The organism is Pseudoalteromonas luteoviolacea, assembly GCF_021654285.1.
GTDB classification, from domain to species: domain Bacteria; phylum Pseudomonadota; class Gammaproteobacteria; order Enterobacterales; family Alteromonadaceae; genus Pseudoalteromonas; species Pseudoalteromonas luteoviolacea_J.
This window is the reverse complement of sequence record NZ_JAKFZS010000008.1, coordinates 1-115,343: the sequence shown is the minus strand read 5'-3', so window position 1 is coordinate 115,343 and position 115,343 is coordinate 1. Positions and strand designations below refer to the sequence as shown.

86 protein-coding genes (1 of these 86 running past the window's edge) are annotated in these 115,343 nt (G+C 40.8%); 31 read left to right on the top strand and 55 right to left on the bottom strand.

Going from position 1 to position 115,343, the window contains the following annotated elements:
• Window positions 1–404: the 5' end (the start) of a hypothetical protein gene (locus L1077_RS09235; RefSeq protein ID WP_237136569.1), read on the bottom strand. It extends 487 nt beyond the left edge of the window; 404 of the gene's 891 nt are visible here — the first part of the coding sequence; its start codon is at window positions 402–404; its stop codon lies off the left edge, out of view.
• Between the two features lie 221 nt (window positions 405–625).
• On the opposite strand from L1077_RS09235, the gene L1077_RS09230 reads away from it, so the two are divergent.
• The 3 genes from L1077_RS09230 to L1077_RS09220 all read left to right on the top strand — a co-directional run bounded on the left by L1077_RS09230 (window position 626) and on the right by L1077_RS09220 (window position 5,774).
• A complete protein-coding gene (locus tag L1077_RS09230) occupies window positions 626–1,477 on the top strand; it encodes a S1/P1 nuclease (RefSeq protein WP_237136568.1) in 852 nt (283 codons plus the stop codon).
• Window positions 1,478–1,521: 44 nt separating this feature from the next.
• Window positions 1,522–4,737 (top strand): TonB-dependent receptor, encoded by a 3,216-nt coding sequence (locus tag L1077_RS09225; RefSeq protein WP_237136567.1) that lies wholly within the window; start codon window positions 1,522–1,524, stop codon window positions 4,735–4,737.
• 212 nt (window positions 4,738–4,949) lie between these two features.
• Window positions 4,950–5,774, top strand: coding sequence for a hypothetical protein (locus tag L1077_RS09220; RefSeq protein ID WP_237136566.1), 825 nt, complete (start codon window positions 4,950–4,952; stop codon window positions 5,772–5,774).
• Window positions 5,775–5,824: 50 nt separating this feature from the next.
• Here L1077_RS09220 and L1077_RS09215 read toward each other — a convergent pair whose 3' ends face one another.
• Entirely contained in the window at window positions 5,825–6,271 is a 447-nt protein-coding gene (locus L1077_RS09215; RefSeq protein WP_237136565.1) for a MarR family winged helix-turn-helix transcriptional regulator, read from the bottom strand.
• 118 nt (window positions 6,272–6,389) lie between these two features.
• On the opposite strand from L1077_RS09215, the gene hmgA reads away from it, so the two are divergent.
• Together hmgA and maiA are read left to right on the top strand one after the other, a co-directional pair.
• Window positions 6,390–7,685: a homogentisate 1,2-dioxygenase gene (gene hmgA / locus L1077_RS09210; RefSeq protein ID WP_237136564.1), complete on the top strand. Its 1,296-nt coding sequence runs from the start codon at window positions 6,390–6,392 to the stop codon at window positions 7,683–7,685.
• A gap of 75 nt (window positions 7,686–7,760) precedes the next feature.
• Window positions 7,761–8,387, top strand: a complete 627-nt coding sequence (gene maiA, locus L1077_RS09205) for a maleylacetoacetate isomerase (protein ID WP_237136563.1) — start codon at window positions 7,761–7,763, stop codon at window positions 8,385–8,387.
• A gap of 20 nt (window positions 8,388–8,407) precedes the next feature.
• Here maiA and L1077_RS09200 read toward each other — a convergent pair whose 3' ends face one another.
• Window positions 8,408–8,638, bottom strand: a complete 231-nt coding sequence (locus tag L1077_RS09200; protein ID WP_237136562.1) for a TIGR02647 family protein — start codon at window positions 8,636–8,638, stop codon at window positions 8,408–8,410.
• Window positions 8,639–8,818: 180 nt separating this feature from the next.
• Between L1077_RS09200 and L1077_RS27690 the strand changes: the two genes are divergently transcribed.
• Together L1077_RS27690 and L1077_RS09195 are read left to right on the top strand one after the other, a co-directional pair.
• Window positions 8,819–9,115, top strand: coding sequence for a DUF1496 domain-containing protein (locus L1077_RS27690; protein WP_369334826.1), 297 nt, complete (start codon window positions 8,819–8,821; stop codon window positions 9,113–9,115).
• Between the two features lie 25 nt (window positions 9,116–9,140).
• Entirely contained in the window at window positions 9,141–9,392 is a 252-nt protein-coding gene (locus tag L1077_RS09195; protein WP_063363650.1) for a VF530 family DNA-binding protein, read from the top strand.
• A 39-nt stretch (window positions 9,393–9,431) separates the two neighbouring features.
• Here L1077_RS09195 and L1077_RS09190 read toward each other — a convergent pair whose 3' ends face one another.
• The 3 genes from L1077_RS09190 to L1077_RS09180 form a co-directional block, all read right to left on the bottom strand.
• Window positions 9,432–10,142, bottom strand: coding sequence for a transporter substrate-binding domain-containing protein (locus L1077_RS09190; protein WP_237136561.1), 711 nt, complete (start codon window positions 10,140–10,142; stop codon window positions 9,432–9,434).
• A gap of 150 nt (window positions 10,143–10,292) precedes the next feature.
• Window positions 10,293–11,405: an arginase family protein gene (locus L1077_RS09185; protein WP_237136560.1), complete on the bottom strand. Its 1,113-nt coding sequence runs from the start codon at window positions 11,403–11,405 to the stop codon at window positions 10,293–10,295.
• A 284-nt stretch (window positions 11,406–11,689) separates the two neighbouring features.
• On the bottom strand, window positions 11,690–12,469 hold the full coding sequence (locus tag L1077_RS09180; protein WP_237136559.1) for a DUF2189 domain-containing protein: 780 nt from the start codon (window positions 12,467–12,469) through the stop codon (window positions 11,690–11,692).
• 258 nt (window positions 12,470–12,727) lie between these two features.
• Here L1077_RS09180 and udp point away from each other — a divergent pair, with 258 nt between their 5' ends.
• Window positions 12,728–13,492 (top strand): uridine phosphorylase, encoded by a 765-nt coding sequence (gene udp / locus L1077_RS09175; protein ID WP_237136558.1) that lies wholly within the window; start codon window positions 12,728–12,730, stop codon window positions 13,490–13,492.
• Window positions 13,493–13,510: 18 nt separating this feature from the next.
• On the opposite strand, the gene cdd is transcribed toward udp, so the two are convergent.
• The 3 genes from cdd to ppc all read right to left on the bottom strand — a co-directional run bounded on the left by cdd (window position 13,511) and on the right by ppc (window position 17,601).
• Complete coding sequence (gene cdd / locus L1077_RS09170; protein ID WP_237136557.1) at window positions 13,511–14,365, bottom strand: cytidine deaminase; 855 nt, start codon at window positions 14,363–14,365, stop codon at window positions 13,511–13,513.
• 43 nt (window positions 14,366–14,408) lie between these two features.
• Window positions 14,409–14,777 carry a hypothetical protein gene (locus L1077_RS09165; protein ID WP_063363645.1) on the bottom strand — a complete coding sequence of 123 codons (369 nt, stop codon included), beginning with the start codon at window positions 14,775–14,777 and terminating at the stop codon, window positions 14,409–14,411.
• 190 nt (window positions 14,778–14,967) lie between these two features.
• Window positions 14,968–17,601 (bottom strand): phosphoenolpyruvate carboxylase, encoded by a 2,634-nt coding sequence (gene ppc / locus L1077_RS09160; RefSeq protein ID WP_237136556.1) that lies wholly within the window; start codon window positions 17,599–17,601, stop codon window positions 14,968–14,970.
• Window positions 17,602–17,802: 201 nt separating this feature from the next.
• On the opposite strand from ppc, the gene L1077_RS09155 reads away from it, so the two are divergent.
• Window positions 17,803–18,522, top strand: a complete 720-nt coding sequence (locus tag L1077_RS09155; protein WP_237136555.1) for an SDR family NAD(P)-dependent oxidoreductase — start codon at window positions 17,803–17,805, stop codon at window positions 18,520–18,522.
• Between the two features lie 4 nt (window positions 18,523–18,526).
• Window positions 18,527–19,159: a flavin reductase family protein gene (locus tag L1077_RS09150; protein WP_237136554.1), complete on the top strand. Its 633-nt coding sequence runs from the start codon at window positions 18,527–18,529 to the stop codon at window positions 19,157–19,159.
• 65 nt (window positions 19,160–19,224) lie between these two features.
• Here L1077_RS09150 and L1077_RS09145 read toward each other — a convergent pair whose 3' ends face one another.
• A complete protein-coding gene (locus L1077_RS09145) occupies window positions 19,225–20,034 on the bottom strand; it encodes a DUF6279 family lipoprotein (protein WP_237136553.1) in 810 nt (269 codons plus the stop codon).
• Window positions 20,035–20,349: 315 nt separating this feature from the next.
• On the opposite strand from L1077_RS09145, the gene L1077_RS09140 reads away from it, so the two are divergent.
• The gene (locus tag L1077_RS09140; RefSeq protein WP_237136552.1) at window positions 20,350–21,075 is read left to right on the top strand and encodes a tetratricopeptide repeat protein; all 726 of its coding nucleotides are present in this window, start codon (window positions 20,350–20,352) and stop codon (window positions 21,073–21,075) included.
• 10 nt (window positions 21,076–21,085) lie between these two features.
• Here L1077_RS09140 and L1077_RS09135 read toward each other — a convergent pair whose 3' ends face one another.
• The 11 genes from L1077_RS09135 to L1077_RS09085 form a co-directional block, all read right to left on the bottom strand.
• A complete protein-coding gene (locus L1077_RS09135; protein WP_237136550.1) occupies window positions 21,086–22,477 on the bottom strand; it encodes an aldehyde dehydrogenase family protein in 1,392 nt (463 codons plus the stop codon).
• Between the two features lie 260 nt (window positions 22,478–22,737).
• Complete coding sequence (locus L1077_RS09130; protein WP_237136549.1) at window positions 22,738–24,192, bottom strand: SLC13 family permease; 1,455 nt, start codon at window positions 24,190–24,192, stop codon at window positions 22,738–22,740.
• Between the two features lie 170 nt (window positions 24,193–24,362).
• Window positions 24,363–25,880 carry a M20/M25/M40 family metallo-hydrolase gene (locus L1077_RS09125; RefSeq protein WP_237136548.1) on the bottom strand — a complete coding sequence of 506 codons (1,518 nt, stop codon included), beginning with the start codon at window positions 25,878–25,880 and terminating at the stop codon, window positions 24,363–24,365.
• A gap of 61 nt (window positions 25,881–25,941) precedes the next feature.
• Entirely contained in the window at window positions 25,942–28,113 is a 2,172-nt protein-coding gene (locus L1077_RS09120) for a M4 family metallopeptidase (protein WP_237136547.1), read from the bottom strand.
• Between the two features lie 382 nt (window positions 28,114–28,495).
• Entirely contained in the window at window positions 28,496–30,487 is a 1,992-nt protein-coding gene (locus L1077_RS09115; RefSeq protein WP_237136546.1) for a TonB-dependent receptor plug domain-containing protein, read from the bottom strand.
• A 134-nt stretch (window positions 30,488–30,621) separates the two neighbouring features.
• Complete coding sequence (locus tag L1077_RS09110; protein WP_237136545.1) at window positions 30,622–30,882, bottom strand: CBU_0592 family membrane protein; 261 nt, start codon at window positions 30,880–30,882, stop codon at window positions 30,622–30,624.
• Window positions 30,883–31,037: 155 nt separating this feature from the next.
• Window positions 31,038–31,289, bottom strand: a complete 252-nt coding sequence (locus tag L1077_RS09105) for a hypothetical protein (RefSeq protein ID WP_237136544.1) — start codon at window positions 31,287–31,289, stop codon at window positions 31,038–31,040.
• Window positions 31,290–31,694, bottom strand: a complete 405-nt coding sequence (locus tag L1077_RS09100; protein WP_237136543.1) for a DUF1761 domain-containing protein — start codon at window positions 31,692–31,694, stop codon at window positions 31,290–31,292. It abuts the gene before it with no gap.
• A 76-nt stretch (window positions 31,695–31,770) separates the two neighbouring features.
• Window positions 31,771–32,292 carry a response regulator transcription factor gene (locus L1077_RS09095; protein WP_237136542.1) on the bottom strand — a complete coding sequence of 174 codons (522 nt, stop codon included), beginning with the start codon at window positions 32,290–32,292 and terminating at the stop codon, window positions 31,771–31,773.
• Entirely contained in the window at window positions 32,289–33,524 is a 1,236-nt protein-coding gene (locus L1077_RS09090; protein WP_237136541.1) for an ATP-binding protein, read from the bottom strand. Before L1077_RS09090 ends, L1077_RS09095 begins: the two co-directional genes overlap by 4 nt.
• Before the next feature lie 82 nt (window positions 33,525–33,606).
• Window positions 33,607–34,005 (bottom strand): nuclear transport factor 2 family protein, encoded by a 399-nt coding sequence (locus L1077_RS09085; RefSeq protein WP_237136540.1) that lies wholly within the window; start codon window positions 34,003–34,005, stop codon window positions 33,607–33,609.
• A 138-nt stretch (window positions 34,006–34,143) separates the two neighbouring features.
• Between L1077_RS09085 and L1077_RS09080 the strand changes: the two genes are divergently transcribed.
• Together L1077_RS09080 and L1077_RS09075 are read left to right on the top strand one after the other, a co-directional pair.
• Entirely contained in the window at window positions 34,144–35,217 is a 1,074-nt protein-coding gene (locus tag L1077_RS09080; RefSeq protein WP_237136539.1) for a ketoacyl-ACP synthase III, read from the top strand.
• A 277-nt stretch (window positions 35,218–35,494) separates the two neighbouring features.
• Window positions 35,495–36,970, top strand: coding sequence for an aminoacyl-histidine dipeptidase (locus L1077_RS09075; RefSeq protein ID WP_237136681.1), 1,476 nt, complete (start codon window positions 35,495–35,497; stop codon window positions 36,968–36,970).
• A 48-nt stretch (window positions 36,971–37,018) separates the two neighbouring features.
• On the opposite strand, the gene L1077_RS09070 is transcribed toward L1077_RS09075, so the two are convergent.
• Window positions 37,019–38,383 carry a leucyl aminopeptidase family protein gene (locus tag L1077_RS09070; RefSeq protein WP_237136538.1) on the bottom strand — a complete coding sequence of 455 codons (1,365 nt, stop codon included), beginning with the start codon at window positions 38,381–38,383 and terminating at the stop codon, window positions 37,019–37,021.
• Between the two features lie 138 nt (window positions 38,384–38,521).
• Window positions 38,522–38,896 carry a hypothetical protein gene (locus L1077_RS09065; protein ID WP_063363627.1) on the bottom strand — a complete coding sequence of 125 codons (375 nt, stop codon included), beginning with the start codon at window positions 38,894–38,896 and terminating at the stop codon, window positions 38,522–38,524.
• A 420-nt stretch (window positions 38,897–39,316) separates the two neighbouring features.
• Here L1077_RS09065 and L1077_RS09060 point away from each other — a divergent pair, with 420 nt between their 5' ends.
• Window positions 39,317–41,938 (top strand): TonB-dependent receptor plug domain-containing protein, encoded by a 2,622-nt coding sequence (locus L1077_RS09060; protein ID WP_237136537.1) that lies wholly within the window; start codon window positions 39,317–39,319, stop codon window positions 41,936–41,938.
• A gap of 88 nt (window positions 41,939–42,026) precedes the next feature.
• Window positions 42,027–43,466 (top strand): tetratricopeptide repeat-containing sulfotransferase family protein, encoded by a 1,440-nt coding sequence (locus L1077_RS09055; protein WP_237136536.1) that lies wholly within the window; start codon window positions 42,027–42,029, stop codon window positions 43,464–43,466.
• 20 nt (window positions 43,467–43,486) lie between these two features.
• Here L1077_RS09055 and L1077_RS09050 read toward each other — a convergent pair whose 3' ends face one another.
• A complete protein-coding gene (locus L1077_RS09050) occupies window positions 43,487–44,395 on the bottom strand; it encodes an alpha/beta fold hydrolase (protein ID WP_237136680.1) in 909 nt (302 codons plus the stop codon).
• 121 nt (window positions 44,396–44,516) lie between these two features.
• Between L1077_RS09050 and rlmF the strand changes: the two genes are divergently transcribed.
• The gene (rlmF, locus tag L1077_RS09045; protein ID WP_237136679.1) at window positions 44,517–45,383 is read left to right on the top strand and encodes a 23S rRNA (adenine(1618)-N(6))-methyltransferase RlmF; all 867 of its coding nucleotides are present in this window, start codon (window positions 44,517–44,519) and stop codon (window positions 45,381–45,383) included.
• Between the two features lie 27 nt (window positions 45,384–45,410).
• On the opposite strand, the gene L1077_RS09040 is transcribed toward rlmF, so the two are convergent.
• The 6 genes from L1077_RS09040 to L1077_RS09015 all read right to left on the bottom strand — a co-directional run bounded on the left by L1077_RS09040 (window position 45,411) and on the right by L1077_RS09015 (window position 52,077).
• On the bottom strand, window positions 45,411–47,837 hold the full coding sequence (locus L1077_RS09040) for a PAS domain-containing hybrid sensor histidine kinase/response regulator (RefSeq protein ID WP_237136535.1): 2,427 nt from the start codon (window positions 47,835–47,837) through the stop codon (window positions 45,411–45,413).
• Between the two features lie 121 nt (window positions 47,838–47,958).
• A complete protein-coding gene (locus tag L1077_RS09035; RefSeq protein ID WP_237136533.1) occupies window positions 47,959–49,287 on the bottom strand; it encodes an ATP-binding protein in 1,329 nt (442 codons plus the stop codon).
• A 52-nt stretch (window positions 49,288–49,339) separates the two neighbouring features.
• A complete protein-coding gene (locus L1077_RS09030) occupies window positions 49,340–49,921 on the bottom strand; it encodes a thymidine kinase (protein ID WP_063363620.1) in 582 nt (193 codons plus the stop codon).
• A 63-nt stretch (window positions 49,922–49,984) separates the two neighbouring features.
• Window positions 49,985–50,812, bottom strand: a complete 828-nt coding sequence (locus L1077_RS09025) for a substrate-binding periplasmic protein (protein WP_237136532.1) — start codon at window positions 50,810–50,812, stop codon at window positions 49,985–49,987.
• Between the two features lie 131 nt (window positions 50,813–50,943).
• Complete coding sequence (locus L1077_RS09020) at window positions 50,944–51,552, bottom strand: superoxide dismutase (RefSeq protein WP_063363618.1); 609 nt, start codon at window positions 51,550–51,552, stop codon at window positions 50,944–50,946.
• A gap of 18 nt (window positions 51,553–51,570) precedes the next feature.
• Window positions 51,571–52,077, bottom strand: a complete 507-nt coding sequence (locus tag L1077_RS09015; protein WP_237136531.1) for a hypothetical protein — start codon at window positions 52,075–52,077, stop codon at window positions 51,571–51,573.
• A gap of 297 nt (window positions 52,078–52,374) precedes the next feature.
• On the opposite strand from L1077_RS09015, the gene bfr (L1077_RS09010) reads away from it, so the two are divergent.
• Together bfr (L1077_RS09010) and bfr (L1077_RS09005) are read left to right on the top strand one after the other, a co-directional pair.
• The gene (bfr, locus tag L1077_RS09010; protein WP_039610271.1) at window positions 52,375–52,845 is read left to right on the top strand and encodes a bacterioferritin; all 471 of its coding nucleotides are present in this window, start codon (window positions 52,375–52,377) and stop codon (window positions 52,843–52,845) included.
• Between the two features lie 12 nt (window positions 52,846–52,857).
• Window positions 52,858–53,322, top strand: a complete 465-nt coding sequence (bfr, locus tag L1077_RS09005) for a bacterioferritin (protein ID WP_063363616.1) — start codon at window positions 52,858–52,860, stop codon at window positions 53,320–53,322.
• Window positions 53,323–53,378: 56 nt separating this feature from the next.
• On the opposite strand, the gene L1077_RS09000 is transcribed toward bfr (L1077_RS09005), so the two are convergent.
• The 7 genes from L1077_RS09000 to L1077_RS08970 all read right to left on the bottom strand — a co-directional run bounded on the left by L1077_RS09000 (window position 53,379) and on the right by L1077_RS08970 (window position 76,988).
• Window positions 53,379–53,573 carry a (2Fe-2S)-binding protein gene (locus tag L1077_RS09000; protein ID WP_023397915.1) on the bottom strand — a complete coding sequence of 65 codons (195 nt, stop codon included), beginning with the start codon at window positions 53,571–53,573 and terminating at the stop codon, window positions 53,379–53,381.
• Window positions 53,574–53,927: 354 nt separating this feature from the next.
• Window positions 53,928–68,957 (bottom strand): tandem-95 repeat protein, encoded by a 15,030-nt coding sequence (locus L1077_RS08995; protein ID WP_237136530.1) that lies wholly within the window; start codon window positions 68,955–68,957, stop codon window positions 53,928–53,930.
• A gap of 806 nt (window positions 68,958–69,763) precedes the next feature.
• Entirely contained in the window at window positions 69,764–72,535 is a 2,772-nt protein-coding gene (locus L1077_RS08990; RefSeq protein WP_237136529.1) for a response regulator, read from the bottom strand.
• A gap of 58 nt (window positions 72,536–72,593) precedes the next feature.
• Window positions 72,594–73,484 carry a cation diffusion facilitator family transporter gene (locus L1077_RS08985; RefSeq protein WP_237136528.1) on the bottom strand — a complete coding sequence of 297 codons (891 nt, stop codon included), beginning with the start codon at window positions 73,482–73,484 and terminating at the stop codon, window positions 72,594–72,596.
• Window positions 73,485–73,631: 147 nt separating this feature from the next.
• Entirely contained in the window at window positions 73,632–74,801 is a 1,170-nt protein-coding gene (locus L1077_RS08980; protein WP_237136527.1) for an NERD domain-containing protein, read from the bottom strand.
• Between the two features lie 51 nt (window positions 74,802–74,852).
• A complete protein-coding gene (locus L1077_RS08975; protein ID WP_237136526.1) occupies window positions 74,853–75,842 on the bottom strand; it encodes a WD40 repeat domain-containing protein in 990 nt (329 codons plus the stop codon).
• Window positions 75,843–75,989: 147 nt separating this feature from the next.
• Complete coding sequence (locus tag L1077_RS08970; protein WP_237136525.1) at window positions 75,990–76,988, bottom strand: WD40 repeat domain-containing protein; 999 nt, start codon at window positions 76,986–76,988, stop codon at window positions 75,990–75,992.
• 229 nt (window positions 76,989–77,217) lie between these two features.
• Here L1077_RS08970 and L1077_RS08965 point away from each other — a divergent pair, with 229 nt between their 5' ends.
• A complete protein-coding gene (locus L1077_RS08965; protein WP_237136524.1) occupies window positions 77,218–77,493 on the top strand; it encodes a hypothetical protein in 276 nt (91 codons plus the stop codon).
• A gap of 293 nt (window positions 77,494–77,786) precedes the next feature.
• A complete protein-coding gene (locus L1077_RS08960) occupies window positions 77,787–79,151 on the top strand; it encodes a hypothetical protein (RefSeq protein ID WP_237136523.1) in 1,365 nt (454 codons plus the stop codon).
• A 248-nt stretch (window positions 79,152–79,399) separates the two neighbouring features.
• Here L1077_RS08960 and L1077_RS08955 read toward each other — a convergent pair whose 3' ends face one another.
• The 3 genes from L1077_RS08955 to L1077_RS08945 all read right to left on the bottom strand — a co-directional run bounded on the left by L1077_RS08955 (window position 79,400) and on the right by L1077_RS08945 (window position 83,302).
• Window positions 79,400–80,890 (bottom strand): trehalase family glycosidase, encoded by a 1,491-nt coding sequence (locus L1077_RS08955; RefSeq protein WP_237136522.1) that lies wholly within the window; start codon window positions 80,888–80,890, stop codon window positions 79,400–79,402.
• Window positions 80,891–80,904: 14 nt separating this feature from the next.
• Complete coding sequence (locus L1077_RS08950) at window positions 80,905–82,146, bottom strand: MFS transporter (RefSeq protein WP_237136521.1); 1,242 nt, start codon at window positions 82,144–82,146, stop codon at window positions 80,905–80,907.
• A 148-nt stretch (window positions 82,147–82,294) separates the two neighbouring features.
• Complete coding sequence (locus L1077_RS08945; RefSeq protein ID WP_237136520.1) at window positions 82,295–83,302, bottom strand: LacI family DNA-binding transcriptional regulator; 1,008 nt, start codon at window positions 83,300–83,302, stop codon at window positions 82,295–82,297.
• A gap of 478 nt (window positions 83,303–83,780) precedes the next feature.
• Between L1077_RS08945 and L1077_RS08940 the strand changes: the two genes are divergently transcribed.
• Both L1077_RS08940 and L1077_RS08935 read left to right on the top strand, forming a co-directional pair.
• On the top strand, window positions 83,781–86,000 hold the full coding sequence (locus L1077_RS08940) for a TonB-dependent receptor (protein ID WP_237136678.1): 2,220 nt from the start codon (window positions 83,781–83,783) through the stop codon (window positions 85,998–86,000).
• 257 nt (window positions 86,001–86,257) lie between these two features.
• Window positions 86,258–86,449, top strand: a complete 192-nt coding sequence (locus L1077_RS08935; RefSeq protein ID WP_063363605.1) for a hypothetical protein — start codon at window positions 86,258–86,260, stop codon at window positions 86,447–86,449.
• Between the two features lie 42 nt (window positions 86,450–86,491).
• Here the strand turns inward: L1077_RS08935 and L1077_RS08930 are convergent, their stop codons facing one another.
• From L1077_RS08930 to L1077_RS08895, 8 genes are all read right to left on the bottom strand, one after another.
• Complete coding sequence (locus L1077_RS08930; RefSeq protein ID WP_237136519.1) at window positions 86,492–88,186, bottom strand: hemolysin D; 1,695 nt, start codon at window positions 88,184–88,186, stop codon at window positions 86,492–86,494.
• A gap of 141 nt (window positions 88,187–88,327) precedes the next feature.
• Window positions 88,328–89,023, bottom strand: a complete 696-nt coding sequence (locus tag L1077_RS08925; RefSeq protein WP_237136518.1) for an aspartate/glutamate racemase family protein — start codon at window positions 89,021–89,023, stop codon at window positions 88,328–88,330.
• Window positions 89,024–89,221: 198 nt separating this feature from the next.
• A complete protein-coding gene (locus L1077_RS08920) occupies window positions 89,222–89,815 on the bottom strand; it encodes a hypothetical protein (RefSeq protein WP_237136517.1) in 594 nt (197 codons plus the stop codon).
• Between the two features lie 192 nt (window positions 89,816–90,007).
• A complete protein-coding gene (locus L1077_RS08915; protein ID WP_237136516.1) occupies window positions 90,008–90,616 on the bottom strand; it encodes a hypothetical protein in 609 nt (202 codons plus the stop codon).
• Window positions 90,617–90,917: 301 nt separating this feature from the next.
• A complete protein-coding gene (gene ltaE, locus L1077_RS08910; protein WP_237136515.1) occupies window positions 90,918–91,937 on the bottom strand; it encodes a low-specificity L-threonine aldolase in 1,020 nt (339 codons plus the stop codon).
• Window positions 91,938–92,062: 125 nt separating this feature from the next.
• Window positions 92,063–92,557: a cupin domain-containing protein gene (locus L1077_RS08905; protein WP_237136514.1), complete on the bottom strand. Its 495-nt coding sequence runs from the start codon at window positions 92,555–92,557 to the stop codon at window positions 92,063–92,065.
• Between the two features lie 89 nt (window positions 92,558–92,646).
• Window positions 92,647–93,156, bottom strand: coding sequence for a DUF2938 domain-containing protein (locus L1077_RS08900; RefSeq protein WP_237136513.1), 510 nt, complete (start codon window positions 93,154–93,156; stop codon window positions 92,647–92,649).
• A 160-nt stretch (window positions 93,157–93,316) separates the two neighbouring features.
• A complete protein-coding gene (locus tag L1077_RS08895) occupies window positions 93,317–95,557 on the bottom strand; it encodes a response regulator (RefSeq protein WP_237136512.1) in 2,241 nt (746 codons plus the stop codon).
• 311 nt (window positions 95,558–95,868) lie between these two features.
• Here L1077_RS08895 and L1077_RS08890 point away from each other — a divergent pair, with 311 nt between their 5' ends.
• The 3 genes from L1077_RS08890 to L1077_RS08880 all read left to right on the top strand — a co-directional run bounded on the left by L1077_RS08890 (window position 95,869) and on the right by L1077_RS08880 (window position 98,431).
• The gene (locus tag L1077_RS08890) at window positions 95,869–96,303 is read left to right on the top strand and encodes a hypothetical protein (protein WP_237136511.1); all 435 of its coding nucleotides are present in this window, start codon (window positions 95,869–95,871) and stop codon (window positions 96,301–96,303) included.
• 115 nt (window positions 96,304–96,418) lie between these two features.
• Window positions 96,419–96,850 (top strand): BLUF domain-containing protein, encoded by a 432-nt coding sequence (locus L1077_RS08885; protein WP_237136510.1) that lies wholly within the window; start codon window positions 96,419–96,421, stop codon window positions 96,848–96,850.
• 162 nt (window positions 96,851–97,012) lie between these two features.
• Entirely contained in the window at window positions 97,013–98,431 is a 1,419-nt protein-coding gene (locus L1077_RS08880; RefSeq protein WP_237136509.1) for an EAL domain-containing protein, read from the top strand.
• 60 nt (window positions 98,432–98,491) lie between these two features.
• Here the strand turns inward: L1077_RS08880 and L1077_RS08875 are convergent, their stop codons facing one another.
• On the bottom strand, window positions 98,492–99,349 hold the full coding sequence (locus L1077_RS08875) for a hypothetical protein (RefSeq protein WP_237136508.1): 858 nt from the start codon (window positions 99,347–99,349) through the stop codon (window positions 98,492–98,494).
• A 649-nt stretch (window positions 99,350–99,998) separates the two neighbouring features.
• Window positions 99,999–102,800: a tetratricopeptide repeat protein gene (locus tag L1077_RS08870; protein WP_237136507.1), complete on the bottom strand. Its 2,802-nt coding sequence runs from the start codon at window positions 102,798–102,800 to the stop codon at window positions 99,999–100,001.
• Between the two features lie 180 nt (window positions 102,801–102,980).
• On the opposite strand from L1077_RS08870, the gene dgt reads away from it, so the two are divergent.
• The gene (gene dgt, locus L1077_RS08865) at window positions 102,981–104,426 is read left to right on the top strand and encodes a dGTPase (protein ID WP_239032937.1); all 1,446 of its coding nucleotides are present in this window, start codon (window positions 102,981–102,983) and stop codon (window positions 104,424–104,426) included.
• A 95-nt stretch (window positions 104,427–104,521) separates the two neighbouring features.
• On the opposite strand, the gene L1077_RS08860 is transcribed toward dgt, so the two are convergent.
• Window positions 104,522–105,415, bottom strand: a complete 894-nt coding sequence (locus tag L1077_RS08860) for a LysR substrate-binding domain-containing protein (RefSeq protein WP_237136506.1) — start codon at window positions 105,413–105,415, stop codon at window positions 104,522–104,524.
• A gap of 112 nt (window positions 105,416–105,527) precedes the next feature.
• On the opposite strand from L1077_RS08860, the gene L1077_RS08855 reads away from it, so the two are divergent.
• On the top strand, window positions 105,528–105,833 hold the full coding sequence (locus L1077_RS08855; protein ID WP_237136505.1) for a hypothetical protein: 306 nt from the start codon (window positions 105,528–105,530) through the stop codon (window positions 105,831–105,833).
• A 95-nt stretch (window positions 105,834–105,928) separates the two neighbouring features.
• On the opposite strand, the gene lodB is transcribed toward L1077_RS08855, so the two are convergent.
• The 3 genes from lodB to L1077_RS08840 all read right to left on the bottom strand — a co-directional run bounded on the left by lodB (window position 105,929) and on the right by L1077_RS08840 (window position 110,528).
• Window positions 105,929–107,059, bottom strand: coding sequence for a lysine-epsilon-oxidase maturase LodB (gene lodB / locus L1077_RS08850; RefSeq protein ID WP_237136504.1), 1,131 nt, complete (start codon window positions 107,057–107,059; stop codon window positions 105,929–105,931).
• Between the two features lie 5 nt (window positions 107,060–107,064).
• Window positions 107,065–109,149 carry a CTQ-dependent lysine 6-oxidase LodA gene (gene lodA / locus L1077_RS08845; RefSeq protein WP_237136503.1) on the bottom strand — a complete coding sequence of 695 codons (2,085 nt, stop codon included), beginning with the start codon at window positions 109,147–109,149 and terminating at the stop codon, window positions 107,065–107,067.
• A gap of 260 nt (window positions 109,150–109,409) precedes the next feature.
• Window positions 109,410–110,528: a hypothetical protein gene (locus tag L1077_RS08840; protein WP_237136502.1), complete on the bottom strand. Its 1,119-nt coding sequence runs from the start codon at window positions 110,526–110,528 to the stop codon at window positions 109,410–109,412.
• 320 nt (window positions 110,529–110,848) lie between these two features.
• Between L1077_RS08840 and L1077_RS08835 the strand changes: the two genes are divergently transcribed.
• Window positions 110,849–110,998: a hypothetical protein gene (locus L1077_RS08835; protein WP_237136501.1), complete on the top strand. Its 150-nt coding sequence runs from the start codon at window positions 110,849–110,851 to the stop codon at window positions 110,996–110,998.
• 128 nt (window positions 110,999–111,126) lie between these two features.
• Complete coding sequence (locus L1077_RS08830) at window positions 111,127–111,273, top strand: hypothetical protein (protein ID WP_237136500.1); 147 nt, start codon at window positions 111,127–111,129, stop codon at window positions 111,271–111,273.
• 276 nt (window positions 111,274–111,549) lie between these two features.
• Here L1077_RS08830 and L1077_RS08825 read toward each other — a convergent pair whose 3' ends face one another.
• On the bottom strand, window positions 111,550–111,918 hold the full coding sequence (locus tag L1077_RS08825) for a hypothetical protein (RefSeq protein WP_237136499.1): 369 nt from the start codon (window positions 111,916–111,918) through the stop codon (window positions 111,550–111,552).
• 371 nt (window positions 111,919–112,289) lie between these two features.
• Between L1077_RS08825 and L1077_RS08820 the strand changes: the two genes are divergently transcribed.
• Window positions 112,290–114,200: a S9 family peptidase gene (locus L1077_RS08820; RefSeq protein ID WP_237136498.1), complete on the top strand. Its 1,911-nt coding sequence runs from the start codon at window positions 112,290–112,292 to the stop codon at window positions 114,198–114,200.
• A gap of 477 nt (window positions 114,201–114,677) precedes the next feature.
• A complete protein-coding gene (locus L1077_RS08815; RefSeq protein ID WP_237136497.1) occupies window positions 114,678–114,959 on the top strand; it encodes a GIY-YIG nuclease family protein in 282 nt (93 codons plus the stop codon).
• Window positions 114,960–115,343: the final 384 nt, after the last annotated feature.

Genomic DNA, 115,343 nt, shown 5'->3' with positions numbered 1-115,343 from the left:
ATCACGGCACGGTAACTGTATGTTGATTCAGCCATCAGTGCCTTCATCACGTTATCTTTTGACAGAGTCAAATCAGCAAGCCCTTTGGCAATAAAGTCAATTTGCTCAGCTAAATTACCACTCCAATATACATTGACTAACCCATACTGTTTAGCAAGGACAGGATCAGCACACAGTTTTAGAGCAAGTTCATCAGCTAACTTTTTAACTGGTACATGCACATTAAACGATTGAGTGTTCGATACTGAGCGTGTTTTACATTGCACGTGCTTCTCTAACAGGTTAGGTAATACGACTGAACTCGCACTATTTAACTGCTTTGCAAGAAAAAAGCAGGCCAAAACGGATAGAAACAAAACTGTAACAATGGTTGTATTATTGCTTAATTTGAAATTGTAATTCACATCAATTAGATTCTTTTATTTCCTACATGCTTATTAGATCAACTTTAATTACTTATTGCAACAGGTAAATTTACCAATGAAAAGTAAGCCTCTGATTTATATACTTTATTAATAAGAAATTATGAATTCTCTTGACTCCTTTTTTTTTCCTAAAAAAACCGGACAATTGACCGCATTGGAATTCACAGTAATTTTTTGATTTACATTTAGTCGAGTGAGTGATGTTTAGAAGTTCAATTCAAGTTTTAGTACTGGGAACATGCCTAGTAAGCAGCTCTGCCATTGCTTGGGGCCAAAACGGGCACAGGGTAATAGGTGAGCTCGCTCAAATTAACCTCACTCCGACTGCAAACTCTCATGTGCAAATGCTACTAGGTGATGATTCACTAGCAGAAGTATCAACATGGCCAGACGAAATGCGTTCAAGCCCTGACGCTTTTTGGCGTAAACAGTCTGGGAAGTGGCATTACATAAACATTGATGATGCTTCGAAAATGCACCGTCACAACAATCCATCTATTGAACATAAACACGAAGTAAAGCACATACTTGATGGTATCAACTACTCAATTAATGTACTCAAAAACGCCTCTTCTAATACAGAAGACAAGCAATTTGCTTTAAAGTTCCTTGTCCACTTAGTTGGGGATGCACATCAGCCATTTCATGCCGGTAGAGCTGCTGATCTTGGTGGCAATAAAATCGAAGTAGAATTTTTTGGAAAGTCTACTAACCTTCATAAAGTTTTCGACACGGAGTTAGTGGAGCACCAAAAGTTATCATACACAGAATTTACTCGCTCAGTAACAACCTCGAATAAACAACTTATTGCTGATTATCTAAACAGCGCCCCTTCTGATTGGTTATTAGAATCAAACGAAATTGCAGAGAAAATATATAAAAGCAATGAAACTGAAATAAGTTGGGGTTATATATATAAGCATACGCCTACTATTAAACTGCGCCTACAACAAGGTGGTTATAGATTGGCAGGAATACTAAACCAAATTTTTGACACTAACTCAAAGCCTTTAATTAATGCGCTTGCTATAAATAAAAGTTTTGAAAAATGATATTTAAACTAACTGATAAACCTAATAACACGGGAAACAACATAATGAAAAACGTTCGCTTAACTAAAGTAGCTGGTGCTTTAGTCTTAGCCCTAGGCGTGTCTGCTTCAGCTTTTGCTTCTGAAACATCTTCATCGATGCGAGGTAAAATCACTACTCCTGAAGGCAGTGCTGCCACAAACGTTAAAGTAACAGTCATTCACGAACCAACTGGTACCGTAAGCCAGTTTGTGACAAACGATTCTGGTGCGTTCATCGCCAAGGGTCTTCGTGTAGGCGGTCCATACAAGGTTATCCTTGATTCTGACACATACAGTGATTCTGAGCTAAATAATATTTACTTAGACTTAGGTCAAACACGTCGTGTTACTTCTCAGTTAGAACCAAAGAAAATTGAGACAATTTCAGTTTCAGGTTACAAAATCGTTCAACAAGCAGGTGGTTCATCAAGCGTATTTGGTGAAGAAACACTTAAGAATATGCCTAGCTTTAACAACGACCTTAAAGACGTAGCCCGTTTAAACCCACTTGCTTCAGTAAATGGCGCAGGTGAATTGACAATTGCTGGTAACAACCCAAAAACAAACAGCTTTACTGTTGATGGTATTGGTCAAAATGACGACTTCGGCCTGAGCTCTGGTGGTTACCCAACTCAACAGCCGCCTGTAGCACTAGATGCCATTGAGCAGGTGTCTGTAGATGCAGCACCATTTTCTGCTAAAAAAGGTAACTTCGGTGGTGGCCAAATTAATGCTGTTACTAAGTCAGGATCAAACGAATATACATTTACCGGTTTCTACGAGTTTTCTAACCCAAGTCTTGCAGGCAAGTTAGACTCAATAAATGAAATCTCTGGTGAACAAGACAAAGACGGTCATCGCACATATGAAACGGTATCTGATGACTCTATCCTAAACGAAAACCGTTATGGATTTAGTACTGGTGGTGCAATTTTAAAAGATGAGCTTTTCTACTTTGTAAACTATAACTCGTGGACTCAAACTAAAGAGCTTTCTTATGGCTGGGAAGGTGCTGGCACCACTCACGAACACGACATTGCGCAAGCAGATTTCGACCGTTTTAACAACATCTTGCAAAACACTTATGGCTTAACAGATGAGCTTGGTGGAGATCCGGAAAGCACTAATGACACATTATTGGTAAAGTTGAGCTGGAACATCAATGATGCTCACCGTGCTGATTTCACTTACCAGTGGCAAGATGACAATCAGGACCGTGAATACTCTGAAGGCGGAGATGAGGTTTTATTAGCATCGCGTCGCTTCACAGAAGAAAAATCATTCAATAACTTCTCAACGAAGATTTATTCAGATTGGACTGATAGTTTCTCAACTGAGATTGGTTTTGCTTACAAAGATGTTGCAAGTGAAAGTATCAACAACTCAGATTTAGGAACTGTTGAAGTTCATGTTGATGGTAGCCGTACTCCAAGCTTTAACTTTGGTCGCGATGAATTCCGTCACACCAATATCTCTGAAACAGAAACATCAACATTCACGTTTGACGGTACATACTTCTACGGTGACCACGAAATCAACTTCGGTACACATGTAGAAAGCATCCGCCTTTATAATTTATTTGCTGCAAACACAAAAGGCTCATGGACATTTGACTCTTTGGATGACTTTGCTGCTGGTAACTTAGATGAGTTCTCTTATCGTAATGCATATACAAATGAAGCGAACGACCTAGCATATGATGCAACACGTACGCAATTAGCTGTATACATCGAGGACAAATTCTATCCTACTGATGATTTAGAGCTAAATGTTGGCCTACGTTATGAGCGTTTATCTTCAAGCGACAAACCAACTCTTAACGCAGCGTTTGCAAAAACTTATGGCTTCTCAAACCAAGAGAACCTAGATGGTGTCGATATCATCCTGCCACGCATTGGCTTCAAGTACTATGCGACAGATGCACTAACAATAAATGGTGGTGTAGGTCGCTTCCAAGGCGGTATTCCAAATGTTTGGTATAACAACCCATACCAAAATGATGGCCTAACCTATGTCACAGCAAGTAACGCTGTTGTTGATCAGTATGTTGAAGATAACAATAACCGTGCTCAAACTGACCCGCTAAAAGTTAACAATGCAGGTTTCGCATCTGTACCTGGAGTTGTAAAAGGCTCATTGGCACCGGGCGCTGGTAGCACAAACTACACGGACCCTGATTTTGAATTACCTTCAAGTATCAGAGCTCAAGTTGGTTTTGATTATGAATTTGATTCAGAGCTTCTTGGCGATGGATTTAAGTGGTCAGCAGAATTATCTTATCACATAAAAGAGAACGAAGCCGTTTGGAAAAATACTGCGCTAGAGGCTGTTGGTACTTCTAAAGATGGGCGCGTTAAGTACGAATCAATCTACAATGACGCAGCGGCTGAAAACTTTGATATTAAGATGACAAACGCATCTGAAGATGTACGCTCTATCATTTTCACGACATCACTAGCCAAAGAATTTGATAACGGTTTATATGTGTCTGCTAGTTATACACATCAAGACATTGAAGATGTAGCTCCAGGTTCTTCATCTCGTGCGCAAAGTAACTATAAGCACGCTGTTACACAGAGCCGTAACGTCGACCACGTCGCTGCTGGTTACTATGAGATTGAACACAGCTTAAAACTAAATGTTAGTTACACAACTCAATTTGTTGATGGATACGACTCTAAGTTTAACCTATTCTTCGAGCGACGCTCAGGACGTCCATATAGTTATGTTATGGGCTTCTATAGAGATGGTGCCTACGGCGATACTCGTGATTTCTACTCTAATAGTGCATACCTAGCATACATCCCATCAGGTGCTGATGATCAGAATGTTTCTTATAAAGATCCTGAGAACTTTGGCTGGGCACAATTAGAGCAACTATTAAATCGAGCGGGTATCAGCGAGCGAGGTCAAATCCTTGATCGCAACACATACAGACAGCCGTGGGTTACAACTATGGATGTTAGCTTCAAGCAAGAGATACCAGGTTTCTACAGTGACCACAAAGCTGAATTTTATGTCATGATCGAAAACTTTGCGAACATGTTAAATAGTGACTGGGGCCAAGAAGAGCGCTTGAAATTCCCTAACCAAAGCATTTATGACTTTGGTGGACTGACTGAAGACGACAAAATCATTATCGAAAACAAATTCGGTGGTGCAGACGTTCGTAACTTTAACGAGATAGACGATAACAAGTCAGCTTGGCGAGCTAAACTTGGTGTCCGTTACACATTCTAATATCTAACTTAAACAAGTAATTAGATATCAAAGGCCAGAATTATTCTGGCCTTTTTATTTACTTCCATTTATGACGTAATTACATCCCTTTCAAAGCCATCTAATTTTTAACTCAATTCATAAGATAGAAACACTCGACTGAATATAATATTCGAGCAATGAAAATTGCATAATTGGAAAACAGCGACATATTTTGAAAAGGATAAATTCAAATGAAATTAAAAACATTACTACTAAGTGTAACCATATTTGGCAGTATCGCTGCCACACCAACCTATGCGACTCAGCAAGAAGCTGACGCAGCCAGCGCAGGCGAACAAATTTTAGACCTAGCCAAAGATCAATTGCTATCAGGCGTCGGTTCTTTACTTTTCAACCGCTTTTTTGGCTCAAGTGGGCCTAATTATGTCATGCTCAGTGAAGCTAGTTTACAAGCAATTCAAGAGCGCGTTAGAGCTGAGATAATCAAAGATGCTGAGTTTGAATTCATCTCAGAATTTAGGTCTTTAGAGTCATCAATGGAACATTATTCTGACACTGCTAGATATGGTGCACCAGATCTAGCTTTGCTAAGTAGCTTACTGGTTAAGTCAGAAGACGTTATTAATCATAGAGCGCTAAATGTTCGTTACAACAACGACTTCTACTATATGGCAGATACCTATGCACTTGCAGCATCAGTGGTAGTTGCAATTTATACTGAGCGCTATTTGCAGGGCTATGTTTCTAAAAGTGTCGTCTCTACCAAAGCACAAAACCTAGCGAATATATTAGATACGATGCTGCGAAAGAAAAAAAGTGTCGATTTGCCTTTGCGTGAACGCTGTGAAGAGCCAGATCCCCACGATCAAGTCGTAGAGTACAAATGCTCACTAAGAGACCCTCATGGTAATACAATCACTTCATATGTTATTGAGCCTCAGTATCCAGGCGATGAAGCCTATTGGGAAAACCTAAAAAGAGTCAAAGAGGCTCAGTATAGAAAAACTAAGTTTGATGGTATTCAAGCGGTTATAAACAAGCTGCGTAGCCTATAAGGCGATAAGCTTTGGCGCATACAAGTATATCGTGATGCGCCATTTCTAGCCTACTCTTTATCAACGCTTTGTGATAATTTTGAGATAAGCTTTTTCAGAGTATCTTTTTCGCCTTCAGAGAAATTTTCTAACAAAGCTTGCTCCCACTCTAACGCTTTCGGCGTCAGCTGTTTATACAAATCGAATCCCATATCAGTGCATTCTATAACTGTTGCACGCTTATCGTTCGGGTGCTGATTAAGACGAAGGAATTGCTTCTGCTCTAATTGCTTTATTGCACGTGACACAGTCGATTTATCCATATTAGCTAACTCACAAATCTGCTTCGCCGTTGCAAATTGAATATTTATCACATGCGAGAGCACACGCCACTGAGCCTGAGTTAACCCGGCTTCTTGGCTATAAACGTGTGCAAAATCGTCACTTACCTTGGTAGACAAGGCGACAAGTTGATAAGGCAAAAATTGGCTAATATCTAAAATCTTTGATTCACTCACAGTGCAAAGCACCTCTCATTTTTGTAATTATTAATTTACAGTACATCTTTATCAGGATGTTTGCAATTACTCTCACATGAGAGTATCTTACAGAAAACATCAATGGAGTCTACGCAAAATGAGTACAGAATTCGACTATTTGACAGGATTTGGTAACGAATTTGAAACTGAAGCCCTACCAGGCGCGTTACCAGTTGGACAGTTTTCACCGCAAAAAGTGAAATACGACCTATACGCAGAGCAATATAATACAACTGCATTTACAGCACCTCGCGCTGAAAACCGCAGAAATTGGTTTTATCGTATTCGCCCATCTGTTTTACAAGGTGAGTACCAACCAATGGGCAATGGCTTAGTGAGAACAGGTCCTATTACAGAAGTACCAACGCCACCGTCAATGCTACGTTGGAACCCAGTTGAAGTGCCTACTGAGAAAACAGACTTTATTGATGGTCTAATTACAATGGCTGCCAATGGCAGTGCAAATGGCCAAGTAGGTATTGGCATTCATGTATACGTTGCCAATGCCTCAATGGAAGGTCGATACTTTTATAATGCTGATGGTGAGTTATTATTTGTACCTCAACAAGGTGAGCTCGTATTACATACAGAGTGCGGTAAGCTAGCAATTAAACCGGGGGAAATTGCAGTTATCCCACGCGGTCTTAAGTTCCGCGTTGAGCTAATTAGTGAACATGTACGTGGTTATATTTGCGAAAACTATGGTCACCCTTATGTTTTACCTGAACGTGGACCAGTTGGCGCAAATGGTTACACCAATGAGCGTGATTTCCAATACCCTGTCGCAGCATTTGAAGACTTAGAAGGTGACTTTGAACTTGTCGCTAAATTCAATGGCAACCTATTCCGTTGTGATATCGGACATTCTCCACTGGATGTGGTTGCATGGACAGGTAACAGCGCACCATATAAATATGACCTCTCGCGTTTCAACGTGATGAATACAGTGAGCTTTGACCATCCAGATCCTTCAATTTTCACAGTCTTGACGTCTCCTTCAAGCGAAGAAGGCGTTGCTAATGTTGATTTTGTTATCTTCCCACCACGTTGGATGGTTGCAGAGAACACGTTCCGCCCACCATATTATCACCGTAACATCATGAGTGAATTTATGGGCCTTATCGAAGGTGTATATGACGCAAAAGAGCATGGTTTTGTGCCTGGTGGCATGAGCTTGCATAACTGCATGTCTCCACATGGTCCTGAAGCTGATGTATTTGAAAAAGCCTCAAACGCAGAACTTGAACCGCAGCGCTACGAGAATACCTTGGCGTTTATGTTTGAATCTCGTTATGTGATTTCTCCAACTAAATATGCGCTGGAAGGCAAAGAACGCCAACCAAACTATTCAGATTGTTGGAAAGGCATCAAAAAGTACTTCAAAGGTGCATAATAGATAAATCTGCTTAAAAAACTATATGTATATTGGCCACTGCAATGTGGCCTTTGTCGTGAATAAGGATTTAAAATGAAACTATATACTTACTTTCGTTCGTCGGCGGCCTATCGCGTTCGCATTGCGCTCAACCTGAAAGGTATTGAGCATCAGCTTGAAGCTGTTAACCTCTTAAAATCTGAACAACAACAAGTACCTTATACAGATAAAAACCCACAAGGCCTGTTGCCAGCAATGGAAACTGAGCAAGGTACTTTAGCGCAATCTTTAGCAATATTAGAGTGGCTAGAAGAAACACACCCTAACACACCTCTTTTGCCATCAGATCCATGGCAAAAAGCACAGGTACGTAATTTCAGTTATGCCATTGCATGTGATATTCACCCTATTGATAATTTGCGTGTTCTTAAATATTTAAGTGGTGAATTAAACGTAACTGATGAGCAAAAAACGACTTGGTATAAACACTGGATCATTGAGGGCTTCAAAAAGCTAGAACCTACATTAGGTGAAGGACCTTTCTGCTTTGGCGAGCAACCGACGTTGGCAGACCTTTGCCTGGTACCACAGGTATTTAATGCACTGCGTTTTAAAGTCGATATGACGCAGTTTCCAAAAATTGCAGCCATTTACGCACACTGCAACACGTTGGAAGCATTTATTAAAGCAGCACCCGAAAATCAACCGGATGCAGCTTAATTAAATCAAGTATTGGGGCGTTATTTTAATGCCCCATGGACTTGGTCAATATGAGACAGTAGGTCGTGACCCAAGTCAGTCAAATAACCCCCATCAGGTCTATCTATTACGCCTTTCGCAAATAGCCGCTCCGCTGCTGCCAAAATGCTTTGATCCGCACTGCTATGTATTTTGAGGCCTTGGTGCAAACTACTCCTTGGAAATTTTGCCAATAGTTCTAGCTCCGCCATTAACTGAGTGTCAAATGCCATACTTCCCCCTATTACAATCAAGCTACCATTCGGGCATGACTTGTGCTTACATTTTAATATAATCGTTCAGACGGTTTTGCCGCTGACAATCCTTTTGAACAGCCGTTTTCAGTACTAGGTTGTTACAGTAACATTAGTGCCGATAAACGTACTTCGACCTAATAAACATTAGCCCAGACTATGAGTAATGCCATGTATAAGATCAATTTTTTATCATTTTTAATACTTTTTTTATCTTGTTTGCCATTAAATGCAAAAGAAAATTCGCCAAGAGTATTTATTGACTCGCCGCAGCGCGTTTGCTGGTTCAATTCATCTCAATACAGCGAAGGGTCATTAATCAAACAGTTTAATGAACTGTATGTGTGCAGTCACAAATATACAAACCAACCAGATAGCCAGCTAGTATGGTTAAAACTCGATGAAAATGGGCAGCCTAAAAGGCTGGATCTCAGAGGTAAGATAAGAGTACACTAGCGCGTCACGAATTTTAGGTTTAAACATGAGTACACAGCAACCAAATAACCCACTCCATGGTGTAAAACTACAAGACATAGTTGAAAAGCTTGAAGCTGAGCTAGGCTGGGAGGAAATGGCGCAGCATGTTGACATCAACTGCTTTAAAAAAGACCCCTCAGTTAAGTCTAGTTTAAAGTTTTTGCGCAAAACGCCTTGGGCTAGAGACAAAGTTGAACAGCTATATTTAGACACTTTTCACGGCTTTGCATGGCCAACCAGTCCTCAAAAAAAGTAACTACTGACAGTGAGAGGTGAACGCCTCTTGCTGATAAAATCAATTCAATTTAAGCTTTTCATAACTACTGGTAATTCTCCTCATCACATGAGGTGAAAGACCTTTATTACAGGCAAAATATAGTTCAGTATCCAAATTGCGCAGGGTTAACACCGGCTCTAATAACGCGCTATTGGGCTCATTCTGCCTCTTAAATTCAAACTGGTTGTCGCTTAAAATAACCAAGTCGACAAACTTTCGCCTCGTTGCAAGTAACTCAAATACTCGGTCAAATGAGTTTATTAATACTAAATTGTACCCTTCAATAAACCCATTCTTAATTAAAAACTGGTGACTGTAGTTATCTTTGATCACTGCAACTTTATACTGCTTTGTGTCTTCTATTGTTTCTAGAGAAATTTGCGACGACTTGAGCGCATAAAAGGAAGTTGTAAACTTACTAATGGGGAAAATCCAATTAAACTTTTCACTGCGGACTTCATTTTTAGCCATCGAGAAGATACACGTATTCTCATCTCGTGCTGCTGTATTGTATGCCGTCGTCCAACTCTGCACAGAAATTCTATAGTTTATTTTTGACTCATCTAATACCGCTTTAACTTTGTCTACCGCACTGCCAACTAATTCGCCTTCACCATTAAGATATTGAAACTTAGGAAAGTTTTCAGTCACTATATTGAGCGTATAATTAGCTTGAGCGAATGTCGCAAACAAAAAGAAATAGCATCCAAGCACCCACAAATACAACACTTCTCTCCAATCAGACTAGGTATATTTATACAAACTATAGGTAAGAATCGATACTCTGTGAAATGTGTAGGAAAAGATATTTGAATTGGGTATTCACAGGGGAGTTAAAGGTGATGAAAGGAGCAAATACCCCTCTCATCATATCTGAGCTTATGCTTTGTTCATTGCATCAATCAAAAATGCTGAGATCTTAGCCCCTTCTCGTAAAGTCGTTTCTGAGCTAGATTGCCCAGCTAAAGAACTATCTGTAAACGGTGCAATTTCCATCATATCAGCACCTGTAATTGGGAACTCTTTAGCAAGTGCTTTCAAAATCGTAAGCGCTTCTTCAGGTGTTAAACCGCCTGTTTCAGGTGTACCTGTCGCCGCAGCAAACTCTTCATCAAGGGCATCGATGTCAAAGCTAACGTACAGCTCATCAACATTATCAGCTTTAAGCTGCTCAATAACACCAGCAACAATTGCGTCTGCACCTTTTTCGCGAATTTCATGTGCCCAATGCTGCTTAACGCCAAAAGTACCTTCCCAGTGCTCTTTCGCTTTTCCGCTTGAACGAATGCCAAACTGGATAAGATGATGTGGAGCCGGTAAAAATTCAAGAATGTGAGTACACCAAGAGCCAAAGCACAGATCGATGCCTAATCTTTCTACTAACAAGTCAGTGTGCGCATCAAAATGAATGATAGCCGTACGCTTGCCCTGCTCTCTTTTTGCTTTTAAGTAGGCTTTTGTAAGTGGGTAACTGATAGAGTGGTCACCGCCAATACCAAATACACCTTTATCTGGATAATGCTTATAAAAACCGTCACAGACGTCTTCAGTGATTGAAAGCGGTGCCACAAAGTACTCACTGTTTTCGTCTTGATAAAGCGCTTTTTGACAGTTTGAGATCGTACCTTCATTTAAATACTTGTCATGAAGTAAGTGAGGAATAACACGAACATCACCTAAATCAAATGCTGATGTTTGCGGCTGTTGCTCTATTAAAGTACTTCTTAAAAACAGTGGACCCCAGTTTGCACCACGTAAAATACCACCACCACAGTCAGAGCTAATACCTAAAATCGCGGCTTTATGCTCACTCGCATCAATTGCTTGTAGCGAGTCTTTCCAAAGCGCTTCAACACCTTCTGTTTGACCATATAACTTTTGTCTAAGTGCGTCCTTACGCTCCTTAGCTGTATTTACAGTGAAAACACCGTCACCTGGTGGACACAAACAATTTTCTAGTTTTTCAAGGTATTGTGATTTGCTGTTGCTCATAGCGTGCTCCTCAATAATTTGCATAATCATGCTAAATTAACTCTACTTCAAAAACGTATTCCGCTATTGAATTTAACCCATTTCCAATCGTATTCCCCATTAGGTTTATCAAAACGAAATTGAAAAAACGCTTTAAATTCAAGGGGGTTATTATTATAAATAATGAGCTAAGAGAAAATTACAATTAGAATAACGCTGATATAACATGGTGGAAATATAAGTCAACCGCTAAGAGGAAATTGCGTTTTACTCTAAGCGGTTGAATATTCACAGATGATGTCTAGTTATTCGTATCCTCTGGGTTTTTTCGTTTTTATAATGGCTATATAGCCATGCCAACTTGCGTAAGATAACAACGGCATGATGATGATAAAGCCTGCTGCGCCAGTTAAGAACCCGATAACAACAAGCGTGGCGATCGATAAGCCCCACACAATCATCGCGGGGACATTGGTCCCCACAGCATGAATGGAGGACACTACCGCAGTCATTATGTCAACACGGCGTTCCATCATAATTTGAGGTGTAAACGCCGAAATGGCAAACACTGCCATCATAAGAATGCCACCAACGATGGAGCCCAATGCTAAAAAGGCAGACAGCTGCTCGAAATTAGGGTTTGGTACATTTGGGTAAAGCGCATGTATTAGTGCCGCCAAGCGCATCCAGACTATCATGATCACCATTAATAAGATTGCAAAACCCCACTCACCAGCTGGGTTTCTAAACATAGACTTTAAGCTGTGCATCAGTGTTGGCTTGTGGCCTTTTTCTAGCTCCCAAGCAACATCATACAACCCAGCGGCAAATGCCGGACCAATCAATGCGAATGCGACTGAAGCAGGTAAAATCACTAAATGCGTACCTGACTGAAAAACAAGCCACATGATAAATGCAGGAATAATACTAAAAACCAAACCGTATACTAAGCTAAGAATTGGCGCCCTAACAATATCCTTACAACCTAATGATAACCAGTGAAGCGGGGCTAGTGCAGCTATTTGATTACTCTCTAAACACCGAGCAAACTCTGGATTTTTATCTACTGAGTGAGATGTTGGCATAAAATTGTCCTCTCTACATTGCTATATTAAGGTTTAGATTAGCGAAGCCCAACATGCAAGCATGGCAATAGTTCACTTATATTTTTATTGATCAAATCGATATTATGAGTTAACTAGTAACAAGTTTACCTGTATTGCAACCAAGCTCGTTTTTAAAGTAACCAGTTGACCAACTTGCACCGACACAGCGGACATGTGTCCTGTACTTAAATCTCGCTAACTTTAACCATTACGTTTTAGAACACAGAAAGGTTTTTTATGGAAAAGGTATTTCACTTAGGGTTGACCAAAGCAGATCTTCAAGGGGCAACACTTGCTATCGTACCTGGCGACCCTGAACGCTCAAAGCGTATTGCACAGCAATTAGATAATGCTATTTGCCTTGCACAAACACGTGAATTTCACATTTACCTTGCGACAATCAAAGAACACCCTGTGGTTGTCTGCTCAACGGGAATAGGCGGACCATCGACTTCAATTGCTGTTGAAGAGCTTGCTCAGCTTGGTATCAAAACTTTCCTACGCATCGGAACAACAGGTGCAATTCAACCGCAAATTGATGAAGGTGACATTCTTGTCAGTACTGCCTCTGTAAGATTGGATGGTGCGAGTCAACACTTTGCGCCGTTGGCTTACCCTGCGGTATCTGATTTCCATAGCACGCAAGCAATGGTACAAGCTTGTGAGTTTGAAGGCGTGCCATACCACACGGGCATTACAGCATCTAGCGACACTTTCTACCCTGGACAAGAGCGCTATGACACCTTCTCTGGTTATGTTTCTAAAGCATTCCAAGGCTCATGTGAAGAGTGGCAAAAGCTTAACGTTATGAATTATGAGATGGAATCGGCAACGCTATTTACTATGTGTGCGGCGCTTGGGCTTAAAGCAGCTTGTGTTGCTGGCGTATTAGTTAACCGTACGAGACAAGAAATTCCTGATGTTGACCACCAGTTAGTTGAAAAACGCGCTGTGTCAGTGGTTATCAAAGCTGCAGAGATACTGCTTACACAAGCAAAGTAGGCTGGCGCCTACTTTTTACTAAAATACGTGGTGTATCAGCGGTAAGTTACCCTTTAAGCTCGTTAATACAGCTTGCGCCACGGATTTTTGATTTTCATTTCCCGCTTTTTCTACTAGTGTAATACGTTCTACATCCGCTTCATTTAAAGCTTCGCCTGCTAAAGCTAATTGGCTTAAAACGCTATTCATTGGCGATAGGCTTGGGCTATACGCTGCATTTTCTGCATATCGACCATAAAATGCTCGGCCATCTTTTAACACAAGCTCAGCAGCAGACAGATTTTGTGTATAGGGCACATATGCATAACGAAGGTGTTGCTTGAGTGCTTCAGAAATAGGTAAATCAATATCAATATCTGATACATCGCTTGCCATCAAAGAAGATGCGTTGCCCAAATCACCTGGTCCAAAGTCACAGGGAAGCAGTTCACTTAAAGTATATTTTCCAGTTGGTAGTAGTATGCTTAAGTTACCAGCTGAGCTTAACTCATTCATAAATTGACGGCAAAACCCACATGGCGCCGCATTAATCGCTATTGACGTGATCTCATTTGCACCGTTAACCCATGCATTATTAATCGCCGCTTGCTCTGCGTGCACTACTAAGGACAATGCTTGATGTTTAAATTCAAGGTTTGCACCTAAATAGAGGTTCCCAGTGATTTTGTCGAAGGCGACTGCACCAACAAAAAATAAGGAAATAGGCGCTTGAGAAAATTTTGCTGCAACAACAAGCAAAGCTTGCTGTAATTGCTCACGATCGCAATTGAGCTTTTTGGTCAGTTCCGATACCACATCTGATGCAATAACACCGTTTGATTGCTTTGCAATATCGTAAATATATTCTTCTGTTTTGCTGTCTATTATTACCATAATTTAATTATTATAGAATATGGCATGTCAGTTTACGCAGGTTTTATGCGTTACTCAACCATTCCTTTGCAGATTTAAAACATTCAAAGTTTTCTGCATGGATACCGAACCTTTTAACTTTTTGTAAAAATAAATCGTGCATATAACCTTCAAAACCGACTACCCGAGCAATTTGCATATTTGTTAAATAGTGAGCCACTTTTGGCATCACATTAACGATGTCAATTGCCGCAAACTTATGTTCCAGCTCAGATACATCCACAAGTACTTTTTTACTACCATGCTGCTCCGAGTAGACTTTTGCTGCTTTATAGGCATTCACTACATCTTCTGCTCCGGCTTTACCACGCACCGTCATCAGAATTAGAGAGGTTGTTTGATCAAAGGTAATACTGGTTGATAGTGCTGACATAGAGAACTCTGCAAAGGAACTAATTAAAAAATTTATAAACTAGGCTGAGGATTTTAATTTAATGGGCGCTGCTGTCAATAAAATAAGATTTAAAAATGAGTGAAAAACAAAAAACCAACCCTTTGGGATTGGTTTTTTATTTCTATAGGTTATATAAATGTGTTACTACGCTGCAATTAGCACATAAGTATTAACCTGTATTGCGTAAACCAGCCGCGATCCCCATCATGGTGATCATCAGTGCACTATCTAAGCTTTGATTATCTGTATTACGGGTTCGCTTGAGTAGTTCAACCTGTAATAAATTGAGTGGATCAGTATAGGGGTTTCGTAATGAAATTGATTCCTTTATCCATGGCTGTGCCGATAGCAAGCTTCCTTTTGGTGCAAGGCGTAAAACCTCATCTGTTGTCTCTTTTAACTCAGCTCTAAGCTGCTCACCTATTGGTTGAAGTGCTTCCGGTACGAGCCTTTCATCATAATATTCGGTAAGCCAAAGATCTGCTTTGCAAAAAACCATTTCAAGCATTTCTAACCGGGTTCTAAAAAATGGCCACAACTCGCTCATTTCTTCAATTAGCGCTTCCCCACCCAAATCAAGCACAGCCTTAATCCCCTCATTGGCTCCCAACCAAGCGGGTAACATTAAGCGATTTTGACTCCATGCAAAAATCCATGGGATTGCCCTCAAACTTTCTATTCCGCCTTTAGGGTTTCGTTTAGCGGGACGTGAGCCTAAGGGTAATTTTGCAAGCTCAATTTCTGGTGTTGCACTTCTAAAATACGAGACAAAATCGTGGGTGTTTCTCACGTATTTTCTATACCTCTCACATGATGCTTCACTCAGCACATCCATAGCTTCACGCCATTGTGACTTGGGCTTTGGTGGCGGAAACAAGTTATTGTCTATAATAGCACTGGCGTACAAAGACAAGCTTTGAATAGCAACGGGCGTGAGGCCAAATTTAAAGCGGATCATTTCTCCTTGCTCTGTAACACGTAAACCATGTTTAAGTGAGCCTGGGGGCTGGGAGCGCAACGCTTGACGCGCAGGCGCGCCACCACGACCGATTGTTCCGCCACGGCCATGGAATAACTTCATTTTAATACCATGCTTTTCTCCAAGCTCAATAAGAGACTCCATAGCACGGTATTGTGCCCAACCAGCAGCCATCATACCTGCATCTTTGGCCGAGTCAGAGTAACCAATCATCACATACTGTTGATGAGATAAATGCCCCTTGTACCAACTTGAGCTAAATAACTCTGTCATAACTTTATCTGCACGATTCAAGTCATCGAGCGTTTCAAATAACGGAGCTACTGGTAAGTTAAACCTGACACCACTCTCTTTTAATAGCAATTGAACAGCCAATACATCTGATGCATATTGCGCCATAGAAATGATATAAATCCCCAAGGCTGCTCGGTCTTGCTGAGCGATCACATCAAATGTATCGAGTACCTCTTTAACAGAATCATTCGGGCGCCAATGCTTTGGAATAATGGGCCGCCTAGAGCTCAATTCAGACAATAAGAACGCTTGCTTGTCTTCTTCTGACCACTGCGCATAATCACCAACTCCCAAGTACCTCGTTAACTCTGAAAGCACCTCGGTATGACGGGCTGAGTCCTGACGAATATCGAGTTGACATAAGTTAACGCCAAAGCAATTTAATCGTCTAAGCACATCAAGTAGTAAGCCGTTGGCAACAACTTCCATCCCCATATCATTTAAAGAATTAAAACAGATCAATAGAGGGTCTTGTAACTGCTCTGTGTGTTTAACCCTATCTCTGCAAGATGTCGGGACACCTTTGATCTTGCTCTCTAGAAAATCTATTGTTTCTCGAACGTCTGCTTTAACATTTTTAAGTAAGTCTCGATATGGTTCACTGGTATTGCCAGTATGGGATAACAGGGTATCATTTGCGCCACTCATTGAGAGCTCAGCACTGAGCTTATCCAGATCTCGGTAATACAGGTCCAGTGCCATCCAACGACCATGATCAAGCACACTTTGAGTCACCTTTGCGGTCACATTTGGGTTGCCGTCCCTGTCTCCCCCCATCCAAGAAGCAAGCTTTACAGGCGAAAAACTCTGTGGTAACACGACACCTAAGTGCACTTTCGCCATTTTTCTCAATTCGCTCACAAACCTTGGTATTGCATGCCACAAGCTATTTTCAACTACCGCAAACCCCCATTTGGCTTCCTCTAAAGGGGTAGGTCGTTTATCTCTAATTTCATTAGTATGCCAAGCTTGGCAGATCAGCTGCGCTATTCGAGAAAGCACAGTGTCGCGCTCAACGCCTGAGCACTCGATATTCTCTAGCTCTTTTAAACAATCACTTAACTCAACATGTTTGCTGATGATGGTTCTACGAGTGACTTCTGTCGGGTGCGCTGTTAATACCAGCTCTATTTGCAAAGATGAAAGCGCTTGAAGTGCATGTTCTTGAGTACAATCACCTTTTGCAATTTTTTCTGCCAGTTCTTTAATCGTGCCTTCAATGGCTTCAAATGCACCATCCGGTGATGCAGCCTTAGACGTGGTGTGATACTGCTCTGCAACATTTGCCAAATTAAGAAAATGATTAAAAGCTCTGCAAACAGGTAGTAATTCTTCATTGCTGAGCGCTTTGAGCGTATCGATTAGCAAGTCTCTAGCTTGGTGGTCACCACTTCTGGAGGCTTTGGCAAGATGTCTTATTTGTTCAACTTTTTCGAGTAACTCTGAACCTTGAGCGTGTTCGATGGTTGCTCCTAAACACTCACCCAACAGACTGACATTACGGCGAAGATTTGTATATTGCTGATCCATATACTTTCCTTTGAATACATTTTATTCAAACCAATATACTGTTAAAACGGCTTAATTGAAAAGACCATTTGATTACACTTTTTTCAATCATATCCAAGGTAACCAAGAATAAGTTTCCTTAGCACCTGCAAGTCAGTGATCTAAATTCAGACACTATTCGTAACAATTAAGATACATATTTATCCGTGCAGAACCCATTTTATGTCTCAAAAAACTGTTGTCATCATCGGAGCAAGTGGTGCAATTGGCAAGGCGCTAGCCAATTTGAATTTGCGTTTAAATAACCAAGTCGTTGCTGTGAGCCGAGAAACACTCAACATCTCACACCCATTGTTGAAAAAATACCAAACTGACTATTCGCAAAAAAGTATCAGCGATATCGCTAGCCTAATTTCAAGAGTCTATCCGATGTTGTCATCCATCACTGTATGCAACGGAGTATTGCATACACAAACAAACATGCCTGAAAAGCGCATTGAAGCGTTTGACATAGATTATTTCAGCACTTTATTGCACGTGAACACGATGACGCCTTTTATGTGGCTTCAAGCATTTATGCCACACCTCCAATCGACCCAAACGCCTTGCGTCTTCTCAGCGCTAAGCGCACGAATAGGGAGTATTTCTGACAACCAATTAGGTGGTTGGTACAGCTACAGAGCATCAAAGGCAGCACTGAATATGTTATTCAAAACAGCCAGTATTGAATTGCAAAGACGAAAATGTAACGTAAAGCTCATGCTGTTTCACCCTGGCACAACAGATTCCGAATTATCTAAACCTTTTCAAAATAATGTACCTGAAGGAAAGTTATTTAAACCAGATTTTGTTGCCCAGCAACTGCATTCATTTCAACATAACCGAGAATTCAACGGAGCTATCGACTTTATCGATTGGCAAGGCCACAATATACAATGGTAAGTTCATGATTTTAAACAACCAAGACATACTCAATTTATCTGAAAGATACCGCGCGCACTTCATCAATAGTTTGTCTGGGTACAAAAGCGCTAATCTAATTGGAACCAAAGACTTAAACGGCAGAGAAAACCTGTCAATTGTAAGCTCTGTCTTTCACTTAGGCGCAAATCCTCCACTAATGGGCGTTATATTTAGACCTCACAGTGTAAGACGTGACACATTAGAAAATATCTTAGAAACAGAAACCTATACGATTAATCACGTAAACTCTCTGATTTGGAAAGAAGCACACCAAACTTCTGCCCGCTATGATGAGAGGCAGTCTGAATTTGACGAAACAGGCTTAACTCCCTATTACCATGCAGACTTTGAGGCGCCATTTGTAACGCAAAGTCAAGTAAAAATAGGCTTAAAACTTAGGCAACATCAAACTATCGAGTTAAACAAAACAGTCCTTGTCATTGGTGAAATTGTGCATGTTGAAGTGGATGATAACGCTGTGAAAGAAGACGGTTTTGTTAACTTAGAGCAATTAGACACAGTTGCAGTCTCGGGCTTGGACTGCTACCACACCGCGAATAAAATTGACAGGTTAGAATATGCGAAGCCTGACATGCCGACGACTTGCAAAACATAATTTATTCTGGTGATTAGATAAACTGCAGCCACTTTAAAGGCTGGCTGCAGTTTCTACTACTAACATTAAAGCTCAGTCGATTGAATTACCCTGAGGATATCGCCTATCTCTATTAATTGTTCTTCAAATTCTTGTTTCTGTTTAGCTGTAAGTGTATCTCGTAAAGTGATTAAAAAATCGATTTGAGACAACACACGCTTTTCTCTTTGCTTTAGGTGATACTCTTTCCTGCTGTTTGGATTATTCACGATGAGTGCACCAAGGCGCTTCACGTCATCGTCTGAAGGTTTGTTTTTCAACAGAATAGTTTCGATTTCTGAGAGTCTTTTTTGATTCTTGAGATTTCTGATCTGTCGGTAATACGACATCGACTCGCTGTGCTTCTTAATTATTTTTAGCTGCTTACCACTCAGGCGACCAAGTGACTTTTCAAACCGTTCCTTTGTTCTCTCTTCTCTTTCTTTTGTGCTTAGCTGTTCAGCCATTTTTTCCTTGATACTTTCAATAAACTGAACTCGCTGCACCGAATCCAAAGACAATAAAAATTCCACAATTACTGGCTCTAAATCTTGTAAAAGCCCGAACCAATGCCTACGTACTTCTTTGCTTAGCGAATAAATTTCTGATCGTCCTGCGTTTTGCCAATCCGTTTGCAATTGCGAGTGCCACTGCAAGTAGGTTGGAAAGTAACGTGTTTGGTGCCAACTTTGCACTTTTTGAACTTCATCAAGCACCCACGCCCTTTGAGCTTTATTTAAATCAACATACTCCTCAAGTCTATTTAGTACCAGCTTATCTGAATTTTTATATACGGTTTGATAAAAACACCCTGTCAGCGTCAGCAAAGCCAAAATAACAATCGATATTCTAAACATCACACCCTCAAATACAATTAATTATCATTTGCAGTTGACAAGCAAACTAAAGTAACTGATAATCATTCTCAATGAAGCGCAAGATTTGATAATACGCACAAAGCTTGTTTCATTAAGTGGATTACTATTCTACCCAGTATATTCACAAACTCATTTACTTGCTACATTGCTCATATCGGTGACGGTAGATATGAAAATTAAAAAGCCCGAAAGGGCTTTTTTTATTCCCCTTCATAAACTTATAGTCTAAACTGCAATAATATATACAGTGTTTAAAACTCAATACACTTCCCCTGCTCTACAAGGAGAAATTAGATGCGAAAAATAACTCAAACACTTTTATTCTCAGGGTTTCTGCTCAGTTCAACACCAACACTTGCAGGGTTAGAAGAGGGTATCGCTGCTGCAAATGCTGGAAAGTTTGAAATTGCTATTCAAGAATTTCAGTATTTAGTCGATATGGGCTTTGCACCAGGTATGTATGAACTTGCTAAACTGTATGATGGTGGACATGGCGTACCGAGAAACCCAAGAAAAGCCGCAGAGCTTTTACAACGAGCAGTTAAACTTGGCAGTGCAGATGCTATGTTTGCACTGGCTGTCATGCATCAAGAGGGCCGAGGCGTAAAACTAGACAAGCAAAAAGCCGTCGATTTGTTTACTCAAGCCGCCAAGAAAAGCCTACCAGCTGCACAATTCAACTTAGGTGTCATGCATGCAAACGGCGATGGCGTGGTCCAAGACTACATTAAAGCACGCTTTTGGTATGAACGAGCGGCAGCAAATAACTATACACTAGCTATGTACAACCTCGCTCTACTTTATTATCAAGGTTTAGGTGTGCAAAAAAATGTAGAGCGTTCATACATATGGAATTTACTTGCAGAATTCAACGGTTACAAACAAGCCGCAGAAAGCAGGGAATTAGATGAACAAAGCTTGTCTCGCTCTCAGTTAGAACGAGGGCAACGAATAGCTAATGAGATATACCATAAAATCCAAGCCAATACCTACATTGCTGGCAGTGGTTTTGCTGAGTAACTCGCTGAGACTACCTTAAATATAGTCGTGTCAGTAAACCTTTAATGACATGGCTATATTTACTAAATAATTTGCTTCGCCATATATTATCACTTGACTGAAATACAGACTTACAGTGACTAAATGTAATAAACCCCTCTTTACCGTGATAGCTCCCCATTCCTGAACTGCCAATACCACCAAATGGTAAATCAGACACTGCAACTTGAAAAAGCATATCATTAATAGATAAAGAGCCACTTTGCAGATTCTGCCGAATATCGACCTGAGCAGCATTAGTGCTCGTGTAAAGATAACAGGCAAGAGGCGCTTCTAAGCTTTGAACAACTGCTTTAGCTTCTGCAAGGCTTTTTACTTTAATGATACTCATCACAGGCCCAAATACTTCCTCAAGCATAATGCGAGAATCAAGAGGTGGCTCAATAACCATATGAGTGCCAAAATCTCTGGAGTTTAAAGACTCTAATTCTGCTGAGTGATAAACCTTTGCCCCCCTTTCTTGAGCATCAACCATCAAATTTTTAAGCCTTTTAGTATGTGCTTCATTCAATATGCCTGTCTTTGGTGCTCTTGTATTAGATGTCAAGAATTGCTGCTTTAACTTTTTAATAAATGCATCATAAATTGCCTCATGAACAAGCGCATAGTCAGGCGCCACACACACCTGCCCTGCATTCATATTTTTTGCAAACACAATATCTAAAATCACTTTGTCGATGTTTGCATCTTCTAACACGATCAAGGGAGACTTACCGCCAAGCTCTAATGTCACAGGTACTAAGTTTTGTGCCGCAGCTGCGTATACTCTTTTACCAACCCCCGTTGAACCAGTAAAAAACAAATGGTCAAAAGCTTGATGACTAAACTCAGTAGCAACATCGGCATCACCTTCTATAACAATGCAATCATCGCTCAAAACACTCAGTATACGTTTGATAATGACATTTACAGAAGGTGTATATTCACTAAGTTTAATCATAACCTTGTTACCCGCCGCAATCGACGTAGCTAAAGGTACCAATGCTAACTGAATTGGGTAATTCCACGGGGCAATAATACCGACAACTCCTTTTGGCACATATTCAGTCCACACTTTTGAAGGTAAAAACTCCAAACCTGCTGACCTCTTATCGGGCCCCATCCATTTTTTAAGGTGCTTTGATAGATAATTAATGTGACTTAGCGTTGGTATTATATCTGCTAACAGTGAATCATACTCAGAGCGAGTACTGAAGTCTGCCTTAGCAGCATCAATTAGGCGAGCCTTATTCTCAATAATAGCCTTACTCAATCTTTTTAGACGCTGTTTTCTCGCTCGATAAGAAGGATATTGTTCAGTCAAAAAGGCTGTTTTAAGGACAATGAGCTTATCTTTAATTGAATTATTAAGTGCTTCTGTCACAACATTTCCCTAAACCTATCTTAAGGCACAAAATTGATTATATACGCTTCATAAACGCCAATTAATAATGTAAATAAAGTATAAATCAGAAGTCATTAAATTGGCTAACTAATAATAACTAAAAGGCCAAATCAAAAACTTGATTTTTAGAACTAACAAATGATTTTAATTAGATCAGCTGCATGCCAATTATTTATGACACACAGCTTAAACTAGCACCCAATCTGCACTAGGTTAGATTACACGTGACATAATATTTCTTAGAACGCAAACACCCAACGTGCAACTGTTAACGTCAACAAGCTTATCACTGCGATTGCAATAATATTTAACACAAACCCAGCCTTGATCATATCCTTAATTTTAATTTCGCCTGAGCCAAACACAATCGCATTTGGCGGCGTTGCCACAGGCATCATGAATGCGCAGCTAGCGGCCATTGCAGCTGGGATGATCCATACTAGGGGTGTACCTGTTACTTGCTCGGCAACAGGCCCGAGCAGCGGCAAAAACCCTGCAGCTGTAGCAGTATTACTGGTTAACTCAGTTAAGAAAGTAATGAGTGCAGCAACGGCAACAACGCTCAACACGAGAGGGATTGCACTGGCACCTGCTAACAAATTAGCGATGTACTCAGCTAGGCCCGATCCTTTTATTTGGCTGGCTAGTGTTAGGCCACCACCAAATAACAATAGTATGCCCCATGGCACTTCTTTAGCAGCAGGCCAATCCATCACTTTTTTCTCACCTGAGCTATCTGCAGGTAAGATAAACAACATGATTGATGCTGCAACAGCAATGCCCGTATCCGTAATGTTTAATCCAGTCCACGTCTGCAAGTAAGGCCTTAAAAGCCAACCAAAAACCGCAAACAAAAAGACATACATCACGTTCTTTTCGGCTATCGTCATCTTCCCCTGCTCTTTAAGTTGAGCAGAGAAAACCTCGGTCATTTGAGTATCATTTTGCTGAGCTGTAAGCTTGAATGCGAACTTAGTCAACCATAGCCAACACAAAACAATCATACCAAATGTAAAAGGCACAGCGACCATCATCCACTGTCCAAAGCCAATTTCTATCTGATGATTATCCCACAAGTAAGCAACCATCAAAGCATTTGGCGCAGTACCGATAATTGTACCTACCCCACCTAAACTGGCACTATAAGCGATGGCCAGTAGCAAAGCTTTAGCGTAGTTATCACAATGGGCACCATTTTTCTGCAAAACGTGGATCACAGATAAAGCGATTGGCAGTAACATCAGCGTCGTTGCTGTGTTATTAATCCACATTGACAGAAAACCACTCACAAGCATCATCGCCAATACTTGATATTTTGGGTTCGTGCCGCTTTTTAACATGGTTTTTAGAGCAATACGTTTATGTAATTGCGACTTTTCCATCGCAATAGAAATAAGAAAGCCCCCTAAAAATAGGAATATCAATGGGTGCGCATAGGCAGACGAGGTACTCCTAATATCGTTAATATCCGCTAAAGGTACAGCCAACAAAGGGACTAAAGAAGTCACTGGAATTGGAACTGCTTCACTCACCCACCAAACAGCCAACCACATTGCTAATCCTGCCGTGCGCCACCCCTGCTCAGATAGCCCCTCTGGACTTTGCGTTAAACATGTAAGTAAAAAAAGAAAAGGGCCTAAAAATAGCCAAAACTTGTTGTATAAGGAACTGCCTTTAACCATTGTATCCGTCATTTATCTATTTTTTATAATTATGTCTTTAAAATAAGGAGGCAGTATGAATGAGAGTATAACTTTCTACAAGCGAACAAAGCGCTTATGAAACATAAAAAACACCTCTTAGTTACCTTTATGTAAAGTGGGTAATTTGTGATGCTGCCAAATAAAGACAGCATCACTCTCCACTATTTTGCACTCACCGTTAAATTAACACCCGAAGCTTGCGTATAACCTCTCAAATCAAAATACCACTGGCCAGACTCTGGTATTGTAATTTCACACCTTTCCTCATTACCATATCGATAAGGTCGGCATCGATATTGAGAAGTCGTAGACTGATCACCAAAATTAACATAGAGGTCGGCATCACCCGTACCACCTGAGATGGTCACAATAAGTGAGCTGTATCCACTGCCTAAAGTCAAACTTGTACGCCACCATTGCCCTTGTTCCACAGCTATGTCGGTGTAACGCTTGTGAATTGGCGTTGGGTCAGTGGGCGGCGGAGCAGAGCCAGCCGTTTTAGCAAGCTCCGCCACATACGCACTGGCTAGCTTGGCAAAGTTTATTGAGTGATTGGCATCAAACTCAGTATCATTTGACGTATGGATCAATCGATTGGACTCTCTCATTCGGGATTCGAAAGGAAAAGAAGCGGGATAACTTTGCTGATACCATGACGCGTGATCTGAACACCCATAACCACACCTATCAAAGCCATAATTAACATTGCTTAGATAAGTATCTAGCAATTGGCTCATAAATGTGTTTTGACTGCTGTTTGTGTAGTCTGTAATAAAAACAATGTCATACTGCCCGCCTTTATGCCCAGACATGTCAAACTGCGCCATCCCCGCCACGTTTTTACCTAAGCTCTTATAATCTTGAGCAATTGCTTTTGATCCCCTCAGCCCTACCTCTTCCGCTGCAAAGCCCATTATTTGAACTGTTCTTTTGGGTTTATAATTACTCTCCACAATGGCTTTAAGAACCTCGCTGAGCACCGCTATACCTGAGGCGTTGTCATCTGCCCCAGGCGCTTTTCCACTGCTAGGATTAGAACCATTAATAGAATCTAAGTGCCCACCAATAATCACTATTTCATCTTTAAGTTCGTTGCCAGGAATAGTGACAACCACAGATGACTGTGGCCATGAGTGATTATATGATTCCACTTTTATATCCGTGCGACTTCGCGCCAAATCTATCCAGTGCTGCTTCACCCAATCAGCTGCATCTACTCCCGATTGTTGTGTATAGTATCTGTTGTAGAATGCCGTCATAGCGCTAACCGTACTCTCCAAACCTGTTGTCGACACCTTACTCATTAGGGCTCGTGCAGTATCAGCGTTGTCTATGGAGTACATCAGTTCTGGCTGGTTGTTGTGCGCATAGTCTAATGTGCGCAGATAGTCTAATGCCTCCTCTTCACTTTCATGTAATACAAACCCACCACAGCGATGATAGTTATCATGCATAAAGTGACTAACATGAACATGCTCCGCTTCATTCATCAATAATAAATCAACAGATGAATTATCACTTTTTGATTGAACGTAAGAGCGGCCTTTAACTGAGTTTTCTAACTGGTAATGATGACTTGCTGTTGCGCCTAATGTGATCCATTTTTTTTCAGATACTTCATTTGATAAACAAGGGAAAGTCAGACACGTCAACAAACATAGGTGAGTGTTTGTACGCATAGTTGTTCCTTTGGACAGTTTAAGTAAAAGGCGACGCAATGCCGCCTTTGTCTGGTGTGTGTTAGTTGGCTTTAATATTTAAGGTAACGCCACTTGCATTGCTGTAACCGCGCAAGTCTATGTGCCATGTGCCTGATTGTGGGTTGGTAAATGTACAGGTCTCACTGTTACCATTTTTGTATGGGCGGCATTGATAAGTTGTAGTAGAAGAAGCAGAACCAAAATTCACGTAAAGATCAGCATCGCCAGAGCCACCTGAAATCGTCACCGTCAAATTCGAGTAGCCTGCACCGAGTGATTGAGTGTATCTCGCCCACTGACCTGTAGATACTGAAATATTGCTCTCAGCTCTATCAATAGGCGGGGTCGAGTTCCCTCCATCTGAATAGCTTCCAGTTAGTGAAACTCCAGAGATTTGGTTCCAAGCTTCTACCATCACAAAATAAGTACCTGGTTGTACAGCAGCTATTGAACATGACTCAGCACTCGTAGACGTTGTACTCTTGCAATCATATGACTGCAAAGTTGGTCGACTACCAAATTTAACATATAAATCTGCGTCACCTGTGCCACCCGTTGTTACAAACTTAAGGTTGCTTGCATTTGCAGGTACATCCAAGGTGAAAAATTGTTGAGATTTGGCACTGCCACTTATACCCGTTCTTGCAACGCCATTGGTCAACGCTTCATCTGTTGGCGGTGTGCCACAGCTACTTCCAGAACTTAACTGTGAGTTTACGCCGACCAGCGCAAGCGCTGCTTTCACATCATCTGGGTTATAGCCTAAATCACATGCTGCATCCATCACGCCGTTACCAGCTAAATCCCAATCAGTGCTTGCTGTCCAGTACATCTGATTTGCCTTGGCCATCACAACAAACGCCTTTTTAGTATCCCACCCTGTTGTCGTTGCGAGGTGATAGAAAGCTTTGTTAAATACACCCGATGAGTGGTGCACATCCATACCTGAGGTGAAGTTTGACTGATGATCAATAGAGCGACCATCTTTTGTCGGGTCGTTCATATATCGCAACGCACCACTGCCTTTAAAGATGTCTTGCCCTACCAGCCAATCATTGCTGCCTTTCATATAATACTCTGCAGCTTCACCAGCCATATCTGAAAATGCCTCGTTCAAACCACCAGATTTGTTACGATAAATCAATCCTGAGTTTTGCTCTGTAAAGCCATGACTTACTTCATGTGCAGACACGTCTAAACTTACCAAAGGATAAAAACGGTCTTTACCATCACCAAATGTCATCGACCGACCGTCCCAAAAAGCATTTTCATAATTATTGCTATAGTGGACGCGCATTTGTAATTGGAAGCTCAGTGGTGCTGTGCCAAGCCAATCACTGTACATGTTAAATACCACATTACCAAAATAGTGCGCATCATTGAGCGGAGAGTATGCACCATTTATTTCTTTAACCGTATTCTCTGGACAAGTAAAACTGTGCGCACTTGAACCGCTGCTTCCGTGATTTAAGTGAATAGTCTTTACATTGGCATTGTTCATAGTGCATGTATTGCCAGACTGGCTGACATCTAAATGGCCATAATCTGTACCATATTGATACTTGCCTGTTTTTTGGTTGCCACCTGGACCCGTTGCATTTGCATGTTGAATATTGTCATAGCTGACTAAAACCTCACCTGTATTCGCATCAACAATTTGGTAAGGCCTTGAGGGAAGTTCACCATATGTCACATGCGACAGCTCATACACTAGGCGCGCTTGGTTGTTGCTATCAATCCAAATAGCCAGCCTATCCGTCTCATGAAACTTCTCTTTTCCCTTTTGCAAAGACGTAATCGACGCAGGTGACATCGTTTTTGCCTGCTCCACTGCCAAGGATGGTTTTGTTGACAAAACATCTCCCGCAATGCCATAAACGGCCGCCCCGTGTGCGTGTTTCAAAAGCCCCTGTTTGTCAAATGTTAGGCTGACCGTATCGCCTATCACCGGCAACCCTTGGTGCAACTGCTGATAGCGATAGGTTGTAGCACCGTTTTTGTGTTTAAACGTTTTTAATATTTTGAGTGAGTCAGCTGATGAAAGACCAATTATTTGCTCTGCTGGGGCCGATAAAACGCTCATTGAGCCTGATACCAACATCATATTTAAATTATTTTGTTGGTTTAAATACTGCTTTTGTGCGGCATTCGCAGCGCAACTTAATATCGCGAGTGTGGCGAGAGATAATTTCGTTATTTTATGTAGTTTCACTTTATGCTCCTTGATTGTGTGTTTTTACATTCAGGTTCTGAATGTGCACCGATGTTGGATGCATAGTTGAGACTAGCCAAATAAAACAAAAAATAAACCTTTAATTTACATAAATTACACTCTTGCAATCTGCATTTTTTTAATCAAAGTAATCATATGGTTATACAAAAGTTTTGATAAACTTCATATTATACAATAAATAAATGTAAACAAAGCACTACATACATAGTTACTAAGTTAGAATAATCACGTGTTTGAAAATCTAATTTAAGGAGTTCCGAAGAGGTGTATTAAGGCTGATGTACCTGAACTGCGCTGGAGTTTTAAGTTAACTGTTCTGAGAAAACAATTTACCGACTTGAATACTTTACTCCACCAAACATTAAAAGTCGTAGGTGTAGCGTAGCCTAATTTGACGCCCTTTTTGAGGCACTCTTCCATCGTACCTTCTAGGGTCAAACGCATCAGTTGATTTATCAAATAAGTTTTGAACTTGTAATGCAATACCTTGCTTTTCATCGACTTTCCAGCTCACGGTTGTACCAAAAAACCAATGGCTAGGCTGATGATAAGGTGAGAATTCTGGGTCATCTGGCAGCACCGCTGGAATAACAGTAATACTATCTCGCCAAATGCCGTTGAAAGAGTATTGTATATCACCATGACGGTAGTTAAACACTAAAGAACCAAACTTTTTATAACTCGGATTAAAAGGTAAGTCTATATACTGTGTAAACGTACTAGAAAGCCAAGTATTATCGCTGATATGCAAAGTACCGCTAAACTCCAAGCCTTGCATGCTTGTTTCAAATACATTATCAAACGTAAAACGAGATTGCGCTTCATCAACGGGAATTAAATTAATAAAGTCTTCAAGTTCATTATCAAACAAAACTAAATCAATTTGCCAATTATTATCTTTAGCATGCCAAACCAATTCCGTCGTTTTTAAATATTCAGCTTTCAAGCTTGGATTTCCTGACGTCACCTCATCGTTGGAATATAGCTCATTGCTTACTGGCACCCTAAATGCCTCGCCATATTGTAACTTGAATGTGTGCACCGGATTAAACTGATATATCAGCGCCAACCTTGGCGAAAGCTTTCGATCTATATCTACCACATCGTCATAACGCAGACCTGTAAACATGGTAATCGATTCACTCAGTACATACTTTAATTGCGAATACACCGCATACGAATCAAAACTCGCTTCAAGCGGCTTAAATGGTTCGTGATTGCTGATCACTTGAAGGCCGCCTAAAAAGTAAGGTTCATCGACAAAGATTTGTCCTGTATCTGCATTATAATAATTAGTATATACATCTGCTCGAGACTGCTCTTCCCACGAATATTCAGCCCCAAAAATCACATTTAGTGACTCATCGTATGTATATACAGTTTCGCTGTTTAAAGTTAGGTCTCTTGATTGCCAACGAGGCCCGACAAAAAAACCGTTTTCTAACTGGAGAAGCTCTGCACTGGCAATGAGGCCCGCACTTTTAATATCGTGTTTAATAAAATCCAACCGAGTGGTGTTGGTGATCGAGCCATGCCATGAAGAATTGACTTCAAGTTGCATACCTAGATTGCGGCTGGTGTGACGGTTATCTTTTGATTCTCCTGATAAGTTAATAAACTCATCTAACCGAGTCTCCGTATTATGAACTGCAAATCGCCAATTATGCCAACTGAATTCGAGCTCAATAAACCGACCATCTACAGGATCTCTCACTTGGGCATCAAAATATTTATCTCCGTCATCTCGATATAAAGAGGTATTTGCTTGAACTGTTAAGCCATTATCAAAGGCTTTATGTAAGCTCACAGCACCTTGATACATCCCATTATCACCAACTGCAGCCATGATCTGATTAACGCCCTTTTTGGTTACTATGTTCATCACACCTAAAAAGGCATTACTTCCGTAAAGTGCAGAACCAGGGCCTCTTATAAACTCAACTCTTTCAACGATTTCAACTGGGATAAATGGTGCATAAACAGACGCTTTACCAAATGATGCATCATTGAGTCGCTGTCCATTGAGCATAACAAGCACATTACCGCTATCGAGATAAATGCCGCGAGCATGCTCTTTTGGCACCGCGCCGACCCAATCGCCGCGGGTTGACTGCATACCAGGCACAAAATTCATCAGCTCATATACATTAGCAACCCCTAATAATTGAATATGTTGACGATTAAAGACGGTGGTACTAGATGGAACTGATGTGGGGGTTTCAACGGTTTTGGTCGCTAAGGTGATATTAACATCAAGTAGCTCTTCAAAGCTCAATTCGAACAACTCATCTTGAGAGGCGGCTGCACTTAAGCAAAAAGAAAATAAAAATATCAGCGGGGTTGTTTTTTTCATATTAAGCCTGGCTACTGATACCGTAACAAGCTCAATTTAAGCGATTAAAATCACTCAATTTTGCTTACACAGTTACCGTTCATACATCTAAATAATACGCATGAAATGTAACTGTGCAAGTTTTTACTGAAGTTTTATGCCGCTTGTAATCTCTTTGCCTTGAAATACTTATACAAACCTATGAGTGAAGCAACTATCCAGAATAGCTCAATCACAAAGCTTGCAAGGTTGAAGTTGTAGCACAAACTGATAAGTAGCAATATTGCACCAGAAAGGTTCATGAGGTTATATTTGAGGCCATCTGGCGTGACTTTTTCAAGTTGTAACAAAAAGAACGCGCCAACTACAAGAAAAGTACCAGCCATACCAATTACATCAAATAAAATATCAATCATGTTTTTGTCCATATATTTTTGTGGATACTCACCCAAACACGCTGGCCCTTTTCCATGGGTAGGGTGACTTTCAATCGTTGAAACAGCACAAACTTTGTGAGTATCTAAAAAATAGAGATGAGAAAACAGGATAATTGTCCTTATCGATAAAGGTGTTATTTAAAAGTCACCTTATTACCAACAATTTTCAGTGCGGGTGCACCTCTAATCAAAGTTTTACGTGAAAACTCCTGCTCACACTGGGGGCAATGAGTCTGATTGTTAGTGTGATCTACACTAATTCGCTCAATAAAACACTTTATTAAGCTGCCCTTTCCGCCTTTACGGTATTTGAAAAGCTTTGCTTTACAATTTGAGCAGAAGATATCGACTGTTCTAACAGGGCCTTTTTTGTTCGGTTTTGCCAATTAATTTAAACTCCCTATCACAAACCCAATTAACGTGAATTGTAACGTGTGATAGCCGGCATTCACCAGAAATAATTTAAGTGGTCTTTGTTCAAACAGGTAACTCACACCAAAAGAGCTTGCAACAAACAAAATCCCAATGAATAGCCCAAATGACATCGTATCGATTACGGAGGAGCCTTTACCTACCAAGGTTGCTACTGCCACTGATGCAACAATACTCAACAAAAATGATCCCAAGAAAATGACTTTATGATTGGCGGCTTTCAGGTCAAGTTCAGTTAACCCTGCGCCCTCAAGCCATGTGCGTTGAAAGAGTAGAGGCGAATACCATATCCCGCCTAGTAAAAAAGAGCTTAATGCAGCAAGTAGTACCGCAATGATATTGATATCGAATACATACATGAGCTCTGCCCCATTGTTTCATTATTTTCAATTTAGTTAAAATCTATCAATAGGGCAATATATGTGTATCAGTAGGTTATTTAGATACAGGTTTTTTTTGTAGTTTTCGCTGTAATGTTCTTCTGTGCATATTTAGCTGGCGAGCTGTTTCTGAGACATTCCCGTCATTTGCCTGCAACGTTTGTTGTATATGCTCCCACTCTAGCCGCTCTGGTGACATGGTAGATTCAAATGCGTCTTCTATCACCACCTCTTCACCCAATAGCTTTTTCGCAATGAGTTTGGTATCAGCGGGCTTTGTTAGATAATCATCAGCGCCAAGCTTAATGGCCTCTACTGCGGTCGCAATACTTGCAAAGCCTGTGAGTAAAACTATTTTTGCGCTGGATAACACTTGTCTAATTGCACCAATGTGCTGTAGCCCAGACGAGTGCTCTAACTTCATGTCTAACAGCACATACTCGGGAAGAAAAGTTTCGCAATGAGAAACTATCTCTTCCTCTCGATTAACAATTTGACACTCAAAACCCATTTTGGCCATTCGCCTTGCAAGCGTATTAGAAAACGCAATATCGTCTTCAATGATCAATAACTTCATAACTCACCCACAATTGGTAATACTGCTGTAGATAACACACCGCCCTCACTTAGGTTTTCAAGGTGCAACTCACCATTCACCCTTTCTAGGGTCGCATGGGTTAATAATAAAGCCATGCCAAAACCGGTATCACTTTCAACAACTGACTTTCCGATATCATCTAACTTTTTCTGTGCGATCCCTTTACCTTGATCTTTGATAGTTAAATGCCATTTACCCGCTTCAGAAAACGCGTTCAGCTCAATTTGGTTTTTACCCGCCCGCTCATTAGCCTTCGCGGCGTTCACGATTAAATTGAGTAAAGAAGGCACTAACATTGGGTCACCATTAATATCCACACTGGAGGTCTTCTCTAATACCGTCAAAGACTGCCCCGGATATTGTAACGTCATTAGTTCTTCAAGTTGCTCTAAAACGAATTGAGTGGATTGCGACTTGTCTTGGCGCTTAAGTTTGAGTAGCTCAGTCTGTTCACGAAAGCTATCTAATTGTGTTCTACACTGTAATATTGGCCCATTCATCTCAGCGACTGCAGGATGCGCTGGAAAGTCTTCTTGTAACTCTTCTAACAAGAGGTTTAGATGTGCGATTGGCGTGGCCAATTGGTGAGTAACTTGCGCGGCAGCGCTCCCTAAAGCCAAAAGTTGCTCTTGTTGTAATTGCTTCTCTCTGGTTTTTGCAAGTAATGCTTCCCTTTCTCTGATCCTTTTAACCAATATGGCAACAACACCGACTGTCACAACCACCATAAAGACAAAGTTAACAAACATTCCAAGTAAATGCTCTCCCATGTGCATTCCATGGTGATGCATTGGCATGGTCACAGCAACATACAAATAACCATATGCGGCTAAGGCACTTGCTGACACGAATAAGACATACCCAATTGAAACGGTTACAGCCGCAATAATACAAGGCAATAACAAAAGAGAGACAAAGGCGTTGCTCGCACCACCTAAAAAAGACAGCAGAACAGATAAAAATACAATGTCAGCCATGAGCTGAAGAGTCATTGCCCTTTCTGATATTTCTCGGCTGCGGCGATACATAACAATACTTATCAACTGAAACAGTGACTCTAACGCAATGACCGAAAACACAGGTTGATGTGGAATGCTTTTATCCAATAGTAAAATTGAAATCAACACTAAAACAAGTTGCAACACGATGGCTATGGAACGAAGTAATAACAACTGACCAAGCGCGGACTGGGGAGAAAAAGCGATAACCATAAGTCGAGCCAAAGATTGAAGATGCGCGTACTTTACCCGAACAACAAACTAACTTAAAGAGAACAGCCTCGCTTTTGCAAACTCAATCATATCTCAAAGCAAACTCTGGACAGGGTGTCCCCTGATGAAAGAGCAATCGCCAACCTAAGCCTATGTCGCGCCATAATGACATTCTTAATGAAAACTGCAAATTGCTGTATGCGTTTCTTCTATACGCTGCATGATAAGTTAACTGCGCGATTGTTTCAGATAACATCTGCCCTCTGAAATCTTGATTGTAAAATTGAGGCACTTTTTCACAAGGTAACCGTGCCAAAACATGTCTTTTGTCGAAGAGTAAGCCGTTCGCAGATATTTCGTAAAAGTCATCATCCAACAACATAGACAAGCGTTCTTTGGATTCTCTTACATGAGGTTCAAGTAAAAGCCGCTCTAAAGATACAAGTTCATCAAGTAATTCTTGAGTGATTTTCTGAGTCATAAACAACTGATATCTGACCTGTTTCTCATTTTATTTTAGTCAAATGTGCTAATTCAACAAGGTATTCTTTGAGTAAAAATCAATAGTTTGTTATAAATACGCAATTAACCAAGTGGTCGGATTTGATAAAGAGACACTATGATATATGCCAAAATTACCGGCTGGGGGAAAGCAGTACCACCAGCGTCAATCAGTAATGATGAAATAAGTACGATTGTTGATACCACAGACGAGTGGATCACAACGCGTACAGGGATCCGTTCACGACGTGTAAGTCATGTTAGCACAGCAGAGCTGGCCACCATCGCTAGTAAGCATGCGCTTGCATGTGCAGGCATTAACGGTGAAGACATTGACCTTGTTTTACTTGCAACGTGTACGCCTTCAACCATGGTTGCCAACACCGCCTCCCTTGTGCAAAAAAATATTGGCGCAACAGGTGCCGCTGCATGTGATACAAATGCAGCATGTTCTGGCTTTTTATACGCATTACAAAATGCAACTGCTCAGATCCAAGCTGGCATGATTAAAAAGGCGGTTGTCGTCGCAGCGGAACGTATGACCTGGTATGTCAACTGGGCCAAAAGAGACAGTGCTGTTTTATTTGGAGATGGCGCAGGCGCCGTTGTTCTTGAAGCGAGTTCTGAACCGAACGGTTTAATGGGGACCAAAACTGGGTGTGATACTGAAGACAGAGATATATTGCACATTACCAACTATGGTACTGATTTAAATAAGTATGAAGCAGTTGGTCCATCAGACTTACTGTTTGAAGGCAGAGAGATCTTTAAACGTGCTGTTACTGGGATGAGTTTAGCTTGTGACGATGTGCTACAAACAACAAACCTGCAACTTACAGATATAGATGTACTGATCCCTCATCAGGCTAACCTGAGAATAATACAAGCCATTCAGAAAAAATTAGATATTGACGACAATAAAGTCATGGTCAACATTGACAAGTATGGAAACACATCGGCAGCAACAATTGCAATAGCCCTTTGTGAAGCTGTTGAGCAAGGCATGATCAAGCCACACGCAAATATCATGTCTGCGGCATTTGGGGCAGGATTAACTTGGGCAGCAAGTTACATCAAATGGGGTGAACGTGTAACGCCTATCTCAACGTCTGATTATACATTCCCAACTTGTGAAAAGTCAGGTTTAGAACTTGTCAGCGATTCTGTTGCTGCTTGTCAAAAAGCGGATTAATCTACGCCGAGCAGTGGTAGACGCTGCTGCTCGATATAGACGTGAATAACTGATAATATACCTCTCACAGCGCGTCTAGACTATATGCCCTTGGCATCTCATCGTCTTATGTAAATAACCTGAAGTGACGCCTTTATACTTATTTTAACGACATTCAAACGTCTTAACTTAATATGAGGTTGCTTTTGCATACCGCACAACGAACGCTGTTATAAAGCAACCAATGTTTGCTATTAAATCAAATTACTGACAACAAGCTAGTTATTAGGGGAATATGGTGTTTAAACCTCATTCAGAGATAAGCCAACTCGAACCACAAATCGTGTGGCAATTTTTCGACCAAATCTGTTCAATCCCACACCCATCAAAGCATGAAGAAGCACTTGCACAGTTTATTGTTGACTGGGCAACGTCACAAAATTTAGCTACACGCCGAGATAAAACCGGTAATGTCTTCATCAAAAAACCTGCAACTGAAGGCATGGAAACTAGAAAGCCGGTCGTATTGCAGGCGCATATCGACATGGTGCCGCAAAAAAATGACGATACAAATCATAATTTTGTGACAGATCCAATTAGACCCTTTGTCGATGGCGATTGGGTAACAGCTGATGGCACAACGCTCGGTGCTGATAACGGCATCGGCATGGCATCTTGTTTAGCTGTTTTAGCCTCAAATGACGTTGCACACGGACCACTAGAAGTGATTTTAACCGTGGATGAAGAAGCTGGGATGACCGGCGCGTTTGGTCTAGAAGCTGGTTGGTTGGAAGGTGAAATTTTACTAAACACCGACTCTGAGCAAGAAGGCGAGATCTATATGGGCTGTGCCGGTGGTATTGATGCTAGCCTGACGCTCGATATCGAAAGACAGACTGTAGCAACCGGACAAGTGTATGTTGAAATCGCACTGAAAGGTCTCAAAGGCGGCCATTCAGGTGTCGACATTCATACCGGACGTGCCAACGCGAACAAACTATTAGCTCGTACATTAAAGCATCACCTCAGTGGTATTGATTTTCAAATTGTTGAGTTCAAAGGCGGCTCGCTAAGAAATGCAATTCCTCGAGAAGCTTACACTACGATTGCAATTCATGATGCCGATATTAATCAATTAGCAGAGCGTATTGAGGAAGTACAGGCGCTAATGCGTAAAGAGCTTGCTGCGATTGAAACTGGCCTCACTTTTATCACTACGCAAGTCGAAGCGTCACAAACACCGATGACATCAAAAAGCACACAACAATTGCTGTCATTGTTGAATGCTTGCCCTAATGGTGTGGTAAGAATGAGTGACGACATACAAGGCGTAGTTGAAACCTCATTAAATCTTGGTGTGATCACCACAGAGCAAGACTGCGTAGAAATTTTATGTCTGATCCGTTCTTTGATTGACTCGGGTAGAACAGACGTTGAAGGTACGCTTGCTTCATTGGCCGAGCTTGCTGGCGTAAAAGTTGAATTCTCCGGTGCATACCCTGGTTGGAAACCTGAACCAGAATCAGAGCTCATTCATATTTTCAGAGATATGTATGAAGGTATCTACGGTAAAAAACCTGACATCATGGTGATTCATGCAGGATTAGAGTGTGGCCTTTTCAAAGAACCTTATCCAGACATGGATATGATTTCGTTTGGCCCAACCATCAAATTCCCTCACTCTCCAGATGAAAAAGTACATATTGGCTCTGTGGGGTTATACTGGGAGCAAATGAAAGCATTGCTTTCAAATATCCCTGTAAAATCTGTATAATTCTGCATAATAAAAAACGGCTCAATTGAGCCGTTTTTTTAATTTTTCCTAAGCAAAACGCTTTTGCAAATATGAGAAGGTAGCTCTTAAGCCTAAGCCTTCACCGCCTACTGGGCGACCCGGTAAATGACGAACATTCCACGCCATAACATCAAAGTGAAGCCAAGGTGTATTTTCTGGTTCAACAAACTCTTTGAGATATAACGCAGCAGTAATTGAACCACCAAAAGGCGTTGAACCGCAGTTCGCAATATCCGCAATATCGCTTTTAAACAAACCTTTATACTGGTCAAATAAAGGTAATTGCCATACTGGGTCATTTAACTCAATTCCCTCAGCAATGATGTCATTAGCAATCTTTTGATCTGTACTATAAAAGCCAGGCAATTCAGTACCTAAAGCGATTCGACAAGCACCTGTCAATGTTGCAAAATCAATCAGCAGGTCAGGCTTTTCAGTCTGTGCTTCAGCCAAAGCATCACACAATACTAAGCGCCCTTCAGCATCTGTGTTGTCAATTTCAACTGTGATCCCTTTACGTGTAACAATCACATCACCCGGTCTAAACGCATTTTTTGACACTGCATTCTCAACCGCAGGGACTAGCACGCGTAATCTTACAGGCAGGTTTGCCGCCATAATCATATGTGCCAAGCCCAATACATGCGCTGCACCGCCCATGTCTTTTTTCATGTTTCTCATGCCTGCGGCAGGTTTGAGGTCCAAACCACCTGAGTCAAAACATACGCCTTTGCCCACTAAAGTTAGCTTAGGTGCATTTTCATCACCCCAAGTTAAATCTAATAAGCGAGGCTTGTTATCACTTGCGCGACCAACCATATGAATAGTCGGATAATTGTGCTCTAAAAGTTCATCACCAATAAGCTGTTTAAATTCACCGCCAAATTGCTCGCTGAGTTCAATGAATGTTTCTGCCAAATGCTGAGGCATCATATCGGCAGCTGGTGTGTTAACTAAATCACGAACCAAGTATATACCTGCTGTAATATCCGACACCTTCTTAAACAGGTTCTCTTGTGAGATGGCTAGCTTTGCTTGAATAGGGGCAGTTTTTTTGTACGCACTATATTTATATGCGCCAAGGACATAACTCGTGGCAGCTCTCTCAATTAACTCTTCACCACCAACAAACTGATACATGCCTTTTGGTAGTTGCTTGGCTAGATCACCTGCTAGCCATTGATCATCAAGCGATTCAACTATGCATACAACACTTGATAATGCTCCACTTTCCAAATCTGGGACTAGCAATACATTTTGTCCCTCTTGACGCGTTGACAACACAAAGCTTTTGGCAGTTTGTGCATTTTCTGACAACCAGCTTTCCAGCTGTGACTCTGTGGTTAAATGGACTGGTGTTCCTTCCTGGGAATGAACGAGTAAAGTACTCATACGTGCCTCTTATTCTAAGTTGTATTGACTCAAGGATATCAATAACTGAGACACAATTCACCGTCATAAGGGTAAGTTTTTTCTATAATTATGCTGGCTTGATGTAAAGCACTGAATAAGCGTGGCATTGAGTAATGCTCACTCACTTTTATTTCTTTTTTCTTCTTTTTTTATTGCAAATGAACTGGGGAGTACTTCTACTCCAAATTTATTACCCAATGCGATGATTAAAGGTATCGTAATGGGCGCAAATGGCAAAATAGCAAAAACACCTAACCCCAAACCTTTTAAGACATCTACAAACTGTTTGTTGGCAACTCTTAGCTCTGACTTAGATGCATTGCCGAGTGTGTAGCGCTTGTAAATATCAAGCATCTCTTCCGTTTCTTGCTTTTCTTGGGCAAGCGCCCCTTTCAACGCAATCAGCGTACGTTTTATCCTTAACCTTTGCCTTTTTCTACTTATCCGTGCCACCCGTATAGGTGCTTTATGCACGACTTTAATTAACCGCATTGATGTCCAAAATCAGCTTATTTACCGTCATTCTAGCAAAGTTCTCTGTAAAAATCGTGTAGATATTTGGTCCAACTAAAACAACTTTCCTTGCATGACTGTGGGGCCTCCTCATAACCTCGTTTACAAATATCGAACATTCTTTCTTACCTTGTTAATTCACAGACGATACAAAACACACTAAGTGAGATGGAATTACCCATTTGAAATACAAATTCATTCCACTCTAGTGAAAAATTCGGTCTAGGCACGCTTAATTTATAAATAAATGCAATTAAATCAATCAAAAAATTGAACTTGGCGAATTGGCTGCTACTTTTATTATTGTGTTAACGAATTGAATACATTCAAGTGATAACACGTTATTGCATATTGCAATTTGGTTTATAAAAAGAAGTTTAGAAAAACTGGGGAAACAGGATGAAACTACAGAGATGCAAACTAAGAAAAGCAATACAATTTGCTATTTCTACAACTGCAGCGACCACAGCCTTACTTGCATTTGGCGTTCAAGCAGATGCAAGAGAAGGAGGAGCAAACAAAGATATTGAGAAAATTGCCGTCGTTGGTTCAAGGGCAGCGCCTAGGTCAATTGGTGAGTCGCCTGTACCAATCGATATCATAGGCGGCGATGAACTAAGCAAAGCTGGTGGCGATGATATGCTTGAGCTTTTAAAAGGGTCTGTGCCCTCACTCAATGTCCATGCCAACCCAATCAGTGACGCGGCGAGCTTAGTTCGTCCAGCAAACCTTCGTGGCCTTCCTGCGGACTCCACTCTAATTTTACTCAACGGTAAACGCAGACACCGTTCTTCTGTCATCGCATTTTTAGGTGGTGGTATTAATGATGGTGCACAAGGCCCTGATATTTCTGTGATACCCAGTGTCGCACTTAAACAAGTTGAAGTACTGCGTGATGGCGCTGCTGCACAATATGGTTCCGATGCAATAGCAGGTGTTTTGAACTTTGTACTTAAAGACGCTTCCGAAGGGGGTAGCTTTTCTGTTAAGCAAGGCGAATATTACGAGGGTGACGGTGATACAACGACATTTGAAGGTAATATTGGCTTACCATTTACTGATCAAGGGTTTGCAAACCTAAGTTTTCAATATAAAGAAGCCGACGCAACAAGCAGAAGTGTGCAAAGACCTGATGCTCAGGCATATATTGACGCAAATGTTGAAGGCGTAAGAGATCCAGCGCAAATTTGGGGTGCACCAGAGATCAAAGACGATATTACCCTGTTTGGTAATGTTGGACTTGAATTAAGTAATAGTTCTGAATTTTATATGTTCGGTAACTATTCAGAGCGTGATGTAAAAGGTGGATTCTATTATCGTAACCCACAAACCCGTCCACAAGTATACTCTAATGACGGAGGAGATACGTTACTAGTTGCCGATCTCGATGGCTTGAACACTGGAATTGGTTGTCCCACCGTAAATCTAAAAGATGCTGACGGCAATCGTATATATAATGTGGCGACCATTGCTGCTTATCAACAAATTGCAGCCGATACAGAAGTTGGTAGAAACTGTTTTGCTTTTAATGAAATTCTACCTGGTGGCTTTACACCCAATTTTGGCGGTAATATTACCGATACATCCCTAACAATCGGCACAAAAGGTGAGTTCACTGAAGGTTTTATGGAAGGCGGCTACTACGATATTAGCGGCTCCGTTGGTCGAAATGAATCACGTTATTTTATTACCAATACGGTCAATGCCTCGCTAGGCGCTGAAACGCCGATGGAATTCAGCCCGGGTAAATATATCCAACTAGAGAAAAACTTTAACTTTGATGTATCTAAAGAGTTCGACTTTGGTTTGGCCTATGAAGTGAATGTGGCAACAGGCTTAGAATGGCACGAAGAAACTTTTGAGGTCATTGCTGGTGATGAAGCTTCATTTATTGCAGGGCCGTTAACTCAACAAGGGTTTGGTATAGGCTCGAACGGTTTCCCTGGTTTCCAACCTGCAGCAGCAGGCGAGTTTTCCCGCCGCAACTATGCCGCATATGTGGACGTAGAAACCCCATTCACAGAAGAGTTTTTAATGGGATGGGCACTCAGGTTTGAAGACTATGATTCATTCGGCTCTACAACCAACTTTAAAATCATGGGTCAATACCAACTGACAGATGATTTATCAGTTCGAGGCTCTGTGAGCACAGGCTTTAGAGCGCCAACCGTTGGTCAAGCCAACGTAAGTAATGTGCAAACAAATCTGAGCAGCGGTGTACTTGTAGACTCAGCGCTTCTGCCACCTACAAACCCTGTATCAGAGATATTAGGCGGTACGGAATTACAACCTGAAGAGTCTGAGAGTTATACACTTGGTTTCGTGTACCAGACAGGCGACTTATTCTTAACCATCGACTACTACAATATTCAGGTAGAAGATAGACTCAGTCAGTCTGAAAAAATTAATCTAACGCCGACTCAAAAAGAAGCGCTTAAAGCCGATGGCGTCCCGAATGTAGATAGCATCGCGCAAGTGTCGTTCTTTACAAATGACTTCGATACCACAACACAAGGTGTTGATGTTGTAGCTAACTACTCAATGGACTTATTAGGTGGCTTTGCAACTTTCAGCATGGCATATAACTGGAATGAAACTGAGGTTGACAAGTTCTCCGATATTACAGGTGCTTTTAAAGTAAAACGTTTGGAGAATGACTTACCTCAGCATAGAGCCACTTATACTTGGACTCAGCAGTGGGAAGACTTCTCAGGCTTTATTCGTTACAACTACTTTGGCGAATATCAAGGCGTTCATGTGGACTATGACGCGACTGCAATCATGGCAGATCCAAACTTTACATTTGATGCTGAGCTGACGTATTACGCGACAGAAAACATTAGCCTTACAGTTGGTGCAAATAATATCTTTGACCAAGATGCTGAAAAAGTCATTAATTTCGCTGAAGAAGGCGCTAGTGAACTTACACCATCCAACACATGGGGCGGTATTTATTATGAAACGTCACCATTTGGCATTAATGGCGGATTCTACTACGTCAAAGCAACTTATACGTTCTAAACTTTATCTGTAACCCAGAGCAAAAGAGGAATTAGCGATAGCTATTTCCTCTTTTTATTTTTATTATTAAAATAAACTGCTGATTAACATGTTACTTTTAGATCGCGCAACAGAACTGTTGTTAGAAAACAGGCTCCGAGAAGCCGAGTTTATGTTTAAACAAGTGCTTAAACAAAACCCCACTAATGGCAAAGCCCTATTTGGCCTAGGCCGTATATGTATGCGTTTAGAGCAATATGATAACGCAATTTACTACCTCAAAAGAGCATGCGAACATCTACCTAAAATGCTCGACCCTTTATATGCTTTGGCTGATGCATTTATTGCAGTTGGATCGCCCGTTGACGCAAAAACTGTTCTTGAATACGCCTTAAGTGTTGCGAGGCATAACGCCCAGATTCACTATCATCTTGGTCAGTTCTATTTAGATCATGGCTTCATAGATAACGCTTTTCAAGTTTTCAAAAAAGGACTAGAGTGTCCAGAATCTGGTGTTTCTGTATTTATGATTTTTGAGCTCATGCAGTTGGCTCCCCCCTCTGAAATACCTGAGTTAATGGCACGTTTAGAGGAATTGGATGGTAAGTTTGAGCACCCAAAATTTCAAATTGTTGCCTATCACGCCTTTGCAACTGCGCATCAAGCTCTGGGCGACAATAAAGAAGCCTTTGAATACTATAAAAAAGCCAATGAGCTACAGCTTAAACAATGCGAATTTAGAACAGTAGATATGCTGCCATTCTATAACCGTTTATTAGCGACTTGTGATGAAGACTTTTTCTCAAAGCCGATAGATAAAGTGAAATCAACGTTTACACCTGTGTTTATCGTTGGGCTGCCAAGAACTGGTTCTACACTGCTTGAGCAAATTCTGACACAACATAGCCAAGTCGGCACAATTGGCGAAAGCATAGTGCTCAGTGACAAAATAGTGCCATACCTTGAAATGCGAACTGAACGCCCTTTTCCAGATTGTATTTATGAACCATCCACATCCATGCTTGATTACTGTCGCAGTGTTTACGTAGATGAAATCAAGAAAAACAGGGTTCAAGAAGAAGCTGTTATCAATAAGCTTCCGGCAAACTTTCAGAACATAGGACTAATTTACAGGATATTCCCAAACGCCAGAATCATCCATTTAACCCGTGATTTTATGGCTAACGCTTGGTCAGTGTACAGTAACCATTTTGCCGAAAATGAACCCTACTTTTGTTCGCTCCCCGAGTTCAAACTTTACTCTGAAATTGAACAACAAGTGATGTCCCACTTTTCATCACATCTAAAAAGAAATGTATTCAATATCAGCTATGAGAAGCTAATTGATGAGCCAGAACGAACCATTCAGAAAATTCTTAACTTTATGTATCTAAAGTATGAGCCCGAATGTATGGAGTTTTATAAAAGTCGCAGCAAGGTCTCAACACTAAGTAAAACTCAAGTGCGTCAACCAATCCATAACCGCTCATTAAACCGCTGGCAAATCTTTGAAAAAGAGATAGAAAAGGAGCTTACGCAGCCGAAATAGAATATGGGCTGCTATAAACTTCAGCCGTCATAACGATGAAACCAATTGAGAACATCTTTAAATTGATCTTGCAATGCGCTTGGATGAGTGAGCATATCGATATGGCCATAGTTATGAGAGTGACCATATTTTTTTCCATAAATATTTAATTTTTGAACGCCCTGTCCTGATTCTTTCATAAACATTTCAATATCGATTGGCTGAGCCAAAGCCTTGTCACTTACTCCCGCTATATGCTGCGTAGGTGGCAGGGATAGACCACTCAAAGCTTGGCCATAATCAAAGTTATCATCGCTATCTACCCAAGGGCTAATTTTTGCCCATTGCGCACTTTGTGCGTGTGACTTTATTGTCTCGCTATCAGCGCCCCAACGAAGCTTTTTCGCCGGTAAAAAGCCATGTTTTTTTACGTAATAATGTGCAAGCCAAAACCACATCAGATTTGCTTTGAGCAACTTTTCAGGGTGATTATTGTATAAGCTTCGCTTAGAGCCAAAATAGGCGCAAGCTCGTACATGGTTGATTTCTTCTGGATAGCGGGCAAACACACTATTCAAGATGACTCCGCCCCAAGAGTGCGCAACCCAATAGTGCGGACGCTCACCGACCTTTTTTGTTATGTACTCAAGTACCGCTGGTACTTCTTCTGTGATTGATTCAGTTTGACCATAGTCATGTCCTGACGAAATGGCAGGTACGCTTTCACCTCTTCCACGTAAATCCAACACAAAGCACCTGTACCCTTGTGCAGCGAGATAAGGTGCAAAGCCTTTATTTGAATTTGTATAAAAAATTTTGCCATTTTCTATTGCACCATGCAGACATAACACCACAGGCCCTTGTTTATCTGGGTTATGAATATATCTAAGGTGCAATGAAGCATTTTTATCAGGTATTGGTACTTGTATCGACTCTTGCTTTATCATGATATGCACATGCTCTTTTTTAACTCATCGTACCAGCTGAATTACTTAAAAGTAAACCCATTAGTGAAGGCATTGAAATTAAGGTATAATTCTGCAATGTAATTTTGTGATATATATTCCAAGCATGCACCCTAGAAATAAACACGCCAACGGCTACGATTTAGCAGGGCTCTCGGCCATAGTCCCTGAGCTAGCCAATTATCTTGTGAAAAAACCAAATGACCAAACTACGATTGACTTCTCTGACGCTCAAGCCGTTTTATTATTAAATAAAGCGCTGTTACTCAAGCACTACGGGATCACATATTGGGACCTACCACCGCAATTCTTATGCCCGCCAGTGCCAGGAAGAGCAGACTATATTCATGCCCTTGCTGATTTACTCGCAGATGAAAATGAAGGCGTGATCCCCACAGGAAAAAAGATAAAATGCTTAGATATTGGAACGGGTGCAAATTTAATTTATCCGATCCTAGGGCATGCAGAATATAAATGGCAATTTGTTGGTAGTGATATTAACCCAATCGCAGTCAAAGTAGCTGAGAATATCGCCAAGGCAAACAAGCTGGCTGTCAAAATAAAGCATCAAGCTGACAGCAATTCCATGTTTCAAAGTATTATCACAAAAGATAGCTATTTTGATATCACTATGTGTAACCCACCATTCCATGCAAGTGAACAGGCAGCGCAGCAAGGTACCCAAAGGAAGTGGAAAAACCTTGGAATCACAAAAACAGCTAAACAACTAAATTTTGGTGGCCATGCACCAGAGCTTTGGTGTGACGGGGGCGAGCTTGCCTTTATTACAAATATGATAAAAGAAAGTACTCAGTTTAAAGAGCAAGTAGGATGGTTCACGACCTTGGTATCAAAAAAAGATAACCTGCCAGCTTTAACAAAGTGCTTGAAACAGCAAAACGTTAAAAACCATAAAGTCGTTAATATGTTGCAAGGAAATAAGCAAAGTCGATTTATCGCATGGCAGTTTTAATGAACTGCTTATGCCCCCACTATCGCCCTACTTGTCATTGAGAATATGTTGCAGCACACCAAACAGCGCTCTCATGTCGATGGGCTTTCCTACATGAGATACAAAGCCCTGTGCAAGATACCTTTGCACATCACTCTTCATCACGTTCGCCGTTAAGGCAACTATAGGTAAGTTTGGCTGCTGCGTATTGATGACTGTTTGCGCTTCGATACCGTCCATTTCTGGCATGTGAATATCCATTAAAACCAAATCAAACTCACCTTTTTGGCAAGCGTCAATTGCTAATTTTCCATTTTCTACAATGACTAACTCTGCTTGTGTTTCTTTGAGCATCACTTTAACCAGCATCTGGTTAATTTTATTATCCTCTGCAATTAACACTTTTCTTCCTTTTAAATCTGGAGGTGATAGCGATTTACAGGGTAATGAGCTAGGTATTTGACTCGTTTTTTCAAGTGGCAGTACAACTCGGATATTGGTGCCTTTAGCTTGTTCACTCTTTAATTTTATTTCTCCTCCCATCAGTCGCACTAAGCTTGTGGTGATAGACATACCTAAACCAGTCCCACCGTATTTTCTTGTTGTCGATGTATCCGCTTGTGAAAACCGGTCAAATATACTGCTTTGCACCTCCTTACTCATGCCAATCCCTGTATCATCTATATTCAGGACAACAGCTGGATTGTGTTCATACTTTCCGTTCATCACGCTTATTTTTACTGACCCTTCATCCGTGAACTTAACAGCATTGGACGCCAAGTTTAGAATTATCTGCTTAACCCTCACCAAATCCCCGAGCCACCTGTCATCAAACTCCTCATCGATTGCGACATTAAAATCAATACCTTTTTTGCTGATCAACCCATCCAAGTCATACTTGACCGACTCGACAATATCTGCGAATGAAATAGGTGCGTTTTCTAGTTCCAGCTTATTCGACTCAATTTTTGAATAATCCAGGATATCATTGATAATTGTCAGCAAGCTTTGCGCTGAAAATGACGCATTCGCCAGTGTTTTTCTATAGTCAGAATTTAAATCTGCACCTTGAAGTAACTGCAAACCGCCTAAAATCGCATTCATGGGTGTACGTATTTCATGGCTCATATTGGCAAGAAAATCACTCTTGGCCTTAACTGAGTTTTCTGCAGCTAGCTTTGCTGCTGCGAGTTTTTCTATCACAGCTACCTTATCCGTGACATCATAGTTTACTCCAATGACTTTGACTGGTTTGCCAGACTCGTCTTTGAGCACTTCCGCACTCGCTTTCATGGTCCTTATATTGCCATTTGGATGCACAACTCTAAACTCAGGCTCATAAACACCTTCACCTTTCACTGCCGCCTCTAATTTTGAGCGCGCATATTCAAGGTCTTGTGGGTGAACACTATTTTCCCAAGCTTCATAAACGCCTGAGAACTGCCCTTGGGAAACGCCATACAGCTTAAACATCCAATCATCCCAAATTAACTCATTGGAAATAAGATCCCACTCCCAAACCCCAATCTCTGCAGAGTCGTTAGCAAGCTGCATTCGAATAGCGAATGAATCCGCCTCTTCTTTTGCCCTTTGCATTTGCGCCTCAACCTTCTTTTGCTGCGTCGTGTCTTGAACAACAGACCAGATAAAATCCTCATCATCACTGTCGGTAATTTTTATCCCTGACAATAGCACCGGAAATACATTTCCTGATTTATGAATATACTCTTTAGCATAAGGACCGTAGCGCCCTTTCATCTTTAAATCATCGAGCTGTTTATATTCTTGTTGTTCATACTTTTTCGGCGTCAGTTGCCAGTAATCCATTTGATTTAGTTCCTCCACGGAGTAACCCGTAATGTTACTGAATTCCTGATTTACATAGTCAAAACTGCCATCTTTCATAAAGTTTATGGCAATGCCTACTGGCGCCAAATTTACAAAATGCTCAAATTTTTCTTTTTCCCTTTGATATGCTTTTTTGTACCGTTTGATATCAGAATGGGCAGCATCAAGCTTTTGTTGGACCTGCACAATTTCACTAATATCTCGACCAATCGCCAGAATAAGGTCCTCACCATTGAACTTCACTGCCGTGAGAGATACTAAGCATGGGAATGTTGAGCCATCTGGGCGAGAATGGGTCCATTGAAATAATTGCGCGCCTTCATTTTGAGTTTTACCGATATAGTGGTTAGCTAAGTGTTCAGATGATTGGCCGCAGGGCTGGTGTATGGGTGAAATATCAGCTGGTGTCAGTTGTAAAAACGCGTGTTGGCTTCTAATGCCATGCATTTCGATCGCCGCGTCGTTACACTCTACGAATTTTCCTGAATTTAAATTGATAATTGAAAGTGCATCGCCAGATACATCAAACAGCTTTTTATATTTGTCGCGCTCAAACTTAACTTGCTCTAGCTCATATCTCAAGCTTTCAAGTTCACTTTCCAAATCTGTATAAGTTTTTCCAGACATATCAGCTCCAGATATGCAGCGGCCATGTAAGTTTCCATCCACCTGCTATAAATATAGAAAGAAATAAGATTAAATACACCCGAAAACCAAAGCTTCAAAGTGTATTGTAAGAAGGAAAAACTTAACTGCTTGTATTATGAGGCAGTCGAACTTCAAAACAGCTACCAACACCTAACTGCGATGTCGCGATAAGCTCAGCACCTTGATTTTGTACCATCATTAACGCGATGGTTAAACCCAGCCCCACATTTGCTCCAACGGGTTTAGTTGTGTAAAAAGGATCAAAAATTTGGTTCAGCTTTTGCTCAGGGATCCCTGCACCCTTATCCTCAAAGTAGACACTCATTGACTGCTCATGATTTCGTATGCTTATTTTTATGTCACAAAGTGCAGAGCCTGATTCCTTCGCATTTAAATATAAACTTTTGAACACTTGTAATAATTGCTCACGACAGCAACTTAATTTGGGTAGCGGCTCATGCTTATTTTCAAATACGACTTGGCTATGTATTTCAGCACTGAAGCTCGTAACAATTTCATGTAAGTCATAAAGGTTAGCCTGCTCATCTGAAATACCATTAAAAACCGACAAGGCAGCCACAATGCGCTCAATTCTATTTAAATCAACCGCATTGTCTTCAAGTAATTCAAAAATGTCTTTAAAGTCATTGTCCAAATCTTCATCATGAGTCACATCTACTTTATTCAATACCGCATTAATGTAATCTTGCAGCACTGAAAAATTACACTTTAACGCCCCAAGCGGATTATTAATCTCATGGGCCATTCCTGCGGCTAAGTAGCCTATTGAGGCCATTTTCTCTGATTGAAGCAAAGATGCCTGCTGAGCTAAGATTTGATCTTTTGCTGCTTGTAGTGAGGTATTTACACTTAGTAACTCCGCAGTTCGCTCAGCGACCTTAACTTCTAAATTCTCATTTAGGTCTTTTAAAGCACTCGCCAATTCTGACTGCTTCTTAATATCTTGAAAAGCTCTCAGCGCACTGGTCATCGTTATGTATAAACGGGACTTTGTTAGGTCAACTTTGTTTTTATAGTCGTTAATATCATATTTAAGCATCACCTCATGTTCAGGTATGGTGCTAGGCTGGCCAGTTCTTAATATTATCCTTACATCATGATCGTTCAATTCATTTCGGATGTGATGAACACATTCAAGCCCAGCCTGATCCGTCTCCATAATTACATCTAGCAAGATCACGCTGATATCTTGCTCTGACTGCATACATTCTATCGCTTGTGCTTTTGAGTAGGCATGTAAAAAGGACAAGCCTCGATCTTGATAACTGAACTTTGATAAGGCCATTTTTGTCACTTCGTGCACTTCAGGCTCATCATCAACGACGAGTACTTTCCACGGAGGACATTGTGGTTTTTGTTGTGCTTGCGAAGACTCGCTGGCTAGAAAAGAAAATGTAGAGTTTGGCATGGCTACCAATTATAAGTATTGATAGCCTTAAGCATGGCAAAAAACGTTAAATTTACAACCTATTAAGCTCAGTTTTGTAGTGTTTTCTACAAACAGATACATACCGATCGTTCCCACCAATTTCTACTTGATCACCATCGGCAATGGCATTGCCCTGTTCGTCCAAGCGCAGCACATGATTCGCTTTACGGCCACAGTGACATACCGTTTTAAGTTCTATCAATTTGTCAGCCCATGCCAATAAATATTGCGCACCTTCAAATAGTTCACCTCTAAAATCAGTTCTGAGCCCATAGCACAGCACTGGGACACCCAACATATCGACGACATCCGTTAATTCAGAGACTTGTTCTTTAGATAGAAATTGACTTTCATCCACTAAAATACAGTCGAGTTTATTCTTTTCATGCTCAAGCTTAACTAATTCAAACACATTTGTAGCCGGCTCGAAGGTACTAGCATCGGCCTCAAGACCAATGCGAGAGGCAACTTTGCCAACACCTGAACGGTTGTCTATGGCGGCTGTTAAAATAAATGGCGTCATACCGCGTTCACGGTAGTTAAAGGCTGATTGCAATAACGTAGTAGATTTACCCGCGTTCATTGCTGAATAATAAAAATATAGTTGTGCCATAGTTGCAAGTGTCTGATTTAAAGTGCACGTAAGTTTACAGAAACTTGACTGAGCTGACCACAATCAATATCTAGGAATCTTATGATTCACTGGGTTATTTACATAGTCTAAGTAATATTCATGCAAGGGCATGGCGCCTAGCCCCTCCCATAAAGCACGGGACACCTCAGGGTTTTGCTTTAAGAAATTTTTTGACAGGGCTAAATACCCATAACTAATGTCTACTGGTGGAAATACTGGCTCTAGTAAATCACTGTATGGGAAGCCTGAGATCTGTTCATCGTATATTTGGCATAACCCCAATGCACCATCTACCAACCCCTTCAAAACAAGTTGATAAGCATCGTCTTGTGAGTCTGTTTGAATCACACGATACAAATCTTGTTGGAGTGCTCTTAAAACCGCATAACCACGTGGTACTGCTAGACTAATTGGAAAGTTGTTGTTTGCGACATCTTGCCCTAAACCTTGCTTACCTACTAAGCAGGTACCTAACATGCTAATCGCCAATGTTTCATCAACCTTGCCCTGCTCATTGATAGGAAAGTTCAAAAAATTCGCTCGCTCAGCACGATAAGAGGCAACTACGGCATCCACTTTATTTTTTTGAACTTCTTTCAAACATCGCTGCCAGGGCTTACGAACAAATTTAAACCGTACATTACGTACTTTGCTCTCTAATCCTCGTAAAATCTCAATAGTCGCACCTGGGCGGTAGTTAGGCACTTCAAAGCCGCTACCAAGAAAAAACGGGGGTATGTTTTTATCTTCATAACACAGGGTCATGAAAGTGGTTGCATACGCTAATGAAGACCATGATATGAGAAGAAAAAATGCTAAAAAACGCATATGGCTCGCAACTAGTTGAAGGATTAAGTAATGCACAGACATGCCTGACGCTCTTTATACTATAGCCTACTCGTAGCGCTCTGCCTTTGGAGCAGGAAGTTCGTTTTGTATTTATGAGTATATAAACAAGTGCCTTGAGTAAAACGCTCAAGGCACAGCAAACTGAAACTTAATTACTTCGCGTCTAAATAACGCTTTTCAACTTCTGCCCAGTTAATAACATTGTAAAACGCCGCGATGTATTCAGGACGGCGATTTTGATACTTAAGGTAATATGCATGTTCCCACACATCCAAACCTAAAATTGGTGTCTGATTGCTCATAAGCGGGCTATCTTGGTTTAGTGAGCTTGTCACTTTCAACGCACCATCAGCGTCAACAACTAACCACGCCCAGCCGCTACCAAAACGGCTGACTGCCGCAGCTGTAAATAGTTCCTTGAATGCATCAAAACTACCGAACGTGTCTGCAATTGCTTTAGACAACTCACCTTCGTGTAATTCACCACCATCTGGAGACATAATAGTCCAGAATAGGCTGTGGTTATGGTGGCCACCAACATGATCTCTCACCGCACCTTTAAGGTTTTCAGGTAGTGATTCAATGTTTACAAGTAAGTCTTCAACACCACGATCGGCAAACTCTGTGCCTTCTAAAGCCGCATTCGCTTTATTGACATAAGTCTGGTGGTGAAGTGTATGGTGAATTTCCATTGTTCTTGTATCAATATGCGGCTCTAGCGCATCATACGCGTACGGTAGTTGTGGCAATGTAAAAGCCATGATTTTTCCTCATTTACTTTAGTGGACGATATGTGGACGGTTAAAGCCACCTTCCATTGCCATATTAACTTGTTCAATTAACTCAGGAAGGTGGGGGTGACAGGACGCAAAGTTAATTAACTCCTGCCGTGTTTTATGTAAGTGGTGGCAAGCAATCTCAACGATTTCAATTGACGCATTTTCGACTAAATGAAGAATCGCAGTATGTACTTCTATCAACTGCTGGCACGCTCGCTCAGGCTTAGAAAGTGCTAAAAAGCAGTCAGCTAAATTATGAGCCGCAACGACTAGAGCTGGGCAGCAATGCTCTATTGCCGTCAATTGCTCATCACTCGCTTCGCTTTTTACAAAGCGTTCAAGTAAATGACCAGCCAGATTTAAAGCGCTTTGATATTTGTCTCTGGCTGAATCAAATTGACCATGCTGAAAAGCGTGGTTGCCCGTTTTTATCGCATATTGCCATGGTGCTAAGGCGTACTCCAAAGGAGTATCAACTGAAGATTCTGGTTGCTCAATTAGGGCCATTACGCTCCCCTTAGATTGCTTTACACCTGACAACTATAAACAAAACCAACACCTTAATGCAAATTGTTTTTATTTGCATTATTACCATGATTTAATCGTGGTTATTACTTTATTTACAGCGCCTACCACACCCCACCGATAAGACTGTATAAATTAAAACCAGAGTTAAAAGCATAAAAGACAACGATAATGAGAATAAGAATCAATTGTTAAACCTATGATTTTAAAGGATTTTTATTGACAAGTAAGAACATGTAGATAGAATACACTCCATAGTCAGAGTTTGAGGAACATCCTATGAAGGGTAAACAAAAAATCATCGATGCATTTAATGCACTACTGGCAAATGAATTAGCTGCAATTGACCAGTATTTCATTCACTCTCGCATGTATGAAGACATGGGTCTTGATAAATTGTATGAGCGTTTGAACCACGAAATGGAAGAAGAAACAACGCATGCAGATTGGCTAATTAAACGCATTTTATTCCTTGAAGGCGTGCCAAACATGACCAAGCGTCGCGATTTATTAATTGGTCAAGACGTGAAATCGATGATGGAAAACGACCTGACACTTGAGCTTGAAGTGGTTGCATGTGTTAAAGACGCAATCAAAGCCTGCGAAGAAGAGCAGGATTATCAATCTCGTGCAGTACTAGAAAAACTACTGTTCGACACTGAAGAAGACCACGTTTACTGGCTTGAGCAGCAGATTGGTTTAATTGATAAGATCGGTATTCAAAACTACCTACAGTCTCAACTTGCATAGGAAGGCTAAAATATGAAAGGTAATAGAGAAGTAATTGTCGCGCTAAATAAAGTACTTGCAAACGAGCTGGTTGGTATTAACCAGTATTTTCTTCACGCGCGTATGTTTAAAGACTTTGGCTTTATGAAATTAGATAAAGCAGATTACAAAGTATCTATCCAAAAAATGAAAAATGCTGACAGACTTATTGAGCGTATTTTATTTTTGGAAGGCCTACCAAACTTACAAGATTTAGGTCGATTAAATATTGGCGAGAATGTGCCAGAAATGATTGCTGCCAACCATGCTTTTGAAGAAGTCTCTTTAAAAGACTTACAAGCAGCTATCGCTTTGTGTGAAGAAAAGCAAGACTATATCAGCCGTGAAGCTTTGGACAACATCCAAAGCGAGCAAGAAGAGCAAATAGACTGGCTAGAGACACAACAGCAACTACTTAAAACAATGGGCCAAGAAAACTACTTACAATCACAAATGTAAGCCACCCCCATTAAAAAAGGGCGCTTGATTAAGCGCCCTTTTTCGTATTCAATTCTTTATGCAACTTGCTCTGTCACATCAACAATGTCGATAAGCTTTTCATTCAAAATCTTTTTTGTGCAGTTACAGCATTTGCCGCATTGTGTGCCAACACCTAGCTCTTTGCTTAGGTCTCTCATAGAGCGAGCACCGTCATCTATCGTCTGCGCTATTTTTTTGTCTGTTATTCCGTGGCAGATACAAATATACATGAATGAAAACCAATCTCAATTACATCAAATGAAGTTAGTTTAATCTAAACAAAAATAGTTATCAACTCACTTACGTATAAAAATGAGAATAGTTACTAATAGCATTGATCAATAAAGAGTTTTATTTCACTATTTGGTACATGCATCTATGCATCATTGGCATTACCGCCTAAATTTAGAACAGAAAATACCATATTTATTCTTTCACCACTTAGATAAAGTTACTTTTTTAATGCTTAAATTACGGCTTTCTCAACAAATTGAATATCCAAAAAGCCTCAGTTTCCATTCACTTTGGCAAAAAGCACGCAAAAAAAAGCCTGCTATTAAGCAGGCTTTTCGTTTACAAGTGATTTAAAAGCGCACTTCAACGCCAGCAGCAACCTCTGAAATACGGTTCGCGCTTAAGCGGTAATAACTATAAGTTAACACCGCAGACACGTTATCCGTGAGTTCATAGCCAATTGCACTGCCAATATAAGCACTGGTGCCTTTTTGCTTATATTCGGTGTAACTACGAGTATTGGTTTTACTTTCAATACTGTAATCCCACCCATAAGCGCCTAAGAACAGCTCTGCGTGCAACTTGTTATGCTTAAATACCTCTAAGCCAGTTTGCAAAGCAAAGCCCTCAGGTAGCACAGGTGCAACACGAGAAACCGTTTTTTGCCAGCTATCTGGGTTCACTGTGCTATCACTGAAGTTGACTCTGCCCTGCCCTAAATCGATGTAACGCATACCAATATTCCAGCTTGGCATAAGTTGGAAAAACGCGCCTACTGAGAGCGATTGACTGCTGTTATCGATATTAGTGATTTGTGTGCTTGTAGGTAACGCACTGAAATCAGCACTGACTTCAGCTTGTCCTAGTGTGCCTTGAACACGCCATTGCTGTGCAGCTGCACTCGAGCTCATAACACATGCCGTTGTGATAAGCGCATAAGCAGGCAACTTGCTTGAGCGACGACGTATAACCAGAGCCGAAATCATCACAACTAACAAACCGCCTAAGCTACCAGATGATGTATTCTGCGCCGATACACTCTGGTGCGCCGTTACCGACACTTTAACAATCCCTTCGCTTGTAGCGCCTTTACTGTCTTTCACCACGTATGTCACCACATCTTCACCTGTAAACCCTAGTTGTGGCTCATAACTGAGCGTACCGTCACTATTGACAGTGGCTTTACCCTGGTTTGCTTGTGCACTGACTAATGTCAACACATCTCCATCTGGATCCGTATCATTTGATAAAACATCGATGATAAGGCTAGATTTATCCGTTGTGTTTGCTGAATCAGGCGTAGTTACTGGCGCATTGTTAACAACCAATTCTACGGTTACTGTGCTACTTGCCGTGCCGCCTTTTCCATCCGCAATACTATATGTAATGCTAGCTGTACCTACAAAGTTCATTGGCGGTGTATATTTTAGCTGGTTATCGATAACTTCAACCTCACCAAAATCAACACTTACACCAGTAATTGTCAGTACATCGCCGTCTGCATCAGTGTCGTTACTCAATACATCGATAAAGACAGATTCAGACACTCCAATTGTCAGTGAATCAGCTTGCGCTAGAGGTAGTGTATTGTCGCTCGCTAGAACAGCAATACCGCCTGGGTCCACAATGCTACGGTTGGCAATACCATCGTCATCATTCGGGCCGCCATCGACAATCTTCAACTGAACACACCAATCGCCTTCATTTAGACCATCTCGCCACTCACTGCTACCTGGAGGTGGACAGTAGCCTGGCTCTCCTGCCGCTGATAAGATTTTATCTTGATCAGTAACTGCAAAGTTTATCCACTCGCCATTGCGATATTTACGATAAATCGCATTCACAGGGATTGGTTTACGCTGCGGGATTACAATCCCATAAACGTCTCCCTCTTTTGGCAAACCAGTCGCAATAAAGTCAAATAGGCCGCCAATGTTTGTTGCTTCAGCATCAGCAGGTAGTTCACTTTCTAAAAGTTGTGCGCCACCTGTACTATTTTGAGCAACCGTTACCCCTTTACGCAAGCAGACACCCGGCTCACCCTCAACGAGGAATTGATTTGGATCTTTGATTTGTCCAGGAATAACATTACAGTCACTGTTCGCATCTAAATAATCAGGAATACCATCGTTATCAGTGTCAGCAAAACCCTCTTGCGAGTCAGGGATCAAGTCACCATCACTGTCTTCAATACCTAACTCAGGCAAGCTTTCAACCACTTCAAGATACACATCTACAGTCGAAGATAAACTTGGCACTCCATCATCACTTGCTGTGACGCTTAACTTATAAATGCCCGCATTTAACCCCTTAGGATCAAGCTCAAACACATCTGCCGCCGTACTCAAATTGCCAAGCTGCTGATCTTCCGCCACCCAGCTAAATGTCACTGTATCTAGCGGGTTTGCATCAGTCGCACTTGCTTTGACTTGCACTAAGCCACCACTTTGAACAACCAAAGAGCGAGACTCGCCACTTTGTACTGTTTCAAACGCCAATGCTGGTGCAACATTCTCTTCAACAATCGTCACCGTACTGGCAAATTTTGCACCTCGGTTTAGTGTATCAGCAAGGGTAATCACTATGGTTTCATTACCCTCTACTACACCATCACCAAACACATTAAAGCGAATTACTCCTTCATTGCCCTCGTTAATAATGACTTCACCATCAATTAAATCATGGTCGTTGCCATCAGCCGTACCTGAAATGGTATAAGGTACAGTCACCGGATAAGAAGGGGCTTCACCATTCAAGAATACCTTAACCGTATGTGTGTGCTCTTCAGCAATTTGGCTGTCTTTGCTCAAAGAAATAAGCGGATTAACTGTTAGAGTTTGCTTTTTAACGATTGACTGTGCATTACTGTCAGTGGCTTTCCAATAAACATGGTGTAAACCTGGTGCAAATACAGTTATGCCGTCCACCAGCGAAACCGCAATAGGATTGCCATTGCCATCTGTTGCTGTCGCACTACCTAAGTCAACCTTAGTAAATAACCCTGTTGCATCAACGGCCTTGTCCTGCGGCGTAGTCAAGGTTAATTGGCCTACAGAACCAGCAGCATTATTAACAATATCTACCGTTGCAGTTGCGCTTGACTGTTCACCTTGCGGATCAGCAATCATATAAGTGATCACGGCTGTATCTTGAACTGTGGCCTGAGGTTGATAAACCAATTGGCCATTTTCAATCGTCACACTACCAATTGATGCACTTGCACCAACTAAGCTCAGTACATCGCCTGCATCAACATCTGTGTCATTTGTCAGTACATCTAGCGTGTATGAAGATGATACTGTGTTAAATGTAAACGCGTCATTTTGTGCAACTGGCGCATCATTAAGTGGATTAACCGAGATAGCCACTTGTGCAGCGACCGAGTCTTCAGCACCGTCATTTACGACATAGCTAAAGCCATCAGAACCATTAAAGTTTACACCCGGAATATAAGTAAATAACTGCCCTTGAACGGTTAACGACCCGAAACTAGGCTGCTCAGTAATACTAATACTTAAGCTATCTTGATCTGCATCTGATACCGGGGCACTGAAGCTGACCGAAGAGTCTTCATTTACAAAGACATCCATACCCTGTGCAATAGGCTTCGCGTTTACATAGCCAACTTCAATGGCAAATGGGCTTAGAGAAGCTGTCAACTCTCCGTCTGATACTGTGATCACAATATCTCTATACGAGCCCACATCATCTCGGCCCGGTGTACCACTGAGAGTACCTGATTGCACGTCAAAGCTTGCCCAAACAGGCAGATTAGACACACGGAAAGTAAGCGAGTCTTCATCTAAATCGGTTGCTTGTGGTGTAAATGAATAAGCAACGTCTTGATCAACACTAGTAGCTGGGGCTCCCGATATTTCAGGGACATCGTTCGCTGCATCTACCGCTATAGTAACCTGCGCTGGCTCCGACTCAACTTGACCATCAAAGGCAATAAACTGCAGACTATCTTGGCCATTGAAGTTCGCATTTGGCGCATAAGTCCATGTATTTACACTTTGTTGTGTCAATGAACCAGATACGGTACTGCTAACAATTTGATAGCTCAGTTCATCACCATCAATATCAGTGGCAGCAAGTGTGATCAATAATGACCCATCTTCTGCTAAAGACACGCTTTGACTTTGTGCAACTGGTGCATCATTCAGCGGCTTCACTGTCATCGTGACAGTTGCTTCATTAGAAAGTGCACCTGCCGCATCTCTTACTGTATAGGTAAATGCATCATCACCATTAAAGTTGGTATTTGGTACATACACAATGGCGCCCGTACCTGTCACACTCACTTGACCATTTAGAGGTTGCTTAACAACGCTAACACTTGACAGATCTAAGGTATCGCCTTTATCAACATCACTGTCGTTACCTAATACATTAACTTCATGTGAGCCTTCTTCAAACAACTCAGCCGTATTATTTAGCGCAACTGGTGCGTCATTAACAGGCGTAATATCAACTGTCACTGTTGCCGACTCAGAACTCAACTGTTCGCTGTCTACCAATGTATAAGTAAAGCTAAAGCGACCATTGGCATCTTGCTTTGGTGTTAACTCTAATGTGCCATCCGCAAGTACTGCAACATCAGCCATATCGTATACACCTGCGCCCGTGCCTTTATCCTCTAGCATGACATTTGCAGCGTTAAAACCTTGATCTTCAACATCAGAGTCATTAGCAAGAATATTAAGCGTCGCCACTTCATCCTCTGTCATGGCCAAAGTATCGTTACCCACGACAGGACGATCGTTCACTGCACCAATATTCACAGTCACGTTTGCAGGCTCTGAGATCAGGCCATCACTATCCGCTATTGTATAGCTAAATGAATCGCTGCCGATGGCATCTGCATTTGGTGTGTAGACTAAGCTTCCAGTCTGTTGGTCTAGGGTGACAAAACCTTTCGTCGGGGTAGCAGTTAATGCAATAGCACCTGTTGGGTTAGTGTCTTCAACGTCTTCAGACTTGCTACGAAGGTCTATACTGTCACTCGCCGTATCTTCTGTAACCAATAAATCAAATGCTTTGGCAACTGGTTTATCGTTTACAGGCGTAATATCTATGATCAGCGTGGCTTGTGTAGATGTGTTACCCGCTAAGTCCTTCACCGTGTAAGTTAAGCTATCTTGACCTGTGGCATTGAGGTTTGGCGTATAAGTAACAATGCCATTTTCAATGCTATAACTACCCAGCTTAGGCTCAACAACAACCGCCGCAGACGAAGCAACCATGTCATTTTCAGCATCACTGTCATTAGTTAATAACTTGACTATGATTTGTGTGTCTTCAAGTGTTTGAGCAAAGTCATCCACTGCTACCGGCGCATCAGCTTGCGCGTTCATATTTAAAGACACAGTGCGCAATTCAGAGCGTGCTCCACTAGCATCTTCAATTTGATAAGCAAAGCTATCGCTATGGTTTTCACTACCATCATGACTGTACGTAAAGCTACCATCGTCATTCAGTACAAGCGCACCAAACTGCGGCTCATTGACAATAATGGCTTTTAACACATCGCCACTATCAATATCGTCATCCGTAGCGGTATCAATCAAACCTTGCGCTTTAGCAACAATGAGTTGTTCTGCTTCATTTAGGTCGAATGCCAAGTTCTGTGCCACTGGCGCATCGTTAGTGTTAACAACTTCAACGCTAAATGCAGGCAACGTAAACGTTTCGCGGCCATCATTCACTGTGATTTGAATGTTATCGTATGTACCGACATGCTCATCTGTTGGCTTACCACTCAATTTACCTGTTTGAGCATCAAATGTTGCCCACGGTAGGGTTTGGTTAATGGTAAATACATGCTCATTGTCTGTATCTGGGTCATTAAGAAGTGGTTCAAACACAAACTCTGAATCTTCATTAATTGTCGATGCTGGCGTGCCTGTTAATGTTGGCGCAACGTTATATGCTTTGATAACGCTTGCAGTAATGGCCTCTGCGGCATTGTATGCATCATCTAAAACAACAACATTTAAGAACAACTTGCCTTCAGCCAAGCTAGATACATCAATACCCGAAATCACCTGCGTTGTACCAGTAATTGCAATTGGCGAAGTACTGCCTATTGAATTACTGCCGTCGCTAATGTGATAAGTGATCAAGCCAGAGCCTTCCAAGCCTCTTAAAGTAAAGCTCAAGGCCGTGTCATTGTCTTCATTGATCTCTGCTTGATCAATAGTAACGCTTTGACCTGTCGGTACGCTTGTATCAGTCGAAATAGACAGTGACTTAGCTTCTGAGTTGGTATTACCCGCAGCGTCTTTTATGCTGCCTGCGGTGATAAATAGTTGTACTTCACCATCTACATTCTCACTTGGAGTCAGTTTAACCTGATAAGTGGTTGAGCTTAGGGCTTTAAAATCAGACAATTTACCGTTCGTTACACCAAATTGTGACTTAGATAATGCTTCGACCGCTTCACTTAGCGTGACTGTAATAAGCGCTTCGTCACCTTGCTTCAGTGCCATATCATTAGACGTTAAGCTCAGTATTTCTGGCGATACTGTGTCTAGCGTTGCTGCATTTGACGCAACTGATGTATTACCAGCAATATCGGTCAAAGTAACATTCAGTGTTAAATCACCATCTTTTAAGCTGGCAAAGTCTGTAAATGTCACTTTTTGATTTGCTTGCTCAATGGTGCCTGACTCAGAGATTGTGCCGCCACCTGAGCTAATTAACGTGTAGCGATAAGTCGCGCCGACTTCTGCACCCACAAAGCTAAAACTCGCTTGCGCTTGGTTTTGAATATTATAAGTGCCACTGCTTAAATTCACAGATTGCATGCTTGGCGCGGTAGTATCAATGTCGAGTTTAAATGATGCTGATTGGCCTTGGTTGCCAGCAATATCAAAATAATGACCAGCACTAATCTTGAATTCTTCTTGGCCAGTATGCCCAGCTGCTGGGGTATATATCGCAGAGTAGCTGGTGCTACTGTGCTTAACAACAGGCCCCAATGTCCCTTTATTGTCTTGTAAGCTGATCATATCGCGTGTAAATGACGCAACAGGCTCACTAAATGAGAACAACAATCTAACAGGCTCATTGACACCTGCCAACGACTGAGGTGCCTCAATTACAACAGACGGGCTCACAACATCTAGTTTAGCAATGCGCACTACAGGCTCAGATGTATTACCATGTATATCCGCAGCTTGTAACGTCAGCTTAAACTCTGTCTCGTTTGTAAATTGAGCACTATTTATTCCAAATTGGCCAATTGACCAGGTTGGATTATTAAACATGCCTGACTGTTCGATACTTTTCTGCCCAATTTGCACAGTTGCAAGTAAACTATCTTCTGAGCTAAAGGTATGCGTACTTGACCCTGATATTTGATATGTATTCAGCTCACTCGCGTTGATATAACCGTCTTCACCTAGCCAATTGAATATCGTAGGCGTGTCATTCGCATCAGTGTCAACATAAAGCACCCTACTCGATAATGAGGTTTGGTTACCTGCATGATCAAGTCCGTTGAAAGTGATTGTATAGCTTCCATCTGGTAATTCTTCAGGGCACGTAAATGTCCACGAACCGTTTTCACTAACACTAATTTCATTAAATGATTTAGCAGAGCCGTCTTCTGCAGTTATGTATACACTTACAAAATCGAATCCTTGTGCTACCCCTATATAAGTTGGTTTGCTGACTCGAGAAACATGATTTGTATTGGCAAGAGACTGGCTGCCTTTTGACATCTGTGTAAAATTGCCGTCCGAATATGGCGGAACGATGTTATCAAAAATAAGTACTAACGGCACAGAAGCAAGACTGGTGATATTTCCTTTTTTAGCCACAGCCGTGATCTCATGAGAGCCATTTGTTTCTACTGCATTTGTTGCAATAACCCATTTACCATCCGCACCTACATAAATGCTGCCTAATTCACCGTCTATATCACTTATTAGAGTGACACGAGTATTTGGCTCTGCACTGCCTGTGAATTGAAGGAAATGACTATTAGTAATATTGTCATAATCACTGACGCCTTTATCCCAAGTTGAACTTAAATCCGGCATCGAAGGTGCCTCTACAGGCAAGTTATCTTCAAGGTTAAGGGTAAAGACTTGCTTCACTTCCCAGATATCGTCTTTGGCTACAACACAGATTTCAAGGGCACCGGCATTAAACAAGTCATCAGCTTTCAGTGCATTACCATCAAGGTAAATACCAGCGAATACATCTGTCTTACATATGCCATCAATCACCTCATATAGTTCAAAAGTAACGCTTTGTTCATCAAACTCAAGGGCCTCAATAGTGGTAAAGGCATTTTCATACAGTAATGCAGAAAGATTGATGTCTGTTTGGCTCAATGACACAGTTGGCTTGGTATCCACCAAGGATACAATGAACGGTTCACTTGGTTGAACACCATCCTCACCACCATCGATCAGCTGTAGTTTAAACGCCCCTGCTCTAATGCCATTTTCGACAATATACTCAAGTTTACTACCCGCCTCGTTGTCCATCAGGTCAAGCTGGCTAAAACTGCCACCTACTTGTAACTCAGTTTCCACTAAACCTGAACCGCCATCTGAGTGAGTAAGGCGCAATAAGCCACTTTCAGGCAACTCTACAATTTCGTAAAAAATACCCGCATCGTTGTCATCTGGATCAGTCGCTTTGAGGCGTTCTATTGTGATCTGTGTATGGCCTTCGCGCTCAGGCAAAACATATATCGGCTTATTAACCACACGCGTTGGCGCAGTATTGACGTCCGTGATATTTAAATCAAAGTTGCTCGTAAGCGGCTCATCATCGGTGTTACTTTGTAAAGAGTAGCTATATTGAGGCTTGCCTTCATAGCCATCTTTTGGTGTAAAGGTCAGCGCGGCAATTAAGCGATTTACATCTTCAACAGTACCCGTGATGGTAACTTCTTTACCGTATTCAGCACTGTCAGGGTCGCCAAAGTCAATGCTTGCAGTGCCAGGGTCAAAATCTTCTGGTAGGCTAAACACACCTGGTAAGCCGTCTACATTTGTATTTACACTAAAGGTAACTTCATCTGCATCGTCGTCTTTTAGGGCAAAGTCTTTAAAAAACTGTGCAGGTTTGGTCGCATTAATCGGCGTCACCGCCCAATTTGTTGGCTCGTCTTTTGTGATAGCGACATGAGTTTCACCCGCATTATCACCTTCAACGCTTACAATTAACTGGTTAGTGCCTGATATTTCTAGTTCAGGTGTTTTATTGACTGCGAATGGGACTTCATATTGCTGATATACTTCCCACTGGCCGTCAACCACGTGCTGAATAACTACCTTTGAGCCACCATTATCAGTCGGGGTTACCTCAACAATATATGGCGTTTCTTTACCTAAAACAAAGTTACTGGTATCTCGAGAAAGGGTGATAGGATCAAGTTTTATCGGATCTGAACCATCAGCAGGCTGATAATTGTAACCTACAGTACGTGTATTCTCGTTACCCGTACTAACTGTATCCACAACAGAATGCAGACCAACAATGTTACCTAAAGCGTCTTTCTTTTGCTCAACATGGATAGAAGTAATAGAGTCAGACATATTTTGCCCGACATTCCAAGTAGATGTTCCTAACTCATTAAAGGTATTTAAGCTAACGCCATTATCTTTAAAAACAATCGCTCTATTCCACTGAAGCGAGTTTGCTTCGCCTTGTGTCAAAGCTTGATCCGTATAATATTTATCTCCGGACATGTTAGCTGCATAATAAGCAACATCACTCTGGGCATCAATCACAAGTGAGAGACTTTGTATCGGTAAATAATAAGTATCTATAGAATTTACCGGCTCATAAATATAATGAAGGTCACCTTCAATATCACGATACTCAGCCCAGCCTAATTCATCACCATTTTGTTGGAACTTATAAATAACATGATTACTCCACTCGAGATTGTCTCGGTGGAACATCACGTACGGAGTGCCATTTTCATCTAATGTCAGGGCATATGTTTGACTTGCAAGAAGATCACCCTGCTGCACGCCTTCACCAGCACCTACGGAGAGCGGATATGTCTTTGAAGTGCCTGACTTAGCATCATAATGGATCATCGACAAGCTCTTTTCATCGCTTGAATGATGCTGTATGTGTACTAGGTATGCACTGCCATCATCTGAAAATTGCAATTGTGGAGATATTGATTGGAATTCTCCCGAAGACTTACCAAGAAATTGATCATCAGCTACATTCTGCCACTCACCATCAATAAGCTTACGCCAGGATAGCTTTGTGGCGGTTTGTACACCTTCAGTATATATAACATGTACCTCACCAGATGGACTTGTCTTAATCAATAGCTGATCAGCGTTTAGCATCTCGTCTGTCAGTGGGATCTCTGAGGTCGTAATATTACTGCCTTGCGCACCAAACTCAATTTTGTCATCCACAAGTTCGACTTTTACCGGCAAAGTGAACGTCGCAGAGCTTGAGTATCGCTGGCTATGTACTGAGCCTTCTCGCAAGCTCACGTCAACCAAGATTGAAAAATCAATCAGAGATTCAGAACCATCATGTACAAAATAGAATTTCTTGGTGGCAATATCATTGATAACGCGTTGTGTAGCCAGCTGCTGCTCAGTTAACCTCTCACTGTCACTTAACTTTCCATCTCCATTGGCATCAAGGTAAATATCACCAGAGTGGACAGATTGCGCATTAAATGAAAACGTTAAGTCGTCTAAAACAGGCGCATTAGGATCTGTAAACTGAACTAGTGTCGGGTCTAGTAATGCTTTGTCGCCTTCAATTACATTCAGCGTTGATAACGAAAACAGTGACTCTAGGTCAGTATACGAAATAATATTTAAGTCAAATTCGCCGTTGGTCTCAGTGTCACCTGACGAGCCTTGCACTGTGTACGTGTATTTAGGTGTGCCTTCATATTGACTGCTAGGCGTGAATATCAGCGCCGCAAGTACACGATTAATATCTTCAATCGGACCGCTGAGCCTGATCCCTTTACCATTTTGAGTAAATTCAACAATGGCCGCACCTTTATCAAAATCAGTAGGTAAACTAAACGTGCCCGGTAGATTTGCGTCGTCAGTGGTTAGGGTAAATACCGCTTCTTCAGAGTCTGGATCTTGAATTTGTAAGCCAGCAAGAATATTCGACGGTGTGTTGGCGCTTATCTCTGAAGCACTCCAATCAATGGCAGTTTTAATACCAACTGAATACAGATATGAAACAATATCTCGAGAGTTTTTCAAAGTAATAAGCAGTTCGTTACTGTCAGAAAACTTCAGTTCAGGTGCGCTGTCTATTTGGTATGGTACTTCAAACTCAAAATAAGGTTGCCATTGCTCTTCCGCCACATGTTTAATTTTGATTTTTGAACCATTAGAAGAGTCAACTACCTCGACAATATAAGCAGTTTCGTTATTAAGCAATACCTTGCTCATAATCGGTTCAAGTGGTTCAAACTCTAAGTTAATGTCAATTGGAGACGGAAAAATTGAAGCATATTTAACGTCATTAAATTGAGTTTCAAAACCAACTGCAAGGAACGCGTGAATACCAGTCTGTTCTTCAGTGCTTCCTAGCGTTGCAACTTGTCCTGTTATATTTGTACCCTGTGGGTAATAATATTCTGCGCGGTCGAATTGAGTTGGCCCTATAGAAAAGACACCATTTTGTTCAACTAGTCTGCCAATCAAAACGTGAACTGTAGAGTCGTCACCCTCACCATATGCGTAAAAGTGTAATCCTGTACTATTAGCTACAGCTAACGAAAATTTACTTTTCTGTATTGAAGAATTATTTACCTTACCGGAAATGCCGTAAAACAAGTTTTCATCTGAAGAATATATCTCCCTCAAAGAGTAATTTCCACTTTGCTCATTTACCTTAACAAAAGTAACATAACGTTTTGATTCATCTATGTCCTTTGACGTCATAGCCATGACATAAGGTATACCCTGAGCATCTAGTGCTAAGGCAAAAGCCTCATTATGCGTTTTTAACGTTTCAGCATCAGCAAGATTATAAACAACTTCATTACGCTCAGGGGCGTATTTAATAAGGGTCACCGTTTCGCTCATACTAACAGTATCAGTGTCAGAGCTTTTACTGATAAAAGCCAGATGCATTGCACCAGTCTCATCGAAGAGCATTTGCAAAGACGTATCAGCAACTTTATCACCCTCGGTGACTGAGCCCAGCAGCATGTCACCTTCATACGCTGAACTCGGCAAGGTATTAAATGTTGCTCTTTGCTGCCAATCTCCGTCTACAAACTGCTGTAAATATACCTTTTGTTCCCAAGCGTTAAAAAAAGCAGCAAAGGCAGTCCCATCTTGCGATTTATCGATAACAAGATCAGCAGCAAGTTCCATATCATATGATAGAGGGATTTCTGTTGCACTAAGTTGCTCTTTTTGGCCAATCACCGGTGCATCATCGACAAGCTCGACTTTCACAGGCAGCTTCAAGGTGCCAGTTGGCCTATGTGACTCACTGAAGCCGGAGCCTTCAACCAATGACATATTGATCGTCACAGATAAATCTAGTAACGACTCAGACCCATCATGAACAAAGTAATAACGATTACTTTTAATGTCTTCATACGACCAAGCTTGACTTATAAGCTCCTCTGTTAACTTTTCGTCTTCCGATAACTCTCCATTCATATCTACGTCGTAATAGACAACTAAAGGACCTAAAGTGTCTTTATCCAGGGTAAAGCGCACATCATTAACGACACCTTCATTGCCTGCTTCATACTCAAATAAATCCGTCGTAATACGCGACGTCTCACCTTCGATGATATTGAGTGGTGGTGAGGTGAATAAAGACTCTAGGTCTGTTGCTGAGGTAATATTTAAATCAAGCGTGCCGGATGTTGCCTCACCGTCTGGCAGGCCCTGAGCAGTATAAGTGTATTGAGGCGTACCTTGATAATCCGCATTTGGGGTAAAAATAAACTTAGTAAGAAGATAGTTAATTTGTTCTTTTGAGCCTTTCATAGACAAACCTTTGTCTGTCATTTCTAGCTCATCAACAAGATCTCTCTCAATTCCCCCGGGCAAACTGAAAAATCCTGGTACGTTCTCATCATTTGTACTCAAAACAAAAGATAATTGGTCTGAATCAGGGTCTTGGATTTGTATGCTCGCAAGGATATTAGAAGGCCTATTCGCTGAAATTTGCGTCGAACTCCAATCAATTGGGGCTGGCTTTCCCACTATATAAGAGTAGGCTTCCCCATCTTGTGCATCTTTAACAATTATTGTCAGCTTCCCATCATCAAACACACTGAGTGTTGGCTCTGCTTCAACTTTAAAGGGCACATCAAATGCATAAAAAGGACTAAAACTGTCCCCTTCTGATTTCAGTACATATACTGGTGACATGCCCTGATCATTTAACGCTCCTATATATGTGACATAAGCAGCGTCACCAGCTAAAGTCGCAGAAGCGGCAACAGCATTATAAAGATTCTTAGATGCAAAGGCCCTACTTCCGTTTTCCTGACAGTAACTGTATTGATATTTGAAGACATTCGAAGATTTATCTTCAATTAATGCATGCGTTGCTAGCGGGTCGCTCGAACAATTTTCCTGCGATGCAATCTCTAACGTATATGCAGAGTGCTTCCCGATTGAACCTTTATCTAGCCCCATTTCCAATAGACGGTCAGATAGAAATTGCCCATTTTCCTTGAAGACTTTATGAACGTTAGAATGACTGATGGAGTGACTTTCACCTGTTGCTGCATACTTAAAGTTCTCAGAGTCCACCTTAACCAAAGATAAGCTAGTCAAAAGTTGAGCTGTATTATTTGCAAAAACGGCCTCAGTGGTTTTAAGCACTTCATTCAAAATATAAACACCCTGATTAAGTTCAAGTTTGTTTATCTTGGTGTATTGCATTGGATATGAAGTATTATCAACGGTAACCACATAGGGTATGCCATCACTTCCTAACGTAAAACCGAAAACGCCATCTTTCACGTTAAGATTTTCTATGTTGGCATACTCATATGCAACTTGTGCAGTTTGAGGTAAATACTTAACCAACTTAACTGTATATTTTTCTTCACCTTGAACAGAGCTATCAAAGTTAAATGCCAGATGTACGCTTGCTGCATCATCAAAGTCCATTTGTAAGCCTGTTTCATCCGTAAGTTGTGTGACAGACTCATCAGCGGTGCTAAAGGAAGTTAAATATTTCCAGTGACCATCTACAAATTGCTCTAAGTATACTGAACGGGCACCACTTACAAAGTAAGCCGCAAATATATTCCCATCAGGCGATTGTTTGATGACTAGTTCATTAGCATCCTGCATGGCTGGTGTTAAAGAAAGTTTGGTATCCGTAATATCAGGCTCACGAACGCTAAACGCAGGCGCATCATCGACGTTTAGTACTTCAACAGGAACTCGAATAATAGTACGGTTACTGTTCATTTGAACTGTTTGATATTTGTCAGTCAACAACCCTAGTGCAAGATACACAGCTTGGCCCTGAATGGGCTCAGAGCCATCGTGGGTAAAGTACACATTGTGTGTGTCAGCATCAGTTAACTTGACTGCATAGTAATCGTCATCAATTAACTCATAACCCTTGACCACTTGATCATTTTCGTTTTTATCAACGATAAATGAACCATTTAAGAACCTGTCACGCTGTGTAAAATCTCTATGAGTTTGTGAAGCGACAGTTATCTCTAAATCGTCAATTATGCCCATATCGCCATTTTTTGGTTGAATCAAATCTGACGTAATGGCAAATTTACCTCCTTCCTCAACCTGAATAGTCCCGATGTTAACCAGTGAGTCAACAGAGAGCATGTCATCTATTTCAAAAATGGCGTCAGCTTCACCTGATTGGTAAGCACTATCGTAAAGTTTGACTTTTATTTTTCTATCTATTTCTAAAGGTGTAAAAGATTTATTCTCATACTTTATAGACTTAAGCAATGACTCCACTTGCTGTGTAGAAGCCCATGCACCAGATATTTCAATCGTATGCTGCAAATCAATATCTTCAGCATTGTCCACACCATTCAGTGCGTTTTGCGAAGCAGCAGTCAAAGACAACCCTTCACTTATGCCTTCTTGTGGGTTATCGAGTGTAACGACGATTTTACTTATTGTACTTTTATCGGATACGGACACCTCTTTTAAAATTGCGACTGCTCCTTCTCCCTCTAAATACAGATAGTTATTCCCATCGTTGTCTGTGCTGAGCTCTATAACAGGTCCACTGTAGTCACACAGTGATGTATCTCCCCCGGGCATACACGCACTAACCCCAAAACTTGCAACCCCCGCATTCAGAGCAACGCCACCAAACAGTGCGGCTTGAATATGCCGACTGAGCTTACTTTTTTTATTAATTGATTTACTACTAATAGACATCAAACTACCTATTTTAAAATTACAATTCATTATCTGTTGACATGTGTAGGGCAAATTAAAAACCGGAAAAACCAGTCACTAATTATCGCTTTACTTTAATGAGGTTAAAGAAAGTGTGATTACTAAAGAAGCGGTATAAATAAAGACGACACACTTAATGAAGTACATTTATTAAACAAGACATTTAATAAATAGACACCAAGAAAAATTCAAAACTTGATTTATACTGCTTATAGAACTTATCAGATCACTCTTTTTATAAAGTTTTTAGCAATGGTATACCCGCACATAAAGTTAACTAGATTATATACTCAAATGGAGGCTCTTTTAAATTTAATTACATTTAAATCAATAATATGAAAAACACCTGAATACATATAAATTTACATAAAAATCACTTTTAGAAACAAATAAGAAACTACTCTACTGCCAATTTATGAAATAAAATTGGTGCAATGTACCGATATTAATATGTAAGTTCTATTACACTTTATTACACAGTAGTAAATCAGATAAAAGCTTATGAACAACACTAAAAAACCGAACAAAGAAGAAAAAAATAACACTTTATATAAAATAAAAACCCATTTTTTAACTAAATTTAACTTTAATGGTAATGAAAGAATAAATAGCAGTACTGAGCAGGGTGTAATAAAGATGGCATTAGTTGAGTGATAGAAAACGTAATATTGCGCCTCTATATTTAGGGGGAATAGGCTGGAAATAGACCAAGTATTAGCATGCCTAAAAGTAATCTATTCAAACATGCTACATTTGGAAAGTCAGTTCAGGGATCCTAACGTATTCTATAAATCCTGTGCTTGCCATTTAATCAAGCAATGATACAGCTCAGACGACTCTATAGGCTTAGCAACGAAGTCATCCATGCCAACTTGCAGGCACTTGGCTTTGTCTTCACTGAATGCATTAGCGGTAATCGCAATAATGTAAGGTGCGCCGTATTGTTCAGGCGTTGATCGAATGGCGCGTGTACACTCAAACCCGTCCATATTCGGCATTTGGCAATCCATGAGCACAATGTCATACTTTTGCGCTTTTAACGCTTCCAGTGCCTCTACACCATCCTGTGCTTTTATGATTTCGCCACCTGTTTTAGCCAGCATTTGCATCGCGACAATCTGGTTGATCGGATTATCTTCTACTAATAAAAGTCGAATGCCTTCTAAATTGGGGATACCCACATTTTCTTGCACCGAGCGCTCTATTCGACCGCCTTGTTTAGCTGGGATCACAACAGAAAACTCACTGCCCTTTTGTTCTTGAGAAGTAAAAGTCAGCTCACCTTCCATCAGTAAGACCAAACGCTTACAAATCGTCAAACCAAGTCCTGTTCCTCCGTATTTGCGTGTTGTAGACAAGTCAGCTTGCGTAAACTCATCAAATAAGTCTTTTTGTGCTGCTTCTGAAATGCCGACACCAGTATCCTTGATACTGCAAGTTAATTGCTCGCTGTGATAATTAAGCTCAAAGCGAATAAAGCCTTCCTCGGTAAATTTACCAGCATTACTCAATAAGTTATTGATAACCTGCCCAACACGCAAATCATCAATGACAAGTACGTCAGGGACTGTATCCGAAATCACATAAGTAAATTCAACTTTAGGATTTTTTATGGACTGTTCAAACGATGCCGAAAGATCCTTAACAAACTTATTAATGTCAGTATCTTGCTTAGAGAGATGCAATGCCCCTGCTTCAATTTTCGAGTAATCTAAAATGTCATTCAGTATCAGTAACAGTTTGTGAGCTGATTGATAAATAATGTCTAACTGCTCTTTTGCTTTGGTATCTTGCTCTGACTGTATGAGTGCCTCTGACATGCCAATAATGCCATTGAGCGGTGTTCTTATTTCATGGCTCATATTGGCCAGAAATTGGCTTTTTGCCGAGCTTGCTCTGTTAGCGCTTTCTAGTGCGCTGATAAGCTCCTCCGTTTTTTGGCGCACTTCCAGCTCTAAAGTTTTATTAAAGTCTTGTAGTTTTCTATTGAGCTGCGCATTTTCATCGTTTGCTGTATTTAATTTGGTAAAACTCATCGATAACTTAAATGCCAACTGCGAAAACTGCTGCTGTAAAATAATGACCTCTAAGCAACTGCCATCGGTACTGTTGTTCACTTCAGACATTTTTTTGCTAGGATCAAATGAGTTAATACTATGACTTAAATCTACAATGGGTTTAGTGAACACTCGGGTCATTCTATTCACTAAAAAGCTACTAATCGCTATGATGAATAAAGCCAAAATAAACGACTGTATCCAAGCAGACGCAACGGCTAAATTCACGTGCTTGCGCTCAATTAAGCTAATTACCCGCCACTGGAAGATATCCGATTGCATACTTTGTTTGTAATACACATCTCGATTGTTGCTAATGAATATTTGGTCTGTTGTCTCAGTCAGTTCTTGCAACTGCTGATCTGCAATATTATCCAAAATATTAAAGTCAGATTTTAAAGAGCTATAAACAATGTTGTTTTCATGATCAACAATCAGTAAATGCCCTTTTTGCGCAAGCACTCTGGGAATAAACTGCTCAAAAGACTCAAAATAAAGGGAACTCTCAACGATCCCTTGAAACTCACCTTCCTCGTACAAGGGAGCAGATACAGCCACTACAGGGTCATTGCCAAACCCTCGACCTTGGAAAATCCCAGATACATAACCATTGGGGTAGTAAGGCGCTTGAAGGAAGTATTCACGGTCAGCAACTGATGGGACTTCGCCTATCAAACTGACTTGCAACGCTTTAGGGTAGAAGTGTGTCACCATCGCGCTGTGATCAGCCACAATAGCCGTTCTAAAATTAGGATAAGTCTCTACCAGTCGCCTGATCACCTGCTGTTTATCCACACCCGATTGAATATCCTGAGCCGCGACCATAATCGCGCGCCGATAACTCTCAAGATAATCATCAATTTGCTTTAATGCACTGCCAGAAGCATCTTGCAGTTGAGCTGTGACTTCATACTCAATGCGTTTGTAATGACTGTTGGTAAGCACGATGGTGGTGATCAGTACCACTAATATAATCAACTGGCTGATCATGTAGTTAAGAATTTGATAGAGAGACTTAGCTTGCCATACACGTTTGAATAAAAACAGCGATATTAAGTCAACAATCGCAAGGTAAACCGCAGCATTTATCAGATACTTAGCAAGTGCGGTGAAAATCACTAATAACGTTAGCCCTAAAACAAATTTGCCGACAATAAACAAAATGGGCACACCAAATAGCACCCAGTAACCTAGTCCTCGAATGAACAAGGGCTTGTTGGCACGAATACAAAATATTTGTAACCAGGCTATTTCGAACAGGAATACAAGAGAAGCCCAGCAATGTCCCCACCGATACAGCAAAAAAAGTGCACCGATGGCAACAGCGACCACAGCATAGCGCCAGCCTAAAGCAAGTAAGCACAAGATAACAAACAGCTGTCCAAACAAAAACTCTGAGCTATCTAGAAACCAAATAGGAAGCAGGTTAGCAACACCGCCAACTATTCCTAAAAAAAGTGCAATAATTACTTTGGGTAATTTAACGAATTGATTTAGCAATACCAGCTCCTCTTTATATTCTATTAAAAAATAAAGGAAAGCTGGTTATTTGCCAAGTTTAATGGTGGGGACAATCGTGACTTTCTATTTGCAGCACACATTTTTCAACAGAAAATAGCTGCTTTAAGCGCGCTTCAACTTGGAAACGACATGCATCATCATGCATTTCTATGGTGCAATGATGTTTTAAAACAATATGTGCTCCCACTATCAGCGCATCGTCAGTGTTGGATACAGTCACATTATGTACACTTTCAACATGTTCAGTATCAACAATCGCCTTTTCAAGTTTGTCTACATTAGGCAGTGTACTCTCTTTGTTAAGGAGTCCAGTTAAGCATGTCTTAATCACCTTAAAGCCTGTAAATAACACAAAACTTGAAATCAACATACTTGAAAGCACATCAATAATGTTCAACCCCGTCAAATGGATGAGTATGCCAGCGACAAACGTTGAAACTGTTGATAATAAATCAAAAAAGGAGTGTAAAAATACCGCGTAAACATTAATGCTGTCTTTTCTGCCTTTATACAAAACCCAAGCAGCCACACCATGAAACAAGAAACCCACTCCTGCAATGGTCGACATCAAAAATGTATTCACTTCGTGAACATGGCCTTGGCTATGTAATTCGATCCGCTCAGTCGCTTCAAGCAGTATAATCACAGCAATAGAAACATACAAAATACCATTGATGAGTCCACCAGTGTATTCTGCTTTTTTGTAACCTTCATTAAAGTTTTTAGCGAGTTTTACCGCAATGCTCGATGCGATTAATGCGATAAGCAATGAGCTGTTGTGGACAAATAGGTGTCCTGCGTCTGCGAGCACGGCTAGAGAATTGGCAAAATATGCACCAATTAGTTGGATAACCATAAACGTGCAAGTTAATGCAAGCGCAATAAGTAAGCGCTTCCGAGAAGCCTCATGAGTTGTAAGATCGGTCATTCGAAACTTGAGAAACCTTTGTAACTATAAATTAGAGGGTGCCTTATGATAAAGGCCGATAATTGTAACTCTATTTCATTTCAGACGCATCAAAAATAACAATATTTAGCAAATAAATAGACTATTTCTTTCATCTAAAAGCATGAGCTAACTAATCACTTCCGGCCCATCAACCAGTATATGGCTCGCCGAATACAAACGCTGCTCAAAATAACGAAGCTGCTCATAATTATATAAAAATTGCGTATAGCGCATGACTTCAAGTGCGACTTGCGAATTTTCAAAGCAATTAGCAGGACGTCCAGGGTAAAAACGGCAACCATTATTAAAGGCGACCATATGCCTCACACCACTTTTAGCGCCAATACAATCCGCGAGTTTGCCTGCACGTACTTTTGATGAGTTGAGCGGATTTAAGAAAAACTGAGCACTTCCCTCTTTCGTCGAATGCCACATTTCACTATGTAAGTTTGCTTCAATATCACCAACATGCTGAGTGCAAATAAATACAAAAACACCAAATGGTGACAGCACCACAGCATCAATATCTAACTCTTCGAGCAATGGACTCATACTTCGGTGCACTATGATGTATTTCTTTTTATCCAACTTACTACTCAGTACATCATAAGTCTTTTTAAAGCTTCTCTTTTTTGATGAGTAGCTGGTGCGATAGCCCTTACTGATAAACCGTTTTGCGAGTTCTATTAAAATATAACCACACAATACGATACTTAACCAAAAACCAAAACGGGTAAAATGGTCTGGCTGTTCTTCAATTTCGTCGTTAAGCGGATTGGGAAATGCCTGTGAGGTAGGGTCGATAGAATTCAAAGAAGCGACAGATTCACTGATGACAGGCGGTTTTACTAATATCTGTGCGCGTTCAGCTTGTTCACTTAACTCATTTTGCTGCGCCAACTGTGCTTCAAAAGCCTGCTTTTGTTTTGCAACTAGCTCAGCACACCTTACTGCACTTTGGAAGGTTTGCTCCCCATCATGGCAGATCATCGGTTTTTCATAAAAAGCTTGCCACTTTGAATACACTTGAGGGTCACGAAATTGACTCGCACCAAATACAGAAAGGTTGATGTGGTTTTCAGTCACATTGACAATTTGAGTTGGAGACTGACAATACTGCTCGATTCGATCTTTGAGGCGAAAAATGCGCGCCTGCTCTGTATCTGACATCTTCGTTGAGCTTTGCAACAACGCCAGTTCTGTGGCGTAACGCTCACATTGACTGACATCGAGCTGTGCTGGCAGGCCAGTCACCCACCGTGAAAATAAGAGTAAAAACAAAATCCATCTGTTCATTTAACTGTACCTAATTTAAATCTATTTCAACTGACCAACCTCAAAGCTGTACTATTTTCGGTTTGCCAACATATTTAGCGCCCACTCTTCCAATAAGCCGTCACTACTCAAAGTCACCAGTTTTTCTTTATTTGGCGCATACATATCAACAATGGTTGCCCCCGAATTAACCGTATCGATCTGCCATGTACCAAGCTCATTGCCGCTTTTAGTATCCCAAATCGTCAGTTGAGATTTGGAAGAAGACGTTGCCAACAAGCCACTTTTATCGATAAATAACGCTTTTCTAAATACTTTGAAGCGAGCCATATACTTGAGTTCACTTTTATCCGCACCATCTATCAAAGACGCAATTACTTGATTATCCAAAGCGTCAGATACAAAGAATTCAGAAAAATCTTTTCTAACAGCTAAGCTGGTTACCCTATGATTGAATTCCTTCGTGAACACCGGGTCTGGCGACCCAAAGCGCCAAAGCGCCAATTTGCCATCTTGCGCCGCAGTCATAAATAACTCGCCTTTATCATCCCATTCCACATGCATGACAGGGCGGGTGTGCGGCGCAAATTGGTTATTAACTTGAGTATGTAGGTGCGCCATATTGACGGTACCGTCCGACATAGCAACAATAATTTTGTCCATCGAGGGCGATAATGCGACTGATGTGATATGTGCGTACCCACTCACCCCGGTAAAATTCACTTTAGTGACTAGTTTTTTTGTTGCTAAAGACCAAAATTTAAGTTGATTATCCCCTACGACGATCAGCATATTGTTATCTTTAGATAGGACGACCTCTCTAGAGAGCTCTGGCATTTTGTCTTGTGGCACCGTAAACAAAGCTTCCATGGAGCGACTGTCCCATACGGTCAGCGCATTCGCACTATCTATAGTGACTAGTTTGCTGCCATCTTGTGAAAAGTGTCCAATAAGTACCCCTTTATCTCCAAGCTGGCTGATTGTTCCTTGACTGAGCTCTACTTGATCATCACACCCAACTAACAACAGCACAAAAAGCAACGGGATTAGTCTTAACAACATGGCTCTGGTTCTCTAAATTCAAGGGCAATAATTAATCTGTGCAAATAGTATAGCCTTTGTTTTATTTGTACAGTTTATTGTCACCTATTGTTGATACAGCATCCTGTGATGCGCAAATTCTAGGCAAAATAAGCAAAGTTTACGCCATCAATCAGGCGAGTTAATTAAGGTATTGATTTCCCAATATTCAACAATTCCATCACTACTGAGAGTCATAAGTTTGTTTGCTCTATCTATGTGCATATCTAAGACCATTGCCGTTGACGTTACCGCTTGTATGGCAGAAGCGTCAATTTCTTGCCCAGTTTTTACATCCCACAATGTCCACCAAAACTTACTTGATCCGGTAGCCAAATACCGGCCATCTGGGGATATCGCAGAGGCCCTAAACCAGCGAAACCTTTCACGGTAGGAAAGCTTTATTGAATTACCCTGTGATGAAAATGGCTTAAGCACCCATTGCTCATTCAGTGCATCTGAAATAAACAGCAAATTTTGCTCTAAGTTATAAGCAAGGCTGGTCACACGCTTTGACAATTTATGCTCAAATTTAGGCTGCAATGTTCTTGCATCAGAGATGTTAACCAAGCCATCATGTCCAGCACTTAACAAGAGTTGGCGCTGTGGCCCTAGTGCCACAAAGCTGATCTTCGCATCATGGTGCTTCACGCGCTTGGCCAGCTTATTTTCAAAATCAATAATATTAACACTGCCGTCAGTCATACCTATTAGTAAAAACATTGGGTTATTATAAATGGCCACTTTTGATGTTTTCGCATACTCTGACTCGCCGACAACGGTAAATTGACCGAGTTTTTCTTGTTTAACCAAATCCCAAACGACCACATACGTCATAAAGCTGGCTGCCAATAACCTGTTATCTGCTGAAATAGCAATATCTGTGACTTTTGTATCACTCAGTGCAAACTGCACCACAACAACACCGTCATTGGCATCTGCAACGATTATTTGATCTTGAGATACAAAAGCAAGAAATTCCCCCCGAGCCGAGAAGACGCCATGATCTATTGGCGCTTGACTCACTCGATAAAAAACCTGCTGTGGGTTTTTATCTACCTGGTCACACCCTACAAATACAGCAATCAATGCATAGACAACAAACATGTTGATAATATTCTTAAACATAGGCGCCCCCTCATACTGCTTATTCCTTTTTTCGCCCAAGCTCACATCCTTTCTAGACATTAAGTTTTACCCTATTACTATATTATCGGACATAAATATTATTTATTTAGAAAAATTAAACGACATTACAAGATGAAAGTACTATAATGTAAAAGTAGTAGTGAGTAGTTCAACCAAAGTGAGATGCAGTTGTCATGGTTGTATTTATGGCTTTCAATCCGAGGTAGTCATGTGCAGTGCACCTAAAGCAAGGGTCGCAAAAGGAAAGGTTGTTGATTATCAAGACTCAATGAATCAAAGTCTAAGCCCAAAGAAACGAGCTGAATTTGCCAAAAAAGCGAATGCAGCCTACGAAAAGCGCCACCCCAACGAGGATTTAAAAGTGACTTCTAAAGAGCAAAAGAAAAGTAGAAAAACAAAATCAATAGTGCATAAAATTGAAGTTATTCTTGTGATCGTCGTTTTTGTCGCTATTGCAATTAGAGTCCTATTTTTATCTGAATAATTACTTTATTTGGCACATTCGTGCTTTTCTCAACCTCGCACCACCTTAGCACATCCACTTTCAAAAAATTTGAACACATAGCCCCCCTTTTTTCACTAATTTCCTCCGTAACTCAGAGGCCCATGCTTTAGTACCTTTTAAGGTACTAATTTAAGATTAATGCAAATTCTTCCTTGCACACAAATGACGTTATAGTATAACATAATCACAAATTGTTATTTTATAACATTCCATTTGCAGGCGTCTCTCTTAACATTTCCTGCTAATTTACTACTCTAATAATTGAAAGAAATATGAAACACACACACAAATTACTCTCAGTTGCGGTCGCAACAGCATTGCTAGCAGCTTGTGGTGACACAAAAACAACTATCGTAGAACATACTCCTGTTGAAGAAGTAGTTGAGCAAGACAAGGGGCATGATGATCACGGCCATGAAGGACACGATCATGATCATGGTTCAGTAAGTGAAGCAGGACGTTTATTAGTAACCTCTCCTGATTCAAACTCAGTACATGTTTTAGATATTGAGCACAAAGAAGTTGCTGGTGAACTTACATCAAGTGATTATGCAAATAGAGTTTACGCAACAGAAAACAGCCGTTACGCAGTACTTGTTCAGTCTGAACAAGGCCGTGTTGAATTCATCGATGGTGGCATTTGGCAAGAAGACCATGGCGACCACATGCACCCCTATGAGGAAGAACCAAAGCTTAGCGATGTTTCTTTTGATCATGTAAAACCTGCGCATGTAACAAATGGCGAAAGCAGCACTGCAATTTTCTTCGATGGTAGTGGTGAAGACGCGGTCAACGCAGAAGTGGTTGTCTTCTCTGAGGCCTACATCGGTGGTGACAAAGACAAAGTAGCTGAAATTCACTACGACACAAACATGCACGGTGCAGCGCAATCACGCGGTGAATATACTTTTAGTACAATTCGTGACCCGCAAACAGAGTCAACTTTACCAACGCAAATTGGCCTTTATCATAAACATGGTGACCATTTTGATCAGGAAAAAGTATTTGATGTAACTTGTCCTGCACTTCACGGTAGTGCGCAAAACCACGAGCATGTGTCTTTTGCATGTGGTGATGGTGTTGTCGTTATTGCAGAAGAAAACGGTGAATTTGTTGCCACTAAAATTGTTAACCCTGACAGCTTCGCTGAAAACCAACGTATTGGTTTACTAATTGGTCACGAAAACAGTCATCAATTTATTGGTGTTGCAGGCACTGAGCTAGTTGTTATTGACGCAGAGCATGGCGAGATTGAAAAGATCGATTGGTCAGCGACAGAAAACTACAGATTTGCAGGTGGTAGCTTCAACTATGACGGCTCTCATGCTGCAGTATTAGACACTGCTGGTGTACTCACTATTTTTGAACAACACGCAGAAGGTGATGAGCATCATTGGGAAGTTGCACATTCAGTAAAAGTGCATGAGCATGAGCTGACAGCTATCCCTGAAGGTGCCGTTTTTAGCATTGCATTCTCAGGTGCTGAAAACATTGCTTATGTGACTGACTCAAATGCACAGCACGTCTTAGGTTATGACCTTGAAACGGCAGAAGTAAAAGTTGAAATAGAACTAGATTTCACGCCAGAAAGACTAGTTTGGTTAGGTATTGAAAAAGGAGGCGAACACACACACTAATACTCCCGGGTATAATGTGTATGTCTCTTGATTGTGAGCCAAAGCGCCTTTTTTAAGGCGCTTTTTTCCTTTTTGACATCCAATAAATTGGTAAAAACACCATGCCTTTTTTCATTCCATACATATCCTAGCACTTAGTTTATCTATGCATTTATTTTAGCGATATGAAGTGATGACGAAGCTGGCAGGATTTTCGAAATACAATCAGGTAAGCCCACAAAAGGTACTTACCTGCAAAAGGATAAAAACTACTTATTTCCAAACAACTTATATAATCTACGAGCAACGCCATTAGTCCAGCCAAAGCCTTGCTGAACTATATATTCTCCGCCTTGCGCTGTTTTATTTAAATCAATGACATTGTATTTTTCTAACAAGCACTTATTGATAGCAAAGTTAGCCTCTAGTGTATTCAACCAGCTTTTCCCAACCTGCTTTGCTTCGCAATCAAAGCCATAGTTCAATAAACCTTTTACACCAAACCACTGAAGCGGTGCCCATCCGTTTGGGCTATCCCATTGCTGGGATGTTTCGTTAAGTGTGGTAACAAGCCCGCCAACCTTGTAAAAATCAGACATGACTTTCTTAGACATGCGCTGCGCATGACTTGCATCTTTAACTAAGTTAAAAAATAGTGCCGTAGCGCCAGCCATCGTTTGCACATCTCGCTGAATATTGTTAGCAATATCATAATCAACAAACCAGCTGGCTTGCTCATTCCACATATACTGAGCAATCAGCTCTGCACGTGATTTCGCCTTTTTGTCCATTTTTCTGTATTCAGTATGGCGATTTAAAGCTAGATAACAATGGGCCAATTGCGACTCTAAAAAATAGACTAAAGCATTTAGGTCGATCGGTACCATATCTGTTGTGGCGATGGTTTTTAAGTCACTTGGTTCTCTTAACCAACGACTACTGAAATCCCATCCAGACTCACAAGCAGCACGTATATTTCGATAAAACGCGAGTTTTTGCTCTGCAGTAAGGTGTTTGGCATCTTCCAAATCTTCTCTATAGGATTCAGGTCTAGGCAGGGCTTCATTATCCCAATAGCGATTAAGTAAACCGCCACAAGGCATCATCACAACACGGGCATAGGCATTCTCTTTAGACGATAACTTCTCTTGTCCTCTCATCCAAAATTCATACTCACGACTCAAAGATGACGTCACTCTCTTTAACCACTGCGGATCTGTGTGCTTTGTATCCCAAAGTAGGTCAACCATTAATGCAGTCACAGGTGGCTGGGAGCGGGTTGCGTAGTAGCTGCGATTGCCATTCGGTACATGCCCAAGTGAATTAATTAGACTACAAAAATTATCCAGCATATTCTCAACAAGCGCTTCTCGACCAGAGTCCATCAGTCCAAGTGCTGTAAAATAGCTATCCCAATAATAAATTTCGTTAAATCGTCCACCAGGCACAACATATGGCTTAGGCAATGCAAGAAGCGAGCTTGCGTCTTTCTCACCAGCTTCCCTCGTTAACCTACTCCAAAGCTGTTCAATGTAATCAGGGACAGACTCAACCGTGTCGAGTGTTTCTAGCTCTGGCGCTGGTGCGAACTCGAAATGAACATTAACAAAAGCCTTTAGATCTTTGGGTTGCAACTCTTCATAAAAGTCACATACGGCCTGCCAAGATGGCTTTGGAATAGCATCAGCAAACGTTTTACTATCAGCAAAAATGCCTGACAATTGTACCTCTTTAAACAAGCGACTATGCTCAAACTTCATTATTAATCCTCGACTTAAACTGCTGACGAGCACGCTACTTGTTGAGCACGCTTTTTAAATAGAAATAAGGTAACTGTGATAATTGCCATTGGAATTAATGACATATAAAAGGCATGCTGACCGCTCATATATTCAAATACAAAGCCTGTAATTAATGAGCCTGTCGTTCCACCAAGGGCGGAGAAAACCACAATAAGCCCTGTCATCGCGGCATGACGGTGTTTCTCAAGGCTACTTAGCATAATTGAATTGATCACCGGGTAAATAGGCGCCATAAGCAATCCTATTAATGGCATTAAATACGCAGCGGTAGGCGCATCAAATACGCTCGTGACTTGGTTTTGTGGCAAGCCTTTGGTCATCGGTAAAGTCAATAAAACCAATACGGCCATACCTGCAAGGCAGATATTTAAAAAGAGATACCAATCTATTTTTTTCAGAATTTGACCCGCAGCCAAACGGCCAATAGCTAAGCTCGCAGCAAAAATACTGCTTAGCTGAACGCTCACATCAACGGGTAAATTGAGTACTTGGTTATTAAAGGTTGGTAGCCATGTGCCCACACCTTGTTCAATCAACACATACAAAAACGCGCTGATCACAAATACCAAGACAAGTGGCTGATAAGTCAAACGCAACATATCAAAAAAGTCGCTTTTCGCACTGCCTTGATTGAGTTTCTGATTTATCGGTTTATCAATTTTGGCAAACCATACAAAGCACATAGTGATAATTGATAGCGCACCCAATAAGTAGTAAACGTTCAACCAATTATTCGAGGCAATATCCTCACTCAAAAATGCAGCAAATACCCAATAGCCACTAAGTACGCCCACCATGAATACACCTTCAATGGTGTTTAATAAACTTGAGTGTGACTTAGTAGAGTCGGTGACTTGGCCAATTAAGGCATATACGGAAACTTTGACAATCGCGAATGCGCAGCCAACAGCTGCAAATAATGCTTTGAGCGCCCAGAAGCTACCAGCGATAGGCGTTATCAAGCACATTATGGTGACCAAAGATAAGCCACCTAACAGTGCAAACTTATAGCCTATTCGAGGAATGAATGAAGCAACCAAAAAGGAGACAATTGCAATGGGTAAATCTTTAAACCCTTCTAAAGACGCCGCTTGCGCTTTAGACACACCAAACGTGTTGATTGCTTGCAAAATAACGGTACCAACGCTATTGAGCAATATTGCAAATAAGAAGTAGCAGGCTCCCATAGCCAAAATAGTTCGCATATTGTGCATTGAAAGACTCGTAAATACTGTAAGTTTAAATCAGTCTAGCGCTCATATGCGAACAATGCAATCGTTTGCATTTTAAAATTTAATAACGGCTGTTAATCACCATGACTACTCTTTATCTAGGTTTTCACACTTAATTGACACCAATACACTAGCTAGATTGGCGTTCAATCAATGTGATTTCTAATTGACTAGAAGCAACCTGCTCACCTTCTAACTGAGCAAGTAACTTACTTACCAAGAGCTCACCGGCTTGCTTCGTATCCTGCCTAACCGTTGTCAGCGATGGAAAACTAATATCAGCCATTGCAATATCATCAAACCCAACGACGTGGACATCATTGGGAATACTCACATACCGTTCTTTTAGTGCTTTCATCGCACCTAATGCGACCATATCACTACAAGCAAAAATACCATCAAAATCAAGGCCATCATTACGTAACTTGTGATTTATCGCCTCATAAGCAGCTTGGCTGGTAATATCTATTTTCAACAGCTGGCATCGCTCTGTTAGACCCGAACTCTTGATTGCAGTACAAAAGCCGTTATATCGCTCACCCAACTCAGCATGCTCAGGCTCACCTAAAAACAAAGGCGCTTTGCATCCTTTTGACATCAAATGCTCCGCAGCAATCTTTCCACCAAGGAAATTATCACTGCCCACAATGACATAATCCGCCTTGGTTTTTGGGTCGCCCCACACGACCAGTGGCATACCCGCTCTAGATGCGGCTTCTATTAACGCCTGCTGCTTGCCTTGACCTACGACAATGACTCCGTCCGCTCGACGTCCATCAATAAAGTATCCGTGCCAATCTTCTCCGGCCATAAATGAGTTAGATAACAACAGCTCATACCCTTGACGATTAACCGCCAAATTAATATCACTCACCACTTTGAGTAAAAATGGGTCATCAATGGACTGCTCTGTTTCTGAATCAAGATTAATCAACACCGCGATGACTTTGGTTTTTTGCAATCTAAGTCGGCTCGCTGCGGCATTCAAACTAAAGTTATGCTCTTTTGCGAGCTGTTGAATTCGCTCACGTGTTTCTAACTTAATTAAAGGGTTATCATTCAGTGCACGTGACGCTGTCGACGTTGAAACACCTGCCAACTTTGCCAGATCTGCCAGTTTTAGTTTTTTTTGTTGCATAGCCCATCCACTACATCAAAGCACATTTACATGCTTTGGCATGACTTTATGGGCTGTTACCCACAATACTGTTCATGCCATTAGATTAAACTAACCAAGCGCATTCATCCACAGAGAAAGGCTGGTCACCTCAGTTATTTTCGTTTAAAGGTGTGCCTTTATTAACCCTTTGTTTTTGTTATCCCCATCTAGAGCGCCTAAGTTATAAAAAAGCATGCACATGCGGCATAAGGTAAACCCAAGGTAAAAAAATATCGCAACACCCTATTGCAAACGTTTGCATAAAGTTCTATTTTAAAATAACGCCCAGTGCAAACCAATTAAAAATACGCTGAATTACAAAATAACTTAGTTCAGTTTTGTGGCGAAAAGCGATGCCGGCGCGCAAGTCGGCCATTATGACAACACATATGACACAACCAAGGGAGCAGCTCCTGTGAACTTAGGCAAGAAGTATTCTGCACTTGCAGCAGCGGTTATGGCCGCAATTACATATTCAAATGTAGCCAACGCTGAGCAACAAAATAAAGCCAAAGACAAGGTCGAGACCATTGTTATTTCTGGTACACCAGGTGGTATGGGGATCCGTAAAGTAGATGCCGCATACGCCGTTACTAATGTTGATGAATCTCTCATTGAACGACTCGCACCAAAGAGTACAGCTGATTTATTCAAAGCCATTCCAGGTGTTTGGGTAGAAAGCTCTGGCGGTGAGTCTGGTGCTAACATCAATGTTAGAGGGTTCACTTCAAGTGGAGACGCCCCATTTTTAACAGTCAGCCTTGATGGTTCACCGGTTTATCCAGCTCCAACACTGTCATTTTTAGAAAACTCGTCTATTTTCCGCCTTGATGAAACCATCTCAATGATGGAAGGGCTTAGAGGCGGGCCAAACCCAGTATTGTCTAACGGACAACCGGGGTTAACCACTAACTTCCGACTTAAGCGTGGTCAAGCAGACACTGAAGGCACCTTCAAATACACCACTTCAGATTACGGCTTGCAACGCATAGATGGCGTCTTAAGTGGCGAAGTCAGCGAAGACTTATATTATATGGTGGGCGGCTACATCAAACGCTCATCAGGGATCCGCGACGCGGGTTTCACTTCTGAAAAAGGCCATCAATTTACCATTAAACTCACCAAAGAATTAGAGAATGGTGAAATCAACGTCTACACTCGCCAAACAGATGATACAGGTGCTTGGTATCTTCCTACGCCACTCAATGAAGCTGGAGTTGATGCTGAATATACGCAGTTAGGCACATTAAATCGTCAAGCTACTGTTTCTGCAGGAAACGGCCAAGTTGATATTGATTTAGCCGAAGGTCGAGGCTGGGACGGCCATGTCTCTGGCGGTAGTATTTCTCTTGAACTTGGTAATGACTGGCATTTTATCGACCGCTTTAGTTTAACCCAAGGTAAAGCAAATACTTATGGTCTAGTTCCTGCTGGTAATGCTATGAATTTATCAGAAGTTGCTGACAATGGCGTAAGCGCAATAGGTGTTGCAACGGGCAAAGAATATGGCGCCGACACGCGTGTTCAGGACTATGGCCGTTGGGTAGTACTCAAAGATATTGAAGCCTTTACCAATGACTTAGCACTGAGCAAAGATTTCGGCGTAATTAACAGTGCCTTTGGTATTTACACCGCAACGACCTCGGCCAAAGATTGGTGGAGCCTAGGTAATACCGCATACCATGTTTTAGAACAAGGCGGTGAAATGCTGACAGGCATTGCGTGTAACGATTCATTTGAAGGGTGTGGCTTTAACTACGACATCAACAGCAATGGCGATGCGACGACCCTTGCCTTTTATACGACCCATAGCTACGCAGCCACTGATAGTTTAACTTTTGATTTAGGACTTCGTAATGAACGCCATCAAGTAGATTATACCGTTGATGAAGGTCTTGACGGTGTGATCACTAAATCGGTTGACTACAGCGCTCGCAAAACATCATGGACAGTTGGTACTGATTACAAATTAGATGATCAAAGTGGCGTTTTTGTACGTTTCAACAAAGGCTTTAAAATGCCTTACTTTGACGATTTCAGAGACAACTTTGATGATTATTCCGCAGGTGATGAGCTGATCAAAGAAGTGGCACAAAGTGAAGTTGGCTACAAGTTCATGGGTGAAAATATGGACTTCTTCGCAACCCTTTTTGCAAATGAAGTGAAGGGCGAGTCGTTCTCGATTCGTCCAGATTTGCCTGCACAGCGCTTTACCACTGAAGCACACGGTATTGAAATAGATTTTAACTACAATCATGAGTCAGGTTTCAGCGTTAACTTAAATGGTACCTTGCAAAACAGTGAAGTCGCACAAAGCCCAGATGCGACACTGACGGGCAACAAGTCACAACGTATCCCTGATTGGCAATTGCGTATTACACCAAGTTATGAATTTGAACTTGGTGATATGTTCGCAACAGTTTACGGCACTATCTCAGCAGTTGACTCACGTTACAGCGACATTCAAAACACGCCAAGTGCTGTGTTAGATGGCTATGAAAAGATCGATATAGGTTTAACACTTGAGCCAATGGAACAAGTCCAGGTGCAAGTTGCCATCGATAACTTAACTGATGAACAAGGCCTAACTGAAGGTGATCCGCGTAACCCAGCTGCAGCCAATGGACGTTATATTTTGCCTCGCAGCATAAAGCTCAGCGTTGCCTATAACTTCTAATCCCAAATTAAGTCCATGTTGAGTGGACACACAGTAAACTAACGACCAAAGCCCAACGAGGATCACCTTTATGTTGGGCTTTTTTCCCTCTACTAACTACACTTAAAAGTACTTAATGCGCTTTTTTACATAATGCATTCATTCATCTTGTAACAAAGTGGTAAGTAATACTCTTTGCAAATTTTAATGATGTTCACTTGTTAGCAATATTATAAAGATGCTCAATACTATGCTTCGCAAGTGCTGGAGTGAAATTAATGAATATTGAAGACATACAAAAAGGTGAATGGTTAGAATATCAAGACCACCCTGTTGAAGTTTTAATTGTCGATAGACGTAATCAAGTCGTGACGGTTTGGGATGAGCGAAGTCAAAGGAAGATAGATTTACATGCTGATTTACTCAAAGAAGATCCACAGTGCCACTGTGATTCATTTCTCTACTATTAATTAAATGCCCAAAGCTTAATCACTGCTTTGGGCTTACTCAAATTATTGCTTAACTAACAACCACTGCGCATTTTCATTGCTTGCATTTCCCTTACGAGATAAATGCACTTGACCAGACTCAATATCAGCCCAGACATATTGCTGCCAAAAATCATTCTTCAAATTTACGCGGGTGCCATACTTTTCAATATTAAAAGAGGCTTTGTCAGGGGATGTCCAAAGCTTAGCATCACCTGTAAAGTTGTTTTTATAACTTAAAAACAACTCTGCATTTTGCCTTGTCCTAAAATAAGACTCATCTCCTTCACCTTTGACCAAAATAAAGTCGATTGGCGTTGCCTGCTCAATGTATAAAAGCGCATTTTTCACTTCACCGCTTTGAGAACCGATGGCTTTACCATTACTGGCATTATGAATATGAACAACCTCACCAGTATCTGCATCAAGCTGATTTGGGTGCCAATCCGCTGGTGGCGTTTTCCATGTTAAAGATTTCCACTTCCAATTATATGGCATATTAATCAATGGATCGTTGACATCACTGTAACCCGCTTCAGCTTCTATATTATACAAACATTGCCTACGTTCTTCTTCGAGTTGTGCGACGCGGGCCAGCTGATCTGTGGTGCCTACTTTAAGCTCAGTCATACAGTCGACTAAAGATTTTCCACTGCCCTGCTCGCCAGGTGCCAATACATAAGTATGGTCGCGCTTTGCTTCATCATCATACCAATTAAGCATGGCTTGCTCATTAAATGATAACCAATTATCCACCAGCTGCTGCGCCTCCAACTGAGCCTTTGCTTTGCGCTCTTCATGCGGTAAGGCCATAGTGCGGATAAAAGCCGCCCATAGATCTTTACTGGCTTCTAAAGACACCAAGGCAACCGGCTTTATATTGCTTGGTTTATAGGCTTGCCAGCCGCTCTGCCCTCTTGACTCAGGCTTCCAGATTACATCACCGCTTTGGTAGTTAATTGCTTCTTTTGTATCATGAGTATGCTGTTCAGCCCCTTCAGAGCAGAGGTATGCTTTGACTTGCCAAATTTTTTCATAATTATCAACCGCTAAACGTACCGTATGCTCAGGACTGAATGAGTCTTGAAACAAATGAACAGCCCGACCGAATAAAAAGTAATTGTGGTCAACTTCAACCGCTTTGGCATAACCGCCGCCATCCCATACCTTGATATTTTTAGACTCGGCAGTAGCAGCATTAACAAAATGATTGATAAACCGTATTTGCGCGCGCTTAGCTGCGTTCACTCCGCCAATCCCACCAATGTCGTCATAACGACGCATAAAATGGTCTTGCTGCAAATCTGCAGGCTCTTGCGCGACGGCATTAAAGCAGTTTGGTCCTGTCGGGTCAGCGCTGGCATTCGTGACATTAAAACCGGCAATATCAACCCACCTTTCTCCCACAATGGCAGCGAAGATAGCATCATAACCAGACCAATAAGTCCCGTCATCGTTTGTGTTAGATAAGATCCTTTCAACTTCGTGTTGTGCTACGTTTAGCTCAATAGATTTCGCTAAGCCATTATGCCAGTTTAACCTTGGGTCTTGACTATCGCTGACTCGCGTCTCTTGCCCCATCAGCTCTAATGCCGAGGTGCGTGTTAGCCATTCATGACCAATTGGCATCACGCCAGCACCACCCAATTGAGTAAATGCCAACGCTGAAGAACTCGTGACCATAGCTGCCACAACACATGAAAGATATTTTAATTTCATAATTACTCCTTTTAAAACGAGTAAATTTTTACACAAAATTAAAATAAAAGCTCTAAATTTTGAATTTTATATTAATTAAAATCAATAGAGGAATATAAAACATTCCATATCGCACGGTGAATTTATATAAAGCAAATATATTCATGATGTTAGTGAAGCAGAGACGGCACTACTTGCATGCAATATAGCCGTATCATAGAGTGGGATCTCTGTATCATTTTCGTTAACAAGCAAGGCAATTTCTGTACATCCCAAGATGATTGCCTCAGCCCCTTGTGACTGAAGTTTTGCAATAACCTCTAAATACACTCGTTTAGATTCTGGCTTAATGTCACCTAAGCACAGTTCGTTATAAATTATATCGTGAACCACTTGTTGGTCATCCTTGCCAGGCACAATTACATCAATATCAAATATATTTTTAAGCCTGTCCTTATAAAATGGCTCAGACATAGTAAATTGCGTGCCGAGCAGCCCAACCTTGCGCTTTCCATCTTGTTTTAATTGTTCTCCAGTTGGGTCCGCAATATGGATGAGAGGAATGCAGAGCCCAGACTGTACTTCATCAAAAATTAAATGCATTGTGTTTGTGCAGATGAGGATGAAATCAGCCCCTGCACGTTCAATGTCTTGGGCATCTTGGGTGAGCGTGTCAGCCATCACGCTCCACTCATTAGCTTGTTGCAGCTCTGCGATAGGGGCAAAGTCAATGCTTTTCATCACAATCTTAGCCGAGTGCAAACCTCCCAAACTTGATTTAATACCTTGATTAATATACTTATAATAGTTAGCTGTTGACTCCCAGCTCATACCACCCAGTAAACCAATTGTTTTCATGTTTTATCCTTCTGCATATGGCATATTGCGTACTTAGAAAAGCACATTAAAAATACTAGTGCCATATGTATACATTGGATGACAAACATTTCAACTATGAATAAAAAAACGTCACTCTATGTTCAAAGTTTTATAGCGACCTTAGTCATACCAAAAAGCCGCATTCATTAATCACGGCTTCAGCGCTGAAAAGCTTTACTAAAAAGAGTAGCGATATGTAACACCCAGTTGATCAATATCCGCACTATCAAAATAGCTCAGCACAACACTTGAATCGCCATAATGTGCTTGCACACCAAGTTCAGCCCATGCACCGTCATTATTTTTTGCACCTTTAGGGTCGAAGTACTCATATCCTAAACGGGCGTATCCAGAAATATGTTGATTAAAGCGGTGCTCATACTCAGTAAAAAGGCGATAAAAATCACCTTCTAATTTCCTATGGCGCATATCCCAATCCATTTCTCCGATCCCTGCACCGAACGAGAACCTACCCTTGTTTGTTTCATAGGCAATATAGCCAAGCTCAAATAAGTTTTCGTCTAGGTCAAGATCAAACTTACTGACGTCCCCTTCTAAAGTATCTCCTTGGCGTTTTACTGTGAGACTTGTGTATATACCATTCTCAAATTCATAGCCAAAACCCAACTGGATCCCATCAGGTTCTACTTTCGATTTATCTCCAAAGTCACTTTGTGTGTAGCCAAACTCTATGAATGTCTTGTTTAATTCAGCCGCTTGTACATTTAATCCAACAACTGACAATACAATTATAAATAGCCTACTTTTCATTGCTTTACTCCTTCATTTAACGCTTGCAAAAATGGTATAGGAGATAAAGCAACGGGTCTGTATCAAAATGTCTCAATCATTATCAAGCTATAAAATTGAACGCCTTCACGGATTGACGACGAGTATCGAAGTGGTTAGAACAGGAAATGGACCAGCTTTTTACACCAGTCCCAGAGAGAATCATTTTATTAATTAGAAAGAATAACGGTAGACAAAAGCGACTTGCTCAACAACTTCACCCTGAGAAAACTCCCATGAGAAGCTTGATGACCCCCAGTGTGCTCTAATACCTACTTCTGTCCAAAGGACACTTTCACTGCTTGCGCCTTCACCATCGACAGACTCATAACCAAGCTTGGCAAAAGCAGAAAAATACTGGTTAAAACAGTGGTCATACTCAGTATAAACACGATACAGATCGGCATCATTGCTGTTGTCTTCAACACTCAAGTCTAAAGCACCAATAAAAGCACCTATAGAGAAGCGACCGCTTTGAGCTTTGTGCGCTACGTAACCCAGTTCAACTAGGTTTTCATCAAGCTCTACGTCTTGGTCAAACAAGTCGACTAGAAATGTTTCTCGGTGTCTTTTAGTATGTAGTCCTGCATATATACCGTTTTCAAACTCATAGCTTAAACTCAGCTGATGGCCCACTAAGTCGTAGTCAGTTTTATCAAAGTATTTTTCTTCTTTAAAATCTGACTTTGAGTATCCGATTTCTAGGTACGTTTTACTTAAATCTGTCGCGTGAACATTAAAACTCAAAGCCGCCAGTGCTGACAAAATAAATGCCTTTTTCATTATGTATGCCTCCATAAAACAATATGGAAATTTTAATTAAGCGCATACCGAAAAGCCGTTTTAAACTGTTGTAAAGCACATCAATATTCAGACAAAGATTGGTATTTTTCAGACAGTACATTTACATTCATTTACATAGAAGTGGGAAGATAAAAATCTAACAATACACAGAGTTTTAAAACTTAATCATAAATATCAGTTGGTTAGCTATTTTTAAGAATAAAAAGCCTTATCAATTTACTTGATAAGGCTATGGAAGATACTTGAATATACGCAGCCTCACAGCCTTTAGCACTGTTGATTAGTTTGCCTTTAGGTAGGTTTTTGCTGCATCAATAAAAACGTCTATTTTATCTTTACTTATACCAGAGTGAGTCACAAAGCGCATTCCTTGATAGCCCGGGGTAATATTAATTCCTTTACTGAACATCATCTCAGCAAACGCCTGCATATCCACACTGCTGTCTACGTCTAAAAATACGAGGTTAGTTTGGACCTCATATCCAGAGCTATTAAAGCCTGGGAGTTCGTTAATACGCTGTGCTAAATATCGTGCGTTTTCATGGTCTTCAGCTAATCTAGCTACATTATTCTTAAGTGCATAGATCCCCGCAGCAGCCAATATACCCGCTTGGCGCATCCCTCCACCTAGCATTTTTCGCAAACGCCTCGCTTTTTCAATAAACGCTCTATCACCTAATAATAATGATCCAACAGGCGCCCCCAGTCCTTTTGATAAGCACACCGTCATAGAGTCAAAGTGCTGACTGATCTCTTTCACATCAACATCTAATGCAACAGCAGCGTTGTACACTCTGGCACCATCCAAGTGCAGTATTAATGCGTACTTTTTCGTTAATGCTCTGGCTTCTTTTAAGTAATCAAGGCTTAATACTTTACCGCCTATGGTGTTTTCCAAGCTCAGCATTTTTGTCCGAGCAAAGTGAAAATCATTAGGTTTAATTGCAGCGACCACTTTATCTAAGCAAATACTCCCATCCGGCAAATTCTCGATAGGCTGTGGCTGCACTGAGCCAAGCACAGCCGCCCCACCAGCTTCATATTTATAGTTGTGCGCATTTTGGCCGCACACATATTCATCGCCTCTGTCACAGTGCGCCAGAATTGCCAATAAATTCGCCTGTGTCCCCGAGCTTACAAATAAAGATGCTTCGAAACCATGTTTTACAGCGCTATATTGATCCAACTCATTCACCGTGGGGTCATCACCATATACATCATCACCAACCATGGCATTACTCATTAATCGCCTCATATCTTTACAAGGCTGTGTCACTGTATCTGAGCGAAGATCAATCATGCAGCTTCCTTAATTAGGGTATTAGTTTTGTGATATATTCAATGAAGAATATACCACGCTAAGCTGACAAATAAATCGCAAAAGACCTCCCTATCTAATAAATAAAACCATGTAATATGTATCGTTTATAGCGGGCTTGGAAGCGGTTGCTTGTCTTCTACAATACCAAATTCCTGATTTAAAACTGGACAGGAAAGTGGTCCTTCTCTATTCGCCTGATAATCTTCAACCTGATTTAGCTCTTCTCCTTCCATCTTAATCATTTTTTCAATACCTGCGGGGGTGTATAAGATCAATACTTTTACTTCCTCCTCGGTATCATTCCTAAAACCCCGTGTCGTACCTGCCGGGCATAAAATAAATGTACCTGGCGTTGCCTGATAACTTTGCTCGGCATCAAATATAGTTAAAGTCCCACTGATCACTAAAAAAGATTCCTGTTCATTGGCGTGCGTATGAAATGGGCCGCCTTGTCCCGGCTGTATCAGCGACTCAATTAGAGAAAACTGTCCCTCAGTTTGCTCCCCACTAATCATTATCCGATACAAATTACCCGCAGACGCAAGATAACGTCCGCTATCAGGGTAATTAATGACAATGCCATTTTTATCTTTTTTCATTATTTAATCCTTTTTACTAAAAACGTATTTAAAACAGATAAGTACCACTAAGCAGCTTTACTACCAGCCCAATAAGCACCGCTGAATCGCTATGAATAAATCACAGTGATAAAAAATAATGAGAGGCTTAAACCAACACCAAATGACACATGTGCCATAAGGCTTTTCAGACGCACACTATTTGGCTGTGGCGTTTTACTTCCTGCGATCCCCATACCAAAGCAAGGCTGCATGATAAAATATGGAAAAATAACAGTGAGCGCGCCAAATACAATGGCACCTAAAGGGCTGAGAAGTGACACGTTTATCCACAACGAAGATAGAATGAAGGTAAACGCAAAAACAACACCAATTACATAATGTGCAGCCCACCCAATTATGCTTTCATGTTGCTTTGTCGCAGCTTTTACTATATTCACATGTACCAATTGACCGTGTAAAAAATGCCCCAGCCACCGCCCAACCAATGCATAATTTAATGGTTGTACGCTAAGAACGCGCTTTAAAAACACGCTCCAAATATCCATAAATAAAGTCGCGCCAACTCCCAAAAACAAAGACAAACCAATAAGATGAAGTGCACTTTCTCCCATGTACATATGTATCTCCAAATAAATATATAACCACAAAAATATTAATGCTTGGAAAACTATGCCACTTAAAGTCGACTTGAGGTCAAGAGGGGAAATAGAAAATAATGAGAAATAAAAATAACTGTAGGTTGTTAAGTAAATAGATTGAAAGAAGTGAAAATATAATTCAAAGTGCCTTTTCAGGAGAGAGAAACTGAGACAATGACTGAGTTAAATCTTCAAGCAGTATGGGTTTGGTAATATAATCATTCATGCCAGCCTCAATACAGGTTTCTCTGTCTCCTTTCATCGCATTTGCAGTTAATGCCAAAACTGGAATTGCTTTAAATTTATTGCCAGCCTCTCCTTCTCGGATCAGCTTTGTTGCCTCAAACCCATCCATGTATGGCATCTGACAATCCATCAAAACCAATTGATATGGGTTTTCACACTCTGATAGCTTATCAATTGCTTCCTGGCCATTATTTGCCATCGCCACTTTCAACCCCAAAGAGCTCAGCATTTTTTTGGCAACCAGCTGATTAACTGGATTATCTTCAACAAGCAACACCCATTCACCCGAAAAGGCCCCCAGTACCTCATCCGTACTTTGAACACTAGCCTGTCCCTTGTTCAAAGACTGTAAAAACTGTTCATAGTCATTTTGTGTAAAAGGTTTAGTGAAACGACGCGAAAACCCTAGTTCTTGATAGTGCTGACTACTTTGTAAGTCATTGAGCAAAGTTAAAATAATAGCGGTGATCGGTCTATCAATTTTAAGCTTTTTCAGCCAGCGCTCTGCTTTTTTACCCGCGACTAAATGGCTGATCACAACAAGATCTGTCTCATCATTTACATTCAGTTTTAGATCTTCAAAACTCGTAACCACGTCGACCGACTTTGCTTGTTTGCTCATCATGTTTTTCATAATGTTGGCAGTAGTAACACAGCTTTCAGCAATAATGACTGAATTAAATTGCACAAGCAGTGGCATCGATTCACGCGGAGTCGGCTGTAACAGGACTTCAAAATGAAAAGTGCTTCCCACCCCTAGTTTGCTCTGGACTGAAACATTTCCTCCCATTAGCTGACATAAGGTTTTAACAATGGCTAAACCAAGGCCTGTGCCGCCAAAGCGCCTGGTTGTAGTCGCATCAACCTGTGAAAAAGACTGAAATAATTTCTGTTGCTTTTCTTGTTCAATACCTACGCCGGTATCAGTCACTTCGCCTATCAACCTAACTTGCTCAGCTTTTGGCTCAGTTCTTAGCGTGACAACGACTTCTCCTTCACTTGTGAACTTTAAAGCATTACCGATCAAATTGCCCAGCACTTGTTTAAATCTAACAGGATCACCAACCAGCCAGCGATTATTGACATGCTCGGTATCGAGAACCAATTCTATGCCTTTACAATGTGCCGCATGTGCATGCGTTTGCACCAGTGTAGCACTTTGCTTCACCACATCAAATTCGACCTTTTCAATCTCTAGTCGACCAGCTTCTATCTTAGAAAAGTCTAAAATATCATTGATCACCACCATTAATGAATCTGCGCTCGACTTTGCTGTGATTACGTAGTTATGTTGAACTTCGCTAAGCCCCTCTTTTTCTATTAGGTCCAACATACCGATCACACCATTCATTGGTGTACGGATCTCATGGCTCATATTCGCTAAAAATTCAGACTTATGACGAGATGCCTCCTCAGCTCTTTTTTTCGCTATCGCCAATTCATGATTTGTATTTAACAGCGCTTGCTGCGCTTGCTTGTTTGCAAAGTTATGTAATTCACCGACCATGATCGCAAAGCCAAAATTAAATATTAATTGCGCCACCATGATCGTTATAAAAAACAACTGTATATAAACGCTAGTGTCCGTCAGAATATTCATCGCACCATCACTAATTGGCGCACTAATTCTAAATATCCCAGCGGTGTTTAAACAGCCTAACCCCAAAACAACCAGTGCACCAGATACTTCAAACCTATTCCTGCGATGCTCAAGCATCACCTTAACCATCCAAATAGATGTACATAGAATAGTGAAAACAGCCAGTTTTAAACGGTATATATAAGAATCGTGCCAAAAAGTGAAAACCGTTATCAACACAAGAAAGCCACATAAATATGCGGCTAGTCTCTTCCACGGCGGTCGTTTATCAACAGCGTAATACAAACCAACTAGCATCATTATCAGCGAGAGTTGGCCACACAAATTGGAGGCTATGTGTTTAAAAAAATAAGGCAAGGCATTTTGCGCCGCAAACAAACCAAAATTAGCAACGAGCAACCATGGGCCGACAGCCCAAAATACGGTTGCTTTGATATCTCGGTTTGCCATCCATAAAAAGGTCAGCGCAGTCGCAGAGGCAACAATCCCCACAGCACACATCAATAGAATTGTCTGGGTAGATAGCACTAGCATTGACGCCCAACCTTTATATTTAGTCGAAGTTGTTACTACTCAAAAAGTAGGAGAAAGCTTTGTTAAAGTAAAGATGGAATACTATAAACTTCAATAAATTACTGCTTTATTCCATCATGAAACTGCTAACGCATTTATCCACTTGGATCACAGTTTTCGCCAAATATACCCACTTTAAAATGAAAGCAAAAAGTTAAAATTAATTTAATGTAAAATAAATACATCCATGCTAGCCTAGCTTCTGTTTTTGGGAAAATTAATAAAATCATATTCTCTATCCAAAAACATAAAAACTAAAAGGAAATTTAATCATGAAATTTACAAAACTTATGCTGGTCATTGCTGCCTTTTCAGCAGCCTCTACTGCTTATGCAGACTCAAATTTAGGTGTTAGTGTTACCGAAAAACCTCGCCCAGGTGTACCGCAAGCAAGGTGGACATACATTAATATCACTGATAGTTATGGACAAAACCGAAACGCTAAATTTAATTACAGCATTTCAAACTACAACATCAATTTCGATTGGGTAACAAATGATGGATTAACAGGTGGCTGTCGCATTTATTATGATGTAAATAAAGATGCTTCGACTGTATGGGATGATCAAGTTGCGAAGCGCCGCTATGACACTACCAAGCTAATATTATCTAACCTAAAACCTGGTGATCAACTATTCGTTCAATCAGCATTTGGCCAAAACTCGGCACCGTGTGAAGTAACTGTATCACACAAAATAGGCCTTTAGATAAAGTTGAGGGTTCGCCCTCAATTTTTTTAAAACAATAAATCTCTGCTATTTTTAGTGCGAACTTATCCGTTTGTGACTATCTTTCAAATATCGCAACAAACTCAATCGTCACATGGAATTAATTGAGCTTATCTATATTAGTACTGTCACAACACCACTAAACGAACAAGAGTTAGAGTCACTGCGCAGACAATGCGCTGGGGCAAATCAGTTAAAAAGCATCTCAGGTATGCTCCTTTACGACACACATCATTTTATGCAGGTCATTGAAGGCGAAAAGCTAAAAGTAGAACAGCTATTTGAGCATATAAAACAAGATAAAAGACACACCAAGGTCGAAGCACTAATTTGCAACCCCATTGAAAAGCGTAACTTTAAAAAATGGGCGATGGGGCTGATAGACCTAGACAAAAGCCCATCATATCGTAAGGTGCGAGAGTCTCGCCCCCACCGCAGACTGCCATTGAGCTATAAGCTCCTAAAATCATTTCGCAACCACGAATTTGAAATAGAAGAGCACATCAAGCGCTCTTTTGGCAGCTAACGTCTCATAATATTGCAGTTTAAGCACAAATTTATCACGTTAGAACAGTTCTTGTGTAATTGACTGTAATGTAAAAAGTGACCAAACACTGACAAAACACATATTTCATCCATTTTTCTGTACTTTAATCCGTAATGCACATTTCTCAACTATTTATCTTTTATGGACAATATATATTTAAGCATCGCAATCGTCATTGCCGTACTGAGCCTTATCGCACTCACAAGAACAAATCAGCTGCGTAAGAAGGATTTAAAGGTCTTAAATGAACTCAAAAAGGCAAAAGACGCGCTGAGCAAATCTGTTTTGTATCATGGTACAAGTGACATACCCAACTACCTATTTTTTATGCAAAAGCTCATGAAGGTAGATAGAAAGTTCTCTAAGTTTCATGTGTCATTAATTAAGCTAGGTAAAACGCCTGTCTTTGACTCCATAGAAAGTAACCAAGAGACTTTGCAGCAGCTATTCAAAGAAGTTGGAAAATCTTGCCAACCTTTTGCGTTGGCACTGCATGACTCAGATTTTATGGTGATGGCGTTTGTTACCCATGATACAGGCTCAGATCAACAAGAAGCCGAAGAAAAGCAAAAAGAGATCCTAGAAAAACTACCAAAACAGGTATGGGTCAATAACACCCAAGTCCCCATTGATTACGCGATTTCTTCAATGAGCCTAACTGGGCAATCATCGCTATATGGTATCGATAAAGTGCAAAGAAGATTAACTTTTTCAATGAAGTACGCACTGGAGTCGCCAACAGGTACTTTTTTCCATAATGAGAAGCTGTATCAAGCTGAGATGTATAGAAAACATGTGTTACTGAAGCTCATGAACAGCATTTCTTTTAATCCCGATGACTTTTACCTTGTATTTCAGCCGATATTCAAGACAACAAACATAGATCAGCCTAGACGCTACGAAGCACTTGTTCGTTGGAGAAATACCAAAAATTTAGGCCCAAGAGCGTTCATGCCGATGATTGAAGACAAACCTGAGTTACACAGTGAGCTTACAAAAATTGTTATCAACCAAATCTATACCATGCTCAAAATAAAGCTGGACGCCCATGAGAAGCTCAAGCCAATCCATATGAATATTTCCGCCCAGCTTTTAGAAGATGACAGCTTACTGGATTATTTAAAAACAGTGATTAGAGATACCCCTTCAATTGCAGCGTTTATTACATTTGAGTTGATTGAGGGCAGTGAACTAAAACTCAGTCAAAACGCATTAAACACATTAAGAAAAATGTCGAACCTTGGCTTTAGTTTCGCGATTGATGACTTTGGCAAAGGGGAGAATAGCCATGAACTATTGGCAAGCCGTTATTTTAACTCTGTAAAAATTGATAAAAACTTCATTGCACATGTAAAAGATAAAACAGCTGAAGCACCTAGGCTAGATGCTATAATTAAAACAGCCCAAGAAAGTAGAAAGACGGTAATTGTTGAGGGTGTTGAAAATAGATTCCAATACGAATATATGAAACGCTTCCCTAATGTTTATATTCAAGGATACTTCGCATCAGTTCCTCTTACAATGAATGAGTTCTTATCTCAAGAACAAAAAGCAGCATAGAGTATTTAAATACTTGCATCAATATACCCTGCACATTATAAAAAACATGATGTGCAGGTTTTATTTTTCATCCGCCTTTAACCAAAATAAACTGCCATCTACAGAGCGCCAGGCTTTTAAGGCCCCCTTATTTATATACTCTTTTAGATCATCAGATTTATTTTTTAAATCAACAAAAGCGCTTCCCAATGCGATATTTATGACTTCCGGAAACAAGTTTTTTGTTTCTCTCTTTAAAAGGTCAGACTGGCTGTTATTGCCATTTTGAGCATAAAAACTCAAAAGGCGTGTAGCATTGTATGCAAGATCATTGCAGCCAAACTGCTCTAATGCCTGGTCTAGAGCTTTCCAATCTTTTTGAATTATATAGCAGTTATACAGTTGATAACGATTTAGGTAATAATCACTCGGGGCGATTTTTAACAAAACCTCCAATTCAACTTTAGCTGAGTCATAGTCTTCTAAATTATAGAGAAGTTGTGCTTTTCTAGTTTTCAAAATGAGATAAGGCTGAACTTCGTCTAAACTCTCAAGCTCATTAATATATTGCTCAATGAAATGAGGTGTAATCAACTCACGCTCTATAACTATCAAAAGTTCATTAACAAGCTTAAGTGTAGATGCACTATCACTGCTGAGGATATTATTGAGGTGGTTCTCAATTTTCCTTCGATTGAAGCTCGGCTCAGCGTTTAATTCATCAGCCTCGGATATACACTCTTCAGAAAAACGCATTTCATATGCTGTTTTGCTAATACAGGCCTCTAAATTTTGAAAAGCAAATACAGCTGACTCAGCAAAATCATCGCATTGACTATAGACATTTTGTGCGTTGAGGTAACTTTTAAAGCCAACCAGGGTGTTGGTTAGCTCTCTGAGTTGTAGGCGTTGTTTGTCACTTAATGTACTTTTTTTCATGAAGCCAAGCGCTTGCAACATACCAGAACAATAATTTGGCAATGGTTTATCAGCGCTTAGTGCATGTTCGAGCGTACCCTGTGTAAGGTTACACTCCTCAGGTAATGAGAAGTCACCGCGTAATACCCGCTCCATACAAGTATGATAAAACCTGAGTAAGCAACTATATCGATGATTGTGATCGACACTCCCTTCACCAAGAAGTTTAGTGATCCATAGGCTTGGTAATATTGTTTGTGGCGTTAGACCCAACCCAATAATATACCCTTCGATAAAAAATGGGTTTGGCTGTTTTTCTGATAAAGAAGACAGCTCATCTATAACTTTTTTAATGCTTTACAATCCTTAAAGCCACTTAACTTTATGTTTTTTTTAATATCATACATGACTGAATTTATTATTTACACAAAAAAATAACGTCGGGTTACAGGAACATCCAAAATAGGAAACGTTTGAACACAAAAAGAACACAAAACAAAGTCTTTAGTCTTAAAGCTATAGAAAATCTATAGATTTAGCCAGTTCAATAAAAAACAAAATAATTTTTATTCTTTATATTAAACCGATAACTTTTCGATAAAATATACTAATAGTGAAAGTACAGGCAAGGTAACTTAAGTTTTCTTTATATATGGATGCTTCAGTACTTCTAGTGCGCATTGCTCTCAAATACTTCTAACTCAGATGCAGCCTCGGGGTGGCCACCAGATGCGGCTGCTTTTAACCATTTTTTAGCTTCCGAAGAATATACATTACTGTTATGCTTTTTCAGTAAGATAGCCAGTTTGTACATCCCCTCAAGTGCAGATTCATGTGCCGCCCGCTTTAGCCATTTAATTCCTTGATTAACAGACTCAATATTACTCTCACGCTTCGCATAATAATCGCCAAGCAAAATATAGCTTCTGACATATTGCTTTTCTGCCGCACGGTGTAGCCAAGCTAGCCCTAACTCTTCTTGGTTTAAAAATAAGTTTAAAGCTCCTAAGTTATACATAGCCTCCGCCAAACCAAGCTTTGCGGAACGTTTGAAGTAATCTAGTGATAAACTTACATTTGCCGCAACGCCTAAGCCATCGCGATAAATCACCCCTAGAGCATTCAAAGCTATATCATCATTTTGTTTAGCTGCCAGTTCGAAGTAATGTCGAGCTCTAATAAAATCAACATCAACATATAATCCATGATAAAAGTGCTCACCCACAAATAATGAAACATTTATTTTCTTAGCTCTAGCTAACCTAGCAATTGCATCTATCGCTTTGTATTCACTTTTATCAACCCCCTTACCAAACCAATAAAACTCGGCAATTTTATTCAGTGCATTTACTTGCCCTAACAACACCGACGTATTGTACCAATCAAAAGCAAGCGCCATATTTGGTGATTGAATAATGCCACTTTCATATATCCTCGCTATTTCAAGTGCAGCTTCAGCATTTCCGTACTTAGCGGCGTTTTGTAGCAAGTTCATCGCATCTTGAGGCGTTTTATCTGGGATCTTGTTTGTTATTATCATGTCAGCCTGTTTAACGACACACAAAACGCATGCCTGACCCCTTCGCTCTTCAAGCAATTCAAAGGCGGCATTATCATCACCTTGCAACTGCGAAATGCACTGGCTATAACCTATTGCTGCGCTGTCTTCCCCATGTTCTATGGCTTTTTTATACATCTCACACGCACTTTGAATAGCACTGGGTGTGCCACGCGCAAAATATATATTTCCAAGATTTATCATTGCCGCCACGTTATTTTCATTTGCCGCTTGCTTATACAGCTGCATTGCTTTTGTCGAGTCTTTCTCAACACTCACTCCATTTAGATAAAGTGTAGCTAGATTATTTTTTCCGTCCCCAGAACCTGCCTCAGCAGCTTTAGAGTATAATAAAGCTGCCATATCAAAATCTTGCTTGGTCAACTCTCCTTCTTCATATATGGCGCCCAACTTAGCGAATGCATCTCCAAGCCCAAGCTCACCAGCTTTTAAATAGTGGAGCTTTGCTTTTTCGAAATTAACAGAAACACCAAAATCACCGTTTTGGTAAATATCACCCAGGAGTTCGCACGCCACTATATTCTCCTTAAGAACAAGTTCTTCAAGCAATTCGACTATAGGTAGGTCCCTCTCTTTATTACTGCGCATGCCACTTACCAAACTTTCAATACAGCTTTCTTGGCCATGCTTTGCACCTTCATAAAGATAGGGCTTTGCCATTGTCCAGCTTTCATTTAATGCAATATATGCCGCCTGGCAAAATGCTGGAGCAAAACCTGAGCGTGCTGATTGTAAATAGTACTTAAAGGCCAGCTCATCACTTTGTGTTTTTAAATCACCATGTAAATAGGCGTTCGCTAAATTAAATGCAGAGAATTGATTTCCCAACTTTGCAGCCTGCTCAAACAAAGACAGTGCAAGTACTCTATCTTTGTCTACACCGGTGCCAGTATTGTAAAGGTTAGCCAGGTTGTGCATGGACTGTGCATCTTGATGCTCAACACCTTGTTGATAGTACGAGATGGCTGTTAAGTAATCTTGCTCAACACCTTTACCCAATTCGTATAAGCTGCCTAAATTACCAAAGCTCAAGCTACCACCCAGCTCAATTGCACGTTCAAAATATGAACGTGCAATTGTATAGTCAACATCAACGCCATCCCCATTGTTATACATCATGCCCAAATTGTTTAACGCATCTGAAGAGCCATTCTTAGATGCGATTGCATACCAATGTAGTGCGAGCTCTTTTTGAAGTGTGATTCGATGAAATAAATAACCTAGTTCAAAAGCACACTCTTTGTAGCCTCGAGCGTAGCTTGTCTGAAAGTAGTCAGCCGCTTTTTCCAGATCTTTTAGTTGCTTTGATTCTCGGTAAACAATTCCCAGTCCACATAATGCTTTTATGTCTCCCTGATATGCAGCGTGGGCAAATAACTGCTGTGCTGTCTCATACCCCTTTTCTTCTTTCCAGTGCCGAATAAAAATATAACCTAACTCTGTCGCAGCTGATAACTCTCCCAATTCAATGGCTCTAGTGTACAATTCCATTGTCTTTTTAAGGTCTGCTTTTACTCCGTGACCACCTAATCGATACCACTTTGCTAAGAATAAAATTGCAGGTAAGTAATCTCTTGCCACAGCCCTAGTTGCCCATTCAAATGCAGTCCCTTCTACATATTTTTCGCCTCGACCTTGCAAGAGGTTTTTAGCGATAGCTAATTCAGCAGGCCCATATTGGTGATCAGCCAGCTCATTAAGTAATGCAAACTCAAACTCATGATCCTTCAACCTAGCAGCCTCATGTGACAATAAAAGATAGCTTTGAGCTTTCAGAGCATCGCTCGATATGCTATCTATTTGTGCAAATAACAAATGAGCATCGGTGCTTTTTTGCGAAGATTTACACCCAAATAAAAGTGTTAAAAAAATAAATATGGCTAATAGCTTCATAGAAAATCTGATCATGGAATAGGTATTTAAAGGCTGTTACAAGACAGCGACTACCCTTAACTCTAGCCAAAATTCATATATTTGGTACTAAATAATAACCAGTTCCTCATACCCTAACGATTTGCAAGCCTTAGCAAACTAGATACAATAAAAAAGCTGGTAAACAATAAGGTTATAAAAATGGATTTTAATAAAAGAATAAATGCCATGCGCAGATACAAAGAACAGTCAGATCTTTTGCTTAGCATAGAAAGTGACAGAGGACGTATTATCAATTGCGCCGCCTTACGGCGATTACAACAAAAAACACAGGTATTTCCACTAGAACGCAATGCAGCCGTCAGATCTCGACTTACACATTCTCTGGAAGTTCAACAGAATGGACGGTTTATTGCACAATCAATAATAAGAAAACTCAATCCCACCCCACGGTCAGATACCGTCCTCAGTGAAGATATTGCTAATGCATTGGTAAGCCTAGTAGAAATGGCGTGCCTAATGCACGACATCGGCAACCCGGCATTCGGTCACTTTGGCGAAGCAGCCATTAATGACTGGTTTAAACGCTTCTTTAACTCACATTCTAAGTGGCAACTCACAGGGTTGCGAACAAGCTTAGAATCACAACTAATCTCAGATTTATGTCACTTTGAAGGCAATGCTCAGGCCATTAGGGTTGTCACCACACTGGCTAACTTAAACCTAACCTACTCACAAATTGCATCCATTTTAAAGTATACGCGATGCGGCACTTCACCAAAAAATCCAAATGGCGCTAAAAGCTACTTAGCAAAGAAAGTAGGATATTATTATAGTGAAAAGAAAATAATACATGATCTTTATGATAAGCTTGAATTAACGGTAGGTAATCGACATTTAGCTGCATATATTATGGAGGCTGCTGATGACATTGCATACTGTTTAGCTGATATTGAAGATGCCGTTGTCAAAAGCTTGCTCAGTGTTGAACACCTTGTTCAACTTTTACAGAAAGAATACAGCCATCAACTTCAAAAAATGTCTTTAAACGGCGGTGAGACATTGATAAGCGAGGCCTGCGAAAAAGCACTTAAAAAGGCAAAACAAAACCCCACGAATCTAAGCACGGAGTTTTTTATTTATCTACGTGTGGAGCTCATTCACCCATTAGTAAAACATGCTTCAAATCGGTTTGTAGAAAATTTAGAGCATATTTTTGAGGGCTGTTTCAACCAAGCATTGTTAGAGGATCATAGCCATCAGCATGCAATAACCCTCACACTAAAACAAGTTGCGCTTAAACATGTTTTTTGTCACCCAGAAGTCGAAGAACTGGAGCTCCAAGGCTATAAAATTACGTCAGGCATATTAAATGAGTACTGCCGATTATTAGACACGTCTGAAGAAACATTTCAACATATCATTGCGCACAACCATGCATACCCAATAGAAGTAAGGCTTCTAAAACGTATTCCAGGGCAATATATTTCGGTTTATAGAAAAGCGATTAGTCAATTAAGCCCACAACAACAAAAAGATCCGATTTATGAGTTTTATTATCGCTGTCGATTACTTCAAGACTTTATCAGTGGTATGACTGACCAACTTGCTTACGATACATACCGCACTTTAATGGTAACCGACTAACGTCTAAATACAGTGCGGAATTAAATTCCCACTCACGAATTGATTATTTTAGTTAGGTTGCTTTTCACTCCGAAATTGGCACTAAAAAGCCTTTATCATTCTCTCGGTGCAATATCATTTAACTCTGCGATGATCCAATCTCGAAAAGCCTGTAATTTTGGCCATTCAAAATGGTTAGCAGGTGCAACCAAGTAGTAACTATACTCACATGAAAAAGCAAAATCGGGGAAAATCTCCAGCTGCCCCATTGCTACAGATTGCGCCACCATGCGTTTTCGCAATAAAGAAAACCCCTGCCCAGCCACTGTCGCTTGCTGCACCAATGCGGCATTATCGATTTTCAGATTGCTTAAAGTATGCCCTTCAAGCCCCAACTTATTACTTAGCTCCTGCCAAGCCAGTTTATTGTCTCGCCCTTCATCATAAATAAAATTGAGCTTAGCTAATTGCGGTTGAATAGGTTGGTTAGGGTCAATCACACCCGGACGGTACGCAATAACCAACTCATCTTGCGCGATCAATTCACTTTGTAACCCCGGATACTCACCCAGCCCAAAGCGGATCCCTATATCTATATCCTCATGTTTAAAATCAGCCAGTTGCTCCGTTGGATCAATACGCAATTGATATTCTGGTAAAGCGGCGTTAAAGCTTGTCAACCTAGGAAGTAACCAGCAAGTGGCAAATGACGGTAAGACCGATAAATTAATGGTACTCGGATTCGGATCAGACTTAAGAGTAGACAAGCCTAATTCTATTTGTCCAAAACCTTTGTGTAAAAATGGTAACAAGTCTTGCCCTTGTTGAGTTAAAAAAACTCGTCGAGTTTGTCTCTCAAATAATGTACATCCCAGCTGATGCTCTAAAATCCTGATCTGCTGACTAACAGCTGCTTGTGTCACAAATAATGCTTTCGCGGCTTGTTTAAAACTGCCTAATTGAGCCGCTGTTTTAAAATACCAAAGGCCTTTTAATGGGGGTGCTTTCATTGTCTTATATACTTAAGAAAAACTTAACCGTAGTTCACAATTTCTCATTTGTCAGTTTTATGAATGCACATAATACTTAACTCGAAAATCAGAGACAAAGGGAGTCTTTATCGTGAAATACGCAATTATACTAGCACTTTTATTGGTAACTTTTTCATCATATGCTGAGCAACTAGAAGTAGATAGGATATTTACAGATGCGGGTTACCCTTATAAAAACTTAATTATAAAAGCCGAAAGAGTTGAGCTCATTTATTCCGAAGAGCAAAATACAACGACCTGTCGAATACAGGTGTATGACAAGGGTCAACTACATCAAAGTGAGCAATTAGAAGTCAGCTCATACTCATTTTCAAAACAACCAATAAAAAGCTGTCTTGGAAGGAAGCGTGCCAGAGATATTCTAAGTTTGCTGTAAAGGTCATCAGTTAACCTACCACCTAGTAAACAAAAAGCTTTTAAATACCTATCAATATTTAAAAGCTTTTAAAGACTTTCATCCAATTGGTTCTATTAGGCCACATTCTCGACTTGTTGTTGACGACGAGACCAAAACGGCGAGTTTGGCCAACGCTGCTCTTTACTGTAAAACTGCTGTTTCAAGGTCAAGTATTGCGCAAACTGTTGCTCGAGATCTTGCTGATATATCGTGCGCCTTCGCTCGAAGTCAGTAGATGTCAACGAGTTGCCAATGATGCTCGCAGCTTGGCAACCAGATGTCATAGCAAATCCAAGCCCCATCGAAGAAATAGGGTCAAAAGCGCATGCTGCATCTCCAACTGGCAAGTAATTATTTATATCCATGAAGCGGTTAAAGTGTGTACCTGCGGGGCGCACCCACACATTATCATTTACACATGTCGCGCCCTCTACCCGTTTAGACATGTATAAGCTTTTACCTAGATAAGCTCGCCAGTCCCCAAACCTATTTAGCTTATGCTTTGAAATACGCTCAAAATCAGCAAAATATGTGACGACAATAAAGTCTCTAGATAATGCTGCACTATACCACCAGCCAAATTCATCACTCTCAATTAACTGCAACTGCTCAAACGACTGTTGTCTGGCTTTAAAAAATGCACCAACCCCAGTTAGGCGATCATATTGTGACAATGAAGCCCCTAATACTTTACTTAATGATGAGTTACGACCGGATGCATCAACAAGATAGCGGCAAGTTATGCTTAATTTGCCAAATTTGGGGTGATTCGCTTCGACAAGGTAACGGCCATCTTGTCGCTTCTTCACTTCTTTGCTTTTTGTCCTTGGAAATACACTCCCTCCCCGCCTGACGACTTGTTCTAGCAATGTAGCGTCAAACATATCTCGATTGATCTGGTAGGTTGCTCGGTCAGGTGCAAATATCGCGTGACGATTGGCTGACTTATCACTCCCCCAATATGCCGTATTTCCTTGTGTAGATACAAAGCAATTGGGTCCAAACTCTGACTCTGGAATATTCAAATAGGTCAATAAGGAGAAAATACTTTCAGAAACACTTTCGCCAACACGCAATCGTTGCAAGTCAGATTGCTCAATTATTACTACCGATAATGCTGTGTGATTAAGCAAGTTTAACGCGGTGCTGGCCCCACTGGGACCGGCACCAACAACCAGCACATCACATTCATGTGCTTGCATCATATGAATTACCGCCTTGAACGCGTACCACTACGCGGTACTTTCTTGATTGCAGGTTTGGCAGTGATCGGTTTTGCCATTTTCTCTTCCAGACCTTTAAGTAAAGATTTGGCTTTAGAGCAGCCTGCAGAAAGGTGCGTTTTCACATCATCCGGAATGTAAAATACGGGAATGTCTGTACCATCATCGCCAGGGTTGCCAGTAATATCTGACACTGGTACGTCTTTATATGCGAATAATTGGTGATTTCGCTCTGATTCTGTGAAAAATGGAAAGTGGGGCTCTTGCGTATTTTGATTACGAATAAAACCAAGTGCTGACCAATGCTCAACCATTTGCACAAAGCTATTAATACCACGCGCATAATTCACCTGTTGACCAGCTGGCAAATGTGTCACAGATTGATCGTCATATTGATTGGTCAAAACATCCCACGGGCTTTGCGGCGGCCACCAGTAACTATAATAAGTCGGAGCAAGTGGGACCATATTGGGGTCCGCCTCATTGCCTTCATTGACTTTATTGACAGTGGGTTCTGTAAAGTTGACATTTTGAATGGTGCAATTGAAAAAGTCAGCCTGCCACGGGCACGCCATACGCTTGGTTAAGTCTCCTGGTTGACAACCGCCACCTTCACACTCATCACGCTCTGGGTCCAAACCACTAGGGAAGCCATTGCCCATACTTTGATCTTTAATCACATAAGGTGCCGCATAAACCACTGGGTTTTGCATACTCCAAGTCACCTCTATCCCTGGACACATAGGTAAACCAACACAGTTCCCCACACTGCCTTGATCCGCATAAAATATCCCAAATGCATCCTGCGCAGATGTATTCGCCACAGGCTTTTCATTTGAGAATTTACCCTCAGCCCACTGACTCAACAAAAAGTATTGGGTTTGTGTCAGTGTTAAAAATTTATCGACAATATTGTCTTCGGCATTACTCACTGAGTTGCTGCCCGAGTTGAGAGGCATTAAAGGAATATGGCCCTCAATTCCATGCTCGAACAATTGTTGATTGGTTTGCTCAGATGGCGGGGTTTGCAAAACAGTTGCGGGGTCAACGGGCTTTCTAAAGTAATTGAAGTAAGCCTCTCGGTTTGCTTTGTTATCTTCAGAGTTATCCTTAAAATCAAATATATTTGAAACAAATGCCGACATAGACTGCACGTTTGAAACCCACTGATAGCGACTAATACGCTGAATAATAGGCTCTATATCCCGGTAATAACTCGCCTGATAACTTGTTTGAAATTCTCCATTGCTATACATCTCTGGGCATAAATTTTGGCTTCGTATTGCAACGTCAAACATGGTATCGCTTAAGTTAGAAATATTGACGATCTCTGGTGCAAAGTCAGGCGACCCAACAATGACCCATGCTGACAACTTTAATTCTTTTCCATCGTCAAACGTGACTGTGCAATAAACTGTGCCATCAGCGATATCATCATGCCAAGTATCAGCGCCACCATAAGACTCAAGCGGCTCATTGCCACCAGCATTACCGTAACCACCAATGACAACTAAGCGACCTTCGCTGTCTGTTAAGATATTACCAAGCGTTTCAACCTCCGTGCCCTGGCACGGTTTTGGAGGAAAACTCACTGGATAATTATCAGGGGCACTGGCTTCATCAAACGTTGCCTGTGCATTGGCACCAGAAATTGTTCTTGGGCCGGGATCAATAATTAATTGGCGACGATCATCCGCGTCTTTATTTCGCCAAGGAGTCCCTCTTTTGCGATAGCTGTTATCTTCTCCAAACAACAAATTGCCTTGGAGTTCATTAAATTCGTACCATGCCGCTTTTTTATTTGCGACATGAACTGTCCAAGTAATGGCTTTTACATTGTCACTCGAAAGTGTCAATTCGTTATTATTCTCATCGATAATTTTGAATGGCTGACCTTGCCGGCGGATCCGCCCTTCAGCATCCTTAAATTGACTCACCGGACTATCGATTTTATTTCCCGATTCATCGGCTTCAAATGGCAAGCCACCAATTTGATCTGGCGCTAAATAAAACTGACCTTTGCTATTTCCAAGCCGGGCTACGCCTACGGAAGGGTGTAGAGAATAGTTCATATTTATATCCTTTAGATACTTTACTACTGCATAAAAAAACGCACCGATAAACAAAATAAGGCCTTGGTGCGCACTTATTTCGCTGAGATACAGCTCCAGCAGAGTAAAATAAATGTAGCACTCAGGTTAATTTATGCACGTATAGATTCTATAAATAGTTAAAGTGAACAATTAAAGAACCCCTAATGTATTGATAAAAATAAATTAAAAGTAATCAAAATACGTAAAGATGTGAGACCCCATTAGTCACAATGTTGTCATCAAAAGCGATGAGGCTTGATGTCACGGTTAATAAACGAAGAGAATGCTTGGTTCAGAGTTGGATAATGATTATTAAAAATAGAACGAACCTGTGCGCTATCAAGCACACCACAAGGCTCTGACTGCTCGAGCAACATCAGCTCTTTTAAGCTCGTTTTTCCATGATTAGAAGACATTAAAAAATGCACGAATGCCCAGCTACTCCGATATAATATATCAGGTTTAAACGAGCGCCATTTCGTTTCAGCCTCCATCAGTTGATGAGGGCTCATCACTTTCCCCTGCAAAGACCCATTGCGAGATACATGATCGAAAGATGCCACTTTTCCAACCTGCATTGAGACATCTATAAATTCAAAATACTCCGCAAGCCCCTCATTCAACCAACGTGGTGAATAGCCGATAACTGCTTGGTTAATTGCATGCACAGCTTCATGGACAGCTGTACGCATGGTTGCTTCATATGACCTTTGCTCTAATAACGCGGTGTTTCTGATACCAAAGTAAATCCCAACATTGCCTGTTGGATCTCCTCCTAAGCTTCTAACAGCACGTTCATAGGCTCCTCTTGTCGGCAATACAATAATCTTGAGCTTTACTTTGCGCATCGCACTTAAACCCAAAAGACTGGTATAACCCCTAAATAATGACTTGAGTTTAGATCTGAGTTTATTTCTAAATTGATTTGATATTGCTCCACCTGAAATTTCTAGTGCAAAATAATCAAGTGCAAGACCACTTTGTGGTTGATAGGCAATCGCACCTTGACTTGGCTTTTTATCGGAATAATTTCGGACCCCTTTACTATCTACCCAAGTATAAATCCCATTTTCTACTCGGTATTTAACTGCCCTGCCAATATCAGTTTGACATGAACCAAAGCGCCTTAAATTATCCAAATGTGCCACAGGACTGTGGCGTGTAATGTGTGGTTTAGGATTAGCTGTTTGTTTTAGCTCAGCACTTGTTGTTTGCAAAGTACTGTCAACGGCAATATCTTGTTTAGCACTTGAAAGAGAGTCGGTAAGCCAAAATTGACGACCATCGAAAAATAAATATAACAGTACAGGCAAACAGACAGCACTGGCCTTCACAATAACGCCCATCCATGAATTCATCGTATTTTTTCATTCCTTTAGATTTTATGCTTACATGCTCACTCAATGTTAAGTTATTTAAACCATCAAAGCCAAGGGCCAACCTCATTCTTGAACTTGGCATTATCAAAAATTTAGAAATAACTCTCTGCTCAAAAAGACAATTAAACCCACTGAATGGTATTTTATATAAATGGACTTCAATAGCTGGAACAGGGAAGCTTTAATCCAAAGGTTATCCTTCCACACTTTTAAAAACAAAAAATTAACCTGTTGAATATTTTGTTAACCTTTGCTATTTTCACATGGCTACAATAAAAACATTAATAAAGGAGTTAAAAATGAAAGTTAAGTTAAACAAAAAGCCACTAAAACAACTATCACAAAACAAGGCAGAATTACCAGCAGAAGCAACACCTCAAGTAGCCGGTGGTACTTCCTATATTACGTTTTGGGGCACTTCATGTACCACTTGCCCTATCTTAGTATAGTTATAGGGCTCTAAATTAAGGCTAAGTCATTTATACTTGGCCTTTAAAATAAGCGTAAAGCCTTTTCTCTTGTTAAACTTTGCTATTTTCACATAGCTACAATAAAAACATTAATAAAGGAGTTAAAAATGAAAGTTAAGTTAAACAAAAAGCCACTAAAACAACTATCGCAAAATAAAGCAGCCTTACCATCAGAAGCGACGCCTAAAGTAGCAGGTGGTACTTACCTAACGTTTTGGAATACGTCATGTGACACTTGTCCCATCATAGTATAGTTTTAAGACTATGTATTTAGGCTAAGTGGTTCGCACTTGGCCTTTTTAATAAAGCCCCACTTACTTAGCTTTCCTTTTAAACTTTTTTCAATAAATACCCATAGCAGTTCCTGATTAAATTTTAAACATAAAAACAACTGGGCTACGGGTTAGTAATTTAAAGACAAATAGATAAATAGATAAATAGATAAGGCTATATCGGAATAAAACTGAACACACAATCCTGTATTGAATTTAGCAATCTCAAAACTGGAATACATTTTTAACTATAAATACTCATTTTGTTAGGACTTGCTGTTCTTGTTTTTTATGCCAAGTTCGGCATATCATTAAGCTAAACACACCGCTTGCATAGGTGATTAATAGCGGAGCCTGAGTCGCTGCATCTTCTGCATACATAAATACATTTGACAAAATCCACGCGGCAACCGCACCTAGCATCAACCACACCGTTGCAGATATCAATTTATACTTTGGCGCAGTAAAATAACCTGTAAATACGACACAGGCTGCTGCAACCGCGCCGATTATTGGCTTTTTCCATAAACCAAAAAAATCAGCAATAACTCCAACCACTGTAGCCGACACTAAAAATACACCAACTACAATCAAAATTGATAGAAAAAAACGCAGTATCAGGCTCATATTAGGTCCATTGGAGCTTAGCTAGATAATTACATTATTTATCTAAAAGTAGCTATAAATCACTCCCATGACAAATAAAGGCCTCTTTAAATTGGTTCATCCGTAGTTAACTCTCACAGAAATATAGCTGGAAAATATACATAACGTTGCTTTTACCATAAAAAGCAAACTCCAGTATAAGTACCAAAAGATATGACTTACACAACTGAAAACAGCATCAAAAACAACCATAAAGGACTATTTTGGTAGTTACTGCTTAATATTTTTATGTGAATTTAAATAAAAACTGTCATATTTATAGAAAAAGGCGTGTTATGTATAGACAACACCTCAAGAATGAGCGTGTTGAAAAGTCCAAAATAAGGAAAATTATGCTTAAAAAATCACTCGTCGCATTTGCATTCGTCACCATTTTAGCTGCATGTAACCACACTAGTCAGCAAACAAGTGCATCAACAACCAAACAAACCGTCGCAAACTTCAATACCTATTCGGCAGAAACTTTTTTTGATACAACACGTATTATGGGCAGTGCTTTTAGGGCTGATGCTCAGAAAGTACTTATCAGCTCTGATGAATCTGGCGTGCTAAACCTATATGAAGTTGATGTTAAATCAGGCGAAAAAACCCAGTTAACTCAATCTACAGAAACAACTTATCCAATTAGATACTTCCCGAACGATAATCGCATTTTGTTTACGCGTGATAATAAAGGTAACGAACGCTTTCATTTGTTTGTCAGAGAGGTCGATGGTCAAACTCAAGACCTCACCCCGGGCGATAAAGTAAAAGCTAGATTCGCTGGGTTTTCACAAGACGGTAACCAGTTTTATTTGCTCAGTAATAAACGTGACGAGCGATTTATGGATCTATACAGGTACGATTCAAAGACCTATGAAAACGAGCTCATATATAAAAATGATCAAAATTTAAACGTGCAAGCTTTGAGTAAAACCGAACGCTTTATCGCTTTATGGAAGAATCACGGTAATAAAGATACAGATCTGTTTTTACTCGACTTAACAAAGCCAGACGCCCCTTTAATTGAAATATCAAATGTATCACATGAGGCTCAGTTTTCGGCCTCAGGTTTCTCTAAAGATGATAAATACTTTTACTACGCCACCAATGCTCACGGCGAATTTTATCAACAATGGCGTTATGAGGTTGCCACAGCACAACACACCCAATATATTAAAAAGAATTGGGATGTCAGTTTTTTATACTTCTCTGACTCAAATAGATACCGTGTTATGGGAGTAAACGCAGACTCGAGCGTTAAAGTAACAGTAACCGATTTAAAAACAGATAAAGACATAAAGCTGCCTCAACTACCTGCTGGTAGTATAAAAGGCGTGAACTTCTCTGATGATGAAAAACTTATGTCTTTTCATTTAAACTCAGATATATCCCCGAACAACTTATTTGTTTGGGAGGTTGGTAGTGACTCAGTCAAACAGCTTACTTCTTCGCTAAGCAAGGATATTAACCCTGAGCACTTAGTCGAGAGCACCATTGCTAGGTTTAACAGCTTTGACGGCCTAGAAATACCAGGAATACTTTATAAACCTAAACTTGCCAGTGCTAACAATAAAGTCCCTGCTATGATTTATGTCCACGGAGGCCCTGGCGGGCAAAGTAGAACAGGTTACAGTCCACGTATTCAACATTTGGTGAACCAAGGTTATGCTGTGTTCGCCATTAACAACCGAGGCAGCTCTGGGTATGGTAAAACCTTCTTCCACTTAGATGACAAAAGGCATGGTGAAGATGATCTGCAAGATATGGTATGGGGTAAAAAGTATTTACAACAGCTTGGCTGGGTAGACCCTGAGCGCATCGGGATCATGGGAGGCAGCTACGGCGGATATATGACGGCCGCCGCACTGGCATTTGAGCCAGAAGAATTTAAAGTCGGAATTAACATTTTTGGTGTAACCAACTGGGTAAGAACACTAGAGTCTATCCCGCCTTGGTGGGAGTCTTTTAGAAAATCATTATATGACGAGCTTGGCGACCCAGCTGTTGATGGTGAAAGACTACACCGTATCTCGCCTCTATTCCACGCTAAAAACATCACTAAACCGCTTCTAGTCGTCCAAGGTGCAAACGACCCACGCGTACTGCAAGTAGAAAGTGACGAGTTAGTAGAAGCCGTGCGCAGTAACAATGTGCCTGTGGAATACATTTTATTTGAAGACGAAGGCCACGGTTTTACTAAAAAACAAAACCGTATTGAAGCATCTCAAGCCTATCTCGATTTCTTAAAGCAACACCTGTAGTTTTAATAGGCTGCTTGTAATTATTCAGGCAGCTCAGAGAGCAAAGCCCGCATAATAGTGCGTGCTTTGCTGTTTTGGATATGTCGTACTGATCACTCTTAACCAAGCTACGTCACCCTGAACTCACTTCAAGGCCCATAACCCTCTCAAACATGAATTGCGGCGCAAGCCCGCAACGACGAGGGTACGATAGTGCAACCTATAAAAACCCACAACACTACCCCCAACTCCGTCACCCTGAACTCGCTTCAGGGCCCATACCCCCCTAAAACATAGATTGCGGGTCAAGCCCGCAACGACGTGGGTGAGTAAAGCGCTGCTTGTTTAAACTCGCTAAACACAATCAACCATCAACTCACTAAAACCAACAACCCCAAACCCGTCACCCTGAACTCGCTTCAGCGTCAATTTCCCATTCAAATAGAAAGAAATTTATACACACAAACAAGTATGCTCAACATTTTCAAGGAGCGAAATATGCAACCAAGTGTATACATACTTGCATCGAAACCATATGGAACCATTTATATTGGAGTGACGAAGGATTTAAAAACGCGTGTATATCAGCATAAAAATAATTTAACCAAAAGCTTTACGAGCCAATACAATGTGCATAATTTGGTTTATTTTGAATGCTACGATTCAATCACAACAGCCATTGCACGCGAAAAGCAGCTTAAAAACTGGAAAAGAGCATGGAAAATTCAATTGATCGCGTCGTTTAACCCTAAGTGGCAAGACCTATATCACAAAATATAATCGACTATATTTCCGTTTCTACTCACGAAAACCCACAACACTATCCCAAACACGTCACCCTGAACTCGCTTCAGGGCCCATAACCCCCTCACATATGGATTGCGGGGCAAGCCCGCAACGACGAGGGTGAGCAAAACGCTGCTTGTTTAAACTCTCTAAACACAACTAAACATGTAGCCATTCCGTAAAACCAACAACACGCTCCCCAATCCCGTCACCCTGAACTCGCTTCAGGGCCCATAATCCCCTCAAACATGGATTGCGGGGCAAGCCCGCAACGACGAGGGTGAGCAAAACGCTGCTTGTTTAAACTCTCTAAACACAACTAAACATGTAGCCATTCCGTAAAACCCACAACACTAACCCAACCCCCGTCACCCTGAA

What these genes read in the sequence shown, in the direction of transcription:
- L1077_RS09230 (WP_237136568.1), top strand. Translation starts at nt 626, where the DNA reads ATGTTTAGAAGTTCAATTCAAGTTTTAGTACTGGGAACATGCCTAGTA.
- L1077_RS09225 (WP_237136567.1), top strand. Translation starts at nt 1,522, where the DNA reads ATGAAAAACGTTCGCTTAACTAAAGTAGCTGGTGCTTTAGTCTTAGCC.
- L1077_RS09220 (WP_237136566.1), top strand. Translation starts at nt 4,950, where the DNA reads ATGAAATTAAAAACATTACTACTAAGTGTAACCATATTTGGCAGTATC.
- hmgA (WP_237136564.1), top strand. Translation starts at nt 6,390, where the DNA reads ATGAGTACAGAATTCGACTATTTGACAGGATTTGGTAACGAATTTGAA.
- maiA (WP_237136563.1), top strand. Translation starts at nt 7,761, where the DNA reads ATGAAACTATATACTTACTTTCGTTCGTCGGCGGCCTATCGCGTTCGC.
- L1077_RS09200 (WP_237136562.1), bottom strand. Translation starts at nt 8,638, where the DNA reads ATGGCATTTGACACTCAGTTAATGGCGGAGCTAGAACTATTGGCAAAA.
- L1077_RS27690 (WP_369334826.1), top strand. Translation starts at nt 8,819, where the DNA reads ATGAGTAATGCCATGTATAAGATCAATTTTTTATCATTTTTAATACTT.
- L1077_RS09195 (WP_063363650.1), top strand. Translation starts at nt 9,141, where the DNA reads ATGAGTACACAGCAACCAAATAACCCACTCCATGGTGTAAAACTACAA.
- L1077_RS09185 (WP_237136560.1), bottom strand. Translation starts at nt 11,405, where the DNA reads ATGAGCAACAGCAAATCACAATACCTTGAAAAACTAGAAAATTGTTTG.
- L1077_RS09180 (WP_237136559.1), bottom strand. Translation starts at nt 12,469, where the DNA reads ATGCCAACATCTCACTCAGTAGATAAAAATCCAGAGTTTGCTCGGTGT.
- udp (WP_237136558.1), top strand. Translation starts at nt 12,728, where the DNA reads ATGGAAAAGGTATTTCACTTAGGGTTGACCAAAGCAGATCTTCAAGGG.
- cdd (WP_237136557.1), bottom strand. Translation starts at nt 14,365, where the DNA reads ATGGTAATAATAGACAGCAAAACAGAAGAATATATTTACGATATTGCA.
- L1077_RS09165 (WP_063363645.1), bottom strand. Translation starts at nt 14,777, where the DNA reads ATGTCAGCACTATCAACCAGTATTACCTTTGATCAAACAACCTCTCTA.
- ppc (WP_237136556.1), bottom strand. Translation starts at nt 17,601, where the DNA reads ATGGATCAGCAATATACAAATCTTCGCCGTAATGTCAGTCTGTTGGGT.
- L1077_RS09155 (WP_237136555.1), top strand. Translation starts at nt 17,803, where the DNA reads ATGTCTCAAAAAACTGTTGTCATCATCGGAGCAAGTGGTGCAATTGGC.
- L1077_RS09150 (WP_237136554.1), top strand. Translation starts at nt 18,527, where the DNA reads ATGATTTTAAACAACCAAGACATACTCAATTTATCTGAAAGATACCGC.
- L1077_RS09145 (WP_237136553.1), bottom strand. Translation starts at nt 20,034, where the DNA reads ATGTTTAGAATATCGATTGTTATTTTGGCTTTGCTGACGCTGACAGGG.
- L1077_RS09140 (WP_237136552.1), top strand. Translation starts at nt 20,350, where the DNA reads ATGCGAAAAATAACTCAAACACTTTTATTCTCAGGGTTTCTGCTCAGT.
- L1077_RS09130 (WP_237136549.1), bottom strand. Translation starts at nt 24,192, where the DNA reads ATGACGGATACAATGGTTAAAGGCAGTTCCTTATACAACAAGTTTTGG.
- L1077_RS09125 (WP_237136548.1), bottom strand. Translation starts at nt 25,880, where the DNA reads ATGCGTACAAACACTCACCTATGTTTGTTGACGTGTCTGACTTTCCCT.
- L1077_RS09115 (WP_237136546.1), bottom strand. Translation starts at nt 30,487, where the DNA reads ATGAAAAAAACAACCCCGCTGATATTTTTATTTTCTTTTTGCTTAAGT.
- L1077_RS09110 (WP_237136545.1), bottom strand. Translation starts at nt 30,882, where the DNA reads ATGATTGATATTTTATTTGATGTAATTGGTATGGCTGGTACTTTTCTT.
- L1077_RS09100 (WP_237136543.1), bottom strand. Translation starts at nt 31,694, where the DNA reads ATGTATGTATTCGATATCAATATCATTGCGGTACTACTTGCTGCATTA.
- L1077_RS09095 (WP_237136542.1), bottom strand. Translation starts at nt 32,292, where the DNA reads ATGAAGTTATTGATCATTGAAGACGATATTGCGTTTTCTAATACGCTT.
- L1077_RS09090 (WP_237136541.1), bottom strand. Translation starts at nt 33,524, where the DNA reads ATGGTTATCGCTTTTTCTCCCCAGTCCGCGCTTGGTCAGTTGTTATTA.
- L1077_RS09085 (WP_237136540.1), bottom strand. Translation starts at nt 34,005, where the DNA reads ATGACTCAGAAAATCACTCAAGAATTACTTGATGAACTTGTATCTTTA.
- L1077_RS09080 (WP_237136539.1), top strand. Translation starts at nt 34,144, where the DNA reads ATGATATATGCCAAAATTACCGGCTGGGGGAAAGCAGTACCACCAGCG.
- L1077_RS09070 (WP_237136538.1), bottom strand. Translation starts at nt 38,383, where the DNA reads ATGAGTACTTTACTCGTTCATTCCCAGGAAGGAACACCAGTCCATTTA.
- L1077_RS09065 (WP_063363627.1), bottom strand. Translation starts at nt 38,896, where the DNA reads ATGCGGTTAATTAAAGTCGTGCATAAAGCACCTATACGGGTGGCACGG.
- L1077_RS09060 (WP_237136537.1), top strand. Translation starts at nt 39,317, where the DNA reads ATGAAACTACAGAGATGCAAACTAAGAAAAGCAATACAATTTGCTATT.
- L1077_RS09055 (WP_237136536.1), top strand. Translation starts at nt 42,027, where the DNA reads ATGTTACTTTTAGATCGCGCAACAGAACTGTTGTTAGAAAACAGGCTC.
- rlmF (WP_237136679.1), top strand. Translation starts at nt 44,517, where the DNA reads ATGCACCCTAGAAATAAACACGCCAACGGCTACGATTTAGCAGGGCTC.
- L1077_RS09040 (WP_237136535.1), bottom strand. Translation starts at nt 47,837, where the DNA reads ATGTCTGGAAAAACTTATACAGATTTGGAAAGTGAACTTGAAAGCTTG.
- L1077_RS09035 (WP_237136533.1), bottom strand. Translation starts at nt 49,287, where the DNA reads ATGCCAAACTCTACATTTTCTTTTCTAGCCAGCGAGTCTTCGCAAGCA.
- L1077_RS09030 (WP_063363620.1), bottom strand. Translation starts at nt 49,921, where the DNA reads ATGGCACAACTATATTTTTATTATTCAGCAATGAACGCGGGTAAATCT.
- L1077_RS09025 (WP_237136532.1), bottom strand. Translation starts at nt 50,812, where the DNA reads ATGTCTGTGCATTACTTAATCCTTCAACTAGTTGCGAGCCATATGCGT.
- L1077_RS09020 (WP_063363618.1), bottom strand. Translation starts at nt 51,552, where the DNA reads ATGGCTTTTACATTGCCACAACTACCGTACGCGTATGATGCGCTAGAG.
- L1077_RS09015 (WP_237136531.1), bottom strand. Translation starts at nt 52,077, where the DNA reads ATGGCCCTAATTGAGCAACCAGAATCTTCAGTTGATACTCCTTTGGAG.
- bfr (WP_039610271.1), top strand. Translation starts at nt 52,375, where the DNA reads ATGAAGGGTAAACAAAAAATCATCGATGCATTTAATGCACTACTGGCA.
- bfr (WP_063363616.1), top strand. Translation starts at nt 52,858, where the DNA reads ATGAAAGGTAATAGAGAAGTAATTGTCGCGCTAAATAAAGTACTTGCA.
- L1077_RS09000 (WP_023397915.1), bottom strand. Translation starts at nt 53,573, where the DNA reads ATGTATATTTGTATCTGCCACGGAATAACAGACAAAAAAATAGCGCAG.
- L1077_RS08995 (WP_237136530.1), bottom strand. Translation starts at nt 68,957, where the DNA reads ATGTCTATTAGTAGTAAATCAATTAATAAAAAAAGTAAGCTCAGTCGG.
- L1077_RS08985 (WP_237136528.1), bottom strand. Translation starts at nt 73,484, where the DNA reads ATGACCGATCTTACAACTCATGAGGCTTCTCGGAAGCGCTTACTTATT.
- L1077_RS08980 (WP_237136527.1), bottom strand. Translation starts at nt 74,801, where the DNA reads ATGAACAGATGGATTTTGTTTTTACTCTTATTTTCACGGTGGGTGACT.
- L1077_RS08975 (WP_237136526.1), bottom strand. Translation starts at nt 75,842, where the DNA reads ATGTTGTTAAGACTAATCCCGTTGCTTTTTGTGCTGTTGTTAGTTGGG.
- L1077_RS08970 (WP_237136525.1), bottom strand. Translation starts at nt 76,988, where the DNA reads ATGTTTAAGAATATTATCAACATGTTTGTTGTCTATGCATTGATTGCT.
- L1077_RS08965 (WP_237136524.1), top strand. Translation starts at nt 77,218, where the DNA reads ATGTGCAGTGCACCTAAAGCAAGGGTCGCAAAAGGAAAGGTTGTTGAT.
- L1077_RS08960 (WP_237136523.1), top strand. Translation starts at nt 77,787, where the DNA reads ATGAAACACACACACAAATTACTCTCAGTTGCGGTCGCAACAGCATTG.
- L1077_RS08955 (WP_237136522.1), bottom strand. Translation starts at nt 80,890, where the DNA reads ATGAAGTTTGAGCATAGTCGCTTGTTTAAAGAGGTACAATTGTCAGGC.
- L1077_RS08950 (WP_237136521.1), bottom strand. Translation starts at nt 82,146, where the DNA reads ATGCACAATATGCGAACTATTTTGGCTATGGGAGCCTGCTACTTCTTA.
- L1077_RS08945 (WP_237136520.1), bottom strand. Translation starts at nt 83,302, where the DNA reads ATGCAACAAAAAAAACTAAAACTGGCAGATCTGGCAAAGTTGGCAGGT.
- L1077_RS08940 (WP_237136678.1), top strand. Translation starts at nt 83,781, where the DNA reads ATGGCCGCAATTACATATTCAAATGTAGCCAACGCTGAGCAACAAAAT.
- L1077_RS08935 (WP_063363605.1), top strand. Translation starts at nt 86,258, where the DNA reads ATGAATATTGAAGACATACAAAAAGGTGAATGGTTAGAATATCAAGAC.
- L1077_RS08930 (WP_237136519.1), bottom strand. Translation starts at nt 88,186, where the DNA reads ATGAAATTAAAATATCTTTCATGTGTTGTGGCAGCTATGGTCACGAGT.
- L1077_RS08925 (WP_237136518.1), bottom strand. Translation starts at nt 89,023, where the DNA reads ATGAAAACAATTGGTTTACTGGGTGGTATGAGCTGGGAGTCAACAGCT.
- L1077_RS08920 (WP_237136517.1), bottom strand. Translation starts at nt 89,815, where the DNA reads ATGAAAAGTAGGCTATTTATAATTGTATTGTCAGTTGTTGGATTAAAT.
- L1077_RS08915 (WP_237136516.1), bottom strand. Translation starts at nt 90,616, where the DNA reads ATGAAAAAGGCATTTATTTTGTCAGCACTGGCGGCTTTGAGTTTTAAT.
- ltaE (WP_237136515.1), bottom strand. Translation starts at nt 91,937, where the DNA reads ATGATTGATCTTCGCTCAGATACAGTGACACAGCCTTGTAAAGATATG.
- L1077_RS08905 (WP_237136514.1), bottom strand. Translation starts at nt 92,557, where the DNA reads ATGAAAAAAGATAAAAATGGCATTGTCATTAATTACCCTGATAGCGGA.
- L1077_RS08900 (WP_237136513.1), bottom strand. Translation starts at nt 93,156, where the DNA reads ATGTACATGGGAGAAAGTGCACTTCATCTTATTGGTTTGTCTTTGTTT.
- L1077_RS08895 (WP_237136512.1), bottom strand. Translation starts at nt 95,557, where the DNA reads ATGCTAGTGCTATCTACCCAGACAATTCTATTGATGTGTGCTGTGGGG.
- L1077_RS08890 (WP_237136511.1), top strand. Translation starts at nt 95,869, where the DNA reads ATGAAATTTACAAAACTTATGCTGGTCATTGCTGCCTTTTCAGCAGCC.
- L1077_RS08885 (WP_237136510.1), top strand. Translation starts at nt 96,419, where the DNA reads ATGGAATTAATTGAGCTTATCTATATTAGTACTGTCACAACACCACTA.
- L1077_RS08880 (WP_237136509.1), top strand. Translation starts at nt 97,013, where the DNA reads ATGGACAATATATATTTAAGCATCGCAATCGTCATTGCCGTACTGAGC.
- L1077_RS08875 (WP_237136508.1), bottom strand. Translation starts at nt 99,349, where the DNA reads ATGAAAAAAAGTACATTAAGTGACAAACAACGCCTACAACTCAGAGAG.
- L1077_RS08870 (WP_237136507.1), bottom strand. Translation starts at nt 102,800, where the DNA reads ATGAAGCTATTAGCCATATTTATTTTTTTAACACTTTTATTTGGGTGT.
- dgt (WP_239032937.1), top strand. Translation starts at nt 102,981, where the DNA reads ATGGATTTTAATAAAAGAATAAATGCCATGCGCAGATACAAAGAACAG.
- L1077_RS08860 (WP_237136506.1), bottom strand. Translation starts at nt 105,415, where the DNA reads ATGAAAGCACCCCCATTAAAAGGCCTTTGGTATTTTAAAACAGCGGCT.
- lodB (WP_237136504.1), bottom strand. Translation starts at nt 107,059, where the DNA reads ATGATGCAAGCACATGAATGTGATGTGCTGGTTGTTGGTGCCGGTCCC.
- lodA (WP_237136503.1), bottom strand. Translation starts at nt 109,149, where the DNA reads ATGAACTATTCTCTACACCCTTCCGTAGGCGTAGCCCGGCTTGGAAAT.
- L1077_RS08840 (WP_237136502.1), bottom strand. Translation starts at nt 110,528, where the DNA reads ATGAATTCATGGATGGGCGTTATTGTGAAGGCCAGTGCTGTCTGTTTG.
- L1077_RS08835 (WP_237136501.1), top strand. Translation starts at nt 110,849, where the DNA reads ATGAAAGTTAAGTTAAACAAAAAGCCACTAAAACAACTATCACAAAAC.
- L1077_RS08830 (WP_237136500.1), top strand. Translation starts at nt 111,127, where the DNA reads ATGAAAGTTAAGTTAAACAAAAAGCCACTAAAACAACTATCGCAAAAT.
- L1077_RS08825 (WP_237136499.1), bottom strand. Translation starts at nt 111,918, where the DNA reads ATGAGCCTGATACTGCGTTTTTTTCTATCAATTTTGATTGTAGTTGGT.
- L1077_RS08820 (WP_237136498.1), top strand. Translation starts at nt 112,290, where the DNA reads ATGCTTAAAAAATCACTCGTCGCATTTGCATTCGTCACCATTTTAGCT.
- L1077_RS08815 (WP_237136497.1), top strand. Translation starts at nt 114,678, where the DNA reads ATGCAACCAAGTGTATACATACTTGCATCGAAACCATATGGAACCATT.